This is a genomic window from Massilia sp. IC2-476, from assembly GCF_020707295.1.
Classification (GTDB): domain Bacteria; phylum Pseudomonadota; class Gammaproteobacteria; order Burkholderiales; family Burkholderiaceae_D; genus Telluria.
Map to the genome: position 1 here is coordinate 111246 of NZ_JAJFER010000009.1, position 113714 is coordinate 224959.

Consider the following 113714-nt stretch of genomic DNA (forward strand, 5'->3'; position numbering starts at 1 on the left):
CGAACGATGGCAGGATAATGACGAGCAGCAGCCCCTGCATCACGCGCTTGTTGTTACGGACAAAATCAAACATGGTCAGCCATTCAAGGTTGAAAATGCTTTAACAGCACAAGTTAAAAAAAAAGGCGAACTCGCGTTCGCCCCTTCTCGTCTTCCGGAGCCTTCGCAGACTTCGGACCTTACTGAATCCTGGCGGAGCGGACGGGGCTCGAACCCGCGACCCCCGGCGTGACAGGCCGGTATTCTAACCAACTGAACTACCGCTCCAGAATAATGTTGTGGATGTTGGCGGAGCGGACGGGGCTCGAACCCGCGACCCCCGGCGTGACAGGCCGGTATTCTAACCAACTGAACTACCGCTCCAACAAGAATTCACTACATCGGACTGCCATTTCTGGCAGTACCCTCTGCATGTCACTGCAGAGAAGGCATTAGTTTACAGCATCTTTCAGAGCTTTACCAGCCTTAAATTTCGGAACCTTCGCTGCGGCGATCTTGATCGGTTCCTTGGTGCGCGGGTCGCGGCCGGTGCGTGCAGCACGCTCGCCCACGGTGAAGGTGCCGAAGCCGACCAGCGTCACGCTGTCGTTCTTCTTCAGGGACTCGGTCACGGCTTCGATCATGGCGTCGAGAGCGCGCGTCGCCGAGGCCTTGGTAATGTCCGCGGACTTCGCAATTTCTTCGATCAGTTCTGTCTTGTTCACTCTAACCCTCGTTTATACGTTGGACGCCGTGGCGTCTTCCTGCAAAAGTGCAAGCGCGTATTAAACAAGGGCAACATTGGTCTGTCAAGCAACATCCATGGAGGGTGGAATCGGTTGTACGGATGCGTCACTTCGCGCATGCGTGCAGGCCAAAAAAGACAGGCGCCGAAGCGCCTGTTTCATCGATCGCGCGAAGCGATCAGTGCTTGACCACGTCGGTCGACGCTTCGGTCGCCGCCGCCGCCGGGGTGACGGCAACGGTGGCCGGCACGTCGGCCAGCGCTTCCGGCTGGCGCTCCAGGGCGACTTCGAGGACCTTCTCGATCCAGCGCACCGGCACGATCTCGAGCTTGTTCTTGACGTTGTCCGGGATCTCGGCCAGGTCCTTCACGTTCTGCTCGGGGATCAGGACCGTCTTGATGCCGCCGCGATGTGCCGCCAGCAGCTTCTCTTTCAGACCGCCGATCGGCAGCACTTCGCCGCGCAGCGTGATCTCGCCCGTCATTGCCACGTCGGCGCGCACCGGGATGCCGGTGAAGGCCGAGACCAGCGCCGTCGTCATGCCGATACCGGCCGACGGACCATCCTTCGGCGTCGCGCCTTCCGGCACGTGGATGTGGATGTCGGTCTTCTCGAAGGCTTCGGCCTTGATGCCGAAGCGCTGCGCACGCGAACGCACCACGGTGCGGGCCGCTTCGATCGACTCCTTCATCACGTCGCCCAGGGTACCGGTGCGGATGATGGCGCCCTTGCCCGGCACGTTGACGGCTTCGATCGTGAGCAGGTCGCCGCCCACCTCGGTCCACGCGAGACCAACCACCTGGCCGATCTGGTTTTCCTTCTCGGCCACGCCGAAGTCATAGCGGCGCACGCCCAGGAACTTGTCCAGGTTCTTGGCGCCGACCGTGATCTTCTTCTCGCCCTTGGTCAGCAGCAGCATCTTGACGACCTTGCGGCAGATCTTCGAGATTTCACGCTCGAGTGAACGCACACCGGCTTCGCGGGTGTAATAACGGATGATGTCGCGGATCGCCGATTCCTCGACCTTGATCTCGCCTTCCTTCAGGCCGTTGTTCTTGATCTGCTTCGGCAGCAGGTAGCGCTGCGCGATGCTGGTCTTCTCGTCCTCGGTGTAACCCGACAGGCGGATCACTTCCATCCGGTCCAGCAGCGCCGGCGGGATGTTGAAGGAGTTCGAGGTCGCCACGAACATCACGTCCGACAGGTCGAAGTCGACTTCCACATAGTGGTCGCTGAAGGTGTGGTTCTGCGCCGGGTCCAGCACTTCCAGCAGGGCCGAGCTCGGATCGCCGCGGAAGTCCGCGCCCATCTTGTCGATCTCGTCCAGCAGGAACAGCGGGTTGCGCACGCCGACTTTCGACAGCGACTGCAGCACCTTGCCCGGCATCGAGCCGATATAGGTACGGCGGTGACCGCGGATCTCGGCTTCGTCGCGCACGCCGCCGAGCGCCATGCGCACGTACTTGCGGTTGGTGGCGCGGGCGATCGATTCGCCCAGCGAGGTTTTACCCACGCCCGGAGGACCGACGAAGCACAGGATCGGGGCCTTCAGCTTGTCGACGCGCTGCTGCACCGCGAGGTACTCGAGGATGCGTTCCTTGATCTTGTCGAGGCCGTAGTGGTCCGATTCCAGCACCTGCTGGGCCTTTTCGAGGTCGATGGTGACCTTCGACTTCTTCTTCCACGGCAGGCCGACCAGGGTGTCGATGTAGTTGCGCACCACGGTGGCTTCGGCCGACATCGGCGACATCATCTTGAGCTTCTTGATCTCGCCCATTGCCTTGTCGAGCGCCTCTTTCGGCATCTTGGCGGCGACAATCTTCTTCTCGAGTTCCTCGATATCGGCGCCGTCTTCGCCCTCGCCCAATTCCTTCTGGATGGCCTTGACCTGTTCGTTCAGGTAGTACTCGCGCTGCGACTTCTCCATCTGGCGCTTGACGCGGCCACGGATGCGCTTCTCGACCTGCAGGATATCCAGTTCGCCTTCCAGCTGGCCGAGCAGGTGCTCGAGGCGCTTGGCGACGTTGAAGATCTCGAGGATGACCTGCTTCTGCTCGAGCTTGAGCGGCAGGTGGGCGGCGACGGTGTCGGCCAGGCGGCCGGCGTCGTCGATGCCTGCCAGCGATGCCAGGATCTCCGGCGGGATCTTCTTGTTCAGTTTGACGTACTGGTCGAACTGCTGGACGATGGCGCGGCGCATGGCCTCGACTTCGGAATCGTCGCCGATTTCCGATTGCACCGGAGTCAGCTCGGCGGTGAAGTGGGTGGCGCCATCGGTGATGTTATCGATGCGCGCGCGCTGAGCGCCCTCGACCAGGACCTTCACGGTACCGTCGGGCAGCTTCAGCATTTGCAGAATATTGGCCACGCAGCCGATCTCGTAGATGTCTGCGGCGGAGGGTTCGTCTTTGGCGGCAGCCTTCTGGGCGGCCAGCATGATGCTCTTGCCCTGCTCCATCGCGGCTTCGAGTGCCTTGATGGACTTCGGACGGCCGACGAACAGAGGTATCACCATATGCGGGAACACGACCACATCGCGCAACGGCAGAAGTGGCAGCGTCGTTTGCTCGGTTAATTTCGAAGTTGTCATGGCATACCTTATAGAAACGTGTTGCTGAACTTGGGCGCTCGCAGCGCAAATCTCAAGACCACTGCGAATATATTTTCTAACCGTAATATTTAAGCACTTGGTTATTAATATAGCCGTTCCGATAAAAAACGCGTTTTCAAATGAAAAAGCCACCGCGCAGGGGATCCCGCGAGTGGCTTTTCGATTGAAGCCCGGTTTCTTATTAAGACCTAGTGTACCCTCAAGAATCCGTACGGCAAGACTTTTGTGACAAAAGTGTGGCGCTTTTTTAGTTCTCGCCGGAAGCTTTTGGCGTTTCGCTGTAAATCAGCAAAGGTTTCGCGCCATTCGTGATCGTATTTTCATCGATCACGACCTTCACGACGTTTTGCTGGCTTGGCAGCTCGTACATCACATCCAGCAGCGCGTGCTCGAGGATCGAGCGCAGGCCGCGGGCGCCGGTCTTGCGCGCCAGCGCCTTGCGGGCGATCGCGTGCAGGGCCGCAGGACGTATTTCGAGTTCGGCGCCTTCCATTTCAAGCAGCTTCGAGTACTGTTTGATCAAAGCGTTCTTCGGCTCGATCAGGATCTGGATCAGCGCCTCTTCGGTCAGCTCGCTCAGGGTGGCGACCACAGGCAGGCGGCCGACCAGTTCCGGGATCAGGCCGAACTTGATCAGGTCTTCCGGCTCAGCTTCCATCAGGATTTCGCTGTTGGCGCGCTCGGTCTGACTCTTGACCGTGGCCGCGAAACCGATGCCGCTCTTTTCCGAACGGTTCTGAATGATCTTGGCCAGGCCATCGAAGGCGCCGCCGCAGATGAACATGATGTTGGTCGTGTCGATCTGGACGAAGTCCTGGTTCGGGTGCTTGCGGCCGCCCTGCGGCGGCACCGAAGCCATGGTGCCCTCGATCAGCTTCAGCAGCGCCTGCTGCACGCCCTCGCCCGACACGTCGCGGGTGATCGACGGGTTGTCGGACTTGCGCGAAATCTTGTCGATCTCGTCGATGTAGACGATGCCGCGCTGGGCCTTCTCGACTTCGTAGTTGCAGCTTTGCAGCAGCTTCTGGATGATGTTCTCGACGTCCTCGCCGACATAGCCGGCTTCGGTCAGCGTGGTCGCGTCGGCGATCACGAAGGGGACGTTGAGCATGCGCGCCAGGGTCTGGGCCAGCAGGGTCTTGCCGGAACCGGTCGGGCCGACGAGCAGGATATTGCTCTTGGCCAGTTCGACGTCGTCCTTCTTGCCCAGGTGCTTGAGGCGCTTGTAGTGGTTGTACACCGCCACCGACAGGATGCGCTTGGCCGTCTGCTGGCCGATCACGTACTGGTCGAGCAGTTCGGTGATTTCGTGCGGAGTCGGCAGATCGGACTTGGCGCCCGCCACCGATTCGACGTTCGAGGTCTCGTCGCGGATGATGTCGTTGCACAGGTCGATGCATTCATCGCAGATGAACACCGACGGTCCCGCGATCAGCTTCTTGACTTCGTGCTGGCTCTTTCCGCAGAACGAGCAGTACAGAAGTTTTTCGCCGCTGGAGGATTTTTTGTCAGACATGGGGCAGGTAATTTAATTAATTGCAATGAATGTATCGCTAATACGGGTACGCAACAAGCGCGCACACGACCATGCTACCTGAAATAAAAACGAAACGCCCGAACGTCGTTCCGCCCGGGCGTTTTTTGGCAACACCTTGGTTGATGTCGCAACGCGCTTAGGCGCGGTTGGTCAGGACGCGGTCGATCATGCCGTACTCGACAGCCTCTTCCGCCGACATGAAGCGGTCGCGGTCGGTGTCGCGATGGATCTGCTCGATGCTCTGGCCGGTGTTTTCCGCCATGATGCGTGCCAGGCGCTCGCGCAGGTACAGGATTTCCTTGGCCTGGATCTCGATGTCCGAGGCCATGCCCTGCGAACCGCCGGACGGCTGGTGGATCATGACGCGCGAGTTCGGCAGCGAGAAACGCTTGCCCTTGGCGCCGGCGGCCAGCAGGAAGGCGCCCATCGAAGCGGCCAGGCCGGTGCACAGCGTGGAGACGTCCGGCTTGATGAAGTTCATCGTGTCGAAGATCGCCAGGCCCGCCGAGACGGAACCGCCCGGCGAGTTGATGTACAGCGAGATGTCCTTGTCCGGATTCTCGCTCTCCAGGAACAGCAGCTGGGCCACGATCAGGTTGGCCATCTGGTCGTTGACAGGGCCGACCAGGAAAATCACGCGCTCCTTCAGGAGGCGCGAGTAGATGTCATAGGCGCGCTCGCCGCGGCCGCTTTGTTCGACCACCATCGGCACGAGGCCGAGTGCTTGGGTATCCAATGCCGGATTACGAATCATACCTGTCTCGTTCCTTGTAAATAGGGGTTGGGACGACCACCCACAGACACGTAGGGTGGGCAGCTTCGCTGCCCACGAGATGATTGTTGGCGGCTCCGAAATCGTGCTCGACGATCGCGCCGCCACTAAACAACTGTGGGCGTCCGCAATTCAGGCCACCGGCCTGAATTGCCCCGCCCACCCTACAATTAAACCACAAAAGCCTTTCGGCCCTTGCCTGTTAACCTTGTGGGTTGCCACCCATCAGTTCATCGAAAGCGATGGTCTTGGTGCTGACCTTTGCCTTGCCGAGGACATAGTTAACGACGTTTTCTTCCAATACAAGAGCTTCCACTTCGGCCAGGCGGCGGCGGTCGCTGTAGTAGTACTTCAGGACTTCCTTCGGATCTTCGTAGCTCTGCGAGAAGTCTTCGATCTGTGCCTTGACCTGTTCCTGGGTGGCGTTCAGGTTGTTGTCGCTGACCAGCTGCGACAGGATCAGACCCAGGCGCACGCGGCGCTCGGCCTTGTCGGCGAACATCTCGGCCGGGAACGGCATTGCCTTCACGTCCATACCGCGCTGCATCATGTCCTGGCGGGTCATCTCGGCCAGGCGCTCCGAATCCTGCTGGATCATGGCCTTTGGCACTTCCATGTCGGTGGCCTTGACCAGCGCATCCATCACGGCTTCCTTGTTGCGGGCCTTGACGCGGGCGGTGACTTCACGCTCCAGGTTGGTCTTGATGTCTTCGCGCATCTTCTCGATCGAACCGTCTTCGATGCCCAGCGAACGCGCGAATTCGGCGTCGACTTCCGGCATGTGGGCCCACTCGAGCTTCTTCAGGGTGATGGTGAACTCGGCGGTCTTGCCGGCCACGTCCTTGCCGTGGTAATCCTCCGGGAAGGCCAGCGGGAAGGTCTTGGCCTCGCCCACTTTCAGGCCGACGGTGGCAGCTTCGAATTCCGGCAGCATGCGGCCTTCGCCCAGCACGAAGGCGTAGTTGTCGGCCTTGCCGCCAGCGAATTCTTCGCCGTCGATCTTGCCGACGAAGTCCACGGTCACGCGGTCGCCGTTGGCAGCGACAGCTTCGCCGCCGGTGCCGTGCTCGCCTGCCTCACCCTTGGTGTGGTAGTGCACGCGCTGCTTGCGCAGGATGTCGATGGTCTTGTCGATTTCAGCATCGCTGACGTCGGCCTTGACGGTCTCGACTTCGACGCCGGCCAGGTCGCCGATCACGACGTCCGGGTAGACTTCGAAGGTCGCGTCGAAGGCCAGCATGCCTTCCGGTGCGTCTTGCTTCGGCTCGATTTTCGGGAAGCCGGCAACGCGCAGCTGGTTCTCGTTGGCAGCGTCGTTGAATGCACGGCCGACTTTGTCGTTGAGCACATCCGATTCGATCTGGTAACCGTATTGGGCAGCGACCATCTTGAGTGGCACCTTGCCTGGGCGGAAGCCCGGGGCTTTGGCCGTCTTGGCCTGCTGCTTCAGGCGCTTGTCAACTTCGGTACGGACGTCAGCTACCGGAAAAGTGATCGTCAAGCGACGCTCGAGTTTACCCAGGGTTTCGACTGCAGTTGCCATTATAAAAATCGTCCAAAAAAATAATTATTCGTGGTGCGAGGAGGGGGACTCGAACCCCCACACCATTGCTGGCGTCAGGACCTAAACCTGGTGCGTCTACCAATTTCGCCATCCTCGCGCAGGATTGCATTTTTGCCACAAAAACAAAGGGCGCCCGACAGTGAAACCGGCCGCCCTGCACTCCTCTGTTTAGGGGCTACAACTTCAATCAATTATTTTACTGGATTTTCTGACACTATTGGGCGTTTTTTGCTAGGCGTGCGGGGGTGGGGAGCTCATCTATATAGGAGTTTGGACGCTCATCTATATGCATGTGTACATCGACTGCGTGGGCGGACGAGCCGCCCACCCTACCGACAGAGCAGATTTTGTAGGGTCGGCAAGTTTCTTGCCCACGCGGTCAACAAGCGCTTGCGCTACGCAACTTTCGTCCCGACCGGCTTCTTGACCCTGAACCAGGCCGCGTACAGCGCCGGCAGGAACAGCAAGGTCAGCGCCGTCGCCACCAGCAGTCCACCCATGATCGCCACCGCCATCGGTCCCCAGAACACGGAGCGCGACAGCGGAATCATGGCCAGCGCCGCCGCGGCCGCCGTCAGCAGGATCGGCCGACAGCGTCGCACCGCCGCCTCGACCACCGCATCCCACGCTTCCGCCCCGCCGGCGATGTCCTGCTCGATCTGGTCGACCAGGATCACCGAGTTCCGGATGATCATGCCGAACAGCGCGATCACCCCGAGGTTGGCCACAAAACCGAACGGCCGGTCGAACACCAGCAGCGCCATCGCGGCGCCGGCAATGCCCAGCGGCCCGGTCAGGAACACCAGCAGCGCGCGCGAGAAGCTGTGCAGCTGCAGCATGAGCAGGGTGAACACGATGAACAGCACCAGCGGCACATTGGCCATGATCGAGGCTTCCGCATCCGAACTGTCGGCCGCGGCGCCCTCCACCGTCACACGGTAGCCTGCGGGCAGCCCGGCGCGGATCTCGGCCAGCTTGGCGTCCACCTGGGCGGTCACGGTCGGCCCCTGGATACCCTCGACCACGTCGGACTGCACCATGATCGCCCACTCGCGTCCCTCGCGCCAGACCACGCCCGGCTCCCAGACGAAAGCGACGCGCGCCAGCTGCCCGATCGGCACCGCGCCGCCGCTGCCAGTGGGCACCAGGGCTTCGGACAGGCGCGTGATGGTCGAGCGCTCCTCGACCGGCTGGCGTACCACGATGTCGATCAGGCGGTTGGTTTCGCGGAATTGGCCCACCGGCGTGCCGGTCAGGGTGGTGTTGATCACGCGCCGCACCGCCTGCGAAGTCACGCCCAGCGCGCGCAGCTTGTCCTGGTCCAGGTCGAGGCGCAGCACCTTCACCGCCTCGTTCCAGTTGTCGTTCACGCCCACCGTGTTCGGGTTGGCGCGCAAGACCTCCTTCACGCCGTCCGCCACCTTGCGCACGACGCCGATATCCGGCCCCAGCACCTGGAACTGCACCGGATAGGCCACCGGCGGGCCGTTCGGCAGCAGCTTGACGCGGCCGCGCACTTCGGGGAAGTCGTTGCGGAAGGCTTCTTCGATTTTCACACGCAGCCGTTCGCGCGCCCCGGCGTCGACAGGCAGCACGACCAGCTGCGACACGTTCGACTGCGGGAAGATCTGGTCCAGCGGCAGGTAGAAGCGCGGGCTGCCGGTGCCGACGTAGCTGGTCACGCTCTGCACGCCCTGCTGCTGCTTCAGGAAAGCTTCGAAGCGTTTCACGACCGCCTCGTTGGCGGCGAAGCTCGTGCCTTCGGGCGACCACATCTCCACCATCAGCTCGGGACGGCTGGAATCCGGGAAGAACTGCTTCTCGATGAAGTTAAAGCCGAACACCCCCAGCGCGAACACGCCCAGGCTGAGCGCGATCGTGGTCTTGCGCCACTCGACGCACCAGTTGACCAGGCGCCGGAAGCGCTCGTAGGCCGGGGAGTCGAACACGTCGTGCGAGGATTCGCCCTGGCCGTGCGGCTTCACGCGCAGCAGCACGTAACCGATATAGGGCGTGAACACCACCGCCGCCACCCAGGAAATCAGCAGCGCCAAGGCGTTCACCGAGAACATGGTGAAGGTGTATTCGCCCGCCGCCGACTTGGCCAGGCCGATCGGCAGGAAGCCGGCGGCCGTGATCAGGGTGCCGGTCAGCATCGGCATCGCGGTCGAGGTGTAGGCGAAGGTCGCTGCCTCGAAGCGCGACAGGCCCTCTTCCATCTTCCTTACCATCATCTCGACCGCGATGATGGCGTCGTCCACCAAGAGGCCCAGCGCGATGATCAGGGCGCCGAGCGAAATCTTGTGCAGCGAAATATCGAGCACGCGCATGAAGAGGAAGGTAATCGCCAGCACCAGCGGAATGGTCAGGGCCACCACCAGGCCCGGGCGCACGTCGATCCGCAACTTCGGCTTGGTATGCAGGCCGAGCGCGATAAAGGAGACGGCCAGCACGATGATCACCGCCTCGATCAGCACCTTGATGAACTCGTTGACCGAGGCGGTGACCGCCTGCGGCTGGTCCGACACGCGTTCCAGCTCGATCCCGACCGGCAGCTGCGAACGGATGCGCGCCACGGTGGCGTCCAGGCCCTCACCCAGGCGGATGATGTTGCCACCCTTCTCCATCGACACGCCCATGCCGATCACCTCCTTGCCATTGAAGCGCATCTTGTCCTTCGGCGGGTCCTGGTAGCCGCGCGTGACGGTCGCGAAGTCGCCCAGGCGGAAAGTGGTGTTCCCGGCGCGCAGCTGCAGGTTTTCCAGCTGTTCGGCACTCTTCAGGGCGCCGGTCACGCGCACCTGCAGGTAATCCGTGGGCGTCACCAGCACCCCGCTGGCTTCCACCGCGTTTTGCGTCGCGATCTGGTTGACGATCTGCTCGAAGGGCACGCCCAGCTGGGCGAACTTCTTGCTCGAGAACTCGATGTAGAGCTTCTCGTCCTGTACGCCGAACTGCTCGACTTTCGAGACCAGGGGCACCTTCAGGAGCTGCTGGCGCACAAAGTCGGCGTAGTCGCGCATCTCGGCCTGGGTGAAGCCGTCGCCTGACAGGGCGAAGATGGAACCGTAGGTGTCGCCGAATTCATCGTTGAAGAAGGGACCGATCACGCCCTGCGGCAAGGTGGCCGCCATGTCGCCGATCTTCTTGCGCACCTGGTACCAGGCTGGCGCCGTCTCGGAAGGCGGGGTCGATTCGCGCAGCTCGAGGATGATGGTGGTCTCGCCCGGCTTGGAAAAGCTGCGGATGCGGTCGATGTAGGGCGTCTCCTGGAGCTTGCGCTCCAGCGGATCGGTCACCTGCTCGGCCATCTGCACCGCGGTCGCGCCCGGCCACACGGCACTGACCACCATGGCGCGGAAGGTGAACGGCGGGTCTTCGTCCTGGCCTAGCTGCTGGTAACTCAGGATGCCGCCGATGAGGAGCGCGGCGATCAGGTAGCGCGTGAGCGGAATGTGTTCCAGCGCCCAGCGCGACAGGTTGAAACCCTTCATTGTCCGCCCCCGACTGCCGCGGCTTCGGTATCGCCGCGGCGCGAGACGTCGGCGGTCAGGATGCGCACCTTCTGGCCGGGCTTGAGCAGGTGCACGCCCGCCGTGACGACGGTCTGCCCCGGCTGCACCCCGCCCGACAGCAGGATGTCGTTGCCCGACTGGCCTGCGACCTGCACCCGGCGCAGCTGCACCGCCGGCACGCCGGACCGCCCTTTCTCCACCAGCCAGACGCTGGTCGCGCCCTTGTCCTGCACCAGGGCGCTCAGCGGCACGCGCAGTGTTGCCGCGTCGCTTGCTGCCTTGGTCGCCATCTCCACGGTCGCCGTCATGCCGAGGCGGATATCCGGCCGCGGCGGAATCGATACCTTCACGGTATAGGTGCGGGTGGCCGGATCGGCCACCGGCGCGACTTCGCGGATCTTGCCGGGAATGGCTTCGGCGCGGTTGGCCCACAGGCGCACGCTCACCTCACTGGCCTGGCGCAGCTGTTCCACCCGGTCTTCCGGGATGCCGATCACGACCTCCTTTTCGTCGGTGCGAGCCACCCGCACCACCGGCGCACCGGCGCTCACCACCTGGCCGACTTCGACGTCCACCGCCGTCACTACGCCGTCGGTGTCGGACGCGAGATTGGCGTAGCCAGCCTGGTTCGACTGGCCGCGCAGGCCGGCTCCAGCCGCATCGACATTGGCCTGGGCTGCGCGCAGGGCCGCCTGCTTGGCGTCCAGCACCGCCTGGCTCACGAAGTTCTGGGCGCGCAGGTTCTGGTGGCGCTTGTAGTCGGCCTGGGCGAGGTCGCGCTCGGTCTCGGCGGCGCGTAACGTGGCCCTGGCCTGGGCTTCGGCCAGGCGCAGGTCCTGCGGGTCGAGCCGCATCAGGACCTGGCCATCCTTGACGATGGCGCCGACATCGACCTTGCGCTCGACGATCTTGCCGCCGACCCGAAAAGCCAGGCGCGACTCGTAGCGCGCGCGCACGTCGCCGGAGAACTCGAAGCGCTCGTCCCCGTTGCCGGCAGCCAGGGTGATGGCGCGCACCGGGCGCACCTCTTCCACCCTGGGGGCGGGTTTGTCGCAGCCGGCCAGCAAACCAAGGACGGCGACAGCGAGCGGCAGGCCATATGCACGGCGGGTGAGGCGAAGCTGCGGAAAAGCGAACACGTGGAATCCCTTGTCGTTATTGGCGTCGAACGGGCAAACATTTGGCATTTGTTATCAAGCAATTATAATCAGCGGACCCATTGAAATCCCGACATTAGAGTCAACAGTCAAATATGCCAGTCGAGCATTACGAGAACTTTCCTGTGGCATCGATCCTGCTGCCGCGGCGCCTGGTGCCGGCGGTCGAGGCGATCTACGCCTTCGCCCGCAGCGCCGACGACATCGCCGACGAGGGCGATGCGGCGCCGCCGGAACGCCTCGCCGCGCTGGAGCGCTACGGACAGGAACTCGCTGCCATCGAGCGCGGCCAGGTGCCGGCCGACCCGCTGTTCGCGCGCCTGGCCGCCGTGGTGGCCGAGTTCCGCCTGCCGGTGGCGCCCATGCACGACCTGCTGTCGGCCTTCCGCCAGGACGTGGGAACCACGCGCTACGCCGATTACACCGCGCTCCTCGACTATTGCCGGCGTTCCGCCAACCCGGTCGGCCGCCTGATGCTGGAACTGTACGACGCCGTGGACGAGCGCAATCTGCGCGATTCGGACGCGATCTGCACTTCCCTGCAGCTCATTAACTTCTGGCAGGACGTCGCCATCGACCTGGCCAAGGGACGCATCTACCTGCCGCTGGAAGACCTGGAGCGCCATGCGGTGAGCGAGGCGGAACTGAAAGCCGGCCCCGCGACCCCGGCCTGGCGCGCGCTGATGCGCTTCGAGGTCGACCGGGCGCGCGCCCTGATGCTGAGCGGCGCCCCGCTGGCGCGGCGCCTGCCGGGCCGGGTCGGCTGGGAACTGCGCATGATGGTGCAGGGCGGCCTGCGCATCCTGGAAGCGATTGAAAAGGTCGATTACGACGTGTTCCGGCGCCGTCCGACGCTGGCCCCGGCCGACTGGGTCGTGGTCGGCTGGCGCGCCCTACACATGTAAACCGCGAACTGTCGTTCGTAGGGTGGGCGGCTTGTCCGCCCACGCGGTTACCGACGGCGGTACATTCGCAACAGGCGCAAAGGTCCGCGATCACGGCGTGGGCGGAATACCCGCCCACCCTACGATCGGCTAAGATAGCGGATTCGCATCACACAACACCAGCATTCATACATGTCTCCCGACGACTACTGCCAGCAAAAGACGGCCCAAAGCGGTTCCAGCTTCTATTACAGCTTCCTGTTCCTGCCGCCGGAGCGCCGCCGCGCGATCACCGCGCTGTACGCCTTTTGCCGCGAAGTGGACGACACCGTCGACGAGACTTCAGACGCTTCTGTCGCGCGCATCAAGCTGGCCTGGTGGCGCACCGAAGTCTCGACCATGTACAAGGGCACGCCGACCCACCCGGTGACCCAGGCCCTGCAGCCGCACATCGCCACTTACAAACTGGAAGAACAGCACCTGCAGGCGATCATCGACGGCATGGAGATGGACCTCGACCAGAGCCGCTACCTCGATTTCGCCGGCCTGCAGAAGTATTGCTGGCGGGTGGCCGGCGTGGTCGGCATCCTGTCGGCGAGCATCTTCGGCTATACCGACCCCAAGACCCTGGCCTATGCTGAAAAGCTCGGCCTGGCCTTCCAGCTCACCAACATCATCCGCGACGTCGGCGACGATGCGCGCAAGGGCCGCATCTACCTCCCGGTCAACGAGCTGCAGCAGTTCAACGTGACGGCCGCCGACATCCTGAATTTCCGCCACAGCGAGAAGTTCGAAGCCCTGATGCGCTTCCAGGAAGAGCGCGCCCAGCGCACCTACGACGAGGCCCTGGCCCTGCTGCCGAAGCACGACCGCCGCGCCCAGCGCCCCGGCCTGATGATGGCGGCCATCTATCGCACCCTGCTCGATGAAATCGCCGACGAGAAGTTCCAGGTACTGAACCAGCGCATCTCGCTGACGCCGCTGCGCAAGCTGTGGCTGGCCTGGAAGACCTATGTCCGCACCTGAGGGCGGCTTGAAGGTCCTGGTCGCCGGCGGCGGCTGGGCCGGCTGCGCCGCCGCGGTCGAACTCGCCGCCAAGGGCACGCGTGTCACGCTGGTCGAAAGCGCACGCAGCCTGGGCGGGCGCGCCCGCGGCGTCGAAGTGCAGGGCAAGATGCTTGATAACGGCCAGCACATCCTGCTGGGCGCTTACCACGAGACCCTGCGCCTCATGCGCCAGGTCGGCATCGACCCGGACGAGGTGCTGCTGCGCCTGCCCGTCCAGATGCGCTATCCGGAAGGCAGCGGCGGCATGGACTTCGTCGCGCCGCGCTGGCCGGCGCCCTGGCATTTGTTCGGCGCCCTGCTGCGCGCCAGGGGCCTGGCGCGTGAAGACAAGCTGGCCCTGGCGCGCTTTACCAGCGCCGCGCGCTGGATGGGCTGGGTGCTGTACAAGGATTGCAGCGTGCACGAGCTCCTGGAACGCTTCGGCCAGACGCCGCGCCTGGCGCGCCTGCTGTGGTACCCGCTGTGCATCGCCGCACTGAACACCCCGCCCGAGCGCGCATCAAGCAAGGTCTTCCTGGCGGTCCTGCGCGACAGCCTGGGCGCCAAGCGCCGCGCCGCCTCGGACATGCTGCTGCCGCGAACCGACATGGGATCCCTGTTCCCGCAGGCGGCCGCGCGCCGTCTCGAACAGCAGGGGGGCCAGGTCGCCACCGGCACCCGGCTAGAGCTGCTCGAACGCAGCGCCGACGGCTGGCGCGCGACGCTGAATGGCGCACAGAGCGACTTCGACGCCGTGGTGCTGGCTACCCCGGCCACCCAGTCGGCGGCCCTGCTCGCTCCGCATCTGCCGGAACTGGCCGATCAGCTCTCGGCGCTCGCCTATGAGCCGATCGCGACCTGCTACCTGCAGTACGATCCGCTGCTGCGCCTGGATCTGCCCTTCTATGCCCTGCTCGACGACCCGTCGGCCGGTCGCTGGGGCCAGTTCGCCTTCGACCGCGGGCAGCTCGACGCCGCCCAGCCGGGACTGGTGGCGGTGGTGGTCAGCGCCGCTCTGGATGCCGCCGCGCTCGACCAGGATGCGCTGGCGGGGGCGATTGCCGCCCAGCTGGCGCAGGACCTGCGCCGTCCGGAGCTGGCCCGGCCCCAGTGGTCGCGCGTGATCACCGAGAAGCGCGCCACCTTTTCCTGCACCCCGGACCTGCTGCGTCCAGGCGTGCAAACCGCCCTGCCCGGCCTGGTGCTGGCGGGCGACTACACGGCCAGCGACTACCCGGCGACGCTGGAAACCGCCGTGCGCAGCGGTGTTGCGGCTGCGACGGTCATCGCCGCCTGCGACACCCTGCCCCGCGAAAACCGCAGCCTGTCGCACGCCGATGGCGGCGCAAGCCCGAAATCCGTAAGGTAGCACCATCGACACACCTCTTACGGATCGAACAACATGAACAACATCCAACTCGGCCTGCGTACCCTGGCACTGATTGCCCTGGTGGCCTTGAGCACCGCCGTGCTGGTCCACCCGGAACTCATCGGCGGTTCTTCGCCGGCCAGCGCGCTGGCGACCGGCTCGATCCCGGTCATGGCACATCACTGATTTCGTAGAACTGCAGCACATGGGCAAACTGGAATATCTCGACGCGCTGAAGCGGGCCATGACCGGCCTGCCGCCGGAAACCCAGGCCAAGACCCTGGCCTGGTACGAGCAGCGCTTTGTCGACGGCGTCGCCGCCGGACGCAGCGAGCAAAGCATCGCCGAAGAACTGGACGACCCGCGCAGGATCGCGGTGACGCTGCGCGCCAGCGCCCACATGCAGGCCTTCGACGAAAAGAAGAGCCCGGCCAATGCCGTGCGCATGATCGTGGCCGGCGCGGGGCTGCTGGTGTTCAACCTGTTCATGGCGATTCCGGCCGCCGTCTACGCCTCGCTGCTGTTCGCGGTGTACGGCACCGCGCTGGGCTTTTATGTGTCCGGGATAGCCATCACGGCAAGCGGGCTCGCCGGCGCCAATGAGCTGGTGCTGAACAATCCGCTGCACCGGATCGAGGTGCTGGAGTCGGGCGAGCGTCGCGAGACCCGTGAGAACGGCCTGACCCGCGTCACCATCGGTCAGAACGGTATCCAGGTCTTCGAGGAAGATCCCCAGCCGGTCGACCCGGACGCCGAGCCAGGCGACGAAGGCCGGTCCGCCATGGTCATCCGGCGCGCCGAAAAGGTGGCCGATACCGGCATCCAGATCACCACCGACATGGACGGCGAATCGCGCGCTACCCAGACCCTGTTCGGGCTGGTCATGGTACTGGGCGGGATCCTGCTGTTCCTGCTGTCCCTGGTGATCACGAAATACACCTTCCTCGGCCTCAAGCGCTACCTCAAGATGAACATGTCGCTGCTGAAGGGAGCTTGAGGATGCGCGCACTCCTGAAAGTCGGGTTCAGCCTGCTGTTGCTGGCCTTTGTCCTGATCGGCCTGAGCTACGCCATGCTGCGCGCCAACGGCGTCACCGCCAAGGCCGAGGGCCGGCAGGTCTCGAGCGAATCGCGCGAGGTGCCGGCCGGGGTCAGCTCGGTCGAGCTGGAAGGCCCGATCAACCTGAACCTGCGCTACGGCGCCGCGCCCTCGATGAAGGTGCGGGGCGAGGCCCGCCTGCTGAACAATATCGATGTGTCGAACGATGACGAAGTCCTGCACATCGGCATCCGCGGCATGGTGCTCAGCCACCGCCATCCGATCGAGGTCGAGCTGGTGCTGCCGCGCCTAGAAAGCATCAAGGTCGACGGCGGCGGCGACAGCAGCGTCAACGGCTTCTCGGGCGACCGCATCGAGGTACGCATGGAAGGCCGCGGCAGCCTGCGCTTCAACGGCCGCTTCCGCGAGGTGGATGCGGCCCTGAGCGGCAACGGTGAACTCGATCTGAACGCCGGCTCCGGCATCGAACGCTTCGAAGCCGTGCTCACCGGCGCCGGCCACATGACCATCGTCGGCAGCACCCGCGAGCTGCACGCCAACGCCAGCGGTTCGGGCGAACTCGATGCGCGCCACCTGCGCGCCGAGCGTGTCGAGGTCAGCCAGACCGGTTCCGGCCGCAGCTCCGTGCATGCGCGCCAGACCTTTAGCGCTTCGCTGTCGGGCAACGGCGACGTCGAGGTTACCGGCAATCCGGCCGAACGCAGCGTCAGCCGCACCGGCGCCGGGGCGGTTACTTTTTCTGATTGAGCAAGGTTAGAACGTCCTGGCCGGCGGCGCGGCCGCTGCCGAAGCAGGCGGTCAACAGGTAGCCGCCGGTCGGCGCCTCCCAGTCGATCATCTCTCCCGCCACGAATACCCCGGGCAGCGCGCGCAGCATTGCGCTGCCTTCGGCCAGGGCGTCGAAGCGCACCCCGCCGGCGCTGCTGATCGCTTCATCGATCGGCCGCGGGCGCCTCAATACCAGGGGCAGCGCCTTGAGCGCAGCCGCGAGCGTTTGTGGGTCGGCGTATTCATCCTTTGACAGGCATTCGTGCAGCAGGCCGGCTTTCACGCCCTTGATTCCCAGGCGGCCAGCGAGGTGGCTGGACAGCGAGCGCGAGCCGCGCGGACGCGCCACCTCGGCCGCCACACGGTCCGCATCGAAGTCCGGCAGCAGGTCGAGCCAGATGGTGGCGCTGCCCTCCTCGGCGATCTGGTCGCGCAGCGGCGCCGAGATCGCGTACACCAGGCTGCCCTCGATGCCGGTCGCCGTGACCACGAACTGGCCCTGGCGCCGCACCAAGCAGCCGTCGCGGCCGCGCCAGGCGATGGCGACGGTGGTAAGCGGCGCGCCCGCGTGCTTCTCGCTGAAGTGCGCGCTCCAGTCGGCGTCGAAGCCGCAATTGGATGGTACGAGGGGCGCCACCTCGACTCCGCGCTCGGCCAGCAGCGGCGCCCAGGCGCCGTCCGAACCGAGGCGCGCCCAGCTGGCGCCGCCCAGGGCCAGCACTGTGGCGTCGGCCTCGATCAGGATTTCCCCGTCGGGCGAAGCCAGGCGCAGGCGCCCGTCCTGCCAGCCGAGCCAGCGATGCCGCATGTGGAAACGCACCCCGGCTTCGCGCAGGCGGTGCAGCCAGGCGCGCAGCAGCGGCGCGGCCTTCATATCGGTCGGGAATACGCGGCCGGAGCTGCCGACGAAGGTGTCGATGCCGAGGCCGTGGATCCAGTCGCGTACCGCTTGCGGGTCGAACGCCTCGAGCCAGCGCGCGACCTCGCGCTCACGGCTGCCATAGCGGTTGCGAAAGGCCTGGATCTCTTCCGAGTGCGTGATGTTCATGCCGCCCTTCCCCGCCAGCAGGAACTTGCGCCCGACGGACGCCATCGCATCGTAGACGTCGACCTGCACGCCGCCCGCCGCCAGCACTTCGGCTGCCATCAGGCCGGCGGGGCCGCCGCCGATCACGGCGACGCGTTGGGGTGGCTTGGTAAGCTGGCTCATCGAGACATCAAGGGAAGCAAAGGAGCGGCATTGTAGACGAGGTTGCCGCCTGCATAAAAATGTAAAGCGAGCTTGACATGTCTAGTTTCCTTGACTAGGATGTCAAGCATACTTTACTTCACGGAGGATGTCATGCACGAAAAACGGGTGGGCCGGGCGTATATGCGCGAGATGCTGGGAGCGCTGGTGCTGTACACGGTGCTCTTGATGGCAGCGATCCGCTGGGGCCGGCCGATGGAAGAAGGCCTGGTGCGTACCCTGGTGCTGCTGTCGCCGATGATCGGCTTTGGCATGGCGCTGTGGGCCATCGCCCGGCATTTCGCGCGCGTTGATGAATACATCCGCCGCTTCCTGCTCGAGTCGCTGGCGCTGGGCGCCGGCATCACGGCCGGCCTCACCTTCACCTACGGCTTTCTCGAGACGGCGGGTTTCCCGCGGCTGTCGATGTTCACCGTGTGGTGCGTGCTGTGCGGCTCGACCGGCATCATCTGCGTCATCCGGCGCTGGACTGAGCGATGAACAACCATATCCGGACCCTGCGCGCCGAGCGCGGCTGGAGCCAGGCGCAGCTGGCCGACATGCTCGACGTCTCGCGCCAGAGCGTGAATGCGATCGAGACCGGGCGCTACGATCCCAGCCTGCCGCTTGCCTTCGCCATCGCCAGGCTATTCCAGTTACCGATCGAATCGATCTTCACCCCAGACCAGGAGCCAGCATGAAAGCCCAGTTGTTCACCGCATTGTTCGCCGCATCCTTCGCCTTCGCGCCGCCGGCCCTGTCCCAGCAGGCGCCGCAGCAGCCGAACCGCTTCCTCGCCGCCCAGCCGGCGGCCGCCGAACGCTTCGAGATCAAGGGCATGCTGGTCGAGCGCCACGGCAGCGGCGCGCGCGCCCTGATCCTGGTGCCGGGCCTGTCCAGCGGCGGCTGGGTCTGGAGCCAGGTGGCGCGCGACTTCGCTCCCACCCACAGCGTCTATGTCGTAACCTTGCCCGGCTTCGATGGCCGTCCCGCGGTCGCCGGCGACCCGTTCGATGCCAGCCGCGACGCGCTGGCCGAACTGATTATTAGCCGCAAGCTGGTCAAACCGGTGCTGATCGGTCACAGCATCGGTGCCACGCTTGCCCTCGCGCTCGCCCAGGCAAGCCCGCAACAGATCGGCGGCGTGGTTGCTATCGACGGCCTGCCGGTGTTCCCGCGCACCGAAGACATGCCGCCCGAGCAGCGCGCCGTCATGGCGGACAAGACCCGCCAGCAGATGGCGGCCTTGACCGGACCTGCGTTCGCCGCCCAACAGCTGGCCTACATGCGCAGCATCGGCCTGGTCGACATGGGCAAGGCCGACGATGCCGCCCGCCTGAGTTCGCGCAGCGACCCGCAGGCGGTCGCCGCCTACATGGGCGCGGCGCTGGCGCGCGACCTGCGCCCCGGGCTGGCCCGCATCGAAACGCCGGTGCTGGTACTGGCGCCCTATTTTGCGCCCGACGCGCCGCTCCTGAATAACATGACTGCAGCGGACAAGGTGGCGTATTATCGGGAACTGATGGCCGGCACGCCGAAGCTGGAAGTCGAGACCATCGACAAGGCGCGCCACTTCGCGATGATCGACCAGCCCGAGGCGGTCAGCGCGGCCATCCGCCGATTCCTCGACCGCAAATAATACCGACAGGAGCGCAGCATGCAGAAACTGATCCACTGGGGCGGACAATACCTGCTGGCGGCCGGCACGATGTTCGCGCTGCTGGTCTGCATCGATGTGTTCCTACGCGGCGAAGCCTTCGCGACCGTCTGGCCCATGTCCCTGGCCTGGTCGCTGATGGCCGCCGGCATCTTCATCGCCTCGCGCTATTTCCGCAGCAATAGCGGCGCCCTGCCTCCCGGCCGGCGCTGAACGCCCAGTCCTCCAAGCTGCATCAAGACGGAAACCCAGCGGCAGGCCATACTGCCGCCGGGACATCTGTATGGATTTGCCATATCTATAAGATTCCGCTTGACAATAGTTTTAACAGGAATATTCTTGTATCCGCTACAACGAACGATGGCTTCCCGCTCGACGAGGAAACCACGATTCGCCACAGCAGTTCGATTCAACATCTTGGAGGATGTGTATGTCGGTAATGACAAGGGCAGCAATGTCCCGTAGGGCTATGCTGGGCGCAATCGCGACCAGTCCACTCTGGATGCAGTCCGCCTGGGCGCAGCCAAACAACCTGAAAATCTCGCACCAATTCCCCGGCGGCAGCATCGCCGAAGGCGATTTCCGTGACCGCTTGTGCCGCATGTTCGCGGCCAACGTCGAACGGCGCACCCGCGGCGGGCTGAAGTTCTCGATCTACCCAAGCTCGAGCCTGATGGCCCCGAACGCCCAGTTCGCGGCGCTGCGCAGCGGCGGCCTCGATATGGCGCTGGTGCCGCTATCGTATGCCGGCGCCGAGGCGCCGGAAGCGAATATCGGCCTGATGCCGGGCCTGGTCACCTCTTACGAGCAGGGTTACGGCTGGAAGAACGCGCCGGTCGGCAAGGAACTGACGCGCATCCTGCACGACCAGGGCCTGGTGGTGATCAGCTGGATCTGGCAGGCCGGCGGCGTCGCCTCGCGCGGCAAGCCGATCGTGCATCCGGAAGACGTGGCCGGCCTCAAGGTGCGCGGCGGTTCGCACGAGATGGACCGCCTGCTGGCCGACGCCGGCGCCACCGTGGTCAACATGCCCTCGAACGAGATCCAGGCCGCGATGCGCGCAGGTAGCCTGGACGCGGCGCTGACCTCCTCGACTTCGCTCATTTCCTTCCGCCTGCAGGAGTCCGCACGCGCGCTCACCACGGCGCGCGGCGGCGCCTACTGGTTCATGTTCGAGCCACTGATGATGTCGCGCACGGTGTTCGACCGCCTCAGCAAGCAGCAGCAGGCGGCGGTGATGGCGGTGGGAGCGGAACTGGAAGGCTTTGCGCGCAAGGCGGCGCGTGCCGACGATGCGGCGGTGGCGGCGGTGTATGCCAAGACCGGCGCCCAGATCGTCGACATGAATGCGGAAGCCCTGCGCAAGTGGCAGGCGGTGGCGCGTACCAATGCCTGGCGCGAGTACGCCGAGCGCAGCGCCAACTGCGCCAAACTGCTGCAGCTGGCGGAGCAGTCGATCGCGATGATTTGACCGTAGGGTGTTCGGCTTTGCCGAACGCGCGTTCAACTATCGGATGCGTGGTGGCAGCGCAAATTCCGGTTGAACGCGCGGTCGGCGTAGCGTGATCTGGTCCACCGGACCGTGATCTAGTCCACTGGACTAGATCACCCCCTACCCACCTGTCACCGGCGGGAAGAACGCCACCTCGGCCCCGTCGACGACTGCCGTCTCGGGGCCGCACATCACCTGGTTGCAGGCCATGCGCACGGCGCGGTCCTGTCCCAGCGCTTCGGCCCACGCACCGCCGCGCGCGACCAGCGCATCGCGCACCGCTCCTACCGTCGCTGCCTCGCCCGGGAGTTCCAGGCTGTCCTGGCCGGTGCCGAGCTTCTCGCGCACCGACGCGAAGTATTTCAAACTGATCTTCATGGCCATCCTAATGCTGCAGTTCGGCGAAGGGGATGAAGCGCACCAGGTCGCCCTCGGCGATCGGCTGGCCCGGCGGATTGTCCACCAGGCCGTCGCCCCAGACGGTAGAGGTGAGCACGCCCGAGCCCTGGTTCGGGAACAGGTCGAGGCCACCGGCGGCATTCACGCGCACACGCAGGAATTCGTTGCGGCGGTCGGCCTTGGGCAGTGCGAAATCGGCGCGCATCATGTAGCCGCGCGGCTCCACCTGCCCGGTCGCACCCTGCAGTCGCAGCAGGAAGGGGCGCACGAACAGCAGGAAGGTGATGAAGCTCGATACGGGGTTACCCGGAAGGCCGATGAAGTAAGCAGCTCCAGTGGAGCTGCTTACGCAAGTGCCATCTTCCCGCTTGATTTCCCCGAAAGCCAGCGGCTTGCCGGGCTTGACGGCGATCTGCCACATGTTCAGGCGCCCTTCCGCTTCCACCGCCGGCTTGATGTGGTCCTCTTCGCCAACCGAGACGCCGCCCGAGGTGATGATCAGGTCATGCTGTTGCGCCGCCTCGCGCAAGGTGGCGCGGGTCGCCTCCAGCGAATCGGGGACGATGCCGTAATCGGTGAATTCGCAGCCGAAGTTTTCCAGCAGCCCGCGCAGTGTGAAGCGGTTGGAGTTGTAGATGGCGCCGGGTTTCAATGCTTCGCCCGGCATGGCCAGTTCGTCGCCCGTGAAGAACACGGCGACGCGCACGCGGCGCAGTACCGGCAGTTGGGCCAGGCCCACGGAGGCGGCCAGGCCCAGCTCCTGGCTGCGCAGACGGGTGCCGGTAGGCAGGATGACCGAGCCGGCTGCCACGTCTTCGCCGGTGCGGCGGATCCATTCGCCGCTGCGCGGCGTATGCCGCACGGTGACGCTGTCGCCCACCGCTTCGCACTGTTCCTGCATCACCACCGCATCGGCGCCAGCCGGAATCAGGGCGCCGGTGAAGATGCGGGCCGCGGTGCCGGGCTCCAGCGGCTCGCCGACCGTGCCCGCAGGGATGCGCTGGGCCACGCGCAGGGTCGCGCTGCCGCTCTCGCAATCGGCGGCGCGCACCGCGTAGCCGTCCATCTGGGTGTTGTCGGCGGACGGCACGTTGATGGTCGCCAGCTGGTCTTCGGCCAGCACGCGGCCGTTCGCCGCCAATGTCGGCACCAGCTCGGTACCGCTAACGGCGCGCGCCGCATCGAGCAGTTGGCTCAGCGCCTCGCGTACGGACAGCATCGGGGCCTTCATCTCACAGCCCCGTGTGTTCGGCGATGTAGGCCTTCATGCTGTCCACACTCGGCCGCATGACGACGAAACGCTGCGGCAGCGACTCGATGTTCTCGAAGCCGGCGGGACGCTCGGCGTCCGTGCCCAGCGCTTCCAGGATGGTCTCGTTGAACTTGGCCGCCAGCGCGGTTTCCAGCACGATCATGGGAACGCCTGGCTGCATGTGTTCGCGCGCGACCTTGATGCCGTCGGCGGTGTGGGTGTCGATGGTGATGCCGTAGTCGTCCGCCACGTCGCGGATCGTCGCCAGGCGGTCGGCATGCGTCGACTTGCCCGAGGCGAAGCCATATTGGCCCACCAGCTTCCATTCGTCGCCGTCGCTGCCCGGGGCGCCCGACAGGTCGAAGCCGCCATGGGTGTCGACCTTCTTGAACAGCGCGTGGGTGCGCTCGGCATCGCGGCCCACCAGTTCGTACACGAAGCGCTCGAAGTTGGAGGCTTTCGAGATGTCCATCGAGGGGCTGCTGGTGTGGTAGGTCTCGGATGGCTTACGCACGCGGTAGACACCCGTGCGGAAGAATTCGTCGAGCACGTCGTTCTCGTTGGTGGCGGCGACCAGTTTGTCGATCGGCAGGCCCATCATGCGGGCGATGTGGCCGGCGCAGATGTTGCCGAAGTTCCCCGACGGGACGGTGAAAGAGACCTTCTGGTCATTACTAGTGGTGGCTGCCAGGTAGCCGCGGAAGTAATAGACCACCTGCGCGACCACGCGTGCCCAGTTGATCGAGTTGACGGTGCCGATCTTGTGGCGCGCCTTGAAGGACAGGTCGTTCGATACGGCCTTGACCATGTCCTGGCAATCGTCGAACACGCCTTCGACCGCGATGTTGAAGATGTTCGGGTCCTGCAGGCTGAACATCTGGGCGGTCTGGAAGGCGCTCATCTTCTTGTGCGGCGACAGCATGAACACACGCACGCCACGCTTGCCGCGCATTGCATATTCTGCCGCGCTGCCGGTGTCGCCCGAGGTGGCGCCGAAGATGTTGAGCTCGTCGTTGTTCTTCGCCAGCGCGTACTCGAACAGGTTGCCCAGCAGTTGCATGGCCATGTCCTTGAAGGCCAGGGTCGGGCCGTTCGACAGGGCCTGCAGCACCAGCTTGCCCTGCGCACCGTCTTCCAGCACACGCAGCGGGGTGATCTCGCTCGCCGACTCGTCGACGCGCGCATTGCGGTAGACCTCCGGGGTATAGGTCTTCGCGGTCAGGGCGCGCAGGTCTTCGTCGGGGATGTCGGTCGCGAATTTACGCAGGATTTCGTAAGCCAGTTCCGCGTAGGAGAGCTTGCGCCAGGCATCGAGCTCCTCCCCGCTGACCTGCGGGTAGCTTTCAGGCAGATACAGGCCGCCGTCCGGGGCCAGGCCCGCCAGCAGGATGTCGGAGAAACGCTGGGGATTGCGTACTGCGGACGCGCTGGTTGCGCGGGTGGAGACGTAATGCATACGGTAGGAGATCCGGTTGTGGCCAAAGTTGAACTTTTATTATAGCCCCCGTTGGGGGCGTATGCTGTGGTGCAAAAAAACCGGCGGGTTTTGCTCACGAGATTGGATCCCGGCCTGCGCCGGGATGACGGTTCGAAGGCGAGCGGTGGAATGTCACAACCGTAGTCCGCTACATAGGCACGTCATCCCGGCGAAGGCCGGGATCCAATTTGGCTCTACGTCAGCAAGCGGCGTGGTTCACCGTCACCACGTGCACCGCCAGGCCACCCAGCGAGGTTTCCTTGTACTTCACCTGCATGTCGGCGCCGGTCTGGCGCATGGTCTCGATCACGTTATCCAGGCTGACGAAGTGGGTGCCATCCCCCTTCATGGCGAGCGAGGCCGCGGTGATCGCCTTGATCGCCCCCATGCCATTGCGCTCGATGCAGGGAATCTGCACCAGGCCGCCGATCGGGTCGCAGGTCATGCCGAGGTGGTGTTCGATGCCGATCTCCGCCGCGTTCTCGATGCGTTCGTTGGAACCGCCCAGCGCTGCCACCAGCCCGGCGGCGGCCATCGCGCAGGCCACGCCCACTTCGCCCTGGCAGCCGATTTCGGCGCCCGAGATCGAGGCGTTCTTCTTGCACAGCATGCCGATCGCGGCGGACGTCAGCAGGAAGTCGCGGATACCCTTGGCCGGATCGCTCGGGCAGCAGTCTTCAGCGTAGTAGCGCAGTACCGCCGGAATGATGCCCGCCGCGCCGTTTGTCGGCGCGGTGACGACACGGCCGCCGGCCGCGTTTTCCTCATTGACCGCCATCGCATACAAGGTCACATGGTGCGTCGCATCATGCGGCAGCTCGTTGACGCGCTTGCCCTCGGTGCAGTGGGCCTGCTTCCACAGCTTGGCGGCGCGGCGCTTGACGTTCAGGCCACCCGGCAGCTGACCTTCGGTGACCAGGCCATGCGCGATACAGTCGCGCATGACTTCCCAGATCCGGTCCAGGCCCGCGTCCAGTTCAGCCTCGCTCATGCGCGCCAGCTCGTTCGCACGCAGCATGTGCGGGATCGACAGGCCGTGCTCGCGGCCCTGGGCCAGCAGCTCGGCCATGGTGTTGAACGGGAACGGCACCGCTACCCCCGGCGCCTCGTTGGCACGGCCCTGGCTTTCGCCGGCGGCCGTGATGAAGCCACCTCCGACCGAATAATAGATGCGTTCGATGATGCTGCCGTCCGCCAGCTGCAGCACGAACTTCATGCCGTTCGGGTGTTCGGGCAGGGTCGACTGCTTGTGCCACACCAGGCCCGTGCGGTACTGGAACGGCACTTCCTTGCTACCCAGCAGCCGGAGCTTGCCGTCCATCTCCGCTTCGGCCAGCTTGTCCTCGACCGCATCCGGGTCGACGCCCTGCGGCGTCTCGCCCATCAGGCCCAGGATCACGGCCTTGTCAGTGGCGTGGCCGACACCGGTCAGGGCCAGCGACCCGTACAGGTGGGCCTCGACGCCGACGGCGTTCTCCAGCGAGCCGCACTCCAGCAGGAAGCGGCGCGCCGCCACCATCGGGCCCACCGTGTGGGAGCTCGACGGCCCGATACCGATCTTGAACAGATCAAAAACGCTCATGTCCATCTTGTTGTCTCTACTATCCGGTTTTTATTATTGTCTTGATGCGGTGACGTACAGGCGCAGTTCAGGCTGCGATACCCACGTCAACGTTCTTCAGCATGCTGTCTACCATCTCTTCCACGCCGATGCACGCCTTCCAGCCCCAGTCGCTCGTGGCGCGGCTGTCGTCCAGGCTCTTCGGCCAGGAATCGGCGATCTGCTGGCGGCTGTCCGGCTTGTAGGCGACCTCGAACCCAGGTACCGCCTTCTTGATGGCGGCCGCCAGTTCGCGCGGGTTGAAGGACACGCCCGCCACGTTGTACGAAGAGCGGATCGCGACCTTCTCGCTTGGCGCATCCATCAGCTCGATGGTGGCGCGGATCGCGTCCGGCATGTAGATCATCGGCAGCGTGGTTTCCGGGCCCAGGAAGCACTCGTAGGTCTCGCCCTTGAGGGCCGAGTGGAAGATGGCGATGGCGTAGTCGGTGGTGCCGCCGCCCGGAGGCGACTTGAAGCTGATGATGCCCGGGTAGCGGATCGAACGCACGTCCACGCCGTACTTGCTGTGATAGTACTCGCACAGGCGCTCGCCGGCCAGCTTGCTGATGCCGTAGATCGAGGTCGGGTCCATCACCGCGTACTGCGGGGCCGGATCGGCCGGGGTGTTCGGGCCGAAGGCGGCGATCGACGAAGGCCAGAAGACCTTCAGCGGCTTGCCCGCCTCGCCACGCTCGCGCGCGACTTCCAGGATATTCAGCAGGCCATCCATGTTCAGGGTCCAGGCCTTGAGCGGCACCTTTTCGCCGGTGGCCGACAGCAGCGCCGCCAGCTGGTAGACCTGGGTGATGCCTTCTACCTCGACCAGGCTGGAGAGGCGTTCGCGGTCCAGCACGTCGAGCTGGGTGTAGCGCGCCGCGCCGTAGACGTTGTTGGTACCGATGTCCGAGGCGATGACCTTGTCCGCGCCATGCTGCTCCGCCAGCGCGGTCACGAGTTCACTGCCGATCTGGCCGTTGGCGCCGATGATGAGGATGCGTTCCATTGTTCTGTTCCGTTCTTATTGATTCTTGAGGATGCCCAGCTCTTTGCCGGCTTGTTCGAATGCTTTCAACACGGTGTCCAGCTGCTCGCGGGTGTGCGCGGCCGACAGCTGCACGCGCACGCGCGCCTGGCCCATCGGCACCACCGGGTAGAAGAAGCCCGACAGCAGCACGCCCAGCTCGAACATGCGGGCGGCGAATTTCTGGGCGATCGGCGCGTCGAACAGCATCACCGGCACCACCGGGTGCGTGCCCGGCTTGATGGTGAAGCCGATGCGCTCGATCTCCTTGCGGAAGTAGGCGGTGTTCTCGTGCAAGCGGTCGCGCAGCTCGGTCGACTTCGAGATGCGGTCCAGCACCGACAGCGAGGCGCCCGCGATCATCGGCGCCAGGGTGTTCGAGAACAGGTAAGGACGCGACTTCTGGCGCAGGGTCTCGATGACCTCCTTGCGGCCCGAGGTGAAGCCGCCCATCGCGCCACCCAGGGCCTTGCCCAGGGTGCCGGTGATGATGTCGATTCTACCCATCACGCCGCAGTGCTCGTGGGTGCCGCGCCCGGTCTTGCCCATGAAGCCGGAGGCGTGCGATTCATCGATCATGGTCAGGGCGCCGTATTTTTCGGCCAGCTCGACGATCTTGTCCAGCTGGGCGATGGTGCCGTCCATCGAGAACACGCCGTCGGTGACGATGATCTTGTGGCGCTTGCCGGCTTCGGTAGCGGCGATCAGCTGCTTTTCCAGGTCGGCCATGTCGTTGTTGGCGTAGCGGTAGCGCGCGGCCTTGCACAGGCGGACGCCGTCGATGATGGAAGCGTGGTTCAGGGCGTCCGAGATGATTGCGTCGTTCTCGTCGAACAGCGGCTCGAACACGCCGCCGTTGGCGTCGAAGGCGGCCGCGTACAGGATGGTGTCTTCGGTACCGAGGAACTCGGACAGCTTCTGCTCCAGCTCCTTGTGCACGGTCTGGGTGCCGCAGATGAAGCGCACCGAGGACAGGCCGTAGCCGTATTTTTCCAGGGCGGCAGCAGCGGCCGTTGATGTCTGCTCGTCGCCGGACAGGCCCAGGTAGTTGTTGGCGCACATATTGATGAGCGTGCGGCCGTCCTGCGCGACCACTTCGGCGCCCTGGCGCGAAGCGATCACGCGCTCCGGCTTGAACAGGCCGTCGTTGCGCAGCGTCTCGAGTTTCGCTTGCAGGCCGCTATAAAATGCTTGATCGCTCATGTTGTTCCCACTCCCTGGTTGGTCCCGGCTTGACCGGCGGTTGGCGAATGTCGTATCGTCTGCTCGTTCGATTCAAGAAACCAAGTTCTGTATGTCGAACGAGAATTCAATATATTGAATCTTACCCCTAGCTAATGAACTTGGCAAGCCACGCTATAAGCATATTCAGGCAACGATTAAGGCAATGACCAAAACTCTAACAAATAACGCCCCGCCGGAAGTTGGCGCCACGCTACAGCGCCTCCGATTGGCGCGTGGCCTGACCCTGGAAGACCTGTCGCGCATCGCCGGGGTGTCCAAGTCGATGCTGTCCCAAATCGAGCGCGAGAAGGCAAACCCCACCATCGCCATCACCTGGCGCCTGGCCAATGCCCTGGGCGTGGAGATCGGCGAGCTCTTGTCGTCGGAGGTGCGGGCGGTGGACCTGATCCGCGTGGTGGACGCCCACGAGACCCCCACCCTGCCCGGCGCCCACGCCGGCTATTCGCTGCGCATCCTGGGGCCGATGGACCTGGCGGGCAAGTACGAATGGTACGAACTGACCCTGGCTCCCGGCGGTGAAATGGCCTCGCAGGCGCACGATCCGGGGACCAAGGAGCACCTGACCGTCATTAGCGGGACGATCGAGCTCGAAGTGGGGGTGGAGAAGAAGAAGATCAAGCATGGGGGGACGGCGCGCTATCCGGCCGACCATGACCACGTGATTCGGAATGCGGGCAAGACCGAAGCCAAGGCGCTGTTGGTAGTTGTACAACGGTAGGGTGGGCGGGTCTTCCCGCCCACGCGGTCACAGCAAGATCAGACGCTACGAGCGTTCTTCGGCTAACTATCACCGCGTGGGCGGCAAGCCGCCCACCCTACGAAAAACAACGGCCACTCAGTGCGAGTGGCCGTTTTCACATCAAAGTGTCAGCTTATTTGCTACCGCCAACCGCTGCCGGAGCAGCTTCGCCCACCTTCAGCTCACGCGCCAGGAAGCCCCAGCGATCCGCCACCTCCTCGATCTGCTTGGTGGTCGGCTTGCCCGCGCCGTGGCCAGCCTTGGTCTCGATGCGGATCAGGACCGGCGCGGCGCCCGCCTGGGCGGCCTGGGCAGCGGCGGCGAACTTGAAGCTGTGCGCCGGCACTACGCGGTCGTCGTGGTCGGCCGTGGTCACCATGGTGGCCGGGTAGCAGGTGCCCGGTTTCAGGTTATGCAGCGGCGAGTACTTGACCAGGGCCTTGAACTCGTCCGGGTTCTCCGACGAGCCGTAGTCCGAGGTCCAGGCCCAGCCGATGGTGAACTTGTGGAAGCGCAGCATGTCCATCACGCCCACGGCCGGCAGCGCCGCGCCGAACAGGTCCGGACGCTGGGTCATCGCGGCGCCCACCAGCAGGCCGCCGTTGGAGCCGCCGCCGATCGCCAGCTTCGACGGCGAGGTCACCTTGTTCGCCACCAGCCACTCGGCCGCGCCGATGAAGTCGTCGAACACGTTCTGCTTCTGCAGCTTGGTGCCGGCCTGGTGCCAGGCTTCGCCGTATTCGCCACCGCCGCGCAGGTTGGCCACCACGTAGACGCCGCCCATCTCCATCCAGGCCAGGTTGGCCGGCGAGAAGCCCGGGGTCATCGAGATGTTGAAGCCGCCGTAGCCGTACAGGTAGGTCGGGTTCTGGCCGTCCAGCTTGAGGCCCTTCTTCGACACGATGAACATCGGGACCTTGGTGCCGTCCTTGCTGGTGTAGAACTGCTGGCGGGTCTCGTACTGCGAGGGGTCGAAGTCGACCTTCGGCTGGCGGAACACGGTGCTCTCGCCGTTCTTCAGGTTCAGGCGATAGATCGTGGTCGGAGTGGTAAAGCCGGCGAACGAGTAGAAGGTTTCGCTCTCGTTGCGTTTGCCCGACAGGCCGCCGACGGTGCCGATGCCCGGCAGCTTGATTTCGCGGACCAGCTTGCCCTTGAGGTCATGCACGCGCACGACGCTGCGCGCATCCTTCAGGTATTCCAGAACCAGCTGGTTGTTGATGATGTCGGCGCCGGCCAGGGTGTCGGGACTTTCGGCGACGATCTCCTTCCAGTTGCTCTCCTGCGGCTTGTTCACGTCGATCGCGATGATGCGCTTCTTCGGCGCGTTGCGGTCGGTGCTGAAGTAGAACACGCTGCCGATGTTGTCGATGAAGTGGTAGCCGGCGTCGAAGTTGTCGACCAGGTCGACCACCTTGGAGTCCGGCTTGCTCAGGTCCTTGTACGACACGCGGTACTTCGGCGCGGTGCCCTTGGTGGTCGTGATGATCAGGTAGCGGCCATCGTCGGTGGTGTTGCCGCCGAAGCCCCATTCCTTCTGGTCCGGGCGGTCGTAGACCAGGGTGTCGCTGCTCTGCGGGGTGCCGAGGCGGTGGTAGTACAGCTTCTGGAAGTAGTTGACGTCGGCCAGCTTGGTGCTTTCCTTCGGCTCGTCGTAGCGGCTGTAGAAGAAGCCCTTGCCGTCCTTGGTCCAGGCGGTGCTGGAGAACTTGACCCACTTGATGTGGTCTTCCAGGTCCTTGCCGGACTCGATGTCGCGCACGCGGATCTCGTTCCAGTCCGAGCCCGAAGCCGCCACGCTGTAGGCCAGCAGCTTGCCGTCCGGGCTTGGTTCGACGCCGGCCAGGGCCACCGTGCCGTCGCTCGACATGGTGTTCGGGTCGAGCAGCACGCGCGGGCTGTCGCCCAGGTTCTTCAGGGTGTACAGGACCGACTGGTTCTGCAGGCCGTCGTTGCGGGTGTAGAAGTAGCGGCCGCCTTCCTTGCCCGGCACGCTGTAGCGCTCGTAGTTCCACAGCTTGGTGAGGCGCTCGCGGATCGCCGCGCGCTGCGGGATCTGGGCCAGGTAGGCCTGCGTCACCTTGTTCTGGGCCGTCACCCATTCCTTGGTCTCAGCGCTGTTCGCGTCCTCGAGCCAGCGGTAGGGGTCGGCGACGGTAGTGCCGTGGTAGTTGTCAGCCTGGTCGACCTTCTTCGAGACCGGGTAGGTCACGGAGGCGTTTTTGGAACCAGGTGCGGGGCAGCTTTGTGCCAGCGCCGTGTTGGCGCCGAAGGCCGCCGCCAGCAGGGCGACGAGCGTTGCGTGTCTCAGGGTCATGTCGATCTCGTTCGAGTTATTCATGGATTCGGCTTGCGCCGAGAGCCATCATAACGCGAATTGCCGGGCTCGCATATGCATGTCTTCCCCGTCAATACGGGACGAAGCCGCAGGGCGACCCGCCCTGCATGCACCGGAAGAAACGCCCTCAGGAGTTGGCCGCCGGGCGCTGGCCGTGCTGGTGGCGGCGCGCGGCGCGCACCCGGCTCACCAGGGCCCGCCCCCACGGGCCGACGCCCGCGCCGAGGCGTCCGGCGACGCCGCGGTTGCGGCGGCCGTCCTGGCCGCCACTGGCGGCCAGGACCATCCACATGTAGGCGCGCAGCGGATCGCGCTCGACACCGCGGCCGCTGTTGACCATGCCGCCCAGGTTGTACTGCGCCAGCGTATGGCCCTGCTCGGCCGCCTGGCGGTACCAGTAGGTGGCGAGGGTGTCGTCGTGCGGCACGCCCTGGCCGTTGGCGTACAGGACGCCGAGGTTGTTCTGGGCGCTGGCGTCGCCCTGCTGGGCCGCGCGCCGGTACCACTCGGCGGCGCGCGCCTCGTCGCGCGGCACGCCCTCGCCCCGGGCGTACATGACCCCGAGGCTGAACTGGGCGTTGGCCGCGCCCTGCTCGGCCGCGCGCAGGTAGCATTCCAGGGCCCGCGCCGGGTCGCGGGGAACGCCACGGCCGGCGGCGTACATGAGACCGGCGCAGTAGTTCGCCTGGACGTGGCCGCGCGCCGCGGCGCGCAGGAAGCAGTCGAGGGCCTGGCCGTCGCCGGCGCTGCCGTGGCCGGCGGCCAGCAGGGTGCCGAGGGCATAGTCGGCCTCGGTGTCGTGCTGGGCCGCGGCGCGTCTGAGCCAGGAAATGGCGCGGTCCGGGTCGGCCGGCACGCCCTGCCCATGGGCATAGGCCAGCCCGAGGAAGCGCTGGGCCGCGGCGACGCCCTGGGCCGCGGCTTCGCGGAACCAGCACACGGCCTGGGCGTCATCGGCTTCGACGCCGTCGCCGCGGCGGTACATGAGGGCGAGGTTGAGCTGGCCCTGGCCATGGCCCTGGCTGGCGGCCTTGCGGAACCAGGCCATCGCCAGCGGGTGGCTGACCGGCACGCCCATGCCCTGCAGGTAGCATTCGCCGAGCAGGTTCTGGGCGCTGGCCAGGCCCTGCTCGGCGGCGCGGTAGAACCAGCCGAATGCGACTTCGTGCGATTGCGGCACGCCCCGTCCCTTGCGGTAGAGCTGGCCAAGGTTCTGCTGGGCGGCCGGATCGCCCTGGGCGGCTGCGCGCCCGAACCAGCAGGCGGCGAGTTCGTCGCTGCGCGGAGCGCCGCGTCCGTTGCCATACATGGCGCCGAGGTGGTTCTGGGCCGCCGCCAGTCCCTGGCGCGCAGCGCGCCCTATCCAGTCGAAGGCGCGCGCGTCGTCGCGCTCGACGGCCTCGCCGTGCTTGTAGAGCAGGCCGAGGTTGAACTGCGCGTAGGGATCGCCGCGCTCGGCGGCAGGCAGGAACCACTGGAAGACCTCGACCCCCTCGCGGGCAGCGTTCTGGCGATTCATCCCTACCCCCTTGCGGCCCAATGGAACCGTTTCACAAGGCGGGCGCAGGATCGTCCGCCGTTGTTAAAATTTTAAGGAGTGCGACCCACCAGCAGTTTGCGTCCGCACAATCGTAGAGACGCGACGCGCGGGCAAAGACGTGGTATGCGCAGAACGCCGCGCGTGCGGGATCAGGCGGCCTGAGCCACGGTGACGCGCCGTTCCCGCTCGAGGCTGGCGTATTTGTCCAGGAAGAGCGCGACCTTGGCCGCCGCCAGCTTGTTCACCGAGACCAGCAGGTCGGGCGCGACCTGCGGCAGGCCGTGGATCGTGCCGAGATGGCGCGCCGCATGCAGCAGCACTTCGGCGGCGACTTCGGCGTCGGCCTCGGCCCGGTGGGCTGTGCCGCGGAACGGGATGCCGAGGCCGCTCGACAGATTGCCCAGCTTGTAGCTGGGCAGGCCCGGGAACAGGCGGCGCGCCAGTTTCAGCGAACACACCAGGCCGCAATGGCCGGTGGGACGGCCGATGCGCCAGCCTTCCGCCTTCAGGAACTTCTCGTCGAAGCTGGCGTTGTGGGCCGACAGCATGTCGGCGCCGATGAAGTCGAGCAGCTCCGCCACCACCTTCTGGCTCGGCGGCGCGCTGTCGACCATGTCCTGGGTGATGCCGGTCAGCTGGGTGATGAAGGACGGGATGCGCACGCCGCAGTTCACCAGCGAGACATAGCGCTCGCGGATCTCGCCGCCGACGATGCGCAGCGCAGCCACTTCGGTGATGCGGTCGCCCATCTCGGGCGACAGGCCGGTGGTCTCGAAGTCGAGCATCACGATCGGGCGTTCAAACACACTCATGGTAGGTCCTCGTTATCCAAACTTGCGCAGCGCGTCGAGCGCCAGGCCGGCGCCGATGCTGCCGAACAGGTCGCCCTCGACCTTGCGCGCGCGCGGCAGCAGCGCCGCGATGCGCTCGCGCAGCAGCGACACGCCGCTCGAGCCGCCGGTGAAGAATACCGTATCCACCGCATCCGGTTCGACGCCGGCTTCGGAGAACAGGCGCAGCACGGTGGCGCCGACGCTGTCTACCAGTTGACCGATGGCGGCCTCGAAGGTTTCACGGGTAACCACCAGGGTCTCGGGCGGCGCCAGGCGGTCGAGGTCCATCTCGACCGCCGGACTTGCGGACAGGCCGATCTTGGCCGCCTCCACCTGGATCGCCAGCCAGTGGCCGGCGCGCTCGTCGATCAGCTTCTGCAGGCGCGTGAGCTTCGCCGGCTCGGCCGCGTCGCGCACCAGGTCGGCCAGCTGGGCGATGCTCTTGCGGGTATAGGCCTGGTTGATCGTATGCCAGGTGGCCAGGTTGAAGTAGTAGCTCGACGGGATCGCGGCGCCCGACAGCAGCGTGCTGCCGTAGCCGAGCAGCGGCATCACGCTGGCCAGGCTCAGGTATTTGTCGAAGTCGGTGCCGCCGATGTGCACGCCGCCGTTGGCGAGGATGTCGTCGCGCCGCTCGGCGCGGCCGGCGCGCTGCGGCCCCAGGCGCACCAGCGAGAAGTCCGAGGTGCCACCGCCGATGTCGGCGATCAGGACCAGCTCTTCGCGCTCGATCCGCGATTCGTAGTCGAAAGCGGCGGCGATCGGTTCGTACTGGAAGGCGATCTCGCGAAAGCCGACGGAGCGCGCCACTTCTTCCAGCGTGTCCTGGGCGCGGCGGTCGGCTTGCGCGTCGTCGTCGATGAAATACACCGGACGGCCGAACACGGCGCTGGAAAACTCGCGCCCGGCCTGCTGCTGGGCGCGGCGCTTGACTTCGCCGATGAACTGGCCCAGCAGGGCCTTGAAGGGCAGCGCGCGGCCGGCCACTTCGGTCTGGCCGTCGATCAGGCTGGTACCGAGCAGGCTTTTCAGCGAGCGCATCAGGCGGCCTTCGTAGCCTTCCAGGTAGTCGGCCAGCGCGGCGCGGCCATAGCTCACCTGGTCATCGTCGGCATTGAAGAACACGACCGAAGGCAGGGTCGCCTTGCCGTCTTCAAGGGACAGCAGCGCGCCGGCGCCCGGGAGCGCATCGCCGCCGGACAGCCAGCCGACAGTGGAATTGGACGTACCGAAGTCAACGCCGCAAGCGAGCGCCATAAGAACCTTTTCATTGGGAGGGGCGGTATGGTAACAGATAACAAGCGGCATGAAATCACCGGGCGTTGGGATTTTCCCGCTTGTGGCAAACTGGCACACACCCGTATTGACAGCTGAAGCATGGACACCACGCCCGCCGAATGGCTCATGAAGCGCAACTGCTCGCTCACGCCGCGCCAGGCGCTGCTCGTGTATGCGCTGCTGTGCGCCGCCACGCTCGGCATTGCCATCATGTTCACATTGCGCGGCGCCTGGATGGTGCTGGCCTTTGCCCTGATCGAGGCCACGGCCGTGGGCGCCGCCCTGCTCCACTACAGCCGCCACGCGCTCGACCACGAGCGCATCCTGCTGGAAGACGGCTGTTTGCTGGTGGAGCATGCCGACGGCGCGCGCCGCGTCGCGGTGCGGCTCGACCCGAGCCACGCCCGCGTCAGCCTGCCCGATACCGGCATGCGCACCCTAGTGGTGATCGAGGCACGCGGCGTGCGCGTCGAGACTGGACGTTTTCTGACACCCTCCGCACGCCTCGAGCTCGTCCGCGCCCTGCGGCGCGCGCTGCGCGGCGCCTCGCTGCTATATACGGGCCCATCCCGTCTCCTGTAAGCAAGCTCTTACACAAGCACGGCAACGGTACCGATATGGTGCACGCGCGCCACCACGGATAATGACGTCTTAACTGCGTGACAACAAACACGCTGAACGAGACACATCACAAGGATTCCATGAGCAACATGCAACAGGCCGGCGCCGTCGTCGTGCACGGCGGTGCGGGCGCACCGAAGGAAAACGAAGACGGCTGCGTGCTGGCCGCGCGGCGCGCGCTGGCGCAGCTCGAAGCCAATGGAGACGCCCTCGACGCCGCCATCATCGCCGTCACCACCCTCGAGGACGATGGCCGCTTCAATGCCGGCAGCGGTTCGGCGCTGGGCCTGGATGGCGAGACCATCGAAATGGACGCCTCGATCATGGATACCCGCGGGCGCCTTGGCACCGTGGCCGCGGTGCGCGACGTGAAGAATCCGGTCAAGCTGGCGCGCGCGATTGCCGACACCCCGCACGTCATGCTGGTGGCCGAAGGCGCACAGCGCCTGGCTCGTTCGCTCGGCATGCCGGGCGGCGCCCCGATCTCGGAACACCAGCGCGCCGAGCATCGACAGATCATGAAGGAACTGGCCGGCGCGGTGCCGGCCATGCCCGGCATCGACAACCGCCTGTTCGACCGCTTCTGGAACTACAAGACGCCGCTGCAGTTGCCCAAGTCGAGCGCCTGCGACACCGTCGGCGCCGTCGTGCGCGGCCCGGACGGCCACTTCGCCGTGGCCTGCTCGACCGGCGGCTCGGCGCCTTGCCTGCTGGGACGCGTGGGCGACAGCCCGATCATCGGCAGCGGCTTCTATGCGGGCTCGCTGGGCGCGATCGCCGCCACCGGGATCGGCGAACACATCGTGCGCCACCTGCTGGCGCGCACCGTCTACGGCTGGATCGAGCACGGCATGGCGCTCGACGAAGCCCTCAAGCGCGGCGTCGACCTGTTCCCGAAGGAGGTCGCGATTGGACTGATCGGCGTGACACGGACCGAGGCCTGCGCTTACGACAACCAGGGCATGCCCTACACGAAAATGACCCAACGATGAGCGAACGACAACACAAGAACGGCCACCTGGTGATCATTGGCGGCCATGAGGACCGCAAGCGTGAAATGGAAATCCTGAAGCGCTTCGTCGAGCTGTCCGGCGGCGCCGATGCCAACATCGTCGTGATCACGGCCGCCAGCACGATCGCCGACGAGATGTGGAGCATCTATGACGAAGCCTTTGGCTCGCTTGGCGTGGAGCGCCGCAGCCACCTCGAGGTGACCAGCCGGCAGGACGCCAACAGCGAGGACTTCGTGCGCCGGGTGGATGAGGCCACCGGCATCTTCATGACCGGCGGCGACCAGAAGCGCCTGCTGGCCCTGATCGGCGGCAGCGCACTCGACGCCGCGATGCATGTCGCGCTGAAGGTGCGCGGCGCCACCATCGGCGGCACCAGCGCCGGCGCCTCCGCCATGTCCGGGCACATGCTGGCCCAGGGCCGCGCCGAGATCCTGCCGGAGAAAGGCTCGGTCAGCCTCGGCGCAGGGCTCGGCTTCCTGCACCGCGTGGTGGTCGACCAGCACTTCTCGGAACGCCAGCGGCTCTCGCGCCTGCTCAGCGTGGTGGCCCAGAATCCTTACCTGCAGGGCATCGGCATCGACGAGGACACGGCCCTGGTGATCGACATCGGCGAGGGCATCGAAGTGCTGGGCCAGGGCGCGGTCACGATTGTCGACGGCCGCACCATGATCACCAACGTGGCTGACATCAAGGACCGCGACACGCCGGAACTGATCGACGTGCGCCTGCACCTGCTTCCAGCCGGGTCCAGCTACCGCCTGCCCGCTGCCGGCAGCGACCCGGCCAAGAGCCTGCCGCTGCCGCTGCTCGATTTTTTGGAAAATGTAACGAAACGGAACCCGCTTTCATGAAGATCAAGGAAAAACGCCTGCTGCGCGGCCCCAATCTGTATGCCGGCAGCCCCTGCCTGATGGCAGTCATCGACGACACCGGCGCCAAGGCGCTTGGCTTCGCCGCCCGCCTGTTCGCCCTGCTGCCCGAGCTGCCGCCCGACGCCGCCGTGCGCCTGGCTGACGACGCCCTGCTGGTCGAGGCAGTCGAGCCGGTCGTGATGGAACTGCAGCGCCTGGCCGGAGCCCCTGGAGGCGACGTCAAGGCGACCCTGGCGGTGCCGGGTGCGCCGCGCGCACGCCGCATCGTGTGCGGCTACGCCATCGAGCAGGTCGCCAGCAGCGCCCTGCGCGTTGCGCTCGACCTGGTCCAGGCGCTGGCCGAAGACCGCGCCTTCGACCTCGCGGCGGCCCTGCAAGAACTGCGCGAGACTGCGGAGGACTACGCGATCGGCACCAGCACCAACGCCGTGGTGCAGGCAGCCCTGCGCCGCGGCATCCCGGCGCTGCGTCTCACCGATGAAGCCAACCTGTTCCAGCTCGGCTGGGGCAGCCGCCAGAAGCGGCTGCAGGCGACCATCACCGGCGCCACCAATTCGATCGCCGTCGGCATCGCCAGCGACAAACAGCTCACCAAGGCCCTGCTGGAAGGCGCCGGCGTGCCGGTGCCGGCCGGCGCCACCGTCCGCACCGAGGAAGAAGCCCTGCGCGCGGCGCGCCGCCTGAACGGCGCCGCCACCATCAAGCCGCTCGACGGCAACCAGGGCAAGGGCGTCACCACCAACTGCGCCACGCCTGAGGAAGTGGTGCGCGCCTTCGCCCATGCGCGCAAGTACGGCCGCAAGATCATCGTCGAAGAACATCTGGTGGGACGCGACTACCGCGTGCTGGTCACCGGCCGCAAGGTGGCCGCCGCCTCCTGGCGCCGTCCGCCCTGCGTGACGGGCGACGGCCGCTCCACCATCCGCGAACTGGTCGAAATCGAGAACCGCAACCCGGCGCGCGGCGAAGGCCACACCAACATCCTGACCAAGATCCCGATGGACGCGCTGGCCGAGGAAACCCTGGCCAAGCAGGGCTACGATTTCGACACCGTGCTGGAACACGGGGTCACGGCCGACCTGCGTGGCAACGCCAACCTGTCCACCGGCGGCACCGCCGAGGACGTGACCGACCTGCTGCCGGAAGAAACCCGCGACATCTGCATCCGCGCCGCGCGCACCATCGGCCTGGACATCGCCGGCATCGACATCGTGTGCCAGGACATCTCCAAGCCCCTGCGCGGCCAGCGCGGCGGCATCATCGAGGTCAACGCGGCGCCCGGCATCCGCATGCACCAGTACCCGAGCCGCGGCACCCCGCGCGACGCCGGTGACGCCATCGTCGACTCCCTGTTCGGCGAGTGCAACGGGCGCATCCCGACGGTCGCCATCACCGGCACCAACGGCAAGACCACGACCTCGCTGCTGATAGCCCACGCCACCCGCATGGCGGGCCTGCGCACCGGCGTCACCACCACCGAGGGCGTGTACGTGGACGGCGTGCCGACCGTGAAGGGCGACTGCACCGGCTACCACTCGGCGCGCAGCATCCTCTCAAGCCCGGAAGTCGATTTCGCTGTCCTGGAAACGGCGCGCGGCGGCATCCTCAAGCGCGGCCTGGCCTATGACCACGTGGACGTGTCGGTGGTGCTGAATGTCTCCAGCGACCACCTCGGCCTGGACGGCGTCGAGACCCTCGACGACCTGGCCAAGGTCAAGGCGGTGGTCGCCGGGCGCGCCTCGCGCGCGGTGGTGCTCAACGCCGAAGACGACTACTGCGTGGCGATGGCCGAATCCCTGCGCGACGGCGTGGAGATCATCTACTTCTCGCTCGACGCCGACAATCCGGTACTGCTGCGCCACCTGGAGAACGGCGGGCGCGCCGTCTACCTGCAGGACCACACCCTGGTGCTGGCCAACGGCGCGCGCCACGAAGCGCTGCTCGATGCGCGCGATATGCCGGTCTCGCTGGGCGGCGCGGCGCGCTTCAACATCGCCAACGCGCTGGCTGCGGCGGGCGCCCTCACCGCCCACGGCTTCGGCAACGAAGAAATCGCCGACGGCCTGCGCAGCTTCGTCTCCGACGCCAAGCACAATCCGATCCGCTCGAACCTGTTCGACGTCGACGGCGTTGCCGTGATCGTCGACTACGCCCACAACTGCGCCGCCTACGCCGCGCTGGCCGAAAGCGCGCGCGCCATGAGCGCCGGCCGCCTGGTCGGTGTGGTGGCGGCGCCGGGCGACCGCCGCGACGCCGACCTGATCGACATCGGCCGCACCTGCGCCGCCGGTTTCGACGACCTGGTCGTGTTCGAGACCGAGAACCGCGGCAGGGCAAGTGGTGAAACCGCTGCGCTGCTGGTGCGTGGCGCCCGCCTGGGACGGCTGGCCGACGATTCGCTGAGCGTCGTGCTCGACTCGCGCGAGGCGATCCGCCACGGCCTGTCGCTGTGCAAGCCGGGCGACGTGCTGGTGTTCGGTTGCGGCAGCACCTTGTCAGAGCTGACCGATGCCATTCGTCCGGACAAGCCGGAACTGGCGCGCCGGATCGAGGCGGAAGCGATTTGAGCCGCCACCTCACCGATGTGAAAAAGGCCCCGTGAGGGGCCGTTTTACTTAAGCTCGTCTTAAACCAGGCTGATGTTGTTGGTTTATCAGTCCAACTTTTGCATTTCGTTACAAATTGCTATTTTAATGCTGACCCACAACTGTTACCTTGCTCATCCATAAACCGGCCCGCTCCTCGCGACAGCGCACCGGCCCGAATTCGGAAGGACAAGGTATGCAGAAAGTGTTGGCCGTTCTCTTCGCAGGCTTCATCGCCGCCGGCGCCGTCCAGGCGGCCGAGCCGATGCGCACCGCCCCGCAATCGTATGTGGGCGTGGGCGTGTCCAGCGTCGACTACGTCGGTGCTGCGACCAAGGCCAGCCCGAAAGTCTTCACCGGCTACCAGATCAAGCCGCAGCTCGCGCTGGAGGCCGGCGCGGTGGACCTGAAGAACGGCTACGGCATGTACATCGCCGTCAAGCCCAGCCTCCCCTTGAGCGAGAAGCTCTCTGCCTACGGCAAGGTCGGTGTGGGACAGACCCGCCGCCAGCCACTGCCGGCCGCGCCGACCCCGCTCGGCAAGAAAACCGATACCGGCGCCTATGGCGCCTTCGGCCTGCAGTATTCGATCAGCCCGAACGCTGCCGTCACGCTTGAAGTCGAGCGCCTGCCGCGCGAGAAGCCGAGCGCGCTCAAGCCCAACGTCTGGACCCTGGCGCTGCAGTTCCTGTTCTGATCCTGATATAAAAACAGGCGGCCCGCGGGCCGCCTGTCTTACGCGCTCACATCCTCACTTCTTCAGGTGCTTGTCGAGGAAGGCCAGGATCCTGGCGCTGGCCTCGATCTGGTTCTTCTTCTTGGAGAAGCCGTGTCCCTCGTCCGGGAACACGATGTACTCGACCTCCACCCCGTTCTTGCGCACGCCTTCGACGATCTCGTCGCTCTCGGGCTTGATCACGCGCGGGTCGTTCGCGCCCTGGATGACCATCAGCGGCTTGCGGATGTTCGCCGCGTGGAACAGCGGTGAGGTCGCGACCAGGAATTCCTTGTCCTTCACCGGGTCGCCGATCTCGTCGTACAGCGCCTTGCGCTGCGCTTCCCAGTAGGGCGGAATGCTCTCCAGGGTGCGCACCCAGTTGCTCACGCCGAAGATGTCGATGCCGACCTTGAAGGCTTCCGGCCGGAAGGCCATCGCCGCCAGGGTCATGTAGCCGCCATAGCTGCCGCCCATGATCGCCACGCGTTCCGGATCGATGTAACCGAGGCTGGCGAGCCAGGTCTTGGCCTCGACGCAATCCCACAGCGGCTCGCGGCCATGCTTGCGGTCGTCGGCGGTGAAGAACGTCTTGCCGTAGCCCGAACTGCCGCGGTTGTTGATGCCAAGTACCGCATAGCCGTGGTTCACCAGGTACTGGATCTGGGCGCTGTAGCCGCGCGTGGTCTGCCCGCCAGGGCCGCCGTGCACGTAGACGATGGCGGGCACCTTGCTGGTGGCGGAGGCGCCCTTCGGCTTGTAGTAGATCGACGGAATCACCATGCCGTCGAAGGAGCGGAAGCGCACCACCTCGGCCTCGACCAGGTCGTTCGGATCGATTTCCTTGTTCAGGCTCTGGGTCAGCTGGGTGGTCTTCCTGCTGCCAAAGTCGTGCACGTACAGGTTGCTCGGCGAGCGGTCGCCGTTGAGATAGAACGCGACCAGGCGGCCGCTCGGCGAGAAGGTGGTCTGGCGGATCTCGCCGCCCGGGAGCCTGGGCATCGCCACCGGCTTGCCCGCCACGTCGACGACGCGCACATCGATGCTGCCGTCACGGTTGACCACGCTCACCCGGTGCTGTCCGTTGCGCGAATAGCTCGCGCCCAGCAGGTCCCAGTCGGCCTTCTCGACCTCGCTGACCTGGCCGCTGGCGAGGTCGTAGCTGGCGATGCGATTGAATTCGCCGCCGTCGTTGGTGGTGAACAGCAGGCGCTTCGATTCCGGATCGAAGGTCGAGGCCGAGTAGCTGGCGGTGCCCTTGTGCGGCGTGATGTGTTTCATCTCGCGCGTGGCGACGTTATACAGGTAGACGTCGCTGTCGGCCGTGGTGTTGGGCTTGTCGAAGGCCAGCCACTTGCCGTCGCGGCTGATGCTCGAGACGTTCATGCCGCTCTCGTTCTGGTACACGACGCTGCGCTTGTAGTCCTTTGCGTCATGCAGGTAAAGGTCGAAGAACTTCGGATCGCGCTCGTTGGTCAGCACATAGAAGCCGCTGCCATCGGGGCGCCAGCCGGCGAACATCGCGCGGTGCTTGTCGCCCGGGGTCAGGTCGGTTTCCTTGCCGTCGAGTTCGCGCACGAAGACGTGGTTGCGCTCGTTGCCGCCGCTGTCGCGCGTGAACAGGATGCGGTCGTCGTTGTAGAAGTAGCCGATGGCATAGGTGCTGTCGGTGGTCGAGCGGGTCAGTGCTACCTGCTTGCCGCCGCCGACGGGCATCGTGTAGACATTGAAGATGCCCGAGGCGTTGCTGCTGAAGAGGATGTTCTTCTCGTCCTTGCTGAAGGAGGCGCCGGTGACCGAAGTCGTCGCCATGAACTGCTCGATCGTGTAGCGCTTGGGCGTTTTCTGGGCCTTCTGGACCTTGGCCGCCGGCGCGGTGGTCGCGGCGTGGGCTGGGGCGAAGGCGGCGTGCACGCATAGGGCGAGCGCGGACAGGTGGACGACGGAACGGACCAGACGCATGGGCTTCTCCATATTGTTAGCTAGAAAGACAACGGGTCGAGTGTTGCAAACCCGGCTAGCCATGTCAACATGCAGCAAAGCGCTTATGCCTGACGCCTGAAATGAAAAACGGACTCACCTTGCTAGTGAGTCCGTTTCGCTTTGCGTCGTCAAGGCCGGCGCTTCAGACCTGCGACGCCACTAGGTCGGCACTCTCCGGATCGTTCACGCGCAGCGCATCGACGAAGACCTGCAGCGAGGAGCCGCAGGCGAACACCATCACGTCGCCCGGACGGCACAGGCTCAGGCCATGGCGAATCGCCTCGCCCACTTCGATCACGCGGTGCAGCGTGTCGCTGATGCCGCCGGTTTCTTCCGCACCGTCCAGGATCAGGTCCACCGCCTCGCCCACGGCGCGGCCGCGGCTCTGGGACTCGTACACCACCAGTTCGTCGAAGCGCTCGCCGCACACGCGGCCGACGTCGCGCAGGTCTTCGTCGCGGCGGTCGCCCGGCGCCGTCACCACGCCCACCAGCTGGCCCGGCAGCAGCGCGCGCGCCATCTCGGCCATCGCCTTGTAGGCGGCCGGGTTGTGCGCGTAGTCGACGATCACGGTCACGCCGCGGATGTCGAACATGTTGGTGCGCAGCGGATTGGTGCGGCCATTCGACACGAAGGTGGACAGGCCGGTGGCGATCTGCAGGTTGGTGAAGCCGGACGCCATCAGGGCCGCCGCGGCGGCCAGGCTGTTGGCGATGTTGAAGCGCGCACGGCCACCGAAAGCGACCGGCATGCTCTCGACCCGCACCAGTTCCTGGTGCAGGTTGCCGTCTGCGACCACGACGGCATTGTCCTGCAGGTAGACGCCGCGGCCGCCGTCTTCCAGGTGCTGCAGGAAGACCGGGTTTTCCGCGTCCATCGAGAAGTACACGATCTCCGCTTCCGGCTTCGCGCGCCGGCCCATCGCGACGCACAGCGGGTCCTCGGCATTGAGCACCACGGCCTTCGAGGCCGAGGTCGCGACCACGGCCTTCACCTGCGCCAGGTCTTCCACCGTATCGACACCGTCCAGGCCCAGGTGGTCGGCTGCGATGTTGAGCACCACGCCGACGTCGCAGCGGTCGAAGGCCAGGCCGCGCTTGAGAATGCCGCCGCGCGCCGTTTCCAGCACCGCGAATTCGACGTCGGGCGAACCGAGCACGGTGCGCGCCGACCAGTAGCCGGTGCAGTCGCCCTTGGTCACCTGCTTGCCGTCGATGAACACGCCTTCGGTGGTGGTCACGCCCGCCACCTTGCCCGCCATGCGCACCGTGTGCCCCACCAGCAGCGTGGTGGTGGTCTTGCCGTTAGTGCCGGTGATGGCCACTGTCGGGATGCGGCCATCCGAATCGCCCATCAGGCCCTGCACGATGGCGTCGCCGGCGTCGCGCGGCTCGCCGCTGCTCGGGTACTGGTGCATGCGGATGCCGGGCGCCGCATTGACTTCGATGACGGCGCCGCGCTGGGCGTCGAGCGGCATCGCGATGTCGCGGCAGACGATGTCGATGCCGGCCACGTCCAGCCCGATCTTGGCGGCCGCGCGCACGCACAGCAGACGGGTCGATTCCGGCAGCAGGTCGGTCACATCCTCGGCGGTGCCGCCGGTGGATAGGTTGGCGTTGCCGCGCAGTTCGGCGGGGACGCCCGCGGGCAGCACGCTGTCGAAGTCATGGCCCTGCTTGCGCAGCATGTCGGCGGCGTGGTCGTCGAGCGAGATCTTGGTGAGGATGTTGGTGTGGCCGGCGCCGCGCGCCGGATTCTCGTTCTCGCGCTCGACCAGTTCACGGATGGTCGACTCGCCATCGCCCACCACGTGGGCCGGGCGGCGGTAGGAGGCGGCGGCGACCTTGCCGCCTGCGACCAGCACGCGGTAGTCGCGGCCTTCGACGAAGCGCTCGACGATGATGCGGCGTCCGTACTGGCGCGCGAAGTCAAAGGCGCGCGCCACCTGTTCGGCATCGCGGCAGTCGACGGTGACGCCCTTGCCCTGGTTGCCGTCGAGCGGTTTCAGCGTGACCGGCGCCTTCATGCGCGCGGCTGCCCGCTGCGCCTCGTCGACGCTGGTCACCACCGAGCCTTCCGGCACCGGCACGCCAGCTTCCTTGAGCAGGGTCTTGGTCAGCTGCTTGTCGCTGGCGATCTTCACCGCGATGAAGCTGGTGTCGCCGGTGGTGGTGGCCTGCAGGCGCTTCTGCTTCGCGCCCCAGCCCAGCAGGAACAGGTTGGCGTCCTCGGTGATGCGCTGGGTCGGAATGCCGCGCTCGTGCGCTGCCGCCAGCACCGCCGCGGTGCTGGTGCCGATCGCGTGGCGCGCCACGATATCGCGCAGCTCCTCCAGGCGCGGCGCCAGGTCGAACTCCTCTTCATTGCCCAGGCTCGTCACCAGGTCGACGGCCAGCTGGAAGGCAGGCTGCACCAGTTTTTCGGACTGGTAGGCGCACACGATACGGAACACGCCGGGACGGCCCGCGACCGGGCGCGTGCGCCCGTAGCTGGCGGGGGCGCCGGCCTGCGTCTGCAGATCGAGCGTGACCTGCTCGACCACGCGGCCCAGGTAGGTGCCTTCGCGCAGGCGCTGGGCGAAGCCGCCGCGCTGGCCGATCGGCAGCAGCTGGCCGGCCAGCGATGGCAGCGCATTCAAGAGCGCCTCATTGAAACCGGGGATGTCTTTCGAGGAGATGCCGTACAGCTCCTGCAGATCGATGACGCTCAGCAGGCAGGGGGAATCGGCGTGGACGTTTGGTCCGCGCAAGAAGCGTTGTTCCAGGATTTGCACGAATAGATCCTTGTAATAATAATGATGTGCGCACCGGGCGGCTGCCCGGTGCGCGGGAAAACTGGTGCACCCACCACGCCGACGATCAGGCGTCGAACAGCCGGGTGTACATGCGGGTGGCCATCAGGCCCACCGCCGTGTGGTGGATCTCGGGCGACATCAGGCCGCCCAGCAATTCCATCGCCTGCTGCTTGCCCGGCGCGGCGGCGACCTGTTCTTCGAGCAGCCGGAGTTCGTTGTCCGGCGCTTCCAGGCGCGGGTGGCGGCGAATCAGGCCGCGTTCCGGGAAATGCTCGCTGCGGTCCTGCTGCTGGCCCAGGTTGTCGAGGGTGCGCTGGCGGGCGCGCCAGGTCAGCGCGCGCGGGCCTTCCGCACGTCCACCCTCAGGCTTGCTGGTGATCCAGTCGCGCAGCACCTGCTGCTCGTAGGCGCTGAACACGCCGAACATCTCGGCCTTCTCGCCGTGCACCAGGCCCCAGAAGCGGCTGTGCTCGACGGCCTCGCCGCGCTTGATCCAGCCGGCCTTCTCCAGCGCCGCCAGGAAGTCGGGAATCTTGGCCGGGTCGCCCAGCCAGTCGTTGACCGAGCGGCCGGCCACGCGGCAGTAATCCGAGTGCATGTTCTTGCCCACGCTGCTCTTGGCGGCGAGGATGCTCACCAGTTCACCCTGCAGGTCGAATTCGGCGATGCTGGACGTGGTGCTGGCGCCGATGTCGTTCAGGCGGTAGCCGTCCATCACGCGGCGGTAGAAGGCGTCGCGGTCGCCCACGCGCGGCATCAGGTTCTTCAGGGCCTGCACCGCCTTCTGGGCGTGGCCGCTGGCGGCGTTGTCCACGGTGACGTGCAGCGTGAAGTAGTACGGGTCGATGCCGAATTCGTTCAGCTCATACGAGGTGATGAGCAGGTGCAGTGGCAGCTGCTCGTAGCCCAGGTTGTAGCCGATGACTTCGGGCAGGAAGTGCTCGACGTTGTGGCCCAGCGCGAGCTGGATCGCACCCTGCACGAAGTGCTCGTCGTCCAGGTTCTCCCAGCCCTCGACGCCGTGCGTCGCCAGCAGCTTGCGGTAGATCGTGACGTGGTTCTTGTCGGGCAGGCCCTCGCCCAGCTCTTCCAGGTAGGTCTTGATCAGCTCATGGTAGGCCGGGTTGTCCCAGTGCTTGAGCAGGCCGTAGAGCCAGGCGCCGTCCACCAGCTTGGTCGCGGCCACCGCCTTGATGAAATACAGCGCGTGCGCGCGGCACGAGAAATAGCGGCGCGGCGCGCCGTTCTTGCGGGCGGCCAGGTAGTCGCGGTACTCGGCGCCAACGGCGTCGGTGCGCTCTTCGACCCAGCCCGGGAGTTCGGCCAGCGAGGAAGGCAGGTCGGCGGGCAGCGCCTGTACCGCCGCGATCTGGTCGGCGAGATAGGCGCGCGCCTCGTCCGCGTGCGCGCCCGGGTTGTCGTACAGCGCGAAGTACAAGGCCTTGGAGCGCTCACGGGTGGCCGGAGCGCGGCGGGCCGCAGAGGCGGTGGCATCTGCTAACAGCATCGAATTCATGGTCTCGGATCGTGTTGTTGGTCTGGTAGGACGATAGACAACATTATCCAGACTGAACTATTTGCACGAAATCGGTAGCCGCGCTGTGAGTATGTAAGAGTCGGATTACAAAAGTACAAACACGGTACAACAGATTTTCTTACCAGATGGTCAAGATCCCGATTGCGTATCCGCCCCGCGCTGCATGTCCGCCGCTTCCGGATCGCCTTTCGCCTGGGCCTCGTCGTACTGCTCCCGCTGTTTGTCGACCGTGTGCGGCGGCAGTGGCGGGATGTTCGGATCCACCACCACTTCCAGCACGAAGGGCTTGTCGGCGGCCAGCGCCCGCTCCCACGCGGCCCCGAGTGCGTCCGGGTCGTCCACGCGCAGGCCGTCCAGGCCCAGCATGCGCGCGTAGTCCGCGTAGGAAAAGTCGGGCAGTTGCTGCGAGGGCTCGTACTTGGGCTGGCCCTGCATGCCGCGCTGTTCCCAGGTCACGAAGTTCAGGTCGCGGTTGTTCAGCACCAGTACGATCAAGGTGGGATTGGTCCAGCGCTGGCGGTGCCAGGCGATCGACATCAGGCCGTTGATGCCGTTCATCTGCATCGCCCCGTCGCCGGCCAGCGCGATCACGGGACGGTCCGGGTGGGCCAGCTTGGCCGCCAACGCGTAGGGCACGGCCGAGCCCATGGTGGCGAGCGTACCGGATAGCGATGCCAGCATGCCGGGCCGCAGCTGCAGGTGCAGCGCATACCAGGCCGCCACCGAACCGGAGTCCCCGGCCAGGATGACATCGTCCGGGAGGCGCGGCGACAGCTCGCTGAACACGCGCTGCGGGTTGATCGGTTCGGCGGGCTCCATGGCCTTTCGCGCGAGCTGGCTGCGGCTGTGCGCCACCTTGGCCTCGATCCGTTCGCGCCAGCTGCGTTCCTGCTTGCGATCGAGGAGCGGGATCAGGGCGCGCAGCGTGGCCCTGGCATCGCCCAGCAGGTTCGCTTCCATCGGATAGCGCAGGCTGAGCATGCGGCCGTCGATGTCGACCTGCACCCCGCGCGCCTGCCCTTCCGGCGGCAGGAACTCGGCATACGGAAAGCTCGAGCCGACCATCAGCAGCGTGTCGCACTCTTCCATCATGTCGTTGCTGGCGCTGGTGCCGATGATGCCGATCGACCCGGTGACGAAGGGCGGGGCATCCGGCACCACGGCCTTGCCCAGCAGCGCCTTGGCGATGCCGGCGCCCAGCAGTTCCGCGACTTCAAGCACTTCCGCGTGCGCGCCATGGGCGCCGGCGCCCGCCAGGATCGCCACCTTGCGGCCGGCGTTCAGGATCGCGGCCGCCTGGCGCAGGGCATCCTCGGGCGGCACCGGCGCGCTCGCCGGAGCGCCGATACCGCTGTAGGTATAGCCGTGCTCACGCGGCGGGCTCGGTACGGCGTCCTGCTCCTGCAGGTCGTTGGGCAGGATGATGCAGGTGACGCAACGCTCGCTGATGGCGATGCGCAGCGCGCGGTCGACCAGGTGGCGCAACTGTTCCGGGGAGCTCGCCATCTGCACGTATTCGCCGGCCACGTCCTTGAACAGCGTGACCAGGTCGACTTCCTGCTGGTAGCTGGCGCCCAGGGCGCTGCGCGTTTGCTGGCCGACGATGGCGACCACTGGTTGGTGGTCGAGCTTGGCGTCGTACAGGCCGTTGAGCAGGTGAATGGCGCCGGGACCGGAGGTGGCCAGGCACACGCCCACCTCGCCCGAGAACTTGGCGTGGCCGCAGGCCATGAAGGCTGCCATTTCCTCGTGCCGGGTCTGGATGAACTCGACCGCCTGCTGGCGTCCGAAGGCGGCCATGATGCCGTTGATCCCGTCGCCGGGATAGCCGAACACGCGCCGCACGCCCCATCCGTGCAGGCGTTCGAGCAGGAAGTCGCCAAGCGTTGCCATTTGTTCCCCCTTTCAGTCGCGTTTACAGCCGGGCACCCATCCTGGGGTCCGCGATCAGGTGGCCGCCCGACACGCTCACCGGCACCGCGCCCTGCCCCAGCATGCGCGCCACGGCGCGGTCGCCATCGCCGGGCGTGACCTCGACCGCGCGCATGCCTTCCAGCGGCAGGAGCACCTCGAATCCGGCCTCGATCCCGTCCAGCACGGTATTCAGCACGCAGTAGTCGGTGGCGAGCCCGCACACGGCCAAGCGGGTGATGCCTTCAGCGCGCATGCTGCGCGCCAGGCCGGTGCCGTTGAAGGCGGAATAGGCGTCCTCCGCCTCAAGCACGGCCTTGGAGACGACGATGGCGTCCCGCGGCAGGCGCAGCGCCGCGCTGAAGGCCGCACCGATGGTATCCGCCACGCAGTGCGGCGGCCACGGTCCGCCCTGGGCCGCGAACGAGCAGTGCTGCCCGGGGTGCCAGTCGCGCGAGGCGTAGATGGGCAGCCGCTGTTCCCGGTACAGGTCGATGAGTGCGTTGATCGGTTCGATCACCAGGTCGCCGCGCGGCACGGCCAGGCTGCCGCCGGGGAGGAAGTCGTTCTGCATGTCGACGATCAGGAGGGCGTCGCCCTTGCCGAGCACGATGGCGCTCATGGAAGCATTCTCCGCAAAGCCGCCGCCCGGGATGGCGGCGTTCATCGGGAGCTTAGCACGGCCCCGAAATGCAGGACGCCCGGCCACCTTGCGGGGGCCGGGCGTCACGGAGAGCTCAGGCGGCGCTGCTTATGCCTTGTTCAGCAGCGAACGCTGGCGCGCGTACAGGAAGTACACCGCCAGGCCGATCGCCAGCCAGATGATGAAGGCCACCCAGGTGTGCCAGCTGAGGAAGGACATCAGGGCCAGGCAGAAGATGATCGCCAGGGCCGGGATCACCGGCACGCCCGGGCAGCGGAAGGCGCGGTGCAGATCCGGGCGCTTCTTGCGCAGGATGATCACGGCCAGCGACACCAGCGAGAACGCGGCCAGGGTGCCGATGTTGACCAGTTCGGCCAGCACGTCGAGCGGAACCAGGCCGGCGAGCAAGCCGAACACGATCCCGACCATCCAGGTGGCGAAGTACGGGGTGCCGTATTTCGGATGCACTTCCGACAGCTTGGCCGGCAGCAGGCCGTCGCGCGACATCGCGAACAGGATGCGGGTCTGGCCATAGGCCATCACCAGCATCACGGTGCTCATGCCCAGGATCGCGGCCAGGTCGACGAAGCCGGCAACCCAGTCCTGGCCGGCGAACTGCAGGGCCAGCGAGACCGGGTGGTCGACGCCCTTGAACTGCATGAACGGGACGATGCCGGTCATGATGGCGGCCACGATCACGTACAGCACGGTGCAGACGGCCAGCGAGCCGATGATGCCGATCGGGAGGTCCTTGGACGGGTTCTTGACTTCCTCGGCGGCCGAGGTGACGGCGTCGAAGCCGATGAAGGCGAAGAACACCAGCGCGGCGGCGCTCATCACGCTGCTGAAGCCGAAGGGCATGAAGGGCTGCCAGTTGTCCGGCTTGACGTAATTGACGCCGACCACGATGAACAGGATCACGACGCCGGTCTTGATGATCACCATGATGTTGTTCAGGCGCGCCGATTCGCGCACGCCCATCGACAGGATCCAGGTCAGGAACATCATGATCAGGAAGGCCGGCAGGTTGAACATGGTGTTCACGCCGGGCTGGGCGCCCGGGGCCGCGCGCAGCGCTTCCGGCAGCACGATGCCGATACCCTTGAGCAGCGACTGGAAGTAGCCGGACCAGCCCACCGCGACGGTCGAGGTGGCCAGGCCGTATTCGAGCAGCAGGTCCCAGCCGATCATCCAGGCGACGATCTCGCCCAGGGTGAAATAGCTGTAGGTGTAGATCGAGCCGGCCACCGGCACGCTCGAGGCAAACTCGGCATAGCAGAGTGCGGCGAAACCGCAGGCCAGTGCGGCGACGACGAAGGAGAGCGTCAGGGCCGGACCTGCGGTGACGGCGCCGGTGCCGGTGAGCACGAAGATACCGGTGCCGATGATGGCGCCGATGCCCATGAGGACGAGGTCGAACGGACCGAGCACCTTCTTGAGACCGCCCGGCTTCTGGGCCGCCGCGACCATCGTGTCAAGATTTTTGGTTCTGAAAAGACTCACTACTCATTCTCCAATCAAAAAATAGTTGGTTCCGCGTCCTTGTTTTGCCGGGGCACCGTATGCCCGCGGTCGCGCGCGCCATCCGGCCGGTAGACCCGATGCCTGACCCGTGAACCGAGTACGCCATACTGCTGCTCGTCGTTCGTACGCGCAATGCTGCAGACGTGACATTATCACCAGATTGTTGTTTGGAATCAAAGTAAAGTAATGAAAGTCGAATAATTTCTCCGTTCCAATCAGAAATTGTGTCCGTTGCGTATACATCGCGCGTCACCTTCGGCGCTTGATTTCCACAAGTCAACAGAACATAATCGGTGGAACGCCGTATCGCGCGGCGTCGAGCCGCCCGGCCTCCCGCCGCGCACCGCCCGCTTCCACCGACCACGATGACGACTCCACTGGCATCCCGCAGGACAAGGCGGGCCTGGCGCAAGGCCCTCCCGGCCCTGCTGCTGGCGCTGGCCGTTGCGGCGCCAGGGGCGATGGCGCAGGACGAACATCAGGTCGCGGCCCAGCTGCGCCTGCGCGAGCTGGCGCAGCTGGCGGAGCGCAACAACCCGCAGGCGCGCAGCCTGCTGCTGGCCGAAGCCGCCAGCCTCACCCGAAACGCACCCTACCCGGTGCAGGTCGCCTACCTGCGCCTGCTGCGCCGCATCCACAGCGACGCCGGCCAGCTCGGCGAAGCGTATGCGGTCGACGAACGCCTGATCAAGCTTGCGGGTGCACAGGGCGATCATGCGCAGCTGGCCCTCGCCAGCCTCGGCCGGGTGCACAAGCGCCTTAACGACAACGATCCGGCCGCCGCCATGGCGCTGCTGGAAACCCTGAACGGCCAGTACCGCGAACTCGGCAACAGCGAGTTCGAGGCGAATGCCGAAGTGGCCTACGGCGCGATCTACAACACCACCGGCCAGCACGACCTCGCACTTGGGCACTACCTGCGCGCGCTCGAGCTGGTGCAGCGCTTCCCCGAGCTGTGGAGCCCGCGCGAAGCCGACCTGCGCCTGGCGCTGGCGCGCCTGTACGTGAACAGCGGCGAAGCCGTCAAGGCGCTGGAATCGACCCGCGCCTACCGCCAGGGCCGCAGCGGCAGCGACCCGATGACGCCGCGGGTCGAGGCCCTGATGCACTTCATGGATGGACGCGCCTTCGTTTCGCTGAACCAGCTGCCGCAGGCGCACGCCGCCTTCAATCGCGCGCTGGTGCTGGCGCGCCGCCACGAGCTGCGCTGGATCGAGGCGAATGTGCTGGGCAACGTCTCGGACGCATGGCTGCGCGGCCACAACTATGTCGAAGCCGAGCGCGCCGCGCGTTCCGCGGTCGCCCTGTCGGAACAGGTAGCCGACCAGAGCGTGATCCAGATGGTGTACGCCAACCTGGGCTTTGCCCTGTTCGGCCAGGGCCGCATGGCCGAAGGCACGGTCTACATCGACCGCACCGCGCAGGAACTGCGCAAGGCCGGCGCCATGCTGGCGGTCTCGAACATCCTGGCCGAAAAGAGCGAAGCGCTGGAAAAGGCCGGCCTGCACCGGCAGGCCCTGGCCACCGTGCGCGAACGCGAGAAGATCCAGGAGAGCCTGGCCATCGAGAGCCGCGACAAGGCCTTCGCCGCCCTGCAGGAACAGTTCAGCGCCAAGCAGCGCGCCGCCCAGATCGAGCGCCTGCGCCAGGAAAATGCGGTCAAGGATGCGGAGATCCGCAACCGCAGCCTGCGCACGGCCCTGGCCTCGCTGGGTGCGGTGCTGGCGCTGGTGCTGTCCGGCTTCGTCTTCATGTTGTACCGCAGGTCGCAGGCGACCGGACGGCGCCTGGCGGAACTGAACGCCGAACTGGCGCACCATTCGGCGCACGATCCGCTCACCGGTCTGTACAACCGCCGCTCGTTCGTGGAGCGCATGCGCGACCAGCAACCGATGGGCGCCGGCGAGCGGCAGAACGACTGCTTCACCCTGCTCGACATCGACCACTTCAAGCGCATCAACGACCAGCACGGCCACGCCGCCGGCGACACGGTGCTGGTCGAGGTTGGCCGCCGCCTGAACGAGGTGGTGCGCGAATCCGACATGGTGCTGCGCTGGGGCGGCGAAGAATTCCTCGTGTATTCGCAGGGCGTGTCCGACGCCCAGCGCCCGCTGCTGGTGCAGCGCATCCTGAATGCGATCGCGGCCGCGCCGGTGATGCTGGAAGACGGCACCGCCCTGCAGGTCAGCGCCACCGCCGGCGCCGTGTCGCTGGCGCCCGGCGCGGGCGCCCCGATCGGCTGGGAACAGGCCATCGCACTGGCCGACCGCGCGCTCTACAAGGGCAAGGAAGCGGGCCGCAACCGCGGCTTCATCGTGGAAGGCGTTGACAGTGCGCCCGGCCAGGGGAACCTGGATGAAAGCAGGCTGCGCCTGCAGCTGGTGATGCCGGATGTGTACTGGCAGCCGGCTTCGTAAACTGCCGGCCCGGCCAAGGCATCAGGCCCTGCTGCGCTTGGCCGCGGCCTTCCCCGCCATCCCCACCACGATTTGCACCAGCGCCGCCGGCCGCAGGGGCTTGGCCATGTATTCGTCGAATCCGGCCTCCAGAGCGCGCTGCTGGTCCTCGCGGCGCGAGAACGCGGTCAGCGCAATGGCGGGCACGCTTGACACGGCGCACTCGCGCGCGGCGCGGATGCGCCGGATCAGCTCGAAGCCATCCATCAGCGGCATGCCGATATCGCTGATCAACAGGTCCGGGCGCTCGCGCTCGATCATGCGCAGCGCGTCGCCCGCGCTCATCGCGGTGAGGATGCGGGCGCCGGTCTCGGACAGCACCTGCTGCACCAGCTCCAGCGAATCGGGTTCGTCGTCCACCACCAGCACCGACAGGCCCGCTAGGCTGCCGCCGGCCGCGGCGCGCGCGTCCTCGCCCGGCGCAGCGGTGGGCGCCGCCGTCGGCTCGGGCGTGGCGCCGCCGTGGTGGATCGGCAGGTGCACGGTGAAGGTGGCGCCGCGCCCGGTCCCGCCGCTGGCGACCGTGATCGCACCACCCTGCAGCTCGACCAGCTGGCGCGCGATCGCCAGGCCCAGCCCGAGGCCGCCATGGCGGCGCGCCGACGAGGAGTCGGCCTGGCGGAAGCGGTCGAACACATAGGGTAGGAATTCGGGATCGATGCCGATGCCGGAATCGGCCACGTCGATCGACACTTCGTCGCCCTCGCGCGTCACGCTCACCGCCACCCGGCCGCCAGGCTCGGTGAACTTGATCGCGTTCGACACCAGGTTCGACATCACCTGCTGCATGCGCCCGGGGTCGCCCAGCACCGGCCCGGCGTCATAGTCGACGTCGGACACCAGGTGGATCTGCTTGGCGATCGCCGCCGGGCGCGCGGTCTCGAGCGCGGCGTTGACGAATTCGGCCGCCGTCACCGGGCGCGTCTCGACCCGGATCTTGCCGGCGATGAGGCGGCTCATGTCCAGCATGTCTTCGATCAGCTGCGACTGGGCGCGTGCATTGCGTTCGATGGTCTCCAGGCCGCGCCGCAGCATGGCCTCGTCGCGCGCGCCCTGCAGCAGCAGCTGCGACCAGCCCAGCATCGCGTTGAGCGGGGTGCGCAGCTCGTGCGACAGCGTGGCCAGGAACTCGTCCTTTAGCTGGCTCAGGTGCTCGGCCTCGACCCGCGCCTTCTGCTCGCGCAGGTAGAGTTCCTGGCGCTCGGCCGCCGTCTCCAGCGAGGCCGCCAGGGTGCGGTTGCGCGACTCGAGCCGGGTATCGAAGATGGCGGCCAGCAGTGCGATGCTGAGCACGGCGAAGGTCGCCACCGCGACCAGGATCGCCAGGTGGTCCTGGTTGACGCCATTCTCGGCGGCGCGGCAGATGCTGTTGGCCTCGAAGTGGGCCGCGGCCATGCCGGTGTAGTGCATGCCGGCGATCGCACCGCCCATCACGACGGCGGCGCCCAGCTGCACCAGGCGCGGGTGGCGCATGCTGGCGCCCAGCCGGAAGCCGATCCAGAGCGCGCCGGCGGACGCGCCGATCGCGATCGCCACCGAAGCGAGGAACAGCCAGGGATCATAGGTGATCGGCGGATCCATGCGCATGCCGGCCATGCCGGTGTAATGCATGGCGTTGATGCCCAGGCCCATCAACACCGCGCCCCAGGCCAGGTGGCGCCCGCCCAGCTCGCGGTGGCGCAGCTGCCACAGGGCCAGGCCGGAGACGACGACCGGCAGCAGCCAGGATACGAAGGTGATCCACGGATCGTAAGCGAGCGGCATCGGCAGGCGGAACGCGAGCATGCCGATGAAGTGCATGGCCCAGATGCCGCTGCCCATGGCAAAGGCGCCGCCGGCCATCCAGAAATGCCGCGCCACGCCCTGGACGGCCTTGACCCGCACCGCCAGGCTCAGGGCCGTGTAGGAGGCGAAGATCGCCGCCAGGATCGAGAGCAGCACCAGGCTTGGTTGATAGTGGCCGATCAGCATGGGAGGTCGTGGTTTCCTAATGGTTCCGCAGCGCGCAGGGCAATCCTCGTGCTTTCGAGTGTACACGAGCGGCACCAGCGCACGCCCTGACAGCTAGCCGGCACGGCGCCATCATTTGCCGTGCGGCAATTCTACAGGATCGGGCAAGCGGCGGCGCACGCCCGATGCGCCTGCGCCACAGTGCGGATCAGGCCGCGCTGCTGTCGCCGTCCGCCACCACGCGGTCGCGCCCGCCCCGCTTGGCCGCGTACAGGGCCTTGTCGGCCGCCTCGATCAGCAGCGCCGGCGTGTTCAGGCGCTCGGGGTCACAGGCCGCCACGCCGATGCTGAGGGTGACCCAGGGCCGCACGGCCGACGGCGCATGCGGCATGTTCAGCCCCGCCACATGGGCGCGGATCGCCTCGGCATGGGCGCGCGCCTGCTCCAGCGTGGTGTCGGGCAGGATCGCGGCGAACTCCTCGCCGCCGTAGCGCGCCGCGACGTCGGCCGGGCGCTTGCACATGGCCGCCAGCGCCTGCGCCACCGCGGTCAGGCAGGCATCGCCTTCCTGGTGGCCGAAGTGGTCGTTGTAGGCCTTGAAGGAATCGATGTCCATCAGCAGCAGCGACAGCGCGCCGCCGTTGCGCTGGGCGCGCCGCAGTTCGCGGTCGAGGGCGACGTCGAAGTGGCGGCGGTTGGCGATGCCGGTCAGACCATCGATATAGGAACGGGCGCGCAGCGACTCGGCGTGGTCGAGCAGGCGGCGCTCGCGGTCGGCCGCGCCGCTGACGTCGCGGATCTCGATCAGGCAGAAGCGCTCGCCGCCTTCGCTGAACGGCGTCACGCTGACCGCCTGCTCGATGCGCTCGCCGTCGAAGCTGCCCGCTTCACGCAGCGGGAACGGGGTGCGGCCGCTGGACGCCGGCACCGTGGTCGCCAGCTCTTCGGTCAGCGCCGCCAGCACCGCAGCCTCGACCCGCGAACCGCGCAGCTCGGGGAACACATCGTACAGGGAGCGGTCGCGCACGCGCGCGGCGCCATAGCCTGAACGCGGCACCATCCAGCCGTTCCACAGCACGATCTCGTGCGCGGCATCGAGCACGACCAGACCGCAGTCGACGAGGTTGAGGGCGCGCGCGGCCAGCGCGCTGTCGGGTTCGGGCTTGGTATGCATCGCCGGCTAGCAGAAAGATGTCGAAAGGAAACTAACGGATGATACCCGAGTTCTCTGGTCCGATGTCTCCTTCCGCCCCCAGGATCGCTGCCAGCTGTTCCGGTGCGGCGGGTTTGAGCAGGTGATGGTCGAAGCCCGCTTCGCGCGAACGCGCGCGGTCTTCCTGCGCACCCCACCCGGTCAGCGCCACCAGGCGCAGGTCATTCAGTCCGGGCAAGGCGCGCAGGGCGCGTGCGGTCTGGTAGCCATCTATGCCGGGCATGCCGATGTCGAGGAAGGCCAGGTCGGGTGCGAACGCCGGCGCCGCCTGCAGTGCCTGGGCGCCGTCGTAGACCGTGCGCACCGTATGCCCACCCGCCTGCAGCAGCGCAGCGAGCGAGTCGGCGGCATCGGTGTTGTCATCGGCGACCAGGATGCGCATGCTGGCCCCGGTGCGTGCGCCAGTGCCGTCGTGGGCCGACGGTTCACCCTCGGCCCCTACCTGCGCCGCCGGCAGGCGCACGGTGAAGCTGCTGCCCTGGCCTGGTCCCCGGCTTTCGGCGGCGACGGTGCCACCATGCAGCATCACCAGGTGGCGCACCAGCGAGAGCCCGATCCCGAGCCCGCCCTTGGAGCGGTCCAGGCTGCGCGCGACCTGGGTGAACATGTCGAAGATCGAGCCGAGCGCGTCCTGGGCGATGCCGATGCCGGTGTCCGATACCCGCAGCACCACGGCGCCCTCCTCCATGCCGCCCTCGATCCGCACCCGCCCGCCCGGCGGCGTGTACTTGGCGGCGTTCGACAGCAGGTTGCTCAGCACCTGGCTCAGGCGCACATGGTCGGCATCCAGCCACAGCGGCTGTTCCGGCACCTCCAGGTCCAGCGTGTGGCGCGCCGCCTCCAGCAGGGGCATGCTGGTCTCGACGGCGCTGGCGACCACCGCCTGCAGTGTGACGCGCTCGACCTTCAGCACCACCTTACCGGTCGAGACGCGGGCGATGTCGAGCAGGTCGTTGATCAGGTGGACCATGTGTCCGACCTGGCGCTCCATCATGGCGCGCACCCGCGCCATCGCTTCCGGCTTGCCCTCGCTGACGCGCAGCACCTCCAGTCCGTTGCGGATCGGCGCCAGCGGATTGCGCAGTTCGTGCGCCAGCGTGGCCAGGAATTCCGACTTGTGGCGGTCGGCCTCGCGCAGGGCTTCGGTCGAGCGCACCCGCTCGATGTGGGCCCAGCAGCGCTCGACCACGGCGTCGACCAGCGCGATCTCGTCCGCCGTCCAGCGCCGCGGCGTGCGCTGGTGCACCGCCATCATCGCCACCAGCCTGCCCTGCTTGACCAGCGGGCAGCAGATGATGGCCTTGATGCCGATCCGGTTGAACATGTCGGCGCCGTCGTCGGGCGCGAGTTCCGCGTCGACATCGTTGACCACCAGATTGAGGCCCACCCGCAGCCGGGACGTGGCGCGCGAGCCGAACAGGTCGAGCGAGTAGACGCCGACGGTGCTGAAGGCGCCCGGCTCGGTCCAGTCGTGGCGGATGGTGAAGCGGTCGTTGTCGGGTTCGAGGTCGGCGTAGGCGACGCGGGTCACGCCCAGGTGTTCGCCCAGCAGCCGCGTGGCGCCCTCCATGATGGCCTTGGGATCGGCCGCGATCCGGGTCGCCTCTCCGATGTCGTCCAGCAGGCGCAGGCGCTCCTCGACCCGGCGCCGCTCGGTGCCGTCGGCGCCGGTGGCGGACAGGCACTCGACCCGGCCATCGTCGCCGAAGAGTGGCGCGATGACGACGTCGGCATGGCGCCGGCTCCCGTCCGCGCTGAAGTACGGCAGGCCGCAGCGAAACACCGTCCCGGAGGCTGCCTGAGCCACACCGGCGCGCACCTGCTGCACCAGCGCCGGGTCGCCGCGCCACCAGCCGCCTTCCCACAGTGGCCTTCCCACCACTTCTTCACGCAGGTAAGCCCAGGGCGCGAGCGCCTGGCGGTTGACCTCGACCACTGTGCCGCCTGGGGTCAGCAGGGCTGCGTACTCGGTGCTTTGCTCGAAAAAGGCGCGCAACATGGCGCCCTGGCGGACCTGGTCGCGCGCTTGGATGGACGAGTCGGGTGGATTCATGCGGATCGGGCTTCCTGTCGCGGCGAGGTCATGGGCCGATACCTTACCACTTCAGACACCCCGCCGTGTCAAAACGCGTATTTGCAAAAAATGGACGCTCGTGATTTTTCGTGAGCCTTGGAGCATATCTTTCCGGATACGATCAAGTCTGGTGCGGTCGACTGACTGCAAATGAGAAGTGACATGGGCGAACGGAAGGAACAAGCAATGGCTGGCAAAATGATGGGTGAAGAATTCGGCATCGATATGGTCGTGACGGACGCGGTAGGCAGCGAGCTGGCCGCGGCCGCGCCATCCCTGAACGCCCCGTGGCCTGCCGCGCCGCATGAACTGCGCCGCCTGCGCATCCGCAAGCGCGAAAGCCAGGAGAAATTCTGGAGCCGCTTCGGCGTGACCCAGTCCAGCGGCAGCCGCTTCGAAACCGGCGTCGTGATCCCGCCGCCCGTGGCAATCCTGCTGCGCCTGTACGTGAACGGCACGCTCAAGGACGAAGACCTGCACGGCTGAGCAGCCGGCGACGCCATCCGCTGCGCCCCGGCAGCGGACGGCGCACGTAGTGCCTCACTCTGCACTACTTCTGTTTTTATGAAGTAATAGTTCTGTATTCTTCGCTTTTCCCGGGGTATCCGGGTGCCTTATCCTTATGCATGAGCAGCGCGGCTCAGGAAGCCGCCTGCCGCTATCGATCAACGCACACCGGAACCATGAAACGCATTGTCCTTCTCATCGCGACCAACTTCGCCATCATGCTGGTGCTGGGCATCTCGGCCAGCCTGCTCGGCGTCAACCGCTTCCTCACTGCCAATGGCCTGAATCTCGGCGCCCTGCTCGTCTTCGCAGGCCTGATGGGCTTCGGCGGCGCCTTCATCTCGCTCCTGATCTCCAAGCCGATGGCCAAGTGGTCGACGGGCGCGCGCGTGATCGCGCAGCCGGCCAACGCCACCGAAGCCTGGCTGCTGTCGACCGTGGCCGCACAGGCCCAGCGCGCCGGCATCGCCATGCCGGAAGTCGCGGTGTATGAGGGCGAGCCGAATGCCTTCGCGACCGGCGCCTCGAAGAACGCTTCGCTGGTGGCGGTGTCCACGGGCCTCCTGGCCTCGATGACCCAGGAAGAAGTCGAAGCGGTGCTGGCGCACGAAGTCGCCCACATCGCCAACGGCGACATGGTGACCCTGACCCTGATCCAGGGCGTGGTGAACACCTTCGTGATCTTCCTGGCGCGCGTGGTCGCCTACGCGGTCGACAGTTTCCTGCGCAAGGACGAGGAAAACACCGGCCCCGGCATCGCTTACACCATCACGGCCATCGTTTGCGATATCCTGTTCGGCATCCTGGCCAGCATCATCGTGGCCTGGTTCTCGCGCCAGCGCGAATACCGCGCCGACCGCGGCGCCGCCAGCATCATGGGCAGCCCGCGTCCGATGATCGCGGCCCTGCAGCGCCTGGGCGGCCTGGCGCAGGGCGCGCTGCCGAAGAACATGGCGGCGTCGGGCATCGCCGGCGGCGGCGTGCTGTCGCTGTTCAGCAGCCACCCGTCGTGCGAGGATCGCGTCGCCGCGCTCCAGCGCGCCTGATCAACAAGAACAAAGAATAAAGGAGACCCGGGCCAGGATGCGCTACTCGACACTCGTGCTGCCGACGCTGTTCGCGATCGGACTGGCGCTGCTGCTGCAGCACTTCCTCGGCTCGCTGGCCTGGGCCGGCCTGCTGGCGGTCATCACCTGGCCGCTGCACCAACGCCTGCAGGCGCGCGGCCTGCCGCGCATGGCCAGCGCCAGCATCCTGCTCGGACTGCTGATCCTCTGCTTCGTCGGTCCCTCGCTGCTGTTGATCAAGGCGCTCGGCAACGAGCTGGTCGGCATCCAGCGCCTGCTGTTCGAACTCAACAAGGTCGGCCTGCCGGCGCCCAGCTGGCTGCAGGGCATCCCGCTGGTGGCCGAGCGCATCCTCGCGTGGTGGAACGAGCACCTGGCGGTGCCGGGCGGCCTGAACGCGCTGATCCAGACCACGCTGGGCGACGTCATGCCGCACCTGACCGGCGCGGCGCGCTTCTGGGGTTCGGTGATCCTCGCCAACGCGCTGTACCTGTTCCTCACGCTGCTGACCCTGTTCATCCTCTACCTGCACGGGCCGGCCGTGGTGCGCTACGTCGACGGCGCGGGAGTGCGCCTGCTGCCCGATCATTACCCCAACCTGCGCCGCATCCTGCCGCTGTCGGTGCGCGGCACCGCGCTCGGCCTGTGCTCGATCGCGGTGCTCGAAGGGGTCGTGCTCGGCATCGCCTACTACGTCGCCGGCGCACCGGCCCCGGCCCTGCTCGGCGTGATCACCGGCTACCTGGCCCTGATCCCGGGCGGCGCGCCGCTGTCCTTCACCATGGTCTCCCTCCTGCTACTCGGCCAGGGCAATGCGGGCGCGGCGCTCGGCCTGTTCACCTGGGGCGCCGTGGAGCTGTTCATGGTCGACAAGTTCATCCGCCCGAAACTGATCGGGCATCGCGTCAACCTGCCCTTCCTGGCAGTGCTGTTCGGCCTGCTCGGGGGCGTGTCGACGCTGGGCGTGATCGGCCTGTTCGTTGGCCCCTTCATGATGGCGGTGCTGTTCAGCTGGCTGCGCGCGAACCAGACTGCGTCCTAAGGCGCACGGCACAAAGCAAAAGGCCCGCAGCGTTTGTCGCTGCGGGCCTTTTTTGTATTCTGGTGGGAAGTGCAAGTTTCGAACTTGCGACCCCTGCAGTGTGAATGCAGTGCTCTACCCCTGAGCTAACCTCCCGAGTGCGCGTATTATGCACTATCCCTTGAGTTTCATCAATATGAAACCGCAATGACCAGCTAGCTTGGAGTGTTCCAGTGAATAACGCTGATATGACCGACGCCGCGATCCTCTTGCCAAAGCGGCGCACCCTAGCGCGCTGCGCAGCCTTTCTCGCCGGCGCCGCGCTACTCCTGCCCCGGCGCACCGGTGCGGTCCCGCTGCCGAAAGTGCCTTATGTACCCACCCCGCCAGAACTGGTGCGGCGCATGCTGGCGCTGGGCCGCATCAAGCGCGGCGACGTGGTGTACGACCTGGGCTGCGGCGACGGCCGCATCGTGATCGAAGCGGCGCGGCGCTACGGTGTACGGGGTGTCGGCATCGACCTCGATCCCGAGCGCATCCGCGAAGCACGCGAGAACGCGCGCCGCGCAGGCGTGGAAGAACTGGTGCAGTTTCGTCAGGCCGACCTGTTCGAAACCGACCTGAGTCCCGCCACGGTCGTCATGCTCTACCTGCTGTTCGAAGTGAACCTGAAACTGATGCCGCAGCTGTGGCGCCAGCTGCGCGCGGGCAGCCGGGTGGTGTCGCACGACTTTCACATGGGTGGACAGTGGCCACCCGAAGAGATCGTGCGGGTGGGCCGCAAGACCTTGTATGCGTGGACCATCACACCCGACCTCAAATGGTACGCGGCGCAGCAATAAAAAAACGCTGTCCACCTGCGCGGACAGCGTTCTTTTTTGAATCTGGTGGGAAGTGCAAGTTTCGAACTTGCGACCCCTGCAGTGTGAATGCAGTGCTCTACCCCTGAGCTAACCTCCCGAAGCGAGGCGTATTATGCCACAGGATCACTCAGCCGTCACCTGCAAAGGCGAATAATTCCGCCAGACGCAGCTGCCCTTCACATTCTTGTCCAGGCCCACCAGCACCTCGTTGTGCGCGGCGAGCTCGTCGCTGCTGGGCGCGAGCACGATGATCTCGCCCAGCGGACCGGCATCGCCCAGTTCGCCGCCGGCGCTGGCTTCGACCGCGACATCCATGGTCAGCGAGTTCTGGCCGCGCGTCATCGCCAGGTACACGTCCGCCAGCAGTTCCGAGTCGAGCAGTGCGCCGTGCAGCTTGCGGTGGGCGTTGGAGATCTCGTAGCGGTCGCACAGCGCATCCAGCGAATTGCGCTTGCCCGGATGGAGTTCCTTGGCCTGGACCAGCGTGTCGATCACGCCGCTGCAATACTGCGTGAACGGCGGCAGGCCGAGGCGCTGGAATTCGTGGTTCAGGAAGCCCAGGTCGAAGGGCGCGTTGTGGATGATAACTTCGGCGCCCTGCACGAATTCGCGCAGCTCCTCGACGATCTCATGGAACTTCGGTTTGTCGCTCAGGAATTCGGTCGTCAGGCCGTGCACCGCCAGCGCCGCTTCGTCCGAGTCGCGTTCCGGGTTGATATAACGGTGGAAGTTATTCCCGGTCAGCTTGCGGTTGAAGATCTCGACGCAGCCGACTTCGATGATGCGGTCGCCCGTGCGGGGATTCAGGCCGGTGGTTTCGGTATCGAGGACGATCTGGCGCATGGAATGTCTTACTGATGAGTTGGAGCGAGGCGAAGTATAGCGCAGCAGGATCGCGGCCGGGATGCCCGCCGGACGCGCTGTTGTCAAATTAACGCTTGACGGATGCCGCGCCGCGGTTGGCCAGCACGTCGGCCCGCTCGTTGCCCGGATGACCGTTGTGGCCGCGTACCCAGCGCCATTCGACCGCGTGCTGCTGCTGCGCGAGGTCGAGCGCCTTCCACAGGTCGTCGTTCTTCACGGGCTCCCTGGTCGAGGTCTTCCAGCCGCGCGCCTTCCAGCCGTGGATCCATTCCGAGATCCCCTTCTGCACGTACTGGCTGTCAGTGTGCAGGACCACTTGGCATGGCCGATTGAGTACGCCCAGCGCCTCGATCACGGCGCGCAGCTCCATGCGGTTGTTGGTGGTGTTCGGCTCGCCGCCGAAGATTTCCTTTTCGTGGCCACCCGAGACCAGGAGTGCGCCCCAGCCGCCCGTGCCCGGATTGCCCTTGCAGGCGCCGTCGGTGAAGATCTCGACCTTGGTCGCGTTGTTGTTGGTTTCGCTCATTCTCTGTTCGCCGCCGGCACTGCCTGCGGACGCTTGCTCGTTTTCTTGTTCCATGCAGGTCCGATGATGTGCATGCCCTTGACCCGCTTGATGGCGTGGACCACGTACACGGCGCCCAGGTAGGGCCACCAGCGCCGGCCGGCCGACTCCATCATCGAGAACCGGCTCAGCCAGTGGGCTGTCCGGCACGGCGGCGCATAGCAGCCGAAGTGGCTGCGGCTCACGCCGAGATTCAGCAATTTTAACCAGTCCTTGAGGCGCGGCATAGAGATGAACTCGCCGGAAGCCGGCAGGTAGCCGTTGCGCGTGACCTTGCCCACGCCCTGGCGCATGCCCCACAGGCTGGCCGGGTTGAAGCCGCAGATGATCACCTGCCCTTCCGGGATCAGCACGCGTTCGACTTCGCGCAAGACCTGGTGCGGCTCGGCGGCGAACTCGAGCACGTGCGGCAGCACCACCAGGTCGATGCTGTGCGAGGCGAAGGGCAGCTCTTCGAAATCGAGCGCCACCGCGATCTGCTGGCCGCCCGCGGCAAAGGCGAGTTCGTCGGCGGTCGAGCTGCGGATCGCGGCCTGCCACTTGTTGGGCATGCGGCTGGCCGCCAGCGCATCGAGTTGCGGCACGCCGATCTGCAGCGCATTGAAGCCGAAGATATCGACGGTGAGCTCGTCGAGGCAGGCCTGCTCGAAGGCGCGCACGTAGGCGCCCGCCGGCGATTGCAGCCAGCGGTCGAGCGCTATAATGGATTTTTCCGAAGCCGCGCTATCCATGCCACCCCTTGAGCCTTCCGTATTGACCATGACGAGCCAGCCACATCGCGACCTGTCGGTCCTGACTGTTCCTGCATTTAACGACAACTACCTGTGGGTGATCCATGACGGCGCGCATGCCGCGGTGGTGGACCCGGGTGATGCCGGTCCGATCCGCGACGCGCTGACCCAGCACGGGCTGTCCCTGACTGCCATTTTACTCACCCATCACCATGCTGACCATATCGGCGGTGTGCCGTCCCTGCTGGCGCAAGCAAATGTGCCTGTGTTTGGGCCGCGCAATGACGGCATCGACGGCATCACGCACCCGCTGGGCGAAGGCGATCGCATCACGCTTCCCGGGCTCGACCTGGAACTCGACGTGCTTGACGTGCCGGGCCATACCCTGGGACACATTGCCTATGTACGGCGCAGCCCAGGTGCGCACTGGCTGTTCTGCGGCGATACCCTGTTTGCCGGCGGCTGCGGCCGCCTGTTCGAAGGCACACCAAGCCAGATGATGGACTCGCTCGCCAAGCTGGCGGCGCTGCCGGACGATACGCTGGTCTACTGCGCGCACGAATATACGGTGTCGAACCTGCGCTTTGCACAGGCCGTCGAGCCCGATAACCAGGGACTGGCCTTGCGCATGAAGGACGCGAGCGAGAAGCGCGGCACGCGCTTGCCGACGGTGCCGTCGACGATTGGGCTGGAGCGTGGGACGAATCCCTTTCTGCGCGCTACCGAGCCGGGGATCGTGCAGAGCCTGGTGGATGCGGGCCGTTTGAAGCCCGGGGCATCGCCGGTCGAAGCGTTCGCGGCGCTCCGCGAGTGGAAGAACGTGTTTTGATCGTGTTGACCGGACGGCAGGGCCGCCCGGTCATGGCACATCAGATTTCTTCGTACAGCGGCAAGGTCAGAAACTCCGCAAACGTATCCGAAGTCGACATCTGTTCGAAGATCTCGGCCGCGCGCGTATAGCTCGGGCTGTCCTCGTTCGGCGCAACGACGGCTTTCACCTTGGCCAGTTCTTCCGGAATCATCGCACGCACCATGTCGGCCGTGACCTTGCGGCCATCTTCCAGCACGCCTTTCGGCGTACGGATCCATTGCCACACCTGCGAGCGGCTGATCTCGGCCGTCGCGGCGTCTTCCATCAGGTTGTGGATCGGCACGCAGCCATTACCGGCGAGCCAGGCGCCCAGGTAGTGGATGCCGACGTTGATGTTGTAGCGCAGGCCCTCTTCCGTGATCGGCGTTTCCGGCTTGAAGTCGAGCAGTTCGGCTGCCGTGACGTTCACGTCCGGACGCTGCTTGTCGATCTGGTTGGGGCGCTCACCCAGCACCTTGACGAATTCCGTCATCGCCAGTTCCACCAGGCCCGGGTGCGCCACCCAGCCGCCGTCATAGCCGTCGGTCGCATCGCGCGCCTTGTCATTGCGTACGCCGCCCATCGCCACGTCGTTCTTGGCCGGATCGTTCTTGATCGGGATCAGCGCCGACATGCCGCCGATCGCGGGCGCACCGCGCTTGTGGCAGGTCTTGAGCAGCAGCAGCGCGTAGGCACGCATGAAGGGCGCCGTCATGGTCACCTTGGCGCGGTCGGCCAGGCAGAAGTCCTTGTCCAGCTTGAACTTCTTGATGCACGAGAAAATGTAGTCCCAGCGGCCCGCATTCAGACCTGCGCTGTGCTCGCGCAGCTCGTACAGGATCTCGTCCATCTCGAAGGCGGCCAGGATGGTCTCGATCAGCACGGTGGCCTTGATGGTGCCGCGCGGGAGGCCGAGCTCTTCCTGGGTCATGACGAAGATGTCGTTCCACAGCCGCGCTTCCAGGTGCGATTCCATCTTCGGCAGGTAGAAATACGGACCGGCGCCGCGCGCCAGCTGTTCCTTGGCATTGTGGAACATAAACAGCGCAAAGTCGAAGATGCCGCCGGAGACGCGCTTGCCGTCCACCAGCACGTGTTTTTCATCCAGGTGCCAGCCGCGCGGACGCACGACCAGGGTGGCGACCTTGTCGTTCAGCTTATAGGTCTTGCCCTTCTGTTCGAGCGAAATCGTGCGGCGCACGGCGTCGAACATGTTGATCTGGCCCGTGATCTGGTTGTCCCAGTTGGGCGTGTTCGAATCTTCGAAGTCGGTCATGTAGCTGTCCGCGCCCGAGTTCAGCGCGTTGATGACCATCTTGCGCTCGACCGGGCCGGTGATCTCGACGCGGCGGCATTCGAGCGCCTGCGGGATCGGCGCGACCTTCCAGTCGCCTTCGCGGATGTGAGCCGTCTCCGGCAGGAAGTCCGGGCGCTCGCCGGCGTCGAGGCGACGCGCACGCTCGGCGCGGGCGCCAAGCAGCTGATGGCGGCGCGGCTCGAAGGCGCGGCTCAGCTTCGCGACCAGCTCGAGTGCCTCAGGCGTGAGGATCCGTTCGTAACCGGGCTTGATGTCGGCCGTGATCTGCATGCCGGCGGGGATGGCGATGGTCATTGCGCTTGCTCCTGTAAATAGAAAACCGGTGCGCGCCAGGCCTGGACGGCAGCCTTGGCGTTTGTCATAGCATCAAGTATATTCACTTACAGATAGCTAAACGATACATTTTCTCACTACATCTGTGCGTTTTTGTATCAAATGGGGAAGCGCACATGGACAAGTTCAGGCAGATCTCGACCTTCGTGGAAGTGGTAGCGCGCGGCAGCCTGTCGGCGGCGGCGCGCGCCGAGGGCATCGCACCGGCCATGATCGGCCGCCGCCTCGACGCCCTGGAGGCACGGCTCGGGGTCAAGCTCCTGCAGCGGACCACGCGCCGCCTGGTGCTGACCGACGAGGGCGCCGCCTTCCTGGAGGATTGCCAGCGCATCCTCAGCGAACTGGAAGAAGCCGAAGCTGCGGCGAGCGAGCGCAGCGCCCATGCCAGCGGACACCTGTTCGTCTCGGCCCCGGCCGGCTTCGGACGCCAGCACGTCGCGCCCCTGCTGCCCTCTTTCCTCGCCGAGCACCGCGATGTGACGGTCAACCTGAACCTCACCGACCGCCTGGTCGACGTCGTCGGCGAAGGCGTGGACGTGGCGATTCGCATCGCCAGCCTGACCGATTCCAGCCTGGTCGGCACCAAGCTGGCGGACAATCACCGCGTGGTCGTGGGCACGCCCGCCTACCTCAAGCGCCACGGCAGGCCGCGCGTGCTGGCCGACCTGGCCAGGCACAACTGCCTGGCGATCAGCAGCGAAGGCAGCCAGCGCGGCTGGACCTTTCTCGATGCGGGCAAGCCGGTCACGCTGAAAGTGGGCGGCAACATGGAGTGCAACGACGGCGCCGTACTGCACGCCTGGGCGCTGGCCGGCAAGGGCCTGGCCTGGCGCTCGATGTGGGAAGTCGGAAGCCAGATCGCATCTGGCGAATTGTGCACGGTGCTCGACGAATTCGCGGCGCCGGGGAATGACATCTACGCGGTATTCGCCCAGCGCCAGCACCTGCCCTTGCGCATCCGCGCTTTCGTCGATTTCTTGCGCCGAAACTATTCTCAGCCGAATTACTGGCAGATTTGACGGTGTAGCGGATCCGACGGGCAAAAAAAATCCCCGGCGATCCGGGGATTTTTTACTATCGCTGGAGAGCGATTACAGCGGCTGGATGTTCGCGGCCTGCTTGCCCTTCGGGCCAGTGGTCACGTCGAACGACACGCGCTGGTTCTCTTGCAGCGATTTGAAGCCGTTGGTCTGGATAGCCGAGAAGTGAGCGAACAGATCTTCGCCGCCTTCATCAGGGGTGATGAAGCCGAAACCCTTCGAGTCATTGAACCATTTAACGATGCCAGTTGCCATTACAATTTCCTATTTCAGTTAAGTTGGGCTTACGCCCGTTTAAGATCGTTTGAAGAAGCAAGAAAGGAATGACAGACAGACTGCACTACTACCTACAACCCAACGATCCCGCATTATACCGAATAAAATCGGTGCGACACGCACTTCGCAAAATAAATAAGCGCGTAACCGCAACAATTCCCATAAAAATTCCTATGTTCAACTTTTATGGGGGCGTTTTTGAATCGGCACACGAAAAACTATAGGCCAACGAGTGGATGGAAATTTGCGCCGGATCAAACGATTCAGCAGTGACTTATTGCGCACGCGCATTATCCCCAGCGCAAAACGGGCTTAGGCGCCTTTGGGGATGTCGGCCAGGCCACGCGGATTGTGCTGCGCCGCCGCCACGAACTGCGCCAGTTCGCCGACCCAGGCCGACCAGTCGCTGGCAGCAACCTGTTCGAAGGCGGTCAGCACCCGCAGGCGCTGTTCGAGCGCGCGGGCGTGCTGGCCGAGGCCGCGGTAGCCGAAGGTGGCGGCGGAGCCGGCCAGGGTGTGCAGCATCGCCTGCAGCTCGGCCGCGCTTGCTGCCGGCGCCGCCGGATCGAGCCCGGCGGCCAGCAGCCCGAGGCGCTCGAGCACGGCAGGCAGTTTATCGGCGAAGTTGGCGTTCGCCGACGCCAGGCGCGAGAAGAACTGCTGGTCCGCCCCGTGCATGGTCGCCGTCCCCTCGGGCTTATTTGGTGCCGAAGATGCGGTCGCCCGCATCGCCCAGGCCCGGCACGATGTAGGCGTCTTCGTTCAGGTGCGAGTCGAGCGAGGCGACATACACCTTCACGTCCGGGTGCGCCTTGTGGAACACCTCGATGCCTTCCGGCGCGGCCACCAGGGCCAGGAACAGGATCTGGTCGCTGGAGACGCCGCGCTTCTTCAGCACGTCGACGGCATGCACGGCCGAATTGCCGGTCGCGACCATCGGATCGCACAGGATGAAGGTGCGCTCGTTGGTGTCCGGCAGGCGCACCAGGTATTCGACCGGCTCGTGGGTGTCCGGATCGCGGAACACGCCGATGTGGCCGACGCGCGCCGAGGGCACCAGTTCCAGCAGGCCGTCGCTCATGCCGATGCCGGCACGCAGGATCGGCACGATGGCCAGCTTCTTGCCGGCGATGACCGGCGCCTCGATGGTCACCAGCGGGGTCTGCACCGTCCGGGTGGTGAGCGGCAGGTCGCGCGTGATCTCATACCCCATCAAGAGCGTGATTTCCCGCAGCAGCTCGCGGAAAGTGCGCGTCGAGGTGTCGTGCTCGCGCATGTGCGACAGCTTGTGCTGGATGAGCGGGTGGTTCAGGATGAAGAGGTTGGGAAAGCGCGGATCTTGTTTCATGGTGTATGTCAAACGGGATGGGGTGTGAAGCATCAACCGGCATTATCCCAGCCGCGCGCCCGTTTGTCCCTTCTTTTTATGCACATTTCGACAAGAATCGGCCCGCGGGCACGCTTTGCCCTTCGTACTCAGGTCACCAGGGCGCGCGCCAGGATCGCCGCGCAGTCGGTGCCGGCCGGCAGCCGGCCGAAGGCGCCGCCCGGTTCGCGCGCGACGCGCGAGGCGACGAAAGCGTCCGCCACGTAGCCCGGCGCATGGCGCAGCAGCAGCGCGCCCTGCACCGCCAGCACCAGGCGCTCGGCCAGGCGGCGCGCCCCGCCCTCGTCCTGCACCAGCGCCGGCAGCTCGTCCAGCAAGGCTTCGGCACAGGCGGCGAAGCGCGGGTCGAGTCCGGCCGCCGGCATCAGTTCCGCGGCCAGCGCCGCGCCTGCCTCCGGCAGCGACTTGCCGAGGGCGCGCAGCAGGTCCAGGCACATCACGTTGCCGGACCCCTCCCAGATCGAATTCACCGGGAGTTCGCGGTAGATGCGCGCCAGCGGTCCGTCCTCGACATAGCCGTTGCCGCCCATGACTTCCATCGCCTCGGCGCCGAAGGCCGGGCCGCGCTTGCAGATCCAGTACTTGCCGGCCGCGGTCAGGATGCGGCCCAGCAGGGCCTCGGCCGGATCGTCCGGCTGGTCGAAGCAGCGCGCCAGGCGCAGCGCAAACGCGGTGGCCGCCTCGGATTCGAGCGCGAGGTCGGCCAGCACGTTCTGCATCAGGGGCTGCTCGCTGAGCACGCGCCCGAACACATTGCGCCCGCGCGCGTGGTGCAGCGCATGGCACAGGGCCGCGCGCATGATGCCGGCGCTGCCCAGCACGCAGTCGAGCCGGGTGTAGCCGCCCATTTCGAGGATGGTCGGAATGCCGCGGCCCGGGGCGCCGATCATCCAGCCGTGGGCGCCGTGGAATTCGACTTCGGACGAGGCGTTCGAGCGGTTGCCCAGCTTGTCCTTCAGGCGCTGCACGCGGATCGCGTTGCGGCTGCCGTCGGGGAGGTAACGCGGCACGAAGAAGCAGGAAAGTCCGGCGCTGCCACCTGCGTCGGTCTGGGCCAGGATCAGGTGCGCATCGGCCTGCGGCACCGAGAAGAACCATTTGTGGCCGACGATGCGCCAGGCGCCTTCGCCGCCGAGAATCGGTTCGGCGCGCGTGGTATTGGCACGCACGTCGCTGCCGCCCTGCTTTTCCGTCATGCCCATACCGACCAGGGCGCCGCGCTTGTGCGACACCGGCAGCGAGCGCGGGTCGTACTCGTTCGAGAGGATCTTCGGCAGCCACTGCTCCGCCAGCGCGGGCGCGCGGCGCAGCGCCGGCACCGAAGCGAAGGTCATCGTCACCGGACACTGCACGCCGTTTTCCACCTGGCCGAACAACAGGTACTGGGCCGCACGCGCCACCTGCGCACCCGGCCGCGGCGCGCGCCAGGGCGCGGCGTGGGCGCCGGCGCCCACCAGCAGGGACATCAGCTGGTGCCAGGCCGGGTGGAATTCGACTTCATCCACGCGCCTGCCGCTGCGGTCGTAACTCACCAGGCGCGGCCCGTTGGCATTGGCCACCCGCGCCAGGTCGAGGATCTCGGCGCGTCCCAGCTCAGCACCGAGCGCATCGAGTTCCGCACCGGCCCAGCCGGCGCCCTCGCGTTCGACCGCCTCCCGAAGTGCCGGGTCACACCGGAACAGGTTCACGTCTGCGAAGGGGGCGGCCTGGTTGAGCACTTCATGGGTATCGAAGGGATTCATTGTCGTGTCTCTCGCGGTTGGGTGTTGCAACCAAGCATCATTCCAAGAGCATTCCAGGGCCAATGTGAGGCCGAGAATTTGCTAACTATAAAGAATCGGCGACAATACCTGCATACGTCCTGCTTGTCGAGGCAACAAGACGCTAGCGCAAAGAAGGCAGCGGGGCAAGCCGCTGAGCCAGCGCAAAGTTGATCGGCGCTTGTCATTTTTAATGCCTTTCAGAATCTTTCAGTGCTACATTGACCCTCGGTTTGGTAGACTTGCATGGTTTACACGTGGCCTGTCAGCGCGTCCCAGCAACAAGAAGGCAGACATTAAAGAATGCACACCAGTTCCACCGCCGCCAAGTTCGAGCCGCGCAAGCAGCCATCCGGGCTGCTCGACAGCCTGCTCGAAGCCGCCGGCGACATCGTGCTCCGCGTCACCCTGGGTGGCCAGGTGCGCGCCGCAAGCCGCCGCGCCTTGAGCCTGACCGGGGTGGAGATCGACGGCCGCCCGGTAGTCTCGCTGGTCCATGACGTCGACCAGCCGGCCCTGCGCAACGCCCTGGTGAGTACCGGCGCAAACGGCGGCGCGAACGTGGTGGAGGCGCGCTTCCGCTGCGGCGAGCGCGATATCTGGTTCGAGCTGCGCATCGGCCTGCTGGCATCCGGCGACGACGCCCCGCTCCTGATCATCGGCCGCGACATGTCGGCCCAGCACGCCACCGAAGAGCGCCTGCGCCACATGGCGACCCACGACGCGCTGACCGAGTTGCCCAACCGGGTCCTGCTGTCCGACCGCATCCGCATGGTGATCGCCAACGCGCGCCGTTCCGGCCAGGGTTTTGCGGTCGCCACCATCGGCCTGGACGGCTTCAAGAAGGTCAACGATGGCCTCGGCCATGCAATCGGCGATGCGGTGCTGCGCATGGCCGCCGGCCGCCTGCGCCGCACCCTGCGCGACAGCGACACCCTGGCGCGCGTCGGCGGCGACGAGTTCGTCGCGGTGCTGCCGGGATCGAGCAACGAGCCGCAGATCAAGCTGGTCACCGGCCGCCTGATGGCGGCGCTGCAGTCGCCGTTCGAGATCGACGGCCACACCATCTACCTGGCCGGCTCGATCGGCGTGGCGACCTATCCCGAGCATGCGGAAGACGAAGTGCGCCTGGTGACCCTGGCCGACACCGCGATGTCGCGCGCCAAGGAGACCGGCAAGGCGCGCGCCGTCACCTACAGCCCGCGCGACCAGGGCCCGCCCGAACACGACATCTCGCTCGAGGCCGCGATGTTCAACGCGGTGCGCGAAGGCGAATTCCAGCTCTACTACCAGCCGATCGTCGACGCGCGCAACCGTACCATCGAGGGCTTCGAGACCCTGATGCGCTGGAAGCATCCGACCCTCGGCATGGTGCCGCCGGTGCGCTTCATCCCGATCGCCGAAACCAATGGCCTGATCAATCTGCTGGGCGCCTGGGCCCTGAAGGCGGCCTGCATGCAGATCCGCCAGTTCGAGGAAGTGGCCGGCCGCGAGCTCTACATCTCGGTCAACATCAGCCCGCGCCAGTTCAGGAGCGACAAGTTCCTCACGGTGCTCGACGATGCGCTGGCCCTGTCCGGCACCCCGGGCAGCAAGCTCGTGCTCGAGATCACCGAGGGCACGCTGATGGTCGACCCGGTGCATGCCGAGTCGGTGCTGGCCAAGATGGCCGAACGGGGCGCGCGCATCGCGATCGACGACTTCGGCACCGGCTATTCCAGCCTGGCTTACCTGAAGCGCTTCCCGATCTCGGTGCTGAAGGTCGACCGCGCTTTCGTCAAGGACCTGCCGGGCGCCGAGAAGGACGCCGCGATCTGCAACGCCGTGCTCGACCTGGCCAAGCACCTCGACCTGTCGGTGGTAGCCGAGGGCGTCGAGACCGAAGCGCAGCTGGCCTGGCTCGACAAGCTGGGCTGCCACTACGTGCAGGGCTACCTGACCGGCAAGCCGATGCCGGCCCACGTCGCCGTGGCCGCGCTCACCGAGAATCTTTATACCGAATTACTGCCGCACGACCTCCCGGCGGGCAAACCATGATGACTTCAAGCGACACCCCCCGCTCGCCACGCGCCGACGCCACCCTCTCCCTGCTGTGGGAACGCACCCGCAGGCAGGGCGACATGCCGGGCTTCACCAAGGCCATCAACGCGATCCTGGCCTCGATGCGCGGCGAGGACGAGCGCGAATTCTCGATGACCCAGACCGTGCTGTCGGACCCAGTCCTGACGCAGAAGGTACTGCGCCTGGCCAACAGCGGCATGTATTCGGCCTTCGGCCAGCGCATCAACACCGTGTCGAAAGCCGTGCTGGTGCTGGGCACCGAGGCGATCGGCCACCTGGCCCTGGGCCTGAAGCTGATCGAGGAACTGGCCAAGTCCACGCCCGACACCGAGACCGCCCACATCGAGATGGAAAAGGCGGTGCTGGCCGGGATGGTGGCCCAGCAGGTAGCCGCCAGCGCCGTCTCGCGCGATCCGGAAGAAGCCGTGGTCTGCTCGATCCTGCATTCGCTGGGCCGCATGATGGTCACCTTCTACATGCCGGAGCGCTGGAGCCAGCTGCGCGAGAGCGCGGGCGCCGGGCGCGAGGAAACGGCAGCCGAAGCCATCCTCGGCCTGTCGCTGGAAGCGGTCGGCCGCGCCACCGCCGAGCACTGGGGCCTGCCGCGCAACCTGATCGCCGGCATGCGCCGCATCGAGCCGCGCGAGCGCGAAGACGGCTTCGGCCACGACGACTGGCTGGCCGCCCTCGGCACCATGTCGACCCAGGCCGCCGACGCGCTGTGGCACGACGACGAGGCCGCGGGCGAGCGCGTGGCCGCGCTGGCAGAGAGCTTCGCGCCGATGCTGGGCGTGGAGGCGGCCAGCCTGGTCGGCGCGATCGGCAAGGCGCGCGAAAGCGCCGCCTCCGACCTGAGCATCGCCCCGCTGGCGAAACCCGCCGAGAAGCGCGCCAAGCTGGCGGCCGCCACGCGCAAGCGCATGGCCGGCAACAAGGTTTTGATGAGCGGCGTGGCCGACATGCGCGACGCCGGCGTCAGCGCGACCCCGGGCCAGATGATGTCGATGGCGCTCGAGACCATCCACAAGGGCCTGTCCTTCACCCGCTCGTTCGCCTTCCTGCGCAACCGCCGCGAAGGCAGGTACGCGGCCCGCCTGGGCCTGGGCGAAGGCAGCAAGGCGCTGCTTCCGAACCTGGTGTTCGACGACGGCTACGAACCCAATGTCTTCCATGCGGCGCTCGGCAGCGACCGCGTGATCTTCATCGAGAACGCCCGCGACGCCAAGTTCGCGGCCAAGCTGCCCGGCTGGTGGAAAGGCACCCTGAGCGACGCGCGCTGCTTCGTCGTGATCCCGCTGTGTGCGCACGGCCAGCCGGCCGGCTTCATCTACGGCGAATGGGACGACAGCTTCCCGCAGGTGGTGCTGAGCCAGACCGAGTTCTCGCTGCTCAACGACCTGCGCGGGCTGGTGGTGCGTACGGTGGAGAGGCGGCACCAGGTGGAGGCGGTGGCGACACGGGTGTGATTCTGCACAGCCGCAGCCCGTGCCTTAGTTAGTACCGCTAGCCTAAAGACCGTCATCCCGGCGCAGGCCGGGATCCAAGTTCGTTCCGCCCCCAGCAACACATCCGCGAAGGGCCGCCACTGAGCTACGGAATTGGATCCCGGCCTTCGCCGGGATGACGTTGGTTAAAGCTGATGGACGATAGAACCGAGCGGCTTCGGTTAGGCCGCACAAGACCTCACCCCAGCTTCGGCGTCCCCACCTTCACATCCCCGCACTGCGCACGGTGCATCAGCGCATGGTCGATCAGCACCAGCGCCAGCATCGCTTCCGCGATCGGCGTCGCCCGGATCCCCACGCAGGGGTCGTGCCGGCCGAAGGTTTCGACCATGACCGGATTGCCTTCCTTGTCGATCGAACGGCGCGGCGTGCGGATCGAGGATGTGGGCTTGATCGCAATCGACACCGTGATGTCCTGCCCGGTCGAGATCCCGCCCAGCACCCCGCCCGCGTTGTTGCCGACGAAGCCTTCCGGCGTCAATTCGTCGCCGTGCTCCGAGCCCTTCTGGGCGACCGAGCCGAAGCCAGCGCCGATCTCGACGCCCTTGACCGCATTGATGCCCATCATCGCGTAAGCGATGTCGGCATCGAGCTTGTCGTAGATCGGCTGGCCCCAGCCCACCGGTACGCCGCGTGCCACCACGTCGATGCGGGCGCCGATCGAGTCGCCGGCGCGGCGCAGCTCGTCCATCGCCGCTTCCATGCGCGCCAGCAGGTCGGCGTCGGCGCTCGCCGCGAAGAAGGGATTGGCATGCACGTGTTCGAAGGACTGGAACGGCACCTCGATGTCGCCCAGCTGGCGCATGCAGCCGAAGAACTCGGTGCCGTACTGCTCGCGCAGCCACTTTTTCGCCACCGCGCCGGCGCCGACCACGGGCGCGGTCAGGCGCGCCGACGAGCGGCCGCCGCCGCGCGGGTCGCGCACGCCGTACTTGTGCCAGTAGGTGTAGTCGGCGTGGCCGGGGCGGAAGGAATCGAGGATGTTGCCGTAGTCCTTGCTGCGCTGGTCTTCGTTGGGAATCAGGAGCGCGATCGGTGTGCCGGTCGTGACGCCCTGGTACACGCCCGACAGGATCTGCACCCGGTCCGCTTCCTGGCGCTGGGTCACGTGGCGCGAGGTGCCGGGCTTGCGACGGTCGAGCTCAGGCTGGATGTCGGCTTCGCTCAAGGCCATGCCCGGCGGGCAGCCATCGATGACGCAGCCGATGGCCGGGCCATGCGACTCGCCGAAGGTGGTGACGGAGAACAGCTTGCCGAAGGAGTTGCCGGACATGGTGGTCGATCTGTGGAAGTCGTGGGTTTGTCATTCTACCAGTCCCGCGCCGGCCCGGCCTTGTGGGCCCTTTTCTGTTACTTTAGTAGTAAATAGTTGCCGCATGGATACATATTTGTTGTTTCGGCCTCTTTGGGGCTTCCATTGTGGCAACAGGCGGATATACTGGATGCATCAAAAGCCAGCCAAACTGGAGAAGTAGCGCATGTCTGCCCCGATGCCGCCCACCGGCAAACCGACGGACGCCCCGGCCGACGGAGATGACCTGGTCTTCGTGGACGAGGCGGACGCGACCTCGTTCGCGGGCACCAGGGCGGTCTGGCGCATCCTGGTCGTCGACGACGACGCCGACGTGCACTCGACCACCACCTTCGCCCTGAAGAATGTCGAGATGCAGGGCCGGCCGCTGGCTTTCCTGCACGCCTACACGGCCGAGGAAGCCCGCGCCATCCTGCAGCAGCAGCCCGACATCGCCGTGATCCTGCTCGACGTGGTGATGGAGCGTCCCGACGCCGGCCTGCAGCTGGTGCGCAGGATTCGCGAAGAGCTGGGCATGATCGAGGTCCGCATCATCCTGCGTACCGGCCAGCCGGGCTATGCGCCGGAACTCGAGGCCATCCGCGGCTACGACATCAACGATTACCGCACCAAGTCCGAACTCACCCGCACCAAGCTGTACACCGCGGTCGCCGCGGCGGTGCGGTCCTACCAGCAGCTGCGCGCCCTCGACGCCAGCCGCGCGGGCCTCGAGCAGATCGTCTCGGCCGGCGCCCACCTGATGACCCTGCACGGGGTGCGCGACGTGGCCCAGGGCGTGCTGCGCCAGGCCGCCGTCCTGCTCGGCCAGGAGAGCGCAGGCGTGTTGTGCGTGCGCGAGAGCGGCCAGGGCCGACCGGACGTGCTGCACGTGGTCGCCGCCGCCGGCGAGCAGGCCGCACTCGAAGGACGCGAACTCAGTCCGCTGCGCCATGCGGCGCTGGCCAGCGTGGCCGGACGCACCCTGGCCACGCGCGCCGGCATCCACGCCGACGGCTGGCTGTCGCTGCACTTCCCGGGCAAGGCGGGACGCGACTTCGCCGCCTGCATCCCGTTCGCGCGCCCTGCTTCCGACATCGAACGGCGCCTGCTCGACGTCTTCGCCAGCGTGGTCGCGGTGGGCCTCGACAACGTGGAACTGGTGACCCACCTGAACCAGGCCGCGTTCCGCGACCAGCTTACCGGCCTGCCGAACCGCACCCGCCTGGTCGAACTGATCGACGCGATGCTGGCCAGCCCGCAGCGCGGCAATGCCACCCTGGCCCTAGTCGACCTCGACCACTTCGCCGAGACCAACGACGCGCTCGGCCACCACTTCGGCGACCTGCTGCTGGTATCGGTCGGCAAGCGCCTCAAGTCGCGCCTCGATCCGCGCCTGCAGGTGGCGCGCATCGGCGGCGACATCTTCTGCGTGCTGGGCGACGCCGGCGCGGTGCAGCCGGCCTCGATCCAGGCGCTGTTCCGCGTGCCCTTCCACATCGACGGCCAGGACGTGCAGGTGTCCGCCACGCTCGGCCTGGTGCGCCTGGTGGAACACGACGGCAGCGGCGCCGATGCGCTGAAGGACGCCGACATCGCGCTCAAGCGCGCCAAGTCGCAGCAGCGCGCCGGCCACTTCTATTTCTCGCGCAGCATGGGAGTCGAGATCCGCGAGCGGGTGCGCATGATGCACGCGCTGCGCAGCGGCTTCCAGCGCGGCGAACTGTTCCTCGCCTACCAGCCCCAGGTCGACCTGGCGAATAACCGCGCCTTCGGCGCCGAAGCGCTGCTGCGCTGGCGCACCGAAGATGGACGCCTGGTGGGGCCGGACCGCTTCATCCCGATCGCCGAGTATTCCGGGCTGATCGTCGACATCGGCGAATGGGTGCTGCGCCAGGCCCTGATGGAGCTGGTGCGCCTGCGCGCGGCCGGGCATGAGCGCTTCACGATGTCGGTGAACGTCTCGCAGGTGCAGTTCCGCCATCCGCATTTCGTGGAGATGCTGCGCCGCGCGCTCGACGACACCGGCGCGCCGCCCGAATACGTGGAACTGGAGATCACCGAATCGATGGCGATGGAAGAGCCGGCCCTGCTGGTCGAGAAGCTGGCCCAGGTCAAGCGCACCGGCGTGTCGATCGCGATCGACGACTTCGGCACAGGCTTTTCCTCGCTCTCGCACCTGCAGCGGCTGCAGGTGGACCGGCTCAAGATCGACCGCACCTTCGTTACCGAGATCACGGGGTCGGCGCGCGGCAGCAGCATCGCGGAAATGGTGATCCAGCTGGGCCGCAACCTGGACCTGTCGGTGATCGCGGAAGGGGTCGAGGACGAACGCCAGGCGCACATCCTGCGCTCGCTGGGCTGCCCGCTGGCGCAGGGCTTCCTGTTCTCGCGCCCGCTGTCGCCGCAGGCGCTGCTGGAGTGGCTGGGCAACCAGTCGCTGATCGAAGCGGCGTAGATCGCTGCGTGGGGTGATCTGGTCCAGTGGACCAGATCACAAGCCGCCCACCCTACAACACCGGCGTCCCGGTTGCGGCGCCGGTTACGTCAGTCTTCGGCGCTTTGTTCGGCCGGCCAGTCGCGGATATAGGCCTTGAGCATGCGGTTCTCGAAGCTCTGCGCTTCCAGCACCGCCCTGGCGACGTCGTAGAACGAGATCACGCCCAGCAGGGTGCGGGCATTCATCACGGGCAGGTAGCGGGCGTGCTTTTCCAGCATGATGCGGCGCACTTCGTTGACTTCGGTATCCGGGGTCACGGTGATCGGGCTGTCGTCCATCACCTTGCGCACGGTGCCCGAACCGAGGGCGCCGCCCTGGGCGTTCAGTTCCTTGATCACTTCACGGAAGGTCAGCATGCCGACCAGGTCGCCGTATTCCATGACGACCAGCGAGCCGATGTCCTTTTCCGCCATCGTGGCCGCCGCCTGTACCAGCGGCATGTCCGGCGTGACGGTATAGAGGATTTCGCCCTTCACCTGCAGGATCTCGGAGACTTTCATGGTGGCCACCCCGTCCGGTTGGTTGGTGATTTCAGCAATATTTGTATAACTCATAACTCCGACTGTAGCCGATGCCCGCCAAAAAATCCAGCATTGCACCAAAGCAGGGATGAGCCGGTGTTGCGGCGCCTTAAATAAGTGCTACGATGCGCCCCATCGCGTTTCATGGATGAGCAAAGACGATGAGCGGTTCCCCCTACCCCGGCTTCGACACGCTGGCCCTGCATGCCGGTAGTAGCCCCGACCCGGCCACCGGCGCGCGCGCCACGCCGATCCATTTCACCTCGTCCTTCGCCTTCCGCGATTCAAGCCACGCGGCTGCCCTGTTCAACATGGAGCGCGCCGGCCACGTGTACTCGCGCATCTCGAACCCGACCAATGCGGTGCTGGAAGAGCGCATCGCCGCCCTCGAAGGCGGCGTGGCCGGCATCGCCACCGCCAGCGGCCAGGCCGCGATGCACTTGGGCCTGGCGACCATCGCCGGGGCCGGCTCGCACATCGTCGCTTCCAGCAGCCTGTACGGCGGCGCCCACAACCTGCTGCACTACACCCTGCGCCGCTTCGGCATCGAGACCACTTTCGTGAACCCGCGCGACCTGGACGCCTGGCGCGCCGCGATCCGCCCGAACACGAAAGTGCTGTACGGCGAAGCCCTGGGCAACCCGGGCCTGGACGTGCTCGATATCCCGGCAATCGCCGCCCTCGCCCACGAACACCACCTGCCGCTGATGGTGGACGCGACCTTCACCACGCCATACCTGCAGCGCCCCTTCGACCTGGGCGCCGACCTGCTGTTCCATTCGGCCACCAAGTTCCTGTGCGGGCACGGCACCGCGATCGGCGGCCTGCTGGTGGACGGCGGCACCTTCGACTGGGACGCGGCCCACGCCGCCAGCGGGCGTTTCCCGGAACTGTGCGAACCCTACGAGGGCTTCCACGGCATGGTGTTCGCGGAAGAGTCGACCGTCGCCCCGTTCGCGCTGCGCGCGCGGCGCGAAGGCCTGCGCGACTTCGGCGCGGCGATGAGCCCGCACAACGCCTTCGCCATCCTGCAGGGCATCGAGACCCTTGGCCTGCGCATGGAGCGCCACGTGGCCAACACGCGCCGCGTGGTCGAGTTCCTGGCCAGCCACCTGGCAGTGGAATCGGTGTCGTATCCCGAGCTGGACTCGCATCCGGATCACCTCCTCGCCCAAAAGCTGCTGCCGAAGGGCTGCGGCGCCGTGTTCACCTTCGACCTGAAGGGCGACCGCGCAGCCGGCCGGCGCTTTGCCGACAGCCTGCAGGTGTTCTCGCACCTGGCCAACGTCGGCGACGCAAAGTCGCTGGTGATCCACCCGGCCTCGACCACCCATTTCCGCGTCCCGCCGGAGCAGCTGGCCGCGACCGGCGTCCGGGAAGGCACGATGCGCCTGTCGGTCGGCCTGGAAGACCCGGACGACCTGATCGACGACCTGAAGCGCGGGCTCAAGATCGCCCAGAAGGGAGCCTGAGATGCAGTTCGATATGGGAGGCTCGAGCGCCTATGCCTACACTGGCGGCAAGCCTTTCGACCCGGCCTTGCCGACGGTCGTGTTGATCCATGGCGCCCAAAACGACCATTCGGTCTGGGCCCTGCAGAGCCGCTACCTCGCGCACCATGGCCACTCGGTGCTGGCGGTCGACCTGCCGGGCCATGGCCGCAGCAGCGGCCCGGCCCTGGCCAGCATCGGGGAGATGGCCGACTGGCTGCTGGCCGTGCTGGATGCGGCAGGCGTGCGCCGTGCCATCCTCGCGGGACACAGCATGGGCTCGCTCATCGCGCTGGAGGCGAGCCAGCGGGCGCCGAAATTGGTCGCAGGCCTGGCCCTGCTCGGCACGACCTACCCGATGAAGGTCTCGGACACCATGTTAGAGACCGCGCGCAGCGATGAACAGGCCGCGATCGACATGGTCAACGCCTGGTCGCACTCCTCGATCGCGCACAAGCCGTCCTGCCCGGGCCCGGGCTTTTCGGTGATGGGCGGGGCGCGGCGCCTGATGCAGCGCATGTCGGCCCGTAACCCTGCGCAGCTGTTCTACACGGATTTTGCGGCCTGCAACAGCTACGCCGAGGGCGAAGCGGCGGCGAGCGCCGTGCGCTGCCCGGTCCTGTTCGTATTCGGCAAGAAGGATGTGATGACGCCGCCCCGCTCGACGAAACTGCTGACCGCAGCCATGGCCCATGGCACAATCGTCCACGTGGACGCCGGCCACCAGATGATGGCCGAGGCGCCCGACGCGGTGCTCGACGCCCTGGCCGGCTTCGCCGCGTCGATCAAACCAATGGAGACGCAGGAGACCCCATGACGGCCCGCTACGCCAGCTTTGCGGAGTTCTACCCCTACTACCTGACCCAGCACGCCGACCGGCGCTGCCGCCGCGCCCACTTCATCGGCACCTCGTCGGCGATCGCGGCGATGGCCCAGTACATCGACAGCCTGAACGCCTGGTGGCTGCTGTTCGCGGTCGTGAGCGGCTACGGCGGCGCCTGGATCGGCCACTTCTTCTACGAGAAGAACAGGCCGGCCTCGTTCTCCCAGCCCTGGTACTCGTTCCGCGCCGACTGGGTGATGTACTGGCAGATGCTGACCGGGAAGCTGAGCTGGTAAGAGCGCGTCAGCCTGGGGCCGCGAAGTGCTCGGCCAGGCTCTGCTCCAGTCCCTGCTCGACCGCGCTTTCCACCTGGCGCGCCAGCGCCGCCGTGTCGAGCGCCAGCGGCGTGGCCGGCACCGGCTCGTCCGTCGCTGCGGCGTCGAACACGAACAGCCGGTAGACCTCGGCCAGCCGCAGCCTGGCCGGGTCCACCAGCAGCACCCAGTTGTCGACGTTCTGGCGCAGGCCGCGGCCCCAGCCCGCCCGCAAGGGCAACTCCTCCTGCACCCGCCCGACCCAGCCGGCCGCCACCATCTTCTCGAGCAGCGTGCCCATCTCGTCGTAGCCGATGCGGGTATGCGCCCGGATCGCCGCCGAGGACACCAGACTGGTGCCGGTCACGCGCGAATTGCCGTGCAAGACTTTCAGCACCGCCATCGCATCGACAAAGGCACTGCCCAGGCTCGGCTGGTGTTTCCAGCGCTCGTACTTCACCACCGGCAACGCCGCCGCCAGCACCGCGCCCACCAGGGTGATCAGCCAGGACAGGTACATCCACACCAGGAACAGCGGCAGCGCCGCCAGCGCGCCGTAGATGATGGCGTAGGTCGGGAACTGGCGGATGAACAGGGCGAACAGGCGCTTGGCGATCTCGAACGCGATCGCCGCCGCCAGCCCGCCCCAGACCGCGTCGCGCCAGTACACGCGGCGATTCGGCACCGCCATGTAGAGCAGCGTATAGGCGCCCGTGCTCAGTACCACCGACACCACCGTATAGAACAGCGTGCCGAGGAAAGGCAGGCTCCGGGTCAGGCCGCCGGTCGCCGTGAACAGCTGGGAGGTCGCGCTCAGGGACAGGCCGAACAGGATCGGCCCCAGCGAAATCAGCGCCCAGTAGACCAGCACCCGCTGCGACCACGGGCGCGGACGGCGCACGCCCCAGATCTGGTTGAAGGCGCGCTCGATCATGCCCATCATGGTCGTGGTGGTCAGCAGCAGGAGCACCGCGCCCAGCAGCGACAGTCCCTTGGCCTTGCTGGCGAACTGGGTCAGGTTGGCGCTGATCGTATTGGCGATCGCCTTCGGCATCAGGGTCTGGACGAACCAGGTGTCGAGCGCCGTGCGCAGCTGGCCGAAGACCGGGAAAGTGGTCAGGATCGCCAGCACGATGGTCAAGAGCGGCACCAGGGCCAGGGTCGTGGTGAAGGTCAGGCTCCCTGCTACCTGGGGCAATTTTTCTTCGCGCAGGCGGCGCCGGGCGAAGCGCAGCAGGTCGCGCGTCTCGCCCAGGGTCAGGCCGCGGGCGCGGTCGACGCCGAGGGCCAGCATGTCCGAGGTGGTGCGCGACAGGGAGTGTACGGTTTTGGAAATCATCCGGCGTTACGATTCGCCCCGCGAAGGGCATGTCAATTGAGCAAAGCGCCCTATAATACCAACGATGAATGACACCTTGACCATCCTCGTGCTGTACTACTCGCGCCACGGCGCCACCCGCAAACTGGCAGAACTGGTCGCCCAGGGCATCGAAAGCGTGCCCGGGGCCGAGGCGCGCCTGCGTACCGTGCCCGCCGTGTCGGCAGTCAGCGAGGCCACCGCGCCCGCCATTCCGCTCGAGGGGGCGCCCTATGTCGAGCTGGAAGACCTGCGCGAGTGCGCCGGCCTCGCGCTCGGCTCGCCGACCCGTTTCGGCAATATGGCCTCAAGCGTCAAGTACTTCCTCGATGGCACCGCAGCCGACTGGGTCAACGGCACCCTGTCCGGCAAGCCGGCGGTCGTGTTTACGTCCACCGGCAGCCTGCACGGCGGCCAGGAATCGACGCTGCTGTCGATGATGATACCGTTGTTGCACCATGGCATGCTAGTGATGGGCCTGCCTTATTCGCATCCTGAACTCATGAACACCGCCAGCGGCGGCAGCCCCTACGGCGCCTCGCACTGGGCCGGCGCCGACGGCAAGCGCGCCCTCACCGAGGACGAGCGGGTGCTCGCCATCGCCCTGGGCAAACGTCTGGCCCTGGCCGCGGTCAAACTGCAGGGAATGCACTGATGGATACCGCAAAAGTCTTTCATGCAGGCGCGATCGCGAGCCTGATCTGGCTGATCGGGTGGCTGGTCGCCTGGGAAGTGTTCGTGGCGCCCCTGCATCCGGGCGGGTCGCTGCTTGCGCTCAAGGCCCTGCCCCTGCTGCTGCCGCTGCGCGGCGTGATCAAGCGCGACCTGTACACGCTGCAATGGTCGTCGATGGTCATCCTGATCTATTTCGCCGAAGGCGTGGTGCGCGCCTGGGCTGACACCTCGCCCGCCTCGCGCGTCATGGCGGCCGGCGAGATCGCGCTGGTGTTCGTCTACTACGCCTGCGCCCTGCTGTTCCTGCACCCCTACAAGAAAGAAGCCAAGCGCCTGGCCAAGGAACTGCTCGACAAGGTCAAAGTCCCGCATGACTGATTCGCCGCTGGGCCACGAATTGTTGCCCACACTGCGCGCGCTGGTGGGCGAGGCGCACCTGGTCACGGACCCGCCCGCGATGGCGTCCTACCTGGCCGACTGGCGCGGCCGCTTCACCGGGCGCGCCCGCGCCGTCGTGCTCCCTGCCGATACCCATGAGGTGGCGAAGGTGGTCGCCACCTGCGCCGCCGCGCGCGTGCCCATCGTTCCCCAGGGCGGACGCACCGGCCTGGTGCTGGGCAGCGTGCCCGACACCAGCGGTACGGCCATCGTCCTGTCGCTGCGGCGCCTGAACCGGATCCGCGACATCGACCCCGCCAACCGCACCATGACGGTCGAGGCCGGCTGCATCCTGGCCGACATCCAGGAGGCGGCGTCAGGCGCCGGCATGCTGTTTCCGCTCTCGCTGGCGGCCGAAGGCAGCTGCACCATTGGCGGCAACCTCTCGACCAATGCCGGCGGCACCGCGGTGCTGCGCTACGGGAACACGCGCGAACTGTGCCTGGGACTGGAAGTGGTCACGGCCCAGGGCCAGGTCTGGGACGGCCTGCGCGCCCTGCGCAAGGACAATACCGGCTATGCGCTGCGCGAGCTCTTCATCGGCGCCGAGGGCACGCTGGGCGTGATCACGGCCGCCGTGCTCAAGCTGTATCCGCAGCCGCGCGCGGCGCTCACCGCCCTGGTCGCGCTCGACTCCCCCGCCGGCGCGCTGGACCTGCTGTCGCTGCTGCAGCAGCGCTGCGGCGCGGCGCTGACCGGCTTCGAACTGATGTCCGACTTCTGCCTGCGCCTGGTGGCGCGCCAGTTCCCCGACCTGCCGCGGCCCTTCGCCACGCACTATCCGCAGTACGCTCTGGTCGAGCTGTCGAGCAACGATTCGGAAGACGGCGCCGCCGAGCTGGTGGAATCGAGCGTCGGCGCGGCGCTCGACGCCGGCGTGGCCCTCGACGCCGTGCTCGCGACCTCGGTGGCGCAGTCGCTCGGCCTGTGGAAGCTGCGCGAGCACATCCCGCTGGCCCAGGCCGCGGCCGGCAAGAACATCAAGCACGACATCTCGCTGCCCGTCTCCAGCATTCCCGCCTTTCTCGAGCGCACCGATGCGGCCCTGCAGGCTGCCTTTCCGGGATGCCAGGTCGTGTGCTTCGGTCACTTGGGTGACGGCAACCTGCATTACAACGTCGCGCCGCCCGAAGGGATTGGCCACGACAGCTTCCTGGCGCACCAGGACGCCGTCAACCGCATCGTGCACGACAGCGTCGCCGCCACGCGGGGTTCGATCTCGGCCGAACACGGCGTGGGGGCGCTCAAGCGCGACGAGCTGCCGCGCTACAAGCCGGCGGTCGAGCTGGACATGATGCGTGCCATCAAGGCCGCCCTGGACCCGCTCGGCATTATGAACCCTGGCAAAATTCTGTGACCGGGGGCATATCCATGTTGAAGCATGTTCTTGCAGCGGCGCTCTGGCTCGCCGCCGGGGCCGCGACGGCCGACACCATCTACAAATGCAATGAAGGCGGCCGGATCAGCTACCACGACCGGCCTTGCGGCCAGAACGCCGTCGCCCTCAAGGTGCAGACGCCCGCACCGGCGCCGGAAGCGCTCGAGCGCCTCGCGCGCGAACGCGCCATGCTGCAGGAAATCGAAGACGCCAGGCTGGCCCGCGACGAACAGGAAGCGCGTGCCGGCACCCGCGCCGAACGCCTGCGCCAGGCCGCTTCAAGCCAGAAGCGCCGCTGCGACAAGCTGCGCCTGCAGCAGAAGTGGCTCGAGGAAGAGGAGGCGCGCACCCGGCGCGACGCCGACCAGGGCAGCGAGCGCGCCCGATCGAAAGCGAGGCGCCAGGCGGAGCTGCTGGCGGTGGAATGTCCGGCCTGAGTCCCCACCCCACGCTGCTGGCGCGCTGGCTGCTGTTCGGCGAGTGGCGCGCCCATCCCGTGCGCGCCCTGCTGGCGATCGCCGCCATCGCGGTCGGCGTCGCGATGGGCTTTGCCATCCACCTGATCAACGCCGCCGCCTTCAACGAATTCTCGGCCGCCGTGAAAAGCCTGTCCGGCCAGGCCGACGTCCAGGTGGCCGGGCGCGAACCCCTGTTCGACGAAGCCGTCTATGCGCGCCTGGGCGCCCAGCCGGAAGTCGCCGTGGCCTCGCCCGTGCTGGAGCTGTCGGCCGGCCTCACCAAGGCCCAGGGCGCACTGCGCATCGTCGGCATCGATGCCTTCCGCGCCGGTTTCATCTCACCCGACCTGACCGGCGTACCGCAGGATGGCCGCATGCTGGACGTACTGGCCGACGACGCGGTCTTCCTGTCGCCCGCGGCCCTCGCCTGGCTCGGCAAGCGCCCGGGCGACAGCATCGTGCTGCGCGCCGGGACCGCTGACGTCACGCTGCGCGTGGCCGGCCAGGTGGCGCGCGCCCGCGCCGGCCAGCGTATCGCCGTGATGGACATCGGCGCCATGCAATGGCGCTTCCAGCAGCTGGGCCGCCTCTCGCGCGTCGACCTCAAGCTGCGCGACGGCGTCGACCGCGCGCGCTTCCAGCGCGCCCTGGCGGCTGACTTGGCGGCTGCCTACCCGGGCCGCTTCGCAGTGCGCCAGCCGAACGATGGCGACCAGGAAGAACGCAACGCCAACCTGAGCCGCGCCTACCGCGTCAACCTCACCGTGCTGGCGCTGGTCGCCCTGTTCACCGGGGCCTTCCTGGTGTTCTCGACCCAGGCACTGTCCGTGATGCGGCGGCGCAGCCAGTTCGCGCTGCTGCGCGTGCTCGGTCTTGAACGCGGCCAGCTGCTGCGCCAGGTGCTGCTCGAAGGCGCCAGCCTGGGTGTAGTCGGCGCCCTGCTCGGCGTGGCCGGTGGCTACGCACTGGCGGCGCTGGCCCTGCATTTCTTCGGCGGCGACCTCGGCGCCGGCTACTTTCCCGGCATCCGGCCACGGGTCGCCTTTACGCCGGTGGCGGCCGCCGTGTTCTTCGGACTCGGCCTGGGCGTAGCGCTGCTCGGCTGCCTGGCGCCGGCCCTGGAAGCAGCGCGGGCGCGCCCGGCGGTGGCGATCAAGTCGGGCGCCGACGAAGCGGCCCTATCTCGCCTCTCCCGCGTGTGGCCGTCGCTGGTGTGCCTCGCGCTTGCCGCCGTGCTGGCCTTTGCGCCGCCGGTGTTCGAGCTGCCCCTGTTCGGCTACCTGGCGATCGCCCTGCTGCTGGTTGGCGGTATCGGCCTCATGCCGCGCCTGGCCGCGCTCTCCTTCCGACGCATGGAAAGCCTGGCCCTGCGCAGCCGGCGCATGCCGCCGGTGCTGGTGCTGGCGCTGTCGCGGCTGGCCAACGCCCCGGGCCAGGCCTCGATCGCGCTGGGCGGGGTGCTGGCCAGCTTCAGCCTGATGGTGGCGATGGGCATCATGGTGGCCAGCTTCCGGGTTTCGGTGGACGACTGGATGGGCCACATCCTGCCGGCCGACCTGTATGTCCGCACTGCGGCCGGCGGCAATACCGGCTTTCTCAGCCCGCAGCAGCAGGCGGCGCTGGCCTCGACGCCCGGGGTGGCGCGCGCCCAGTTCCTGCGCACCCGCCCGGTCTCGCTGTCGCCGGACCGGCCCAACGTGGTGGTGATCGCGCGCGACATCGACGCGCGGGATCCCGGGAGCCTGCTGTTCCTGGTGGGTGAGACTGCCCCGGTACCGGCGGGCGCACGTCCGGCCTGGGTGTCGGAAGCCCTGCTCGACCTGTACGGCGCGCGCGTGGGCCAAGCCTTGACGCTGCCCCTGGGCGGGGGCCAGGCCGAGTTTTTTGTCGCCGGCGTCTGGCGCGACTACGCCAACCAGGCCGGTTCCGTGGTGATCCGTCTGCAGGACTACCGCGCCCTCACCGGCGAGGCCGAAGTCACGGATGCGGCCCTGTTCGCGGCGCGCGGCAGCAGCGCCGAAACGCTGGAGGGAGCGGTGCGCGCCCTGCCCTTCGGACCCGCGCTGCAGATGATGTCGGCGGGCGACATCCGCGCCGCCAGCCTGAAGATCTTCGACCGCAGCTTCGCCGTCACCTACCTGCTGGAAGCGATCGCGATCGCCATCGGACTATCCGGGGTGGCCGCCAGCTTCTCGGCCCAGACCCTGGCGCGCTCAAAAGAGTTCGGCATGCTGCGCCACGTCGGCGTCACCCGCCGCCAGGTGCTCGGCATCCTCGCCTTCGAAGGCGGTTTTCTCACGCTGCTGGGCGTGGCCTGCGGCTTCGCGCTGGGACTGGTCATCAGCCTGATCCTGGTTTATGTTGTGAATCCCCAGTCCTTCCACTGGACGATGGGGCTCTACCCGCCGTGGCCCCTGCTGGGGAGCGTCGCGGCGGTGCTGGTGGCGGCGTCGATTGCCACCGCGCTGGTGTCGGGACGCTATGCGCTGTCGGGTGGTCCGGTACGCGCGGTCAGGGAGGATTGGTAATGCGGGGTGTGCTGTTCGGCTTGATGATGCTTCTGTCCGGGTGGGTCCACGCGGATCCGCCGACGTTCGCGCCGGTCACGCCCGGCGTGGCCTTGAGCTTCCCGCGCGACTTCGGCGCCCATCCGGAATTCCGTACCGAGTGGTGGTATGCCACCGGCTGGGTCGACACGCCCGAGGGCAAGCCGCTCGGCTTCCAGGTCACCTTTTTCCGCAGCCGCACCGAACACGATCCGAACAACCCGAGCGCCTTCGCCCCGCGCCAGCTGGTGATCGGCCACGCGGCCCTGTCCGACCCGGAGCTGGGCCGGCTGGTGCACGACCAGAAGAGCGCGCGCGAAGGCTTCGGCCTGGCCTGGGCGCGCACCGGCAACACCGACCTCAAGCTCGATGACTGGCGCATGGTCCGTGAGAGTTCGGGCGCCTACCGCGTCACCATCCGCTCCAGCGAACTGACGCTGGAGCTGCGCCTGCAGCCCACCCAGCCGGTGCTGGTGCAGGGCGAAGGCGGCTACTCGCGCAAGGGCGCCAGCCCGCAGCACGCCAGCCATTACTACAGCGAGCCGCAGCTGAAGGTCAGCGGCAGGATCGGCCGTGCCGGCAGCCAGCCGGTGGCGGTCACGGGCAGCGCCTGGCTGGATCACGAATGGTCGAGCGAAGCGCTGCAGCCCGAGGCCACCGGCTGGGACTGGATCGGGGTGAACCTCGACGATGGCGGCGCCCTGATGGCATTCCAGATCCGGGCCCGGCAAGGTGGTAAACTATGGGCGCACGCTACGGTGCGCGATGCCGCGGGCAAGCTGACCCGCTACGCGCCCGACCAGGTGAGTTTCACCCCCACCGCGCGCTGGAAGTCGCCGCGCACCAATGCCGAGTATCCGGTGGCCCAGGAGGTGGCGACCGGCAGCTTGCGCTGGCAGCTCACTCCCCTGCAGCAAGACCAGGAACTCGACTCGCGCCGCTCGACCGGCGCGGTGTACTGGGAAGGCGCGGTGACCGTGAGCCGCGCCGGCAAGCGCGTGGGGCGCGGCTACCTGGAAATGACGGGCTACGTGCGCCCGATGAAGCTTTGAACAAAGAAGAAACAAGAACAGAGACGATGACTTCCCGCTCCACCAGCAAGACCGACACACAAGACCTGGATGCTTCGCGCAAGGGCAGCCTGGCCACCCTCAAGGGCCTGCTTCCTTTCTTGCGCCCCTACCGCCGCCAGTTCGTCCTCGCCGGCATCGCGCTGCTGTTCGCGGCCGGCGCCACGCTCGCCATTCCGGCCGCCTTCAAGCAGATGATCGACCACGGCTTCGGCGCCAGCGCCGGTTCCCAGAGCATCGAACACGTGGACGCGACCTTTTTGGCCCTGTTCGGCGTGGCCGCCGTGCTGGGCGTGGCCACCGCGGCGCGCTTCTTCATGGTCTCGTGGCTGGGCGAGCGCGTCACGGCCGACATCCGCGCCGCCGTCTACCGCCACGTGGTGCACCAGAGTCCCGAGTTTTTCGAAACCACCCGCACCGGCGAAGTGCTGTCGCGCCTGACCACCGACACCACCCTGATCCAGAGCGTGGTCGGCACCAGCATTTCGCTGGCCCTGCGCAACACGCTGCTGTTCGTGGGCGGCCTGGTGATGCTGTTCGTGACCAGCCCGAAGCTCACTGCGATCATCCTGGGCCTCCTGGTGCTGGTGGTGCTGCCGATCGTGCTGTTCGGCCGCCGCGTGCGCAAGCTCTCGCGCGATTCGCAGGACCGCATCGCCGACGCCTCGGCGCTGGCCGGCGAGATCCTGAACGCCATGCCCACCGTGCAGTCCTTCACCCAGGAAGGCGTCGAGGCGGGGCGCTTCCAGCGCTCGGTGGACAGCGCCTTCCAGACCGCGATCCGCCGCATCCGCGCGCGCGCCGTGCTCACCATGCTGGCCATCGTGCTGGTGTTCGGCGCGATCGTGTTCGTGCTCTGGCTGGGCGCCCACGCGGTGCTGGCCGGCACCATGACCGGGGGCGACCTTGGCCAGTTCATCCTGTACGCCTCGATCGTGGCCGGCTCGATCGGCGCGCTGTCGGAAGTGATGGGCGAAGCCCAGCGCGCCGCCGGCGCCACCGAGCGCCTGCTCGAGCTGCTGGCGGCGCGTTCCGACATCCAGGATCCGGCCCGCCCGCAAGCGCTGCCGGCGCGTACCGCCAACGGTGCCCGCGTGACGCTGGACCAGGTCAGCTTCAGCTACCCGTCGCGCCTGGACAGCGCGGCGATCTCGCACCTGAGCCTGGACGTCGCGGCCGGCGAGACCGTGGCCCTGGTCGGCCCTTCGGGCGCCGGCAAGACCACCCTGTTCCAGCTGCTGCTGCGCTTCTACGACCCGCAGGCCGGTTCGATCCGCCTGGACGGCGTCGACATCCGTGACCTGGCGCTGCATACGCTGCGCGGCGCGATCGGCATCGTCCCCCAGGACACCATCATCTTCTCGGCCAATGCGCTGGAAAACATCCGCTACGGCCGGCCCGATGCCAGCGACGAGGAAGTGTTCCAGGCGGCGAAGGCTGCCGCCGCCCACGAATTCATCGAGCGCCTGCCGCAGGGCTACGGCTCCTTCCTGGGCGAGCGCGGGGTGCGCCTGTCGGGCGGCCAGCGCCAGCGCATCGCAATCGCACGCGCCCTGCTCAAGAACCCGCCCCTGCTGCTGCTCGACGAAGCCACCAGCGCACTCGACGCCGAATCGGAACGCCTGGTACAGCGCGCGCTGGAAGCGGCGATGGTCGGGCGCACCACGATCATCATCGCGCACCGCCTGGCCACCGTGCAGCGCGCCGACCGCATCATCGTGCTCGACGAGGGCCGGGTGGTGGAATCGGGCACCCACGCCTCGCTGGTGGCCCAGGGCGGCGTGTACGCCAAGCTGGCGGCGCTGCAGTTCCAGGCCCCGCTGCCGCTCGAACAGCTTTCCTGAGCAGGGCCGGAACGGGTTCATGTACCGGGCATGACCCGTTCATATTGTTGCAACAACGCAGCAAATTCATCAAATTTTTGGCAACGCTTGTTGTCAGATGGAAACGTTGAGCTGTATCATGCCGGGCTGTCCTGCACCTCGCCCTCTCATGACCAACGATAAGCTTCACCCAGCCAGCTGGACCCTCGGCACCCGCATCAGTGCCATCACCTTTGCCCTGATGGGCACCACCATTGCAGCGCTGCTGGTGGTGATCACCATCTCCATTTCATCGATGCTGGAAGAGCGTGCCGCGCACAGCGTGCAGAACGAGCTGCGCAGCGTCGCCAACACGGTCGACATGTTCAACCGCGGGGTCAGCGGTCAGGTCCGCAGTTTCGGTGAAATCCTCAAATCCTCGCTGCCCGGCAGCCTCGAGCTCGACCCGGCCAGCCCGGTCGACGTCAAGGGCAAGGCCACGCCAAGCCTGAAACTGGACGGCAAGGTCCTGAACCTCGACTTCAGCGTGCCCGACGCCTTCAGCACGCAAACCGGCGGTACGGCGACCATCTTCGTCCACGATGGCGAGCAGTTCATCAGCGTGAGCAGCTCGGTGAAGCTGGAAAACGGCGAGCGCGCCGTCGGCACCAGCCTCGATCGCACCGACCCGGCCCATGCCGCGCTGAGCGAGGGCCGCAGCTACCATGGCCTGGCCACCCTGTTCGGCAAGCAGTACATCACCTATTACGAGCCGGTGCGCGACGGCGCCGGCAAGGTGGTGGCGGCGCTGTACGTAGGCGTCGACGTCAGCGCCGACCTGGCGTTGCTGAAGGACCGCATTCGCGCCATGAAGGTTGGCGACACCGGCTACTTCTACGTGCTGGACGCGGCGCCGGGCAAGGACTGGGGCAAGCTGATCGTCCACCCGGCCAAGGAAGGCAGCAACATCGCCGAAAGCAAGGATGCCGATGGCCGCTTCTTCGTCAAGGAAATCCTCGAGAAGAAGGAAGGCAGCATCCACTATCCGTGGCAGAACCCTGGCGAAGCCAAGGCACGCGAGAAGTTCGTGGTCTACACCCATGTCCAGGACTGGAACTGGGTGGTCGCCGGCGGTACCTACCTCGACGAGATCACCGCGGCCGCCACCCGCCTGCGCAACCGCTTCATCGGCTTCGGCCTGCTGGCCCTGGCTGTGCTGGCCGGCGTGCTGTACACCACCATGCGCGCCAAGGTCTCGCGTCCGCTGGCCGAAGTGCGCGACGTCGCCAGGCGCATTGCGGACGGCGACCTGACTGCGCGGGTCGACGGCCAGCGCGGCGACGAGATCGGCCTCCTGAACGAGGCCATCAACACCATCGGCGCCGGCCTGTCGAGCGTGGTCGGCAAGGTGCGCGAAGGCGCCGAGCAGATCGCGACCGCTTCGGCTGAAATCTCGAGCGGCAACCTCGACCTGTGCCAGCGCACCGAGCAGCAGGCTGCCAGCCTGGCCACCACCGCCTCGTCGATGGACCAGCTGACCGCCACCGTGCGCCAGAACGCCGATAACGCGCGCCAGGCCAACCAGCTGGCCGTCAGCGCTTCCAGCATCGCCCAAAAGGGCGGCGCCACCGTCGTCCAGGTGGTCGAGCGCATGGACGCCATCCACCAGTCTTCGCGCAAGATTTCCGACATCACGGGCGTGATCGACAGCATCGCCTTCCAGACCAATATCCTGGCCCTGAATGCGGCGGTGGAAGCGGCGCGCGCCGGCGAGCAGGGCCGCGGCTTTGCCGTGGTCGCCAGCGAAGTGCGCAACCTGGCGCAGCGCAGCGCTGCCGCGGCCAAGGAAATCAAGGCGCTGATCGACGCCTCCAATGGCGAAGTCGAGGCAGGCGGCAAGCTGGTGGCCGAAGCCGGCGTGACGATGAACGAGGTGCTCTCCAGCGTGGCGCGGGTCACCGACATCATGGCCGAGATCACCGCCGCCAGCCAGGAACAGAGCAGCGGCATCGAGCACGTGAATCGCTCGGTCGGTGCGATGGACGAAGCGACGCAGCAGAACGCCGCCCTGGTCGAGGAAGCCAGTGCCGCCGCCCAGGCCATGCAGGACCAGGCCGCCGAACTGGCGCGCGCAGTGCGCATATTCCGCATCGGTGGCGACCAGCCCGGGCTGGCCGCGCCGGCGTCGCGCCCTGCTCTACCGCTGCATTGACACTGTAGTCTGGAGTTTCATGAAGAAGCGACAATAAATGCTTGACGTAAGGGCAATTCTGTTGCTGCACTGCCGCATCCGGAGCGAGTTCGCGTCACATTTATTGCTATACGGAAAATTAAGGAGGTAAGATGCGGAGGCGTTCAGCTTCCGGATCTTCCCATGCTTCTCCGTCAATACCGTCCTGCCAACTGGAACGTCGGCACCAGGATCAGCGTCATTTCCTTCTTCCTGATGGGCTCAGTCATCGCCGCACTGGTGGCGCTGCTGACCATCACCACCTCGGACATGCTCGAGGAACGCGCCACCAAGGGCGTTGCCAACGAATTGCGCAGCGTGGCCAATACGGTCGAGATGTTCAACAAGAGCGTCAGCAGCTCGGCCAGGAGCTTCGGCCATATCTTCCGCAACACCCTGCCCGGCGCGTTCGAACTCGACACCGCGGCCACGGTCGACATCGCCGGCAAGGCCACGCCTTCGCTCAAGCTCGACGGCAAGGTACTGAACCTCGACTTCAGCGCCCCGGACGCCTTCACCGCCCAGACCCGCGGCAACGCCACCATCTTCGCCGTCGACGGCGACGATTTCGTGCGGGTGACGACCTCGGTGAAGAAGGAAAACGGCGAGCGCGCGGTCGGCACCAGCCTGGACCGCAACAGCCCGGCCTATGCCGTGCTGCGCGCCGGCGGCACCTATATCGGCCTCGTGACCCTGTTCGGCAAGCAGTACATCACCCAGTACGAACCGGTGCGCGACGCGGGCGGCAAGGTGGTCGCGGTCCTGTACGTGGGGGTCGACATCACGGAAGACATGAAGCTGCTGAAGGACCGCATCCGCGCCATCAAGGTCGGCGACACCGGCTACTTCTTCGTCCTGAACGCCGCACCCGGCAAGCATTACGGCGACCTGCTGGTGCACCCGGCCAAGGAGGGCAGCAATATCCTCGACAGCCGCGCTGCCGACGGCCGCCTCTTCGTCAAGGAAATGCTGGAGAAGAAGGAAGGCGTGATCAGCTACGACTGGGCCAATCCGGGCGAAGCCACGGCGCGCGAGAAGTTCGCTGCCTATACCCATATCAAGGACTGGAACTGGGTCATCGCCGGCGGTACCTACCGCGACGAGATCACCGCCGCCGCCACCACGCTGCGCAACCGCTTCATCCTGATCGGCCTGGCCGCGCTGGCGGTGCTGGCCACCATCCTGTACGCCTTCGTGCGCGCCGGCGTCACCCGCCCGCTTGATGAGGTGCGCGAGGTTGCGCGGCGCATCGCCGAAGGCGACCTGAGCGCCCGCATGGACCACAGCCGCCGCGACGAGATCGGCATGCTTACCGACGCCATCAACACGGTCGGCGCCAGCCTGTCGACCGTGGTCGGCAAGGTGCGCGAAGGCGCCGAGCAGATCGCGACCGCCTCCGCTGAAATCTCTAGCGGCAACCTCGACCTGTGCCAGCGCACCGAGGAGCAGGCGGCCAGCCTGGCCACCACCGCCTCGTCGATGGACCAGCTGACCGCCACCGTGCGCCAGAACGCCGACAATGCGCGCCAGGCCAACCAGCTGGCCGTCAGCGCCTCCAGCATCGCCCAGAAGGGCGGCGCCACCGTGGCCCAGGTGGTCGAGCGCATGGATGCCATCCACCAGTCTTCGCGCAAGATTTCCGACATCACCGGCGTAATCGACAGCATCGCCTTCCAGACCAATATCCTGGCGCTGAACGCGGCGGTGGAAGCGGCGCGCGCCGGCGAGCAGGGCCGCGGCTTTGCGGTCGTCGCCAGCGAAGTGCGCAACCTTGCGCAGCGCAGCGCCGCCGCAGCCAAGGAGATCAAGGCGCTGATCGATGCCTCCAACGGCGAAGTCCAGGCCGGCGGCAAACTGGTGGCCGAGGCCGGCGTGACGATGAACGAGGTGCTCTCCAGTGTGGCGCGTGTCACCGACATCATGGCCGAGATCACGGCCGCCAGCCAGGAGCAGAGCAGCGGCATCGAGCATGTGAACCGCTCGGTCGGTGCGATGGACGAAGCGACCCAGCAGAACGCGGCCCTGGTCGAGGAAGCCAGTGCCGCCGCCCAGGCCATGCAGGACCAGGCTGCCGAGCTGGCGCGCGCGGTGCGCCTGTTCCGGCTCGCTGACGAGCACGATGCCTTGCCTGCCCCCGGCGCCGGCAAGCGTCCCCTCGCGCTCGCCCAGCGCTGACGGGCGCTTCACCACAAGGCGCAGTTCGGTGTAGAGTGGCAGCCCTGCTACAGGAGCCTGCCTTGAACGACACCGAACTGCTGCGCCGCTGCCACACCATCTTCCCGGGCCACCGCGCTCGCCGTCCCGCCGAATTGTTCGCCGCCATGGCCGCCTGGTGCGAGGAAAACGGCGTCGACCACGACGTCTACGGCCAAGGCGCCCTGCTGCAGGAATTCGAAGCGAAAGTCGCGCGCCTGCTCGGCATGGAAGCGGCGGTGTTCTGCATCAGCGGCACCATGGCCCAGGTGACGGCGCTCCGCCTGGCCTGCCAGGACCGCGCGCGCGACCTGGTCGCACTACATCCGACCTCGCACATCTTCGTGCACGAACGCTCCAACTACCAGCTGCTCGGTCACTTCAAGGCCTTGCAGGCGGGTGACCGCTACCGCCCCTGGCAAGCAGCCGACCTGGCGGCGATCCCGGACCGCCTGGGCGCGGTCGGCATCGAACTGCCGCTGCGCGAGATCGGCGGCCAGCTATCGCCCTGGGAAGAACTGGAAGCGATCAAGGCCCACTGCCGCGAACGCGGCGCCCACCTGCACATGGACGGCGCGCGCCTGTGGGAAGCGGCGGCCGGATACGGCAAACCGGTGGACGAGATCGCGGCCGGCTTCGATTCGGTCTACGTGTCGCTGTACAAGGGCATCGGCGGACTGGGCGGCGCCATGCTGGCCGGCCGGCGCGAATTCGTCGAACGCGCGGCCGAATGGTTCCGGCGCGAAGGCGGCAACGTGATCCACCGCTCGCCCTACGTGGTCGCCGCGGCGATGCAGTTCGACGCGCGCCTGGCGGCCATGCCCGACTACTTCCGCCGCACCCGCTTCCTGTACCAGGCCCTGGCGGCCCACCCAATCATCCGCGTGAATCCGGCTGCGCCGCAGGCCAACATGCTGCACCTGCATATCCCGGTGCCGCCGGAGCGTGCACTCGCGATCCGGCGCGCGCTGGCCGAGGAGCACGGCATCTGGATGTTCAACCGCATCGCCAGCGGCGCCCTGCCGGGGACCAGTTCCTTCGAGCTGTACGTGGGCGACAACCTCCTGGCCGCACCCGACGACCGGGTGCATGCGGCGCTGGCGCTGTTCGCCCGAGCCCTGGCGCAGGGCTAGGAACGCGGGCTGTCGGACAGCGCCGCGTACCAGGCGGCATACGGCGTATTCTTCACCATGCGCCGGTTGTAGTCCGGAGCGCCGTCGGTCCACCACACCGGCCCGCGTTCGCCCAGGGCCTGTTTGGCCGCATCGACCGCCGCCCGCGCATCGCGTTCGCCTGCGGCGTCGCCGGCTCGCTTCGCACGGCCCACCTGGCGGCGCGCGTCCATCAACTGCTGGACCAATTCCTGGCGCCGTGCGGGAGCGAGCCCGGGGTTACTGGTGCGCCAGAGGCGTCCGTCGACGACGAAATAGCGCCCATCGGGCGTAGGCGGGTACTTGTGGGTCTCGACCATCCCTGCATGATATCTGCGCGAGGGCATCGGCGGCGCCGGGCTTGCTAGAATCACAGCTTTTCAGCCGAACAGCACCATGCCAAGAATCGCTCTTGCCACGTCGACCGCCATCATGCGCAAAGCCGCTTCCATCGGCGCCGCCTTCCTGTTCGCCGTGTTCGCCGTGCTGTGCCTGTCGAAGGCGCGCCTGATCGGCGACGGCATGGAATACCTGACGATGGCGCAGGGCTTCGTGGCGCACGCCTCGCCCGAGCTGCGGCAAAGCGACGTCGATGCGATCGGGGCCATGCCGCCGGGAGCGCTGACGCGCGGGGGATTGCCGCCGCAACTCCTGGCGGATACCTACCGGCGCGTCGCGCACGACACGCCCATCGACGGCGGCTACGCGCGCGCCCGCGACGGCAGCGTGCATGCCATCCACTTCTGGCTGTACTCACTGCTGGCGGCGCCCTTCTATGCGGTGGTGACGCTGCTCGGCAAGAATCCCTTCATGGCGCTGGTCGCGCTGAACCTCGCGATCCTCGCCGCCGGCGCCTGCTGCCTGCGCGCCTGGCTGCCCGGCACCCGGCTGCCGGAACTGGGCCTGGCCGCGCTGCTCGGCCCCCTGTACTACACGGTCTGGATCGGGCCCGAAGTCATGGCTGGCGTATGCGTGCTGCTGGCCACCCTGGCGGCGCTGCGGCGCGACCCGGCACTGGCCGTGCTGCTGGCGGGGCTGGGGGCAAGCCAGAACCCCTCGATCGCCGGACTGATCCCCGCCAGCGCCGCATACGTACTGCTGCTGCGCCGCTTTCCCGCGACCGCCCTGTTCGCGCCGCGCGAGCGAGGCGCGCAGCGCTGGCGCGCCATCCTGCTCGTCACCGCGGGCGTGGTCCTGGCAGCCCTGCCCTTCGTCCACAACCAGGCACTGTTCGGCATGCCGAGCATCATCAGCCGCTATTACTTCGACCTGGCGCTGGTCACGCCGGATCGCCTGTTTTCCTTCCTGTTCGACCTGAACCAGGGCCTCGTCATCGGCCTGCCCGGCCTGCTGTCCTGCGCCGCGATCGTCGCGCTCAGGCTCGATCCGGTCCGGCGGCGCGCGTGGCTGCTGCATCTCGGGCTGGCCATCCTCCTGATGCTGGGCATGGCGCTGCCCACGCTGGCCGCGACCAACTGGAACAGCGGCGCCCTCTACCTGTCGCGCTACGCCTACTGGACCTCGATGCCGATCCTGGCCGTGTGCCTGGCGGGGCTGGTGCGGCTCGACGCACGCACCCGCGTCCTGGCGCTGGTGCTGGCCATCGTGCTGCAGGGACTGGCCGGCTGGCAGGCCTACCGCGGCCGCACGCCCGCCTTCATCGCCCAGGGACGGCTTGCGAGCTGGGTGCTCGACCATGCGCCGCAGCTGTACAACCCGGACCCGGAGATCTTCCTGGAGCGCGAACGGCGCAGCGACGGCAGCATGGATTACGACGACGTCGTGATCCACAGCGGACCGGATGGCCCGACCAAGTTGATGCGCTTCTGGTCGAATCCGCGCGATGGCGATCTGTGCGAGCCGGGAATGCAGCTGGCCGCGGACGGGGTGGTGACGCTCGCTTCCGGCTGGCGCTACTACAACGCGCCGCTGCGCTGCGAGCCGGCGACGCCTGGCCTGCGCATCGTGGTCGGACCATCCATGCCGCCCATCCTCGAGCGCGGCTGGTCCAGCATCGAAGGCGGCGCGGTCTGGACCGATGGCCCGCGCTCGACCCTGCGCATCGCGCTTCCCCAGGGGCGGCGGGTGCGCTACCTCGGCCTGGACGGGCACTATGTCGAGGGTGTGCGCGCGAGCCGGCTGCGCGTCAACGGCATCGACCTCGGCGAACAGGTGCTGGGCCGCGGTCCGCTTGCGCTGCCCGCTGCCGCCGCCGGCGCCGCGCTGCTGGAGATCACGCTCGAACACCGCTTGCCGGCAAGGCCGGCCAACGCGCCCGACCAGCGCGCCCTCGGCTTCTTCCTGCGCGGGGTGCTGGTCGAATTCGAACCCTGAGGAATTGCCGCCGGGACGCGCGCGAACTCTGCTAGAGTCATGCGGCACGTCCCTTGCCACCTGCTTGAGAGGAAGCCGATATGCCGCTGGTTCTCTATGGCCACCCGTTCTCGTCCTATACCCAGAAGGCGCTGATCGCGTTGTACGAGAACGCTGTCGCGCACGAATTCCGTTCGCTCGATCCTGAAACGCCCCAGCATGCGCCGGAGTGGATGCGGCGCTGGCCGCTGCGCAAGTTCCCGCTGCTGGTCGACGGCGAACGCAACGTGGTCGAGACCAGCATCATCATCGAGTACCTGCAGCTGACCCATCCCGGCCCGGTGCGCCTGCTGCCGGAAGATCCGATGGATGCGCTGGGCGTGCGCTTCCTCGACCGTTTCTTCGACCTGCACGTGATGGACCCGGTACAGCAGGCCGTCGCCGGCGCGCTCACGGGCGACCCGGCCAAGCGCGAAGACGCCGTGCTCCTTGCGCGCGAGCGCCTCGAGCGCGCCTACGCCTGGCTGGAAGGCGAGCTGGCGGGCCGGACCTGGGCCGCGGACGAGTCCTTTTCTCTGGCCGACTGCGCCGCCGCGCCCTCGCTGTTCTATGCCGACTGGACCCACCCGATCGGCGCCGACTACCCCATCGTCACGGCCTATCGCGCGCGCCTGCTGGCGCGGCCTTCGTTTGCCCGGGCGGTGGACGAGGCGCGCCGCTTCCGCCATTACTTCCCGCTCGGTGCACCGCCGGGCGACTGAAACATCGCGGCGCCGATGTCGAATCCCTGCCGGTCCGTTCGTCGTGCCGGCAGAGGGATGTCCTCTGACCATCCGACAAGGGAAGCATCATGTCCGCCAATACCGTCCAGCTGCATCGCATTTTCAAGTCGTCCGCCGAGCGCGTGTACCGCGCCTTTACCACGCCCGCCGCCTTTGCCAAGTGGCTGCCGCCGCATGGCTTCACCGCGACCGTCCACGAGATGGACAGTCGGGTCGGCGGCGGCTACCGCATGTCCTTCACCAACCTGACGACCGGCGCCAGCCATTCCTTCGGCGGCGAATACCTCGAGCTCGCACCGGGCAAGCGGGTGCGCTACACCGCCGCCTTCGAAGACCCGCAGCTGCCGGGCCGGATGCAGACTACCGTCGACCTGCGCGAGCTAAGCTGCGGCGTCGAGGTCCGCATCGTGCAGGAAGGGATTCCCGAGATGATCCCGCTCGAGTCCTGCTACCTCGGCTGGCAGGAGTCGCTCGAACTGCTCGGCAAGCTGGTGGAACCCGAGATCAAATAAGAGGACAAAGAGCGGGCCGTATTGACATTCTTGCAGGCGCAGTCGGTTACAATATCGGGCTGTCACCCATCGATCGTTTCGAATGCGCCAATATCTCGAATTCATGCGCCATGTGAAAGAACATGGCGCGGTCAAGACCGACCGCACCGGCACCGGCACGCTGTCGGTCTTCGGCTACCAGATGCGTTTCGACCTGCAGCAGGGCTTCCCCCTGCTGACGACCAAGAAGGTCCACCTGAAGTCGATCATCCATGAGCTGATCTGGTTCCTGCAGGGTTCGACGAACATCGCCTACCTGAAGGAAAACGGGGTCAGCATCTGGGACGAGTGGGCCGACGAGAACGGCAACCTGGGCCCGATCTACGGCTACCAGTGGCGCAGCTGGCCGACGCCTGATGGCGGCCACATCGACCAGATCGCGCAGGTACTGGAACAGATCCGCCAGACCCCCGACTCGCGCCGGATGATCGTCTCCGCATGGAACGTGGGCGACATCCCGAACATGAAGCTGCCGCCCTGCCACGCCTTCTTCCAGTTCTACGTCGCCGACGGCAAGCTGTCCTGCCAGCTGTGCCAGCGCAGCGCCGACATCTTCCTGGGGGTGCCCTTCAACATCGCCTCCTACGCGATCCTGACCCACATGATGGCCCAGCAGGCCGGCCTGGAAGTCGGCGAGTTCATCTGGACGGGCGGCGACTGCCACCTGTACAGCAACCACATGGAGCAGGTCGAGCTGCAGCTGTCGCGCACGCCCAAGGAACTGCCGCGCCTGCTCATTCGCCGCAAGCCCGCATCGCTGTTCGATTACCGCTTCGAGGATTTCGAGGTGACGGGCTACGATCCGGACCCGGCGATCAAGGCGCCGGTGGCTGTCTGAAAGCCGCAACGGGCCGTGCATAGTGCTTGACAGCGTGCTTCCAAAGCGACAACATTTTAGACTGGAAATTACTTGGAAATGGTGACAGACATGGTCGACACGGCTCCGTATCCCGGTGCTTGCGGGAGGCAGCGTGAAGCCTGAGGCCGATCCACGCCTGACCCTGGTGGTGGCGATCGACGCCCAGCGCGGCATCGGCGTCGACAACCAGCTGCCCTGGCACCTGCCGGAAGACCTGGCCCATTTCAAGCGCGTCACGCTGGGCAAGCCGATCATCATGGGCCGCAAGACCTTCGACTCCATCGGCCGCCCGCTGCCCAAGCGCCGCAACATCGTCGTCACCCGCAATCCCGGCTGGCGCGCCGAGGGCGTCGAGGTCGCCGCTTCGCTGCAGGACGCGATCGCGCAGCTGGGCGGCGAAGCGGCCAGCATCATCGGCGGGGCCCAGATCTTCAGCGAATCCATGAACCTGGCTGACTGCATGATCGTCACCGAGATCGACCACGTGTTCCGCTGCGACACCTTCTTCCCGCCGATCGACCCGGCCCTGTGGCAGGAGACCGCGCGCGAGACGCATCATTCCGAGGCGAACGGCTACGGCTACGCCTTCGTCACCTATACCCGCAAGGAACGCTGACCATGACGGACCACGCCATTCGCACCCCGGGCTCGCGGGGCGGAGACAACTTTGCCGGCAAGGTGGCCGTCCTGATCGCCATCCTGGCCACCATGGGCACCATGTTCGGCTTCATCGGCAGCGCGTCGCACAACAACGCGGCCCTGTACAAGAGCAATGCCGCGATCGAGAAGACCAGCGCAGCCAATGCCTGGGGCCATTACCAGGCCAAGACCAGCCGCCAGAACCTGGCCGAACTGGCCGCCGGCCTGCCCGGCGTCGACCAGGGGCACTACCGCGAAGAAATGCGGCGCTACGGGGCCGAGAAGGAAGCGATCCGCAAGGAAGCGGAGCGCTTCGAGGCCGTCTCGAACGAGTGGAACGCCCTGTCCGAGAAAGAACTGCACCGCCACCGCCAGTGGGCCGCCGCCTCGGTGGCCCAGCAGATCGCGATCTCGCTGGCCGCGATCACCCTGCTCTCGCGCCGCACCTGGCTGCTGACCCTGACCAGCGCGGTGGCCGCCTTCGGCGTCACGCTGGCCTTCTTTGCCGCGATCCAGGCCGATCCGATGCCGTTCTCGGCCGGTCCGCTGATGGCGGCGGTCGGCGCGGCCGGCCTGACCGAGGCCTTCCGGCGGGTCGGGCGCCGGCTTGCCAGCTAGAGTGCGCCAAGGATTGCGCGCACTGGTTAGGCTTCGTGGCTAGAGTCGCAAAAAAATTGCACCGGCGCGCTTAATTTCTGCGAAAATCCGTTTCCTCTTTTTTCCGGTGCCGTGGCCGGCGCACAAGCCCATCCGGGTTTGGCGCTTCCACGGCGCTTCGCTTTGGAGCTGTCCATGAAATTTCGTTTTCCCATCATCATCATTGACGAGGACTTCCGTTCCGAGAACACCTCCGGTCTCGGCATCCGCGCACTCGCGGCCGCGATGGAGCAGGAAGGCATGGAAGTGGTCGGCCTGACCAGCTACGGTGACCTGTCCCAGTTCGCCCAGCAGCAGTCGCGCGCCTCCGCCTTCGTGCTGTCGATCGACGACGAGGAATTCGGCGGCGGCTCGGCCGAGGAAATCGATTTCGCCTTGACCCGCCTGCGCGCCTTCGTCAAGGAAATCCGCCACAAGAACGCGAACATCCCGATCTACATCTACGGCGAGACCCGAACCAGCCGCCATATCCCGAACGACATCCTGAAGGAGCTGCACGGCTTCATCCACATGTTCGAGGACACCCCGGAATTCGTGGCGCGCCACATCATCCGCGAAGCCAAGGCCTATCTCGATTCGCTGGCGCCGCCCTTCTTCCGCGCGCTGGTCAACTACGCCTATGACGGTTCCTATTCGTGGCACTGCCCGGGCCACTCGGGCGGTGTCGCCTTCCTGAAGTCGCCGGTCGGCCAGATGTTCCACCAGTTCTTCGGCGAGAACATGCTGCGCGCCGACGTCTGCAACGCGGTCGAGGAACTCGGTCAGCTGCTCGACCACACCGGTCCGGTGGCCAAGTCCGAGCGCAACGCCGCGCGCATCTACAACGCCGACCACTGCTACTTCGTCACCAACGGCACCTCGACCTCGAACAAGATGGTCTGGCACAGCACGGTGGCGCCGGGCGACATCGTGGTGGTTGACCGCAACTGCCACAAGTCGATCCTGCACTCGATCATCATGTGCGGCGCGATTCCCGTGTTCCTGATGCCGACCCGTAACCACCTCGGCATCATCGGACCGATCCCGCTGGAAGAGTTCACCCCGGAGTCGATCGCCCGCAAGATCGAAGCCAACCCGTTCGCGCGCGAAGCCGCCAACAAGAAGCCGCGCATCCTCACCATCACCCAGTCGACCTACGACGGCGTGGTGTACAACGTCGAGACCCTGCGCGAAATGTTGGACGGGAAGATCGACACCCTGCACTTCGACGAAGCCTGGCTGCCGCACGCGGCCTTCCACGACTTCTACAAGAACATGCACGCGATCGGCGAAGGCCGCCCGCGCGCCAAGCAGTCGATGATCTTCTCGACCCAGTCGACGCACAAGCTGCTGGCCGGCTTGTCGCAGGCCTCGCAGGTGCTGGTGCGCGAATCGGAAACCGTCAAGCTGGACCAGGACGCCTTCAACGAGGCCTACCTGATGCACACCTCGACCTCGCCCCAGTACTCGATCATCGCGTCCTGCGACGTCGCCGCCGCCATGATGGAAGCGCCGGGCGGCACCGCCCTGGTGGAAGAATCGATCCTGGAAGCGCTCGACTTCCGCCGCGCCATGAAGAAGGTCGACGCCGAGTTCGGCGAAGACTGGTGGTTCAAGGTCTGGGGCCCGGACGTCGAAGGCGAGGAAGGCATCGGCGAACAGAAGGACTGGATGATCCGCGCCGAGGACGACTGGCACGGCTTCGGCAAGCTGGCGCCGGGCTTCAACATGCTCGACCCGATCAAGTCGACCATCGTGACCCCGGGCCTGTCCCTGGACGGCAAGTTCGGCGAGACCGGCATCCCGGCCTCGATCGTGACCAAGTACCTGGCCGAACACGGCGTGATCATCGAGAAGTGCGGCCTGTACTCGTTCTTCATCATGTTCACCATCGGTATCACCAAGGGCCGCTGGAACACCCTGGTGACGGCGCTGCAGCAATTCAAGGACGACTACGACCGCAACAAGCAGGTGTGGCAGGTGATGCCGGACTTCGCCGCGGCCAACCCGCGTTATGAAAACCGCGGCCTGCGCGACCTGTGCACCGACATCCACAACTTCTACAAGCAGTACGACGTGGCGCGCCTGACCACCGAGATGTACCTGTCGGACATGGTGCCTGCGATGAAGCCGTCGGATGCGTTTGCCAAGATGGCGCACCGCCAGATCGAGCGCGTGGCGATCGACGAACTCGAAGGCCGCATCACCGCGATCCTCTTGACGCCTTACCCGCCTGGCATCCCATTGCTGATCCCGGGCGAACGCTTCAACAAGACCATCGTGGATTACCTGCGCTTCGCGCGCGACTTCAACGAGCGCTTCCCGGGCTTCGAGACCGACGTGCACGGCCTGGTCAAGCGCGAGGTGGATGGCAAGCGGGGCTACTTCGTGGATTGCGTGAAGCAGGACGCGTAAGCAAACAAGGGGCGCAAGCCCCTTTTTTTACGCCTGCATATCGGGCAAGGCGCTAGCGGCGTTTGAGTTCGACCGCCGCAGCCTGTGGTTCTGGCGCCGGCGCCGGCCCCTCGCGCATCTCGCGGCGCGCGTGCCTGATCACGGAGTACGCTGCCGACAGGCCGAGCAGGCCCATGATGCTGGCCACCAGCAGGTCGGGCAGACCGGACCCTAGCCCGAACACGCCCAGCGCCGCCAGCATCACGGCCAGGTTCGAGATCGCATCGTTGCGGGTGCACAGCCACACCGAGCGCATGTTGGCGTCGCCGTTGCGGTAGGCCCACAACAGCACACCCACCGAGCAGTTGGCGATGAGCGCCAGGAAGCCGACCGCGCCCATGGTTTCCGCCTTCGGCACGGTGCCGAGCTGAAGGTGCCAGAGGGCGGTGCCGAGCACGAAGACGCCGTAGCCGCCCATGGTCGCGCCCTTCAGCAGCGCGGTGCGCGAGCGCCAGATCGGCGCCAGGCCAAGGACGAACAGCGAGATGCCGTAGTTGGCGGCGTCGCCCAGGAAGTCGACGGCGTCGGCCAGCAGCGCGACCGAACCCGCGGCCCAGCCGGCGACGAGTTCGACGCCGAACATCAGCGCATTGACCCACAGCGCGATCCAGAGGATGCGCCGGTAGCGGGGATCGACCGGCGGCTTGCTCGAGGAGCAGCCGCCGCTGCAGCAGTCAGCCATGGGACTCGGGCCCATCAATATGATTCATATTTAACAGGCTGGCACGAAAAAATGAATCAGGTTTTCGGCAGCGTGACGCCGTGCTGGCCCTGGTACTTGCCGCCGCGGTCCTTGTACGAGGTCTCGCAGACTTCGTCGGATTCGAAGAACAGCACCTGGGCGCAGCCTTCGCCGGCGTAGATCTTGGCCGGCAGCGGCGTGGTGTTCGAGAATTCCAGCGTCACATAGCCTTCCCACTCGGGCTCGAAGGGCGTGACGTTGACGATGATGCCGCAGCGCGCGTAAGTCGATTTGCCCAGGCACACGGTCAGCACGTTGCGCGGGATGCGGAAGTATTCGATGGTGCGGGCCAGCGCGAAGGAATTCGGCGGGATGATGCAGACATCGCTCTTCACGTCGACGAAGGAATTCGAATCGAAATTCTTGGGGTCGACGATGGTGCTGTTGATGTTGGTGAAGACCTTGAACTCGTCCGCGCAGCGGATATCGTAGCCGTACGAGGAGGTGCCCCACGAAATGACCCGGCGGCCGTCCGATTCGCGCACCTGGCGCGGCTCGAAGGGTTCGATCATCCCGGTCTCTTCCGCCATGCGGCGGATCCATTTGTCGCTTTTGATAGCCATTGTCGAATTCCAAGAAATCAATCCCGCGATTTTACGCTAAATGACCGCCTCCGGCACCTTTGCCGGCAACAGCCGCTCGATCATCTCGTGCGTGAGGCGCGCCGTCTCCTGCGGTTTCTCGAGCGGATACAGGTGCCCGCCCTCGATCATCACCAGGTTCCTGCCGACCAGTTTGCGGGTGGCGTCCAGCCCGGCCTGGCGCAGCTCTTCGGAGCTGGTCCCGGCGATGAAGCCGATCGGCAGCGGGAAAGGCTCGCGCAGGATCTTTCCCATATGGTGCGGCAGCGTGTTGTAGATCAGGGTTTCGACCTCGCGGTCGAAGCGCAGCTGGACGCCCTCCTGATGCGGCCTCAAGCCGTGCTCGAGGTAGTCGTCGAGGGCACCCGGGGCCCAGGCCTGGAACATCGGCTTCGCGATGAAGTGCTGGTAGGCCGCCGCACGGTCCGGCCAGACATTGCGCCGCCGCTCGGAAAAGCGCGCGGGCGAAAAGCGCGACCCCAGGCCGCGCCGCTTGACCAGCTTCCACAGGAAGGCGCGCCAGCCGGCGACGACCGGCGAATCGAGCATCACCACACAGCGCGCCAGCTCCGGGCGCTGCTTGGCCGCCATCATGCTGAGCATGCCGCCGAGCGAATGGCCGACCAGGATCGGCGGCTGCTCGTACTTTTCCAGGTGGTGGATCAGCTCTTCCACCAGGCCGTGCCAGCCGTCCCCGACCGGAAAGCGCGGGTCGTGGCCGTACATGTCGTGCGCGCGCACCTCGTAGTGCTCGCCGAGGGCCTGGAACAGGCGGGTGTAGGTGCCGGCGGGATAGCTGTTCCCGTGGGAGAAATGCAGCAGGGGTTTGCTCATGAAAGGCGGGTGGCTTGAATGACAAGGGCCATTGTAATGAAAGAGGCCCGGCCGCGAACCCTGTTAGAGGGAAACGCCTACTGGCGCAAGCACCATGCGCCCTGCGTAATCTCTTCCTTTAGCACGAAAAGATATTTCCCTAAAGAAATTCCAATGCTAGCATTTGCAACATTGTACTTTCAGGGAAGCAATATGGCGTTGGCGGGAATCGAGCGCTCGGGGAGCGCGGGCAATGATGACATGGTCGGCACAAGCGGTGACGACAAGCTCTACGGAGCGGGCGGCAGCGACATCCTGATGGGCCTGAACGGCGACGACAAGCTCTACAGCAGCCTGCTCCGCGATCCCGCGACCGGCGCCTGGCGCCCCGACGACAAGGGCGACATCCTCGACGGCGGCAAGGGCAACGACCTGCTGCAGGGCGGCGTCGCCAACGACATGCTGCTCGGCGGGGACGGCAACGACACGCTGTATGGCGCCGGCGGCCGCGATTCCCTGCAGGGCGGCGCGGGCGACGATATCCTGCAAAGCGGCCGCCCATGGGACCCGGCCACCGAGGAGTTCAGCCCCGACCTGCTGGGCGATACCCTCGACGGCGGCGACGGCAACGACACCATCTACGGCGATGACGGGGCCGACGTCCTGATGGGCGGCGCCGGCAACGACGGTATGTCGGGTGGCGGCGGCAACGACCTCCTGCTGGGCGGCAGCGGCAACGACACCCTGGTCGGTGGCGCCGGCAACGACACCCTCGACGGCGGCGCCGGCATCAGCCGCCTGGCCGGCGGCCTGGGTGACGACGTGTATTCCGTGCGCAGCGCCCTGGACCAGGTCTGGGACGAAGGCGGCAACGACCGCGGCACCATCTACGCCGACTGGGTCCTGCCGGTGGGCAGCGTCGAGAACTGGACCTGGGCCGCGGGCGTGCAAAAGCTCCCGCACTGGATCGCCGCGCTGGCGGTGCAGGTGCCGGCGGCCCGCCTGCTCGGCGCGGCCCGGATTATCGACTACCATTTCGCCGAGCAGCCGGCCGCCTTCTTCGAAGAGCACGACAAGAAGGGTTTCGAAACCTTCAACGAGGCCCAGCGCGCCCTCACGCGCAAGGCTTTCGAGTACATCAGCAGCGTGGCGAACGTGCAGTTCCGCGAAACCGACGCCCTCGACGGCGAAGGCGTACTGATACTGGCCAACAACCAGCAGGAGAATTCGTCCGGCTACGCCAGCAACCGCCTGGTGATGCTCAATGCCGGCCTGCGCGAGGTGATGGCGCCGACGAGCGGCAATTTCGGCGCCGCAGTCCTGATGCACGAGATCGGGCACGCGCTCGGGCTCAAGCACCCCTTCGCGCATGAAGACTCGGTCGGCAACAGCGGCGACGGTCCCTTCCTGAGCAGCGTGGAGGATGCGGCCCACCACACCCTGATGTCGTACAACGTGACACCGAGCGACTACCAGCTGTCGTACAACGCGCTCGACCTGGCCGCCCTCCACTACATCTACGGCCCCACGGGGCAGGTGGCGTCCGGCGACACCACCTGGACCCTGGACGCGGACCAGGCCAACTTCATCGCCGACGGCGCAGGCAGCGACACCCTCGACGGCAGCGCCTTCGGCGGCGGCATGACGCTCGACCTGCGCCCCGGCTACTGGAGCTTCCTGGGCGCCAAGGGCGACTCGATCGTGAGGGCGGGCCAAGTCACGGTCAACTTCGGCAGTCTGATCGAGAACCTGCGCGGCGGCGCCGGCAACGATCGCCTGACCGGCAACGAGGTCGGCAACCGGATCGAGGGCGGCGCCGGGCACGACATCCTCGTCGGCGGCGCCGGCAGCGACCGGCTCGACGGCGGAGCCGGGATCGACGTCGCGGCCTATGCCGGCAAGCGCGCCGGGTACAAGCTCACCATCGGCAAGGACGGCGTCACGGTGGCCGACTCGCTGCTACCGGACGTGGATGTCCTGGTCGGCATCGAACGCCTGGCCTTCGACGATGTCATGGTCGCCCTCGACACCGATGGCATCGCCGCCCAGACCTATCGCCTGTACCAGGCCGCCTTCAACCGCGAGCCTGACCTGGCCGGCCTGGGCTACTGGATCGGCCGCATGGAAAGCGGCAGCAGCCTGAAGGACGTGGCGGCGAACTTCATCGCATCTAGCGAGTTTACCGGCATGTATGGCCTCAAACCCAGCCACGCCGACTTCCTCACCCGGATCTACCAGAACATCCTGCACCGCGCGCCCGACCCGGCCGGCTTCGACTACTGGCTGCAGGTGATGGAGCGCGGCGCCAGCGCCACCGAGATCCTGGCCCAGTTCAGCCAGAGCCCGGAAAACGTCGCCGCGCTGGCCGGCGTGCTGGAAGGCGGCATCGCTTACCTGCCCTTCGGCTGAGCTTCAGTAGGCGACGCCGACGGTAAGCGTGGCCACATAGCCCTGGTTGGGATTGCCGGTCACGCTGGCCATCTGCAGCGCCGTGCCGTCGCTGAACACGTTGTCGGTGGCATAGCTGATGCGCGCCAGGTTGGCGACGCTGGTGGCGTAGCCTGCCGTCGCATAGGCTTCGTTCAGGGTCGCCAGCGGAAACGCGAACTGCGAGGTCTTGATGCGGTTCGCCGCATTGCTGGCCTTGGCCATGCTGGGGTAGACCTCGAAGTGCACGTGCGGCATCCGGCCGTCGTAGCAGCCGGGGAAGATGGTCTGAAAAGTGAGCACGCCCTGGCTGTCCGCCTCCTGTACCCCGCGCAGGAAGTTTTCGTTCACGATCCCGTTCGAATACATCGAATAGCCGCCGTCGCGGGTACAGTGCCACAGGTAGACCGCGGCGCCGCTCGCGGCTGCGCAGTTGGCCGCGACGTTCACCAGCTGCAGGCGGATGGTGAGCGGGATGCCCTGCGCGACGCCGCTGGCGCCGGCCACGCTGGCGCGGATGTCGCTGCGCACGATGCCGGACAGGGTCAAGGCATTGGCGACGCCGTTGGCATTGCGGTTGGTGCCGTCGCCCGGATACGGGCCGCCCGTTTCTTCAGGAATGATGGAACAGGCGCTCCCGGCGGAAGCGCTGCCGCCGGTGCCGGCAGATGACGACGCGGCGAGGCTGGCATCGGCGCCGCCGCCGCAGCCGGCCAGCGGGATCGCCGCGGCGCCGGCGAACAGCCAGCGCAGCGACTGGCGCCGGCTGGCCGCAGTGGCCAGCATGCGTTCGAGGTCGTCGGACAGGGTGGTGTGGTCGGGGGCGCTGTGGGGCGTCGGGGTCATGCTGGTATCCTCCTGTGTTTCGGTAGCCGCATTCTCGTTGCCGCCCATGTAAAACGGGGTAAACCGTATGTAAATCCGGGTAAATGGGGCCTCTTTGCCACAGCGCTGGCGACCCCGATTTGCTATGCTCCTGACATGAACCATGTATTGCTGATCGACGACGACGTCGAACTGGTCGGGATGTTTTCCGAATACCTTGAACAGGAAGGTTTTCGCACCACCTGCGTCCACGACGGCGCGACCGGGGCGCGCGAAGCCCTGCGCGGCGACTATGCGATCGCCGTGCTCGACGTGATGATGCCCGGGACGAACGGCATCGACGCCCTGCGCCGCATCCGCGCCGCCAGCCGCATCCCGATCCTGATGCTGACCGCGCGCGGCGACGATGCCGACCGCATACTGGGGCTGGAGCTGGGCGCCGACGACTACGTCGCCAAGCCCTGCACCCCGCGCGAACTGACCGCGCGGGTGCGCGCCATCCTGCGCCGCACCCAGCCTGCCGCCGGCGAAGGTCCCGGCGCCGTGCTCGCGGTGGGCAAACTGAACATGTATCCGGAACAGCGCCGCGCCACCTGGGATGGCGCCACGCTGGAGCTGACCAGCACCGAATTCAACCTGCTGGAAGTGCTGGCGCGCCACGCCGGCCGCGCCGTCAGCAAGAACGAGCTGTCCGAACAGGGCCTGGGGCGGCCGCTGGCGCGCTTCGACCGCAACATCGATGTCCACCTGAGCAGCCTGCGCCAGAAACTGGGCCTGCTCGCCGACGGCCGCTCGCCCCTGCAGACGATCTACCGCCAGGGCTACCAGCTGATCCGGGACTAGCATGGGCCGCCTGTTCTGGAAGTTCTTCCTCTGTATCCTGCTGGCCCAGGTGACCGCCGCAGTCGGCATCGGCAGCGCCTTCTGGCTGCGCGAGCGGGCCCGCAGCCAGGCCGCCGAACTCGATACCGGCCCGCCGGCCTGGATCGCGCTCGACGCGGCGGCGGCAACGCTGCGTCACGGCGGCCTGCCGGCGCTGCGCGGGATGCTGGGCGAACTCCAGCGTCCCCAGGTGCTGGTGCTCGACCACCTGGGCCAGGAACTGCTGGGCCGTGCGGTGCCGCCGGGACTGGCCGCGGAGGCGCGGCGCCAGCTGGCCTCGGGCGAGGCGACACGGGGTGTGCGCCGGCTGGCGGGACCGGACGGCGCCGACTACATCGCCTTCGTGCGGCGCCAGTTCCGCGGGCCGCCGCCCGGCGTCATCCAGGCCGGCGGCTCGCCCCGCGGGCCCGGTCCCGGCTTCGGCTATCGCGTCAGCCAGGGCGCCGGTATCGTCGCCGCCACCCTGGCCAGCCTGCTGTTCGCCGCCCTCCTCGCCTGGTATTTCTCGCGCCCGATCCGGGCCCTGCGCAGCGCCTTCGAGGCCGCCGCCGCGGGCGACCTGGCGCCGCGTTTCACGGCCAGCGGCCGCGCGGGCGACGAACTGAGCGACCTGGGACGCGACTTCGACCGCATGAGCGCACGGCTAGACGCCCTGATGGATGGCCAGCGCCGCCTGCTGCACGACGTCTCGCACGAGCTGCGCTCGCCGCTGGCGCGGCTGCAGGCGGCGGTCGGCCTGGCGCACCAGCAGCCGGACAAGATCGGCTCGTCGCTCGACCGCATCGAGCGCGAGAGCATGCGCATGGATAAGCTGGTCGGTGAGCTGCTGACGCTGTCGCGCCTCGAAGCCTCCCCTGGCCTGGCCAGGACGGAACAGCTCGACCTGAGCGAACTGGCCGACGAGATCGCGGCCGATGCACGCTTCGAGGCCGGACCCGTGGTCCCCACGATCCGGGTGCAGGCGCCGGGGCCGATCGTCGTGCAGGGCGACCCCGACCTGCTGTGGAGCGCGCTGGAGAATGTGGTGCGCAACGCGATCCGGCATGGCGGCAGCGGCGGCAGCGTCGAGATCGTGCTGCGCGCAGCAGGTGGGCAGGCGCATATCGATGTTCTCGATCGCGGTCCGGGCATTGCAGAGGCGGACCTGGAATCGGTGTTCCAGCCCTTCTTCCGCGCGCACCCGAACAAGGTCGACGGCCATGGGCTGGGCCTGGCCATTGCGCAGCGGGTGCTGGCCGCGCACGGCGGCAGCATCGGCGCCGCCAGGCGCGAAGGCGGCGGTCTGCGAATGCGACTGAGCCTGCCCTTGCAGGCGTGAGCGCTATTGCCCGTGCCAGTAGCGCCGGCGGCCGGCGCGGTATTCGCTGACCTCGATCTGCCGGCCGAAGGCAAGCACGACGGCGCCGGATTCGTCGGTACGCAGACGGCGGATACCGCGGCTGCCGTAGCGTTCGTACACCTCCTTCTTGGGGTGCCTGTATCGGTTGCGGTACCCGACCTGGAAGATGCCGACCGTTGGTGCGACCGCCGCCAGGAAGGCCGCGGTGGACGAGGTTCCGCTGCCGTGGTGCGGCGCGAGCAGCACGTCGGCCTGCAAACGGCCCTGCGCGTGTTGCAGCAACTGCGCTTCCTGGGCCGCTTCGATGTCCGCCGCCAGCAGCATGGCCCGGCCGGCCGCGCTGACCCGCAGAACGCAGCTGCGCGCATTCGCCTTCAGGCCCGGCTCATCGTAGGAAGGCGGCGCCGGCCCCAGCATCTCGAAGCGCACACCGTCCCAGTTCCACTCCTGTTCCGAAGTGCAGCGGCTGTGGCGCCGGGCCGCGCGCA

The 113714-nt window shown here is 66.7% G+C and carries 95 protein-coding genes and 5 tRNA genes (2 of these 100 cut by a window edge); 50 read left to right on the plus strand and 50 right to left on the minus strand.

From position 1 onward, the window contains the following. The 11 genes from LK539_RS21160 to LK539_RS21210 all read right to left on the minus strand — a co-directional run. Positions 1-73: the beginning of a SurA N-terminal domain-containing protein gene (locus LK539_RS21160; protein WP_227803042.1), read on the minus strand. The gene continues 1844 nt to the left of window position 1, outside the view; 73 of the gene's 1917 nt are visible here — the first part of the coding sequence; the start codon lies at positions 71-73; the stop codon falls past the left edge of the window. A gap of 117 nt (positions 74-190) precedes the next feature. Beyond that, positions 191-267, minus strand: a tRNA-Asp gene (locus LK539_RS21165). Positions 268-286: 19 nt separating this feature from the next. Further along, positions 287-363, minus strand: a tRNA-Asp gene (locus LK539_RS21170). A 68-nt stretch (positions 364-431) separates the two neighbouring features. Then, the gene (locus tag LK539_RS21175; RefSeq protein WP_227803043.1) at positions 432-704 is read right to left on the minus strand and encodes an HU family DNA-binding protein; all 273 of its coding nucleotides are present in this window, start codon (positions 702-704) and stop codon (positions 432-434) included. A gap of 199 nt (positions 705-903) precedes the next feature. Continuing rightward, a complete protein-coding gene (gene lon / locus LK539_RS21180; RefSeq protein WP_227803044.1) occupies positions 904-3315 on the minus strand; it encodes an endopeptidase La in 2412 nt (803 codons plus the stop codon). Between the two features lie 268 nt (positions 3316-3583). Continuing rightward, on the minus strand, positions 3584-4852 hold the full coding sequence (gene clpX, locus LK539_RS21185; RefSeq protein ID WP_227803045.1) for an ATP-dependent Clp protease ATP-binding subunit ClpX: 1269 nt from the start codon (positions 4850-4852) through the stop codon (positions 3584-3586). A gap of 157 nt (positions 4853-5009) precedes the next feature. After that, the gene (gene clpP, locus LK539_RS21190) at positions 5010-5627 is read right to left on the minus strand and encodes an ATP-dependent Clp endopeptidase proteolytic subunit ClpP (protein ID WP_227803046.1); all 618 of its coding nucleotides are present in this window, start codon (positions 5625-5627) and stop codon (positions 5010-5012) included. 220 nt (positions 5628-5847) lie between these two features. Next, positions 5848-7188, minus strand: coding sequence for a trigger factor (gene tig / locus LK539_RS21195; RefSeq protein WP_227803047.1), 1341 nt, complete (start codon positions 7186-7188; stop codon positions 5848-5850). Positions 7189-7219: 31 nt separating this feature from the next. After that, positions 7220-7306: transfer RNA gene (locus LK539_RS21200), tRNA-Leu, on the minus strand. 298 nt (positions 7307-7604) lie between these two features. After that, positions 7605-10703: an efflux RND transporter permease subunit gene (locus LK539_RS21205; RefSeq protein ID WP_227803048.1), complete on the minus strand. Its 3099-nt coding sequence runs from the start codon at positions 10701-10703 to the stop codon at positions 7605-7607. Further along, complete coding sequence (locus LK539_RS21210) at positions 10700-11911, minus strand: efflux RND transporter periplasmic adaptor subunit (protein WP_227803049.1); 1212 nt, start codon at positions 11909-11911, stop codon at positions 10700-10702. The genes LK539_RS21205 and LK539_RS21210 overlap by 4 nt, the downstream gene beginning before the upstream one ends. 65 nt (positions 11912-11976) lie before the next feature. Between LK539_RS21210 and hpnC the strand changes: the two genes are divergently transcribed. From hpnC to LK539_RS21240, 6 genes are all read left to right on the plus strand, one after another. Then, positions 11977-12786 (plus strand): squalene synthase HpnC, encoded by an 810-nt coding sequence (gene hpnC, locus LK539_RS21215; RefSeq protein WP_227803050.1) that lies wholly within the window; start codon positions 11977-11979, stop codon positions 12784-12786. A 171-nt stretch (positions 12787-12957) separates the two neighbouring features. Beyond that, positions 12958-13791 carry a presqualene diphosphate synthase HpnD gene (hpnD, locus tag LK539_RS21220; protein WP_227803051.1) on the plus strand — a complete coding sequence of 278 codons (834 nt, stop codon included), beginning with the start codon at positions 12958-12960 and terminating at the stop codon, positions 13789-13791. Beyond that, positions 13778-15181, plus strand: coding sequence for a hydroxysqualene dehydroxylase HpnE (hpnE, locus tag LK539_RS21225; RefSeq protein WP_227803052.1), 1404 nt, complete (start codon positions 13778-13780; stop codon positions 15179-15181). The genes hpnD and hpnE overlap by 14 nt, the downstream gene beginning before the upstream one ends. 33 nt (positions 15182-15214) lie before the next feature. Further along, complete coding sequence (locus LK539_RS21230) at positions 15215-15367, plus strand: hypothetical protein (protein WP_227803053.1); 153 nt, start codon at positions 15215-15217, stop codon at positions 15365-15367. Between the two features lie 19 nt (positions 15368-15386). Next, positions 15387-16178 (plus strand): DUF1700 domain-containing protein, encoded by a 792-nt coding sequence (locus LK539_RS21235; protein WP_227803054.1) that lies wholly within the window; start codon positions 15387-15389, stop codon positions 16176-16178. Positions 16179-16180: 2 nt separating this feature from the next. After that, entirely contained in the window at positions 16181-16987 is an 807-nt protein-coding gene (locus LK539_RS21240; RefSeq protein WP_227803055.1) for a head GIN domain-containing protein, read from the plus strand. Here the strand turns inward: LK539_RS21240 and LK539_RS21245 are convergent. Then, positions 16971-18218 (minus strand): TIGR03862 family flavoprotein, encoded by a 1248-nt coding sequence (locus LK539_RS21245; RefSeq protein ID WP_227803056.1) that lies wholly within the window; start codon positions 18216-18218, stop codon positions 16971-16973. The two genes, LK539_RS21240 and LK539_RS21245, sit on opposite strands and share 17 nt — an antisense overlap. Positions 18219-18350: 132 nt before the next feature. On the opposite strand from LK539_RS21245, the gene LK539_RS21250 reads away from it, so the two are divergent. The 5 genes from LK539_RS21250 (at position 18351) to dctP (ending at position 21364) form a co-directional block, all read left to right on the plus strand. Continuing rightward, positions 18351-18737 carry a hypothetical protein gene (locus tag LK539_RS21250; protein ID WP_227803057.1) on the plus strand — a complete coding sequence of 129 codons (387 nt, stop codon included), beginning with the start codon at positions 18351-18353 and terminating at the stop codon, positions 18735-18737. Then, positions 18734-18937, plus strand: coding sequence for a helix-turn-helix transcriptional regulator (locus LK539_RS21255; RefSeq protein ID WP_227803058.1), 204 nt, complete (start codon positions 18734-18736; stop codon positions 18935-18937). The genes LK539_RS21250 and LK539_RS21255 overlap by 4 nt, the downstream gene beginning before the upstream one ends. Continuing rightward, a complete protein-coding gene (locus LK539_RS21260; protein WP_227803059.1) occupies positions 18934-19875 on the plus strand; it encodes an alpha/beta fold hydrolase in 942 nt (313 codons plus the stop codon). The genes LK539_RS21255 and LK539_RS21260 overlap by 4 nt, the downstream gene beginning before the upstream one ends. Before the next feature lie 18 nt (positions 19876-19893). Then, a complete protein-coding gene (locus LK539_RS21265) occupies positions 19894-20106 on the plus strand; it encodes a hypothetical protein (RefSeq protein WP_227803060.1) in 213 nt (70 codons plus the stop codon). 241 nt (positions 20107-20347) lie between these two features. Next, the gene (dctP, locus tag LK539_RS21270; RefSeq protein WP_227803061.1) at positions 20348-21364 is read left to right on the plus strand and encodes a TRAP transporter substrate-binding protein DctP; all 1017 of its coding nucleotides are present in this window, start codon (positions 20348-20350) and stop codon (positions 21362-21364) included. Between the two features lie 141 nt (positions 21365-21505). Here dctP and moaD read toward each other — a convergent pair whose 3' ends face one another. From moaD to LK539_RS21300, 6 genes are all read right to left on the minus strand, one after another. Further along, positions 21506-21763: a molybdopterin converting factor subunit 1 gene (moaD, locus tag LK539_RS21275; RefSeq protein ID WP_227803062.1), complete on the minus strand. Its 258-nt coding sequence runs from the start codon at positions 21761-21763 to the stop codon at positions 21506-21508. Between the two features lie 7 nt (positions 21764-21770). Next, positions 21771-23003: a gephyrin-like molybdotransferase Glp gene (glp, locus tag LK539_RS21280; protein WP_227803063.1), complete on the minus strand. Its 1233-nt coding sequence runs from the start codon at positions 23001-23003 to the stop codon at positions 21771-21773. A 13-nt stretch (positions 23004-23016) separates the two neighbouring features. Continuing rightward, the gene (gene thrC, locus LK539_RS21285) at positions 23017-24492 is read right to left on the minus strand and encodes a threonine synthase (protein ID WP_227803064.1); all 1476 of its coding nucleotides are present in this window, start codon (positions 24490-24492) and stop codon (positions 23017-23019) included. 220 nt (positions 24493-24712) lie between these two features. Beyond that, positions 24713-26101 carry an L-serine ammonia-lyase gene (locus tag LK539_RS21290; RefSeq protein WP_227803065.1) on the minus strand — a complete coding sequence of 463 codons (1389 nt, stop codon included), beginning with the start codon at positions 26099-26101 and terminating at the stop codon, positions 24713-24715. Positions 26102-26162: 61 nt separating this feature from the next. Next, positions 26163-27119, minus strand: coding sequence for an NAD-dependent epimerase/dehydratase family protein (locus tag LK539_RS21295; RefSeq protein WP_227803066.1), 957 nt, complete (start codon positions 27117-27119; stop codon positions 26163-26165). A 15-nt stretch (positions 27120-27134) separates the two neighbouring features. Then, complete coding sequence (locus LK539_RS21300; protein ID WP_227803067.1) at positions 27135-28340, minus strand: glycine C-acetyltransferase; 1206 nt, start codon at positions 28338-28340, stop codon at positions 27135-27137. 184 nt (positions 28341-28524) lie between these two features. Here LK539_RS21300 and LK539_RS21305 point away from each other — a divergent pair, with 184 nt between their 5' ends. After that, positions 28525-29100 carry a helix-turn-helix domain-containing protein gene (locus LK539_RS21305; protein ID WP_227803068.1) on the plus strand — a complete coding sequence of 192 codons (576 nt, stop codon included), beginning with the start codon at positions 28525-28527 and terminating at the stop codon, positions 29098-29100. Positions 29101-29254: 154 nt separating this feature from the next. Here LK539_RS21305 and LK539_RS21310 read toward each other — a convergent pair whose 3' ends face one another. The 4 genes from LK539_RS21310 to LK539_RS21325 all read right to left on the minus strand — a co-directional run bounded on the left by LK539_RS21310 (position 29255) and on the right by LK539_RS21325 (position 35089). Then, positions 29255-31438, minus strand: coding sequence for a prolyl oligopeptidase family protein (locus tag LK539_RS21310; protein ID WP_227803069.1), 2184 nt, complete (start codon positions 31436-31438; stop codon positions 29255-29257). Positions 31439-31586: 148 nt separating this feature from the next. After that, positions 31587-32978, minus strand: a complete 1392-nt coding sequence (locus LK539_RS21315) for a tetratricopeptide repeat protein (protein ID WP_227803070.1) — start codon at positions 32976-32978, stop codon at positions 31587-31589. Positions 32979-33148: 170 nt separating this feature from the next. Continuing rightward, positions 33149-33811 (minus strand): PolC-type DNA polymerase III, encoded by a 663-nt coding sequence (locus LK539_RS21320; protein ID WP_227803071.1) that lies wholly within the window; start codon positions 33809-33811, stop codon positions 33149-33151. Between the two features lie 12 nt (positions 33812-33823). Beyond that, positions 33824-35089, minus strand: a complete 1266-nt coding sequence (locus tag LK539_RS21325) for an Hsp70 family protein (protein ID WP_227803072.1) — start codon at positions 35087-35089, stop codon at positions 33824-33826. A gap of 120 nt (positions 35090-35209) precedes the next feature. Between LK539_RS21325 and LK539_RS21330 the strand changes: the two genes are divergently transcribed. The 5 genes from LK539_RS21330 to LK539_RS21350 all read left to right on the plus strand — a co-directional run bounded on the left by LK539_RS21330 (position 35210) and on the right by LK539_RS21350 (position 40898). Next, positions 35210-35692, plus strand: a complete 483-nt coding sequence (locus LK539_RS21330; protein ID WP_227803073.1) for a DUF2244 domain-containing protein — start codon at positions 35210-35212, stop codon at positions 35690-35692. A 119-nt stretch (positions 35693-35811) separates the two neighbouring features. After that, positions 35812-36723 (plus strand): isoaspartyl peptidase/L-asparaginase, encoded by a 912-nt coding sequence (locus LK539_RS21335; protein ID WP_227803074.1) that lies wholly within the window; start codon positions 35812-35814, stop codon positions 36721-36723. Further along, on the plus strand, positions 36720-37595 hold the full coding sequence (locus tag LK539_RS21340) for a cyanophycinase (protein WP_227803075.1): 876 nt from the start codon (positions 36720-36722) through the stop codon (positions 37593-37595). The genes LK539_RS21335 and LK539_RS21340 overlap by 4 nt, the downstream gene beginning before the upstream one ends. Continuing rightward, entirely contained in the window at positions 37592-40183 is a 2592-nt protein-coding gene (gene cphA, locus LK539_RS21345; protein WP_227803076.1) for a cyanophycin synthetase, read from the plus strand. Before LK539_RS21340 ends, cphA (LK539_RS21345) begins: the two co-directional genes overlap by 4 nt. Before the next feature lie 214 nt (positions 40184-40397). Continuing rightward, positions 40398-40898, plus strand: coding sequence for an outer membrane beta-barrel protein (locus LK539_RS21350; protein WP_227803077.1), 501 nt, complete (start codon positions 40398-40400; stop codon positions 40896-40898). 54 nt (positions 40899-40952) lie between these two features. Here LK539_RS21350 and LK539_RS21355 read toward each other — a convergent pair whose 3' ends face one another. The 6 genes from LK539_RS21355 to LK539_RS21380 all read right to left on the minus strand — a co-directional run bounded on the left by LK539_RS21355 (position 40953) and on the right by LK539_RS21380 (position 51287). Beyond that, complete coding sequence (locus LK539_RS21355) at positions 40953-42878, minus strand: S9 family peptidase (RefSeq protein ID WP_227803078.1); 1926 nt, start codon at positions 42876-42878, stop codon at positions 40953-40955. Positions 42879-43041: 163 nt separating this feature from the next. Further along, on the minus strand, positions 43042-45672 hold the full coding sequence (cphA, locus tag LK539_RS21360; RefSeq protein ID WP_227803079.1) for a cyanophycin synthetase: 2631 nt from the start codon (positions 45670-45672) through the stop codon (positions 43042-43044). An 85-nt stretch (positions 45673-45757) separates the two neighbouring features. Further along, complete coding sequence (locus LK539_RS21365) at positions 45758-47209, minus strand: iron-containing redox enzyme family protein (protein ID WP_227803080.1); 1452 nt, start codon at positions 47207-47209, stop codon at positions 45758-45760. Positions 47210-47359: 150 nt separating this feature from the next. Beyond that, positions 47360-49123 carry a thiamine pyrophosphate-requiring protein gene (locus tag LK539_RS21370; protein ID WP_227803081.1) on the minus strand — a complete coding sequence of 588 codons (1764 nt, stop codon included), beginning with the start codon at positions 49121-49123 and terminating at the stop codon, positions 47360-47362. 22 nt (positions 49124-49145) lie between these two features. Beyond that, positions 49146-49808: an isochorismatase family protein gene (locus tag LK539_RS21375; RefSeq protein ID WP_227803082.1), complete on the minus strand. Its 663-nt coding sequence runs from the start codon at positions 49806-49808 to the stop codon at positions 49146-49148. A gap of 84 nt (positions 49809-49892) precedes the next feature. Beyond that, the gene (locus LK539_RS21380) at positions 49893-51287 is read right to left on the minus strand and encodes an amino acid permease (RefSeq protein WP_373889583.1); all 1395 of its coding nucleotides are present in this window, start codon (positions 51285-51287) and stop codon (positions 49893-49895) included. A 386-nt stretch (positions 51288-51673) separates the two neighbouring features. Between LK539_RS21380 and LK539_RS21385 the strand changes: the two genes are divergently transcribed. After that, positions 51674-53725 (plus strand): tetratricopeptide repeat-containing diguanylate cyclase, encoded by a 2052-nt coding sequence (locus tag LK539_RS21385; RefSeq protein ID WP_227803083.1) that lies wholly within the window; start codon positions 51674-51676, stop codon positions 53723-53725. Positions 53726-53746: 21 nt separating this feature from the next. On the opposite strand, the gene LK539_RS21390 is transcribed toward LK539_RS21385, so the two are convergent. The 3 genes from LK539_RS21390 to LK539_RS21400 form a co-directional block, all read right to left on the minus strand. Then, positions 53747-55735 carry an MHYT domain-containing protein gene (locus tag LK539_RS21390; RefSeq protein WP_227803084.1) on the minus strand — a complete coding sequence of 663 codons (1989 nt, stop codon included), beginning with the start codon at positions 55733-55735 and terminating at the stop codon, positions 53747-53749. Positions 55736-55922: 187 nt separating this feature from the next. Beyond that, positions 55923-56888 carry a GGDEF domain-containing protein gene (locus LK539_RS21395; RefSeq protein WP_227803085.1) on the minus strand — a complete coding sequence of 322 codons (966 nt, stop codon included), beginning with the start codon at positions 56886-56888 and terminating at the stop codon, positions 55923-55925. 31 nt (positions 56889-56919) lie between these two features. Further along, complete coding sequence (locus LK539_RS21400) at positions 56920-58980, minus strand: ATP-binding protein (RefSeq protein ID WP_227803086.1); 2061 nt, start codon at positions 58978-58980, stop codon at positions 56920-56922. A 207-nt stretch (positions 58981-59187) separates the two neighbouring features. On the opposite strand from LK539_RS21400, the gene LK539_RS21405 reads away from it, so the two are divergent. The 3 genes from LK539_RS21405 to LK539_RS21415 all read left to right on the plus strand — a co-directional run bounded on the left by LK539_RS21405 (position 59188) and on the right by LK539_RS21415 (position 61617). Further along, a complete protein-coding gene (locus LK539_RS21405) occupies positions 59188-59487 on the plus strand; it encodes a DNA-binding transcriptional regulator (RefSeq protein ID WP_227811616.1) in 300 nt (99 codons plus the stop codon). A gap of 197 nt (positions 59488-59684) precedes the next feature. Continuing rightward, on the plus strand, positions 59685-60554 hold the full coding sequence (htpX, locus tag LK539_RS21410) for a protease HtpX (protein WP_227803087.1): 870 nt from the start codon (positions 59685-59687) through the stop codon (positions 60552-60554). Positions 60555-60591: 37 nt separating this feature from the next. Next, the gene (locus LK539_RS21415) at positions 60592-61617 is read left to right on the plus strand and encodes an AI-2E family transporter (RefSeq protein WP_227803088.1); all 1026 of its coding nucleotides are present in this window, start codon (positions 60592-60594) and stop codon (positions 61615-61617) included. 60 nt (positions 61618-61677) lie between these two features. On the opposite strand, the gene LK539_RS21420 is transcribed toward LK539_RS21415, so the two are convergent. Next, positions 61678-61752: transfer RNA gene (locus tag LK539_RS21420), tRNA-Val, on the minus strand. A 77-nt stretch (positions 61753-61829) separates the two neighbouring features. On the opposite strand from LK539_RS21420, the gene LK539_RS21425 reads away from it, so the two are divergent. Continuing rightward, positions 61830-62438: a methyltransferase domain-containing protein gene (locus LK539_RS21425; RefSeq protein WP_227803089.1), complete on the plus strand. Its 609-nt coding sequence runs from the start codon at positions 61830-61832 to the stop codon at positions 62436-62438. A gap of 43 nt (positions 62439-62481) precedes the next feature. Here the strand turns inward: LK539_RS21425 and LK539_RS21430 are convergent. The 4 genes from LK539_RS21430 to LK539_RS21445 all read right to left on the minus strand — a co-directional run bounded on the left by LK539_RS21430 (position 62482) and on the right by LK539_RS21445 (position 64619). Continuing rightward, positions 62482-62556 (minus strand) — tRNA-Val (locus tag LK539_RS21430). A gap of 26 nt (positions 62557-62582) precedes the next feature. Continuing rightward, complete coding sequence (gene dnaQ, locus LK539_RS21435) at positions 62583-63302, minus strand: DNA polymerase III subunit epsilon (RefSeq protein ID WP_227803090.1); 720 nt, start codon at positions 63300-63302, stop codon at positions 62583-62585. A gap of 88 nt (positions 63303-63390) precedes the next feature. Beyond that, positions 63391-63849 (minus strand): ribonuclease HI, encoded by a 459-nt coding sequence (rnhA, locus tag LK539_RS21440; protein WP_227803091.1) that lies wholly within the window; start codon positions 63847-63849, stop codon positions 63391-63393. Next, the gene (locus tag LK539_RS21445) at positions 63846-64619 is read right to left on the minus strand and encodes a class I SAM-dependent methyltransferase (RefSeq protein WP_227803092.1); all 774 of its coding nucleotides are present in this window, start codon (positions 64617-64619) and stop codon (positions 63846-63848) included. Before LK539_RS21445 ends, rnhA begins: the two co-directional genes overlap by 4 nt. 28 nt (positions 64620-64647) lie before the next feature. On the opposite strand from LK539_RS21445, the gene gloB reads away from it, so the two are divergent. Next, complete coding sequence (gene gloB, locus LK539_RS21450; RefSeq protein WP_227803188.1) at positions 64648-65448, plus strand: hydroxyacylglutathione hydrolase; 801 nt, start codon at positions 64648-64650, stop codon at positions 65446-65448. Positions 65449-65488: 40 nt separating this feature from the next. On the opposite strand, the gene aceB is transcribed toward gloB, so the two are convergent. Further along, positions 65489-67081, minus strand: coding sequence for a malate synthase A (aceB, locus tag LK539_RS21455; protein WP_227803093.1), 1593 nt, complete (start codon positions 67079-67081; stop codon positions 65489-65491). A 155-nt stretch (positions 67082-67236) separates the two neighbouring features. Here aceB and LK539_RS21460 point away from each other — a divergent pair, with 155 nt between their 5' ends. Further along, positions 67237-68139, plus strand: a complete 903-nt coding sequence (locus tag LK539_RS21460; RefSeq protein WP_227803094.1) for a LysR family transcriptional regulator — start codon at positions 67237-67239, stop codon at positions 68137-68139. Between the two features lie 72 nt (positions 68140-68211). On the opposite strand, the gene LK539_RS21465 is transcribed toward LK539_RS21460, so the two are convergent. The 4 genes from LK539_RS21465 to LK539_RS21480 all read right to left on the minus strand — a co-directional run bounded on the left by LK539_RS21465 (position 68212) and on the right by LK539_RS21480 (position 71565). Beyond that, the gene (locus LK539_RS21465; RefSeq protein ID WP_227803095.1) at positions 68212-68415 is read right to left on the minus strand and encodes a cold-shock protein; all 204 of its coding nucleotides are present in this window, start codon (positions 68413-68415) and stop codon (positions 68212-68214) included. 333 nt (positions 68416-68748) lie between these two features. Beyond that, positions 68749-69114 (minus strand): Hpt domain-containing protein, encoded by a 366-nt coding sequence (locus tag LK539_RS21470; protein ID WP_227803096.1) that lies wholly within the window; start codon positions 69112-69114, stop codon positions 68749-68751. A 19-nt stretch (positions 69115-69133) separates the two neighbouring features. Beyond that, the gene (upp, locus tag LK539_RS21475; RefSeq protein WP_227803097.1) at positions 69134-69784 is read right to left on the minus strand and encodes a uracil phosphoribosyltransferase; all 651 of its coding nucleotides are present in this window, start codon (positions 69782-69784) and stop codon (positions 69134-69136) included. 128 nt (positions 69785-69912) lie between these two features. Next, complete coding sequence (locus LK539_RS21480; protein WP_227803098.1) at positions 69913-71565, minus strand: isovaleryl-CoA dehydrogenase; 1653 nt, start codon at positions 71563-71565, stop codon at positions 69913-69915. Between the two features lie 321 nt (positions 71566-71886). Between LK539_RS21480 and LK539_RS21485 the strand changes: the two genes are divergently transcribed. Both LK539_RS21485 and LK539_RS21490 read left to right on the plus strand, forming a co-directional pair. Further along, the gene (locus LK539_RS21485; protein WP_227803099.1) at positions 71887-73620 is read left to right on the plus strand and encodes a bifunctional diguanylate cyclase/phosphodiesterase; all 1734 of its coding nucleotides are present in this window, start codon (positions 71887-71889) and stop codon (positions 73618-73620) included. Further along, on the plus strand, positions 73620-75110 hold the full coding sequence (locus tag LK539_RS21490; RefSeq protein ID WP_373889585.1) for an HDOD domain-containing protein: 1491 nt from the start codon (positions 73620-73622) through the stop codon (positions 75108-75110). Before LK539_RS21485 ends, LK539_RS21490 begins: the two co-directional genes overlap by 1 nt. Before the next feature lie 217 nt (positions 75111-75327). Here the strand turns inward: LK539_RS21490 and aroC are convergent, their stop codons facing one another. Beyond that, positions 75328-76422, minus strand: coding sequence for a chorismate synthase (gene aroC, locus LK539_RS21495; protein ID WP_227803101.1), 1095 nt, complete (start codon positions 76420-76422; stop codon positions 75328-75330). 205 nt (positions 76423-76627) lie between these two features. Between aroC and LK539_RS21500 the strand changes: the two genes are divergently transcribed. Further along, positions 76628-78895 carry an EAL domain-containing protein gene (locus LK539_RS21500; protein WP_227803102.1) on the plus strand — a complete coding sequence of 756 codons (2268 nt, stop codon included), beginning with the start codon at positions 76628-76630 and terminating at the stop codon, positions 78893-78895. An 89-nt stretch (positions 78896-78984) separates the two neighbouring features. Here LK539_RS21500 and LK539_RS21505 read toward each other — a convergent pair whose 3' ends face one another. Continuing rightward, complete coding sequence (locus tag LK539_RS21505) at positions 78985-79437, minus strand: CBS domain-containing protein (RefSeq protein ID WP_227803103.1); 453 nt, start codon at positions 79435-79437, stop codon at positions 78985-78987. A gap of 182 nt (positions 79438-79619) precedes the next feature. Between LK539_RS21505 and LK539_RS21510 the strand changes: the two genes are divergently transcribed. Genes LK539_RS21510 through LK539_RS21520 form a run of 3 tightly spaced genes read left to right on the plus strand, consistent with a single transcriptional unit; the run spans position 79620 to position 82067 of the window. After that, a complete protein-coding gene (locus tag LK539_RS21510; RefSeq protein ID WP_227803104.1) occupies positions 79620-80930 on the plus strand; it encodes an O-acetylhomoserine aminocarboxypropyltransferase in 1311 nt (436 codons plus the stop codon). 1 nt (position 80931) lies between these two features. Beyond that, positions 80932-81765, plus strand: coding sequence for an alpha/beta fold hydrolase (locus LK539_RS21515; protein ID WP_227803105.1), 834 nt, complete (start codon positions 80932-80934; stop codon positions 81763-81765). After that, entirely contained in the window at positions 81762-82067 is a 306-nt protein-coding gene (locus tag LK539_RS21520; RefSeq protein ID WP_227803106.1) for a DUF962 domain-containing protein, read from the plus strand. Before LK539_RS21515 ends, LK539_RS21520 begins: the two co-directional genes overlap by 4 nt. Positions 82068-82074: 7 nt before the next feature. Here LK539_RS21520 and LK539_RS21525 read toward each other — a convergent pair whose 3' ends face one another. Continuing rightward, positions 82075-83424 (minus strand): YihY family inner membrane protein, encoded by a 1350-nt coding sequence (locus LK539_RS21525; protein ID WP_373889584.1) that lies wholly within the window; start codon positions 83422-83424, stop codon positions 82075-82077. Positions 83425-83488: 64 nt separating this feature from the next. On the opposite strand from LK539_RS21525, the gene wrbA reads away from it, so the two are divergent. The 10 genes from wrbA (at position 83489) to LK539_RS21575 (ending at position 97365) form a co-directional block, all read left to right on the plus strand. Next, positions 83489-84097: an NAD(P)H:quinone oxidoreductase gene (gene wrbA / locus LK539_RS21530; RefSeq protein WP_227803107.1), complete on the plus strand. Its 609-nt coding sequence runs from the start codon at positions 83489-83491 to the stop codon at positions 84095-84097. Next, entirely contained in the window at positions 84097-84495 is a 399-nt protein-coding gene (locus LK539_RS21535; protein ID WP_227803108.1) for a DUF2069 domain-containing protein, read from the plus strand. The genes wrbA and LK539_RS21535 overlap by 1 nt, the downstream gene beginning before the upstream one ends. Then, entirely contained in the window at positions 84488-85912 is a 1425-nt protein-coding gene (locus LK539_RS21540; RefSeq protein ID WP_227803109.1) for an FAD-binding oxidoreductase, read from the plus strand. The genes LK539_RS21535 and LK539_RS21540 overlap by 8 nt, the downstream gene beginning before the upstream one ends. A gap of 14 nt (positions 85913-85926) precedes the next feature. Continuing rightward, positions 85927-86370 (plus strand): DUF4124 domain-containing protein, encoded by a 444-nt coding sequence (locus LK539_RS21545; protein ID WP_227803110.1) that lies wholly within the window; start codon positions 85927-85929, stop codon positions 86368-86370. Then, positions 86358-88919: an FtsX-like permease family protein gene (locus LK539_RS21550; RefSeq protein ID WP_227803111.1), complete on the plus strand. Its 2562-nt coding sequence runs from the start codon at positions 86358-86360 to the stop codon at positions 88917-88919. Before LK539_RS21545 ends, LK539_RS21550 begins: the two co-directional genes overlap by 13 nt. Continuing rightward, positions 88919-89989, plus strand: a complete 1071-nt coding sequence (locus LK539_RS21555; RefSeq protein WP_227803112.1) for a carotenoid 1,2-hydratase — start codon at positions 88919-88921, stop codon at positions 89987-89989. The genes LK539_RS21550 and LK539_RS21555 overlap by 1 nt, the downstream gene beginning before the upstream one ends. A gap of 26 nt (positions 89990-90015) precedes the next feature. After that, positions 90016-91851 (plus strand): ABC transporter transmembrane domain-containing protein, encoded by a 1836-nt coding sequence (locus tag LK539_RS21560; protein WP_227803113.1) that lies wholly within the window; start codon positions 90016-90018, stop codon positions 91849-91851. 148 nt (positions 91852-91999) lie between these two features. Further along, entirely contained in the window at positions 92000-94021 is a 2022-nt protein-coding gene (locus LK539_RS21565) for a Cache 3/Cache 2 fusion domain-containing protein (protein WP_227803114.1), read from the plus strand. 162 nt (positions 94022-94183) lie between these two features. Then, complete coding sequence (locus LK539_RS21570) at positions 94184-96214, plus strand: Cache 3/Cache 2 fusion domain-containing protein (RefSeq protein ID WP_227803115.1); 2031 nt, start codon at positions 94184-94186, stop codon at positions 96212-96214. 62 nt (positions 96215-96276) lie between these two features. Next, positions 96277-97365: a low specificity L-threonine aldolase gene (locus tag LK539_RS21575; RefSeq protein WP_227803116.1), complete on the plus strand. Its 1089-nt coding sequence runs from the start codon at positions 96277-96279 to the stop codon at positions 97363-97365. On the opposite strand, the gene LK539_RS21580 is transcribed toward LK539_RS21575, so the two are convergent. Next, positions 97362-97703, minus strand: a complete 342-nt coding sequence (locus tag LK539_RS21580) for a hypothetical protein (protein ID WP_227803117.1) — start codon at positions 97701-97703, stop codon at positions 97362-97364. The genes LK539_RS21575 and LK539_RS21580 overlap by 4 nt on opposite strands. A gap of 76 nt (positions 97704-97779) precedes the next feature. On the opposite strand from LK539_RS21580, the gene LK539_RS21585 reads away from it, so the two are divergent. From LK539_RS21585 to LK539_RS21615, 7 genes are all read left to right on the plus strand, one after another. Beyond that, a complete protein-coding gene (locus LK539_RS21585) occupies positions 97780-99717 on the plus strand; it encodes a hypothetical protein (protein WP_227803118.1) in 1938 nt (645 codons plus the stop codon). 80 nt (positions 99718-99797) lie between these two features. Further along, the gene (locus LK539_RS21590; RefSeq protein WP_227803119.1) at positions 99798-100457 is read left to right on the plus strand and encodes a glutathione S-transferase family protein; all 660 of its coding nucleotides are present in this window, start codon (positions 99798-99800) and stop codon (positions 100455-100457) included. A gap of 89 nt (positions 100458-100546) precedes the next feature. Continuing rightward, entirely contained in the window at positions 100547-100990 is a 444-nt protein-coding gene (locus LK539_RS21595; protein WP_227803120.1) for an SRPBCC family protein, read from the plus strand. Between the two features lie 82 nt (positions 100991-101072). Further along, positions 101073-101867: a thymidylate synthase gene (gene thyA, locus LK539_RS21600; protein ID WP_227803121.1), complete on the plus strand. Its 795-nt coding sequence runs from the start codon at positions 101073-101075 to the stop codon at positions 101865-101867. Positions 101868-102000: 133 nt separating this feature from the next. Continuing rightward, on the plus strand, positions 102001-102504 hold the full coding sequence (locus tag LK539_RS21605; protein ID WP_227803122.1) for a dihydrofolate reductase: 504 nt from the start codon (positions 102001-102003) through the stop codon (positions 102502-102504). Positions 102505-102506: 2 nt separating this feature from the next. Next, positions 102507-103145, plus strand: coding sequence for a DUF4337 domain-containing protein (locus LK539_RS21610; protein WP_227803123.1), 639 nt, complete (start codon positions 102507-102509; stop codon positions 103143-103145). A gap of 174 nt (positions 103146-103319) precedes the next feature. Then, positions 103320-105578 carry an arginine/lysine/ornithine decarboxylase gene (locus tag LK539_RS21615; protein ID WP_227803124.1) on the plus strand — a complete coding sequence of 753 codons (2259 nt, stop codon included), beginning with the start codon at positions 103320-103322 and terminating at the stop codon, positions 105576-105578. Between the two features lie 52 nt (positions 105579-105630). Here LK539_RS21615 and LK539_RS21620 read toward each other — a convergent pair whose 3' ends face one another. From LK539_RS21620 to LK539_RS21630, 3 genes are read right to left on the minus strand one after another with little or no spacing between them, the layout of a single operon-like run. After that, positions 105631-106299 carry a cation transporter gene (locus LK539_RS21620; protein ID WP_227803125.1) on the minus strand — a complete coding sequence of 223 codons (669 nt, stop codon included), beginning with the start codon at positions 106297-106299 and terminating at the stop codon, positions 105631-105633. Between the two features lie 56 nt (positions 106300-106355). Further along, the gene (dcd, locus tag LK539_RS21625) at positions 106356-106922 is read right to left on the minus strand and encodes a dCTP deaminase (protein WP_036247129.1); all 567 of its coding nucleotides are present in this window, start codon (positions 106920-106922) and stop codon (positions 106356-106358) included. A 36-nt stretch (positions 106923-106958) separates the two neighbouring features. After that, a complete protein-coding gene (locus LK539_RS21630; RefSeq protein WP_227803126.1) occupies positions 106959-107774 on the minus strand; it encodes an alpha/beta fold hydrolase in 816 nt (271 codons plus the stop codon). Between the two features lie 192 nt (positions 107775-107966). On the opposite strand from LK539_RS21630, the gene LK539_RS24510 reads away from it, so the two are divergent. After that, a complete protein-coding gene (locus tag LK539_RS24510) occupies positions 107967-110162 on the plus strand; it encodes a DUF4214 domain-containing protein (RefSeq protein ID WP_307729127.1) in 2196 nt (731 codons plus the stop codon). 3 nt (positions 110163-110165) lie between these two features. On the opposite strand, the gene LK539_RS21650 is transcribed toward LK539_RS24510, so the two are convergent. Beyond that, positions 110166-111026, minus strand: coding sequence for an intradiol ring-cleavage dioxygenase (locus LK539_RS21650; RefSeq protein ID WP_227803127.1), 861 nt, complete (start codon positions 111024-111026; stop codon positions 110166-110168). 135 nt (positions 111027-111161) lie between these two features. Between LK539_RS21650 and LK539_RS21655 the strand changes: the two genes are divergently transcribed. Further along, positions 111162-111848 carry a response regulator transcription factor gene (locus LK539_RS21655; RefSeq protein WP_227803128.1) on the plus strand — a complete coding sequence of 229 codons (687 nt, stop codon included), beginning with the start codon at positions 111162-111164 and terminating at the stop codon, positions 111846-111848. Position 111849: 1 nt separating this feature from the next. Then, positions 111850-113205 (plus strand): ATP-binding protein, encoded by a 1356-nt coding sequence (locus LK539_RS21660; protein WP_227803129.1) that lies wholly within the window; start codon positions 111850-111852, stop codon positions 113203-113205. A gap of 3 nt (positions 113206-113208) precedes the next feature. Here the strand turns inward: LK539_RS21660 and LK539_RS21665 are convergent, their stop codons facing one another. After that, positions 113209-113714, minus strand: the final stretch of a protein-coding gene (locus tag LK539_RS21665; protein WP_227803130.1) for a DNA internalization-related competence protein ComEC/Rec2. It continues 1852 nt past the right edge of the window; only the last 506 of its 2358 coding nucleotides appear in the window; its start codon lies beyond the right edge, outside the window; the stop codon is at positions 113209-113211.

What these genes read in the sequence shown, in the direction of transcription:
- aceB (WP_227803093.1), bottom strand. Translation starts at nt 67,081, where the DNA reads ATGACCATCGCCATCCCCGCCGGCATGCAGATCACGGCCGACATCAAG.
- LK539_RS21400 (WP_227803086.1), bottom strand. Translation starts at nt 58,980, where the DNA reads ATGAATCCACCCGACTCGTCCATCCAAGCGCGCGACCAGGTCCGCCAG.
- LK539_RS21525 (WP_373889584.1), bottom strand. Translation starts at nt 83,424, where the DNA reads ATGATTTCCAAAACCGTACACTCCCTGTCGCGCACCACCTCGGACATG.
- LK539_RS21240 (WP_227803055.1), top strand. Translation starts at nt 16,181, where the DNA reads ATGCGCGCACTCCTGAAAGTCGGGTTCAGCCTGCTGTTGCTGGCCTTT.
- LK539_RS21315 (WP_227803070.1), bottom strand. Translation starts at nt 32,978, where the DNA reads ATGAATCGCCAGAACGCTGCCCGCGAGGGGGTCGAGGTCTTCCAGTGG.
- LK539_RS21330 (WP_227803073.1), top strand. Translation starts at nt 35,210, where the DNA reads ATGGACACCACGCCCGCCGAATGGCTCATGAAGCGCAACTGCTCGCTC.
- LK539_RS21505 (WP_227803103.1), bottom strand. Translation starts at nt 79,437, where the DNA reads ATGAAAGTCTCCGAGATCCTGCAGGTGAAGGGCGAAATCCTCTATACC.
- LK539_RS21210 (WP_227803049.1), bottom strand. Translation starts at nt 11,911, where the DNA reads ATGCCAAATGTTTGCCCGTTCGACGCCAATAACGACAAGGGATTCCAC.
- dcd (WP_036247129.1), bottom strand. Translation starts at nt 106,922, where the DNA reads ATGGCTATCAAAAGCGACAAATGGATCCGCCGCATGGCGGAAGAGACC.
- hpnE (WP_227803052.1), top strand. Translation starts at nt 13,778, where the DNA reads ATGTCCGCACCTGAGGGCGGCTTGAAGGTCCTGGTCGCCGGCGGCGGC.
- LK539_RS21245 (WP_227803056.1), bottom strand. Translation starts at nt 18,218, where the DNA reads ATGAGCCAGCTTACCAAGCCACCCCAACGCGTCGCCGTGATCGGCGGC.
- LK539_RS21375 (WP_227803082.1), bottom strand. Translation starts at nt 49,808, where the DNA reads ATGAACGCCGCCATCCCGGGCGGCGGCTTTGCGGAGAATGCTTCCATG.
- LK539_RS21310 (WP_227803069.1), bottom strand. Translation starts at nt 31,438, where the DNA reads ATGACCCTGAGACACGCAACGCTCGTCGCCCTGCTGGCGGCGGCCTTC.
- LK539_RS21555 (WP_227803112.1), top strand. Translation starts at nt 88,919, where the DNA reads ATGCGGGGTGTGCTGTTCGGCTTGATGATGCTTCTGTCCGGGTGGGTC.
- LK539_RS21335 (WP_227803074.1), top strand. Translation starts at nt 35,812, where the DNA reads ATGAGCAACATGCAACAGGCCGGCGCCGTCGTCGTGCACGGCGGTGCG.
- LK539_RS21295 (WP_227803066.1), bottom strand. Translation starts at nt 27,119, where the DNA reads ATGGAACGCATCCTCATCATCGGCGCCAACGGCCAGATCGGCAGTGAA.
- LK539_RS21235 (WP_227803054.1), top strand. Translation starts at nt 15,387, where the DNA reads ATGGGCAAACTGGAATATCTCGACGCGCTGAAGCGGGCCATGACCGGC.
- LK539_RS21615 (WP_227803124.1), top strand. Translation starts at nt 103,320, where the DNA reads ATGAAATTTCGTTTTCCCATCATCATCATTGACGAGGACTTCCGTTCC.
- wrbA (WP_227803107.1), top strand. Translation starts at nt 83,489, where the DNA reads ATGAATGACACCTTGACCATCCTCGTGCTGTACTACTCGCGCCACGGC.
- LK539_RS21595 (WP_227803120.1), top strand. Translation starts at nt 100,547, where the DNA reads ATGTCCGCCAATACCGTCCAGCTGCATCGCATTTTCAAGTCGTCCGCC.
- LK539_RS21250 (WP_227803057.1), top strand. Translation starts at nt 18,351, where the DNA reads ATGCACGAAAAACGGGTGGGCCGGGCGTATATGCGCGAGATGCTGGGA.
- LK539_RS21260 (WP_227803059.1), top strand. Translation starts at nt 18,934, where the DNA reads ATGAAAGCCCAGTTGTTCACCGCATTGTTCGCCGCATCCTTCGCCTTC.
- LK539_RS24510 (WP_307729127.1), top strand. Translation starts at nt 107,967, where the DNA reads ATGGCGTTGGCGGGAATCGAGCGCTCGGGGAGCGCGGGCAATGATGAC.
- lon (WP_227803044.1), bottom strand. Translation starts at nt 3,315, where the DNA reads ATGACAACTTCGAAATTAACCGAGCAAACGACGCTGCCACTTCTGCCG.
- LK539_RS21300 (WP_227803067.1), bottom strand. Translation starts at nt 28,340, where the DNA reads ATGAGCGATCAAGCATTTTATAGCGGCCTGCAAGCGAAACTCGAGACG.
- LK539_RS21535 (WP_227803108.1), top strand. Translation starts at nt 84,097, where the DNA reads ATGGATACCGCAAAAGTCTTTCATGCAGGCGCGATCGCGAGCCTGATC.
- LK539_RS21655 (WP_227803128.1), top strand. Translation starts at nt 111,162, where the DNA reads ATGAACCATGTATTGCTGATCGACGACGACGTCGAACTGGTCGGGATG.
- LK539_RS21630 (WP_227803126.1), bottom strand. Translation starts at nt 107,774, where the DNA reads ATGAGCAAACCCCTGCTGCATTTCTCCCACGGGAACAGCTATCCCGCC.
- thrC (WP_227803064.1), bottom strand. Translation starts at nt 24,492, where the DNA reads ATGCATTACGTCTCCACCCGCGCAACCAGCGCGTCCGCAGTACGCAAT.
- LK539_RS21230 (WP_227803053.1), top strand. Translation starts at nt 15,215, where the DNA reads ATGAACAACATCCAACTCGGCCTGCGTACCCTGGCACTGATTGCCCTG.
- LK539_RS21365 (WP_227803080.1), bottom strand. Translation starts at nt 47,209, where the DNA reads ATGAATTCGATGCTGTTAGCAGATGCCACCGCCTCTGCGGCCCGCCGC.
- LK539_RS21445 (WP_227803092.1), bottom strand. Translation starts at nt 64,619, where the DNA reads ATGGATAGCGCGGCTTCGGAAAAATCCATTATAGCGCTCGACCGCTGG.
- LK539_RS21560 (WP_227803113.1), top strand. Translation starts at nt 90,016, where the DNA reads ATGACTTCCCGCTCCACCAGCAAGACCGACACACAAGACCTGGATGCT.
- LK539_RS21540 (WP_227803109.1), top strand. Translation starts at nt 84,488, where the DNA reads ATGACTGATTCGCCGCTGGGCCACGAATTGTTGCCCACACTGCGCGCG.
- LK539_RS21490 (WP_373889585.1), top strand. Translation starts at nt 73,620, where the DNA reads ATGACTTCAAGCGACACCCCCCGCTCGCCACGCGCCGACGCCACCCTC.
- LK539_RS21485 (WP_227803099.1), top strand. Translation starts at nt 71,887, where the DNA reads ATGCACACCAGTTCCACCGCCGCCAAGTTCGAGCCGCGCAAGCAGCCA.
- LK539_RS21265 (WP_227803060.1), top strand. Translation starts at nt 19,894, where the DNA reads ATGCAGAAACTGATCCACTGGGGCGGACAATACCTGCTGGCGGCCGGC.
- LK539_RS21355 (WP_227803078.1), bottom strand. Translation starts at nt 42,878, where the DNA reads ATGCGTCTGGTCCGTTCCGTCGTCCACCTGTCCGCGCTCGCCCTATGC.
- LK539_RS21305 (WP_227803068.1), top strand. Translation starts at nt 28,525, where the DNA reads ATGACCAAAACTCTAACAAATAACGCCCCGCCGGAAGTTGGCGCCACG.
- LK539_RS21385 (WP_227803083.1), top strand. Translation starts at nt 51,674, where the DNA reads ATGACGACTCCACTGGCATCCCGCAGGACAAGGCGGGCCTGGCGCAAG.
- hpnC (WP_227803050.1), top strand. Translation starts at nt 11,977, where the DNA reads ATGCCAGTCGAGCATTACGAGAACTTTCCTGTGGCATCGATCCTGCTG.
- LK539_RS21500 (WP_227803102.1), top strand. Translation starts at nt 76,628, where the DNA reads ATGTCTGCCCCGATGCCGCCCACCGGCAAACCGACGGACGCCCCGGCC.
- dnaQ (WP_227803090.1), bottom strand. Translation starts at nt 63,302, where the DNA reads ATGCGCCAGATCGTCCTCGATACCGAAACCACCGGCCTGAATCCCCGC.
- hpnD (WP_227803051.1), top strand. Translation starts at nt 12,958, where the DNA reads ATGTCTCCCGACGACTACTGCCAGCAAAAGACGGCCCAAAGCGGTTCC.
- LK539_RS21340 (WP_227803075.1), top strand. Translation starts at nt 36,720, where the DNA reads ATGAGCGAACGACAACACAAGAACGGCCACCTGGTGATCATTGGCGGC.
- aroC (WP_227803101.1), bottom strand. Translation starts at nt 76,422, where the DNA reads ATGTCCGGCAACTCCTTCGGCAAGCTGTTCTCCGTCACCACCTTCGGC.
- LK539_RS21480 (WP_227803098.1), bottom strand. Translation starts at nt 71,565, where the DNA reads ATGAATCCCTTCGATACCCATGAAGTGCTCAACCAGGCCGCCCCCTTC.
- LK539_RS21350 (WP_227803077.1), top strand. Translation starts at nt 40,398, where the DNA reads ATGCAGAAAGTGTTGGCCGTTCTCTTCGCAGGCTTCATCGCCGCCGGC.
- LK539_RS21620 (WP_227803125.1), bottom strand. Translation starts at nt 106,299, where the DNA reads ATGGCTGACTGCTGCAGCGGCGGCTGCTCCTCGAGCAAGCCGCCGGTC.
- LK539_RS21570 (WP_227803115.1), top strand. Translation starts at nt 94,184, where the DNA reads ATGCTTCTCCGTCAATACCGTCCTGCCAACTGGAACGTCGGCACCAGG.
- LK539_RS21545 (WP_227803110.1), top strand. Translation starts at nt 85,927, where the DNA reads ATGTTGAAGCATGTTCTTGCAGCGGCGCTCTGGCTCGCCGCCGGGGCC.
- LK539_RS21515 (WP_227803105.1), top strand. Translation starts at nt 80,932, where the DNA reads ATGCAGTTCGATATGGGAGGCTCGAGCGCCTATGCCTACACTGGCGGC.
- LK539_RS21370 (WP_227803081.1), bottom strand. Translation starts at nt 49,123, where the DNA reads ATGGCAACGCTTGGCGACTTCCTGCTCGAACGCCTGCACGGATGGGGC.
- cphA (WP_227803076.1), top strand. Translation starts at nt 37,592, where the DNA reads ATGAAGATCAAGGAAAAACGCCTGCTGCGCGGCCCCAATCTGTATGCC.
- LK539_RS21255 (WP_227803058.1), top strand. Translation starts at nt 18,734, where the DNA reads ATGAACAACCATATCCGGACCCTGCGCGCCGAGCGCGGCTGGAGCCAG.
- LK539_RS21580 (WP_227803117.1), bottom strand. Translation starts at nt 97,703, where the DNA reads ATGGTCGAGACCCACAAGTACCCGCCTACGCCCGATGGGCGCTATTTC.
- LK539_RS21465 (WP_227803095.1), bottom strand. Translation starts at nt 68,415, where the DNA reads ATGGCAACTGGCATCGTTAAATGGTTCAATGACTCGAAGGGTTTCGGC.
- LK539_RS21290 (WP_227803065.1), bottom strand. Translation starts at nt 26,101, where the DNA reads ATGGACATGAGCGTTTTTGATCTGTTCAAGATCGGTATCGGGCCGTCG.
- LK539_RS21460 (WP_227803094.1), top strand. Translation starts at nt 67,237, where the DNA reads ATGGACAAGTTCAGGCAGATCTCGACCTTCGTGGAAGTGGTAGCGCGC.
- upp (WP_227803097.1), bottom strand. Translation starts at nt 69,784, where the DNA reads ATGAAACAAGATCCGCGCTTTCCCAACCTCTTCATCCTGAACCACCCG.
- LK539_RS21320 (WP_227803071.1), bottom strand. Translation starts at nt 33,811, where the DNA reads ATGAGTGTGTTTGAACGCCCGATCGTGATGCTCGACTTCGAGACCACC.
- LK539_RS21205 (WP_227803048.1), bottom strand. Translation starts at nt 10,703, where the DNA reads ATGAAGGGTTTCAACCTGTCGCGCTGGGCGCTGGAACACATTCCGCTC.
- LK539_RS21650 (WP_227803127.1), bottom strand. Translation starts at nt 111,026, where the DNA reads ATGACCCCGACGCCCCACAGCGCCCCCGACCACACCACCCTGTCCGAC.
- LK539_RS21405 (WP_227811616.1), top strand. Translation starts at nt 59,188, where the DNA reads ATGGCTGGCAAAATGATGGGTGAAGAATTCGGCATCGATATGGTCGTG.
- htpX (WP_227803087.1), top strand. Translation starts at nt 59,685, where the DNA reads ATGAAACGCATTGTCCTTCTCATCGCGACCAACTTCGCCATCATGCTG.
- LK539_RS21590 (WP_227803119.1), top strand. Translation starts at nt 99,798, where the DNA reads ATGCCGCTGGTTCTCTATGGCCACCCGTTCTCGTCCTATACCCAGAAG.
- moaD (WP_227803062.1), bottom strand. Translation starts at nt 21,763, where the DNA reads ATGAAGATCAGTTTGAAATACTTCGCGTCGGTGCGCGAGAAGCTCGGC.
- rnhA (WP_227803091.1), bottom strand. Translation starts at nt 63,849, where the DNA reads ATGAGCGAAACCAACAACAACGCGACCAAGGTCGAGATCTTCACCGAC.
- LK539_RS21390 (WP_227803084.1), bottom strand. Translation starts at nt 55,735, where the DNA reads ATGCTGATCGGCCACTATCAACCAAGCCTGGTGCTGCTCTCGATCCTG.
- LK539_RS21520 (WP_227803106.1), top strand. Translation starts at nt 81,762, where the DNA reads ATGACGGCCCGCTACGCCAGCTTTGCGGAGTTCTACCCCTACTACCTG.
- dctP (WP_227803061.1), top strand. Translation starts at nt 20,348, where the DNA reads ATGTCCCGTAGGGCTATGCTGGGCGCAATCGCGACCAGTCCACTCTGG.
- LK539_RS21510 (WP_227803104.1), top strand. Translation starts at nt 79,620, where the DNA reads ATGAGCGGTTCCCCCTACCCCGGCTTCGACACGCTGGCCCTGCATGCC.
- LK539_RS21550 (WP_227803111.1), top strand. Translation starts at nt 86,358, where the DNA reads ATGTCCGGCCTGAGTCCCCACCCCACGCTGCTGGCGCGCTGGCTGCTG.
- gloB (WP_227803188.1), top strand. Translation starts at nt 64,648, where the DNA reads ATGACGAGCCAGCCACATCGCGACCTGTCGGTCCTGACTGTTCCTGCA.
- glp (WP_227803063.1), bottom strand. Translation starts at nt 23,003, where the DNA reads ATGCTGTCCGTACGCGAGGCGCTGAGCCAACTGCTCGATGCGGCGCGC.
- LK539_RS21610 (WP_227803123.1), top strand. Translation starts at nt 102,507, where the DNA reads ATGACGGACCACGCCATTCGCACCCCGGGCTCGCGGGGCGGAGACAAC.
- LK539_RS21395 (WP_227803085.1), bottom strand. Translation starts at nt 56,888, where the DNA reads ATGCATACCAAGCCCGAACCCGACAGCGCGCTGGCCGCGCGCGCCCTC.
- LK539_RS21415 (WP_227803088.1), top strand. Translation starts at nt 60,592, where the DNA reads ATGCGCTACTCGACACTCGTGCTGCCGACGCTGTTCGCGATCGGACTG.
- tig (WP_227803047.1), bottom strand. Translation starts at nt 7,188, where the DNA reads ATGGCAACTGCAGTCGAAACCCTGGGTAAACTCGAGCGTCGCTTGACG.
- thyA (WP_227803121.1), top strand. Translation starts at nt 101,073, where the DNA reads ATGCGCCAATATCTCGAATTCATGCGCCATGTGAAAGAACATGGCGCG.
- LK539_RS21585 (WP_227803118.1), top strand. Translation starts at nt 97,780, where the DNA reads ATGCCAAGAATCGCTCTTGCCACGTCGACCGCCATCATGCGCAAAGCC.
- clpX (WP_227803045.1), bottom strand. Translation starts at nt 4,852, where the DNA reads ATGTCTGACAAAAAATCCTCCAGCGGCGAAAAACTTCTGTACTGCTCG.
- LK539_RS21470 (WP_227803096.1), bottom strand. Translation starts at nt 69,114, where the DNA reads ATGCACGGGGCGGACCAGCAGTTCTTCTCGCGCCTGGCGTCGGCGAAC.
- LK539_RS21660 (WP_227803129.1), top strand. Translation starts at nt 111,850, where the DNA reads ATGGGCCGCCTGTTCTGGAAGTTCTTCCTCTGTATCCTGCTGGCCCAG.
- LK539_RS21325 (WP_227803072.1), bottom strand. Translation starts at nt 35,089, where the DNA reads ATGGCGCTCGCTTGCGGCGTTGACTTCGGTACGTCCAATTCCACTGTC.
- clpP (WP_227803046.1), bottom strand. Translation starts at nt 5,627, where the DNA reads ATGATTCGTAATCCGGCATTGGATACCCAAGCACTCGGCCTCGTGCCG.
- LK539_RS21565 (WP_227803114.1), top strand. Translation starts at nt 92,000, where the DNA reads ATGACCAACGATAAGCTTCACCCAGCCAGCTGGACCCTCGGCACCCGC.